A 112,600-nucleotide genomic window follows, 5' to 3' on the forward strand; every position below is an offset into this window, starting at 1 on the left:
TTTTGTGCGGCACCATCCGCACGACCTGGTTGCCCTTCATCTCCGCCTTGAACGAGCAGCCGACGCCGCAATACGCGCAGGTGGTGACGACTGAATGCTCGGCCTGGCCGAGCATGATCACGGTCTTTTCCTGCAAGGTCGCGGTCGGGCACGCGGCGACGCAGGCGCCGCACGACACGCACTCCGATTCCATGAACGGCTGGTTTTCGCTCGCCGCCACGCGCGATTCGAAGCCACGTCCCGCGATGGTCAGCGCGAACGTGCCTTGCGTTTCCTCGCACGCGCGTACGCAGCGATTGCAGACGATGCACTTCGACGGGTCGTACGTGAAGTACGGGTTCGACTCGTCTTTCTTGTCCTTCAGATGATTCGCGCCGTCGAAGCCGTAGCGCACTTCGCGCAAGCCCGTCACGCCCGCCATGTCCTGCAGTTCGCAGTCGCCGTTGGCGGGGCAGGTGAGGCAGTCGAGCGGGTGATCGGAGATGTACAGCTCCATCACGTTGCGGCGCAGCGATTGCAGGCGGTCGGTCTGCGTGCGCACCTTCATGCCGGCTTCGACGGGCGTCGTGCACGACGCTGGATAGCCGCGTTTGCCATCGATCTCGACCAGACACAGGCGGCACGAGCCGAACGGTTCCAGTGAATCGGTGGCGCACAGCTTCGGCACGTTCACGCCGGCTTCGACGGCGGCGCGCATGACCGAGGTGCCGGCCGGCACCGTCACGCTCTGACCGTCGATTTCCAGCGTGATATCGACGTCGGCGTGACGTTCGGGCGTGCCGTAGTCGGTGTCGTCGAAGAACGAACGGGGCGCGCGGGCTTGCGTGTTCTGTTGCAGCGCCTGCGACTTGCACGCGCAGTTGCCTGAGCCGCAGCCGCCGGCAGGGGAGTTGAGCACGTCGGACATGGTGAGCTCCTGGGTCAGGCCGCTTTGGGCGCGTGATGAGGCACGTTCGGGGACGCGTCGGACGACGCGCCGGCGAGACCGAAGTCTTCGGGGAAATGATCGAGCGCGGACAGCACCGGGAACGGCGTCATGCCGCCCATCGCGCACAGCGAACCGGACACCATCGTGTCGCATAGATCGCGCAGCAATTGCACCTGGCGCGTGGACGTATCGCCGTTGCGGATCCGGCCGATCACCTCGACGCCGCGCGTCGAGCCGATCCGGCACGGCGTGCACTTGCCGCACGATTCGAGCGCGCAGAAGTGCATGGCGTATTGCGCGAGTTCGGCGAGATTCGACGTGTCGTCATGCACGACCAGACCGCCGTGACCGACCACTGCGCCAACCGCCGCATAAGCCTCGTAGTCCATCGGAATGTCCCACTGGCTTTCGGGCAGATAGGTGCCGAGCGGGCCGCCCACCTGCACCGCGCGCACCGGCCGGCCGCTGGCCGTGCCGCCGCCGTAGTCGACCAGCAATTCGCGCAGCGTCACGCCGAATGCGAGTTCGACGAGACCGCCTTGCTTCACGTTGCCGGCCAGTTGGAACGGCAACGTGCCGCGCGAACGGCCCATGCCGAAGTCTTTGTAGAACGCCGCGCCGCGCGCGAAGATCAGCGGCACGGTGGCGAGCGTGATGACGTTGTTGATCACGGTCGGCTGCCCGTACAGGCCGACGAGCGCCGGCACCGGCGGCTTCGCGCGGACGATCCCGCGCTTGCCTTCGAGCGATTCGAGCAACGCGGTTTCCTCGCCGCAGACATAGGCGCCGGCGCCCTTCGCGACGAACAGCTCGAAGCGATGCGCTGCCGATCCAAGCACGCTGTCGCCGAGCCAGCCGGCGGCGCGCGCTTTCGCGATGGCGGTTTCGAGCGTCGCGATCGAATGCGGATACTCGCTGCGCACGTAGATATAACCGACGGTCGCGCCCGTCACAACGCCGGCGATGATCATCCCTTCGATCAGCATGTACGGGTCGCTTTCCATCACGAGGCGATCGGAGAACGTGCCGGAGTCGCCTTCATCCGCATTGCAGACGATGTACTTCTGCGCCGCTTTCGCGCCACGCACCGTGCGCCATTTGATCCCGGCCGGAAACGCCGCGCCGCCGCGGCCGCGCAGCCCGGATTCGATCAGCGCTTCGCAGGCGGCATCGCCGTCGGTTTGCAGGGCGGCGCGCAGACCGTCGAGGCCGCCGTGGGCGACGTAGTCGTCGAGGGAAAGCGGATCGGTGATGCCGATCCGCGCAAACGTCAGGCGCTGTTGCTTCTTCAGATACGGAATCTCGTCGACCAGACCAACCCGCCGCGCGTGTTCGCCGCCTTGCAGGAAGCCGGCGTCGAACAAAGCGGCGACGTCGTCGGCTTCGACATTCGCGTAGCCGATGCGGCCTTCGGCCGTCGCGACTTCAATCAGCGGCTCGAGCCACAACAGACCGCGCGAACCGTTGCGAACCAGTTCGATTTCGATGCCACGGCGTGCGGCTTCGGCGACGATCGCCTGAGCCAACGCATCGGCGCCGAGCGCCAGTGCCGACGAATCACAGGGAACGTAAAGTCGTGTCATGTCGTCACCTCCACGCACTTTTCGGCGGCGGCGAGAAGCGCGTCGAATTTATGCGGCGTGACCTTCGCGTGCAAGGTGCCGTTGAGCATCAGCGCCGGCGACAGCGCGCATTGACCGAGGCAATACACCGATTCCAGTTCCACCGTCGCGTGAGGCGCGTGCTCGGCGTCGAAGCGGCAACCGGTGCGCGCTTCGATATGCTGCGCGAGCGCTTCGGTGCCCATGCTGCGGCAGGCTTCCGCGCGGCACAGTTGCACCGTGACCGGCGCGGCCGGTTGCGTGCGGAAGTGGTGGTAGTAGGTGATGACGCCGTGCACCTCGGCGCGCGACAGATTCATCGCCTTGGCGAGCGGCGCGACCGTGGCCGGCGGAACGTAGCCGAGTTCGTCCTGAATCGCGTGCAGCACCGCTAGCAGCGACATGCCCGGACGCGCGTGACGCTGCACGAGCTGATCCGGCGCGACGGCGAGGGAATCGTCCAAGTGGGGGCTCCTCCAGAGTCATATATGCACTTGTAATTCATAAAGCGTGCACTTATGCTTTGTTTATTCGATATGGGATAGCCGAACAATAGGCGGGTGAAACAGCCCGTGCAATAGGAAAGAATTGAGCATATATGATCAGAATCGAGTGCCAGGCGGAGCTGGTGGTGAAGGCTGCGGACGGCCGCGAGGCCAGCCTGTCGGACGTCGTGCCGCTGCTCGCGCTGGTGGACGAATCTGGCAGCATCGCGCAGGCGGCCACGCTTAAGGGTTTGTCCTACCGTCATGCATGGGGTCTGCTGCGCAGCATCGAAGAGCGTTTGGGCGGTGCGCTGATTGCGAAGGAGCGCGGCCGCGGCTCGGTGCTCTCTGAACTCGGCCAGGCCGTGCTGCGTGCGCAGCGTCTGTGCGGCGAACGGCTCGACGGCAACATGCAGGCGCTCGCTAGCGAAGTGGCGAGCGATCTGAACCGCTGGCTCGCGCCACCCGCCGACGACGTGCGCATTTACGCGTCGCATGGTTACGCGGTGGCCGCGCTCGTCACGTCGCTGGTCGCGCACGATCTGCCGGTTGACATCAAATACCGCGACAGCGCCGACGCCGTCAGCGCACTGGCGCGCGGCGAATGCGATCTGGCCGGCTTCCACTTGCCGCGCGGCGAGTTTCGCGCGGCTTGCGCCGACACTTACCGGCGCTGGCTCGATCCGCAGCGCCATGTGCTCGTGCATCTGACGCGGCGCAAGCAGGGGCTGTTTCTCGGCAAGGGCAACCCGCGCGGCATTGGCGGTCTCGGCGACCTCGCGCGCGACGACATTCGCTTCGTCAACCGTCAGCCGGGCTCGGGCACGCGCATGCTGCTCGATCTCGCGTTGCGCAAAGTCGGTGTCGATCCGGATCGGGTGAATGGCTATGCGTCGACCGAACTGACGCATTCGGCGATCGCGGCCTTCGTGGCGAGCGGCATGGCGGACGTGGGCTTCGGCGTGGAGCCGGCGGCGCATCACTTCGGGCTCGACTTCATTCCGATCGTCGACGAAGACTATTACTTCGCCTGCGACCGTAGCCGTCTGGAACGCGCGCCGCTCGCGACGGTGATCGACCTGCTGCGCGGCGCCGCGTTCCGCCATAGCGTCGACCAGCTCGAAGGCTACGATCCGCAGGAATGCGGCACGCTGGTCGACCTCGAAGTAGGGCTCGGCGTGGCGGCGTAAGAGGCCGTAACCATCTACGTGGGTTCGGCGCTGCGCATGGCGCCGGTTTGCGATACGCTCTAAGCTTTCGTTTTCGCCTCAATCGCGCGAGTCGTCGCGCTCAATCGCTATGAAAGCTCTTCTTCACGCATGGGTTGCAGTCGCTGCAACCGGTATGGTTCTCGCCACCGCTCCGGTCGCGTTCGCCCAGAATTCGCCCGGCGTGCCGGGCGGGATCCTGAACGACCAGTTCCGTCTTGCCGAGCATCCGCAAATGCCGTTCGCCGCGTCGGCGCCGACGGACAAGTATCAGTCGAACAAGAAGTCGGCCATGCGCAAGCGCGGTGACAATGGCGACCCGAACGGCTGTAACTTGCAGTGTCCTAAAGACGAATAACGCGGGAGAAGGTCTTCCGTCTGGTTTGTCATGCGACGCCGGCTCGATGCCGGCGTTTTTTTTTCGTTTGAGCGCGCGTTGCACCCGCTCCCGCTGCGCTTATTGCGCGGCGGTCATTCAGGGCTTGGCCGTGTGCCACATGTCCTTGAAGCCATTGCCCTTTTCATCGCCCGCCTGCTTGTCAGCCGCGTAGTGGTACAGCGGGTGGCCTTTGTACGCCCATTGCTGTTTGCCGTCGGCCGCGGGGATCAGCGTCCAGTCGCCCGACGGCTTATCCATCGAACCGGCCACCGCCGCGGGCCAGTAACTCATGCAGCCGCCGGTGCAGGCGCTGACGCCGGGCGTCGTGTCTTTGTCGAAGGTATAGAGCGTCATGCCGTCGGCGGTGACGAAGCGGCCGTCGACCGCTTTGGGCGCCTCGGCGAAAGCGCTGTGTTGCAGGGCAAAAAGGCTGACAAGGGCGACGCCGAAGAGTGTCTTGCGCATGATGTGGACTCCTGGTTTGACAACGTACGGTTTTGAGTTGGTGCAGCGAGGGTCATGCCCGCGCTGCCCGTTTGCGTGCGTGCCAGTCCTAAACGGATCAGGGCGAGGATTTATTCCATGTCATGCGACGTTGCGGGATTGGTGAGTGCCTTGTTTTATTGGGTGGATATTTTAATGTGAAAATTAATGTTCAGAATTTTCTAATAATTTTGCGGAAATTTCGGGGTAAATTTTTGAGCTATTTTTTTGGTTGGATTGTTTCGTCAACGAATGATGGGTGATTGGTTGGGGTTGTCCTGAGTTGGAAAAGATATTGTGCTTTCGAGTGCTCAAGCCTTCATGGCGGCCCATGACTGGCGGATCTGCATGAAATGGCTTGAGAATAAAAATTTCCCGTTTAGTGGGTGGAGCGACATGATGGGTTTATTGGGTTGGGTCGGATTTGTAAAATAAAGCAAAGGCCCTTCTACCAAAAAAATGTGCTGATAAGATTTTATTCGCTTCACGAATTAAGAAATTCTCGTGGGCTCATTTATCGGCTTAGTAAAAAAGGTAACTCAAATGCAAAAAATCAATCGTAACGAACTCGCTAAATCCGCTGTTGCAGGCGGCTGCTGCAAGTGCAACTCGCAGCCGGCTCAGTCGTCGACCTCGTCGAAGAGCACGCCGGTGCCGGCGAACACGCGTTCGTAAGCGTGTATGACGCACTGGGGCGTTTCCTGAAGGGGTGCCCCAGTGCCTCGATATGGCCGTGGAGTTGAAGATGGAATCAAGGCGTGATGCATTAGTCATGCTGACTTTGCTGCACAGAAAAATGGCGTATGCGTGGCGCGGCGCGTGGCGTGCGTTGATGGCTCACCTGCCGCCTTCGGCTATTGAGCCGTGTGCCGCAGTGGTGTGCAAGATCCTGGGTCTCGTCAGCGCGCGTAAGCGTTGGCAAGGCATCGCGCGCCTGGAGATCGGGCGAGATGTGCTGCAACTGGCGCCGCTCGATAAGAGTCGTGTCGCCGCGGGACATTTGCGCGAGAAGCTGATCGATCAACGCATTTACTTCGGCCGCTTATCGCGCGGTAGCGAAGCGTGGCCCGACCTGCAGCGCGTCGCCGCGGCGCTAGCCGGGAAAATTCGCCAGCTTCAGGCCGAGGTGCCAGGGCGTCCAGTCATCGTGTCGCCGTTTCACTATGTGTCGCAATACGCCAACATTTACGTCATCGACGAATTGCGGGCGCTGCTCGGCCTCGAGACGATTGCGGTCGTGTCCGGTGTGCCGCGAGACATGTATGGCAACGACCATGCACTCATCCCCGGCGTCAACGTGCTCTACACCTATGGCGAAGACGACCGCAACGGACTCGGCCTGCGCGTCGCCCGCGCGTTGAAGCGCAGTGGCGTTGTGGTGTTGTTTGCCGATGTACCGCCCTTCGCGTTGCATCGCTATCCGATGGAAACCGTCGGTGTTTCCCTGTTCGGACGCAACGCGCGGATTCACAACGGCGTGTTCCGGCTTGGCGCGCCATTCGGCGCCATGCTTTTGCCATTTTATTTACGTTTCGAACGCGGGCGCTTCAGTGCCGAACTGTTCGATCCGCTATCTCTTGCCGCCCCTGACGCCGTGCCGCAGCTCGCGCGTTGCATTGAAACGGCGGTAACCCGGAACTATTCAGACTGGCTAGTCGCCGGACATCCGTCGATGTACGCGTTCGCGCCAGTTCGCTAGACCCGTCCGCACGGCGTGCAGCCGTGCAGCACCACGCCCGCCGCAGCCAGGCGGATCGACACAGCGCCGGGTGGTATCCGGCAGCAATGAAGCTATGGAACCTATCAATCTCCCGCAGTTCAGGGACGTCTCGTGGCGTTGGATCGCCTATGCGACGTCGTCAGTCGTGGCGATCGCGACCGTATTTGCGTTCTTCCACGACGTCGAACTGAAACAGGACGTGCGCGCGGAAATCGTCTCGCCCGCCGAGGTCAAGATTCAGGGGCTGACCGGACTCGTTTCAGCGATCTACGTCGAGCCGTCCGCCCGCGTCGCTCAGGGGGCCGCGCTGTTCCGGCTCGATCGCGATCTGTCGCTGGCGAGCGACGGTCAACAACGCCCGGCGTTCGACGAACAGATGCGCGACGAACAGATTCGGTCGAGCGAAGCCCAATACGGGCAGCGCAAGGCGGATCTGTCCGCGCAACGGGACGCCGCACGCGTCGCCGTGCAGAGCCGGCGCGCGGAAATCACGGCGTTGGGTGAGCAACTGGCGCAGAACCGCGAATTGTCGGACGAAGCCGGTCGCAAATTGACCCGGCTCGAATCGGTCGCCGACTACATCACCGCGGACCGGGTCGAGCAGGCGAGGGCCGATACCCACCAGGCGAAAGTTGCGCTGGCGCAGGGCGCCGCGCGCGGCCAGCAACTGGGCGCGGAACTCGGCGCGGCGATCGGCACGCAAACAGGCCTCGGCGCCCAGCTCAACGAGCTGGAGGCGCGCCACGCCCGCGATCTGCAGGACATCCGCGTGCGCTTCGAACAAACCCGCCAGGACGCTACGATTTCCGCGCCCAAGGCCGGCGTGGTCACTTTTTCAGGGCTCGTTCCGGGCCGAACGCTCGCACCGGACGACGTCGCACTCGTCATCTCAACCGGCGAAAAGGGCAGTTTGCGCGCGGCGTTGCGCATCCCTTCGCGCCGACGTGGTTTTGTCCGCGAAGGGCAGATCGTGCGGCTGAAGTTCGACGCGTTTCCGTACGCGAAATTCGGCAGCTATGAAGCGCGCATCGATTCGATTTCGCGCACTACCGTGCGTTCGGCGATCTCGCGGGGCGTCCCGTCGAAGTCGCCGGGTCCGGACGGCGACTACATGGCGTGGGCCACGCTGAGCGGCGACCAGTTCCACTTCGAGCGGCAACACTTCGACATCCTGCCCGGCATGGCCGCGACGGCGAGCATCGTGATCGAGCGCCGCACCATCGCCGAATGGGTGCTCGCGCCGCTGTTCCGCGTGCTACGAGGCTGACCATGCGTGCGATCTATCAGAACGAAGTTGCCGAGTGCGGCTATGCGTGTCTCGCCATGGTGCTGTCGCATCTTGGGCGCGCCACGGAGGTGCGCGAATTGCAGGCGTTCAGGTCAGTGTCGGCCAACGGCCTGACGCTCATGGATCTCTACGACGTCGCCGTCGAATTCGGTCTCGCCGTACAGGCTTACCGGTTCGACGCCGGCGATCTGCCGCGCGTGAAACGTGGTTCGATCCTCCATTTCGGCGGCGCGCATTTCGTGGTGTTCGAGAAGTGCGGGCGGGGTTACGTGCAGGTGATCGATCCGGCCAGCGGCCGTCGGCGCATTTCGATGGACACCTTCGTGGCCAACGTGTCCGGCTATCTGCTCGAATGCGCGGCCACGCCGCTCATGCCGCGCATCCGCGACAAGTCTCGTGTGCCCGCCGCGCTTGCCCGTGTGCGAGCGCTGAATCCGCAACTCAAGGCGCAGATCGCCAAGGTAATGTTCGTGGCGCTTGGCAGCCAGTTCGCGATCCTCGCCATGCCGTACCTCGGCAATCTGGTGCTCGACGACGTGGTCGCTGCCGACAACCTCAATCTGCTCAACGTGCTCATGCTGACGTTCTCGGGCATCTTCGTCGCGGGCGCGTTGAGCCATTACGTCGAAACGTATCTCGTCGGACTGCTGCATGGTTTCGTGCAGATGAGCATGACCGAGGGGCTGCTCTTGAAGCTGTTGCGCAATCCGATTCCGTACTTCGAGAAGCGGCACGTCGGCGATCTGTTCGCGCGCGTGAAGGCGCAGGACGAAATCAGCATCTACGCGACGCGTACAACCATCGGGCTGTGTATCGACATGGTGGTCGGTACGTTGGCGCTCGCGCTGATGCTGGTACAGAGCCGGCAACTCACGGTGATTGCGCTGCTGGTTTTCATGGTCTACGTCGCGGTATCGTTCGCGCTGTTTGCGCGAATGCGCGATACCCACGCACTCGTGCTTGAAGAGTCGGCCCGTTGCGACGACACGCTGATCGAGACGATACGCGGCGCGTCGTTGATCAAGCTGTCGCAGGGCGAGACGCGGCGCACCGCGATCTTCATGGCCAGATACCGTGCGTATATCGCGGCGCTGGTGCAAAACAGCCGGCTCGGCAGTGCGCGCGACGCGATCCTGAAGCTCGTCAATTACGCCGACATGATCGCGATCACGTGGTTCGCGGCGCGCCTGATGCTGGGCGGCGTAATCTCGGTGGGCGTGTTCTATTCGTTTCTGATCTACAAGTCGCTGCTGTCGGAGCGCTTTGCGCGTTCGATCAACGCGGCCTTCGAGTATTTCATGCTGAGCGTGCCGGCGGCGCGGGTCGGCGACATCGTCGATTGCGAAGCGGAGCGCTACACGCCGCCTGCCGACACGCATAAAACCGTCGAGGTGCGCAGCTTCGAGCGCATCGACGTGCGCGACGTCACGTTCCGCTATGGCGTGTCGGACCAGCCGGTGCTCAAGCGCGCGAATATCGTCATTCGCCGCGGCGACAAGATCGTGATCACCGGTTCATCGGGCAGTGGTAAGTCCACGCTCTTCAAGCTGCTCGCGGCAGCCGAGCCGCTTCAGGACGGTGAGATCACGCTGAACGGCATCGCGTGGCCGAACCTCACCGTCGACGAGATCCGTCGCCACGCCGTGCATATGCGCCAGGGCGATCTGATCCTGCATGGCTCGATCGCGGAGAACGTGTCGCTGTTCGCCGGCAACGCGGACGAAGCCCGCATTCACGCCTTGCTCGACGACGTCGGCCTGCTGCCCGACGTGATGCGTTTGCCGATGCGAACGCGCACGGTGATCAGCGACACGATCGCGAATATTTCCGCTGGGCAGCGACAGCGTCTGCTGCTTGCGCGCGCGTTGTATCAGCAACGTGAGCTGTTGTTGCTCGACGAGCCGACGTCGAATCTCGACCCGGCGTCGGTGCGGCAGGTCGTGGCCTTGCTGCAGCGCCTCGAACGGACGGTCGTGGTGATTACACATGACATGTCGCTCGCGGCGGCGTTCGACACGCGTTACCGGTTGGTCGAAGGCGAGTTGGTGTGTGAGGCGCGCGCGGGCGTGGTGGCCCATGACTAGGCGCACGGTGCCGGGCTGCCTCTGGCTGATCGCGCTCGCCTGCGTCTCTCTGGCGAGGCCGGCCGCAGCGGTCGATCTGTCGGCGGTTGTTGAGCAGGCCACTGACCACGACGCGAATCTCGCGGCATTCCGCGCGGGCTCCAAAGCGGCCCAGCAGGCGCTGCCCAAGGCGCGCGCCGGGTTCTTGCCGCAAGTCGCGGGCGGCTGGGGACGCGCGTACAACAGTACGGTGATGGAAGGTTTTCCGCGCAACACCTACTGGCAGAACGGCTGGAGCGTTACGCTGACGCAGCCGGTCTTCGACTGGAGCCGCTGGACGGTTTACAAGCAGGCTGACGTGATCGGGGCGCGCGGTGTGCTAGAGGTGGCGAGCGCTCAGCAGTCGGCCATCGTGCAGGCGGTGCGCGCGTATTTCGACGAGCTTGCCGCAGAAGACGAGCTGACGCGCGCCAACGACTACACGGCCGCGCTCGATCTGCATTTCGAGCAGTTGCGGCGCAGGCAGGCGGCGGGCGAGGCGACTGTCATCGACCTGCAGGAAGCCGAAGCGGCGCGCGAACAGGCCCAGTTGCAGCAGCAGGACGCGCGTAGCGAGTTGCAGCTTAAACGGCTTGCTTTGGAGCAACTCACGGGGCAGCCCTTTGCTGCACTGTCGCGGCTGTCCGACAGCGCGGTCATGCCGAGGCTGGACCCAATGGACAGCGAGAATTGGGCCTCGCAGGCCGAAGCCCACGACTACCGGGTGCAGTTGAAGCAGATCGACCGACGCCTCGCGGAACTGGAGGTCGAGAAGGCGCGGGCGAGACATCTGCCGGTCGTGAACCTGTCGGCGAGTCATACGCCGGCGGGCGCGGCATCCGGCTATTCCCGGCCGACAACGACCACGACCGCGATGTTGTCGATCACGATTCCGCTGTTCGAGGGCGGCGAGAGCGCTGCCATCGTCGACGAGAAGCTCGCGCTGGAAGACAAGGCGCAGGACGAACTGCTGGCGGCGCAACGCGTCGCGGGCGCGACGGCGCGCGAGAACTGGTCGCGCTTTCGCACCGGCGTGGCGCGGGTCGATTCGCTGACGCGTTTGATGCGGACCTCGCGCTCGGCGCTCGACGCGACACAGGTGGGTTATAAGGTGGGCAGCCGGACCAGCGCGGATGTCTTGCGCGCGTCGGATGCGTTGTATTCGAATCGGCGGGATTTGATCCGCGCGCGCTATGCGACGATCGTTGCGTTGATGCAGCTTAAGGCTGCGACGGCGGCGCTGGATTTTGACGAGGTGGGGCGGGTGAATGGGTTGCTGGTGGGGGCGCGGGGTGGGGCGGTGAGCGCGGCTGTGAATGGGCCTGCGAATGAGTTCGCGAATGGGCCTGTGGATGGGCTCGCGAATGAGCCTCCTGCAATTGCAATGGCGAACAGGGCTGCAGTTGTCCCGCTCGCGCGGTCGCCCAGCAGCGCTGCGCCAGCAGGTCAGACCATTCCCGAACGTAGCGCTGACGGATGGACCTCGCCTTCGGCCTCAGCCTCAGTAAACGCACTCCAAGCCTGGCGCGCCTCGACGCTAACGGAGCAATAGACACGTAGCGCGTTTGCGTTGACTCGCTCGCCTAACGCCGGCAACAAAAAACCCCGAGAGCTCGACGCTGTCGGGGTTTTTCATAAAGTGCGGCACCGGTACGGTGGGCACGATGTCTGGTGGAGGCGGCGGGAATCGAACCCGCGTCCAGAAGCACTCTACGACTAGTTCTACATGTTTAGTTCTGTCATTTGATTTAACCCGAGCGACGCGGACGAACACGCTGCACTAAGGCGATTCACTAATTTTTCGACCCGGATGTCGTGACACCACCAAGGCTTAACTGACGTATATGACCTCTGTCGGTATTGCTACCGGTCTTGCGACTCTAGCCCGTCAGTGAACTAGGCAGAGGACGGCGGCCCTTAGGCTGCCAGTGCGAACGTTTCGTCGTTTGCAGTTACGTTTTTCCCATTGATTAACGAGGTGACGGGTCCTCGACATGCCCTAGCCGCTTCGCAACCCCTGTCGAAACCAGGTCGCCCCCGCGGTTCGTTGCTCAAGACTTCTGAACCAACGTAGATTTTACAATAGATTGACGGCCGCGTCCTGACTCATTGGCAAAGCGAACGCGGCGGAGCGCTGCTTTCGCTTTGCTGCGGCACGGCGACTCAACCGATGTCGCGCAGCAGCTTTTGCAGTGCCGCCGGCGACTGAACGACGTGTTGCGCGTGCCATTGCGTCGGCGGAATGTCGTTGCCGCAGTAGCCGTAGGCGGCGGCGATCGTTTTCATGCCGGCGGCGAAGCCTGCCTGCACGTCGCGCAGGTCGTCGCCGACGTAGACGACGCGCTCCGGCACCACGTCCAGCTCACGTGCGGCGTGCAGCAACGGTGCGGGGTGGGGCTTCGAGTGCGGTGTCGTGTCGCCGCTCACGACGCAGCCCGCGCGCTCTTCCAAACCGAGCTGGGCGATCAGCGGCTCAGTGAGCCGGGCCACCTTGTTCGTGACGATGCCCCAGCGCACGCCGCGGGCGTCGAGCTCGTCCAGCATCTCGGGAATGCCCGGAAACAGCGTGGTCTCGATGCACAAGTCCGCCTCGTAGTTGGCGAGGAATTCTTCCCGCATCGACGCGAACTCGTGACTGTCGGGGCCGATGCCGAACGCCCCGCCAATCAGCCCGCGCGCGCCGGCGGAGGCGAGCGGTCGCAGGTCTTCGAGCGGCACCATCTCGAGCCCGCGATCGTGGCGCATCTTGTTGACGGCGGCCGCGAGATCGGGCGCTGTGTCGGCTAGCGTGCCGTCCAGATCGAACAGGACGGCATGGCAAAGACCTAAGGCATCGTCGTTGTCTTCGCGTTGGGGCAGGGGCGTGGGATCGCTCATGGATGGGTTCGGGTCCGGAGGGCGTAGCGCGTCAGACGTCGCGGCGGCAGGCGAGCATGTAGTTCACGCTCGTGTCGGCGGACAGCGCGAAATGCTTGCTGAGCGGGTTGTAGACGATACCTTTGATGTCGGCTGTGCGTAGCTCGGCCGCGCGCACGAAGCTCGCCAATTCCGACGGGCGAATGAAGCGCGCGTAGTCGTGCGTGCCCTTGGGCAGCATACGCGCGATGTACTCGGCGCCGATCACGGCAAACAGGTACGACTTCACGTTGCGGTTCAGCGTGGAGAAGAATACCCAGCCGCCGGGTTTCACCAGCGTCTTGCAGGCTTCGACAATGGCGGACGGCTCCGGCACGTGCTCGAGCATTTCCATGCAGGTGACCACGTCGTACGTGCCCGGTTCGCGGGCGGCGAGCGCCTCGGCGGCGATTTCTTCGTAGTCGACGGTGACGCCGCTTTCAAGACTGTGAAGATCGGCCACGCCGAGCGCCTGGTGCGACAGGTCGATGCCTTTGACGTGCGCGCCCAGGCTCGCCATGGACTCCGACAGAATCCCGCCGCCGCAGCCGATATCCAGCACTTTCTTCCCCGCGAGATGCGAATGAGCGTCGATCCAGCTCAGACGAGTGGGATTGAGTTCATGCAGCGGTTTGAATTCCGCATTCGGGTCCCACCAACGATGTGCAAGGTCGCTGAATTTCTGCAGTTCGTGGGGATCGGCGTTGGTCATAGCGGAAGCTGCCTCGATGAGAGCGGTGAGCGGGCGCTCGAGGATAAATCCTGAGTATATAGGTCGAGGGACAGGGCGGCAAAATGCCGCGCCGTTCTGGGGCGCGATCCATGCCGTCGTGCCGTGCGGGGTCGCTCGCGAATCTGCAAAATGCGTCGATCGGCGCCAGGGCGTCTAAATACGCAGGCATAAAAAAAGCCCCGCCGAAGCGGGGCTTTGATACTGCGGTAACTTGTAGCTTATTGCTTCGAAGTACCGACAACTTCGACTTCCACGCGACGATCCGGTGCGAGGCAGGCGATGAGTTGCTTGTGGTTCTTCTGGTTGCAACCGGTCGTGACCGGGTTGCGCTTGCCCTTGCCTTCCGTATAGATACGGTTGGATTCGATGCCCTTGCTGACCAGGTATGCCTTGACAGCTTGAGCGCGACGCAGCGACAGACGATCGTTGTACTTGTCCGAACCGATACGGTCCGTGTAACCCGTTGCAACGACGACTTCCAGGTTCAGCGCGCCGATCTTCGATGCGAGATCGTCCAGCTTTTCCTTACCGCCCGGCTTCAGGATTGCTTTGTCGAAGTCGAACAGCGCGTCAGCTTGATACGTAATCTTTTGGCTGGTGATAGCCGGTGCAGGTGCGACCGGAGCCGGCGGGGTCGGAGCCTGGGCAACCAGGGCGCCATCGCACTTTGCGTTGGCCGTTGCCGGCGTCCAGAATGCATCGCGCCAGCAAAGTTCGTTCGTGCCGTTCATCCACACGTATTCGCCGGTACCATTCACCCAGTTGTCATTCGTAGCTTGTCGCGACGCCGGCACCGATTGCGCCATGGCGGATGCAGCCATAACTGCGGTAGCTGCAATGAACGCGAGCTTTGAAAGTTTATTCATATTTCTCCTCTCGAAATTGAGATTACCGCAGGTTTACTGCGAGCCTGTTGACGAAGACAAGTCATACATTGCTCGAAGTATAACATCGGTGTAGAACAAAAAACGTGCTGTGTAGACTTCGAGCAGTGTCTAACTCTTTGTGCGTTGGCATTTTGCCATATCGTTCCCTTCCCACGATAAAAAAATCTGCCCCCAATCAAATCGCCCTGCAATTGTGGTGCATGCGCAACAGAAGCAATCCGCTGGAGGCTCCGCCAGTCATGGCTGAGCGGCGGATTGCCCCACGCACGAATCGCGCCTGACCGACGTAAAAGTGGGGCATCGGGACGCGCTATCCGATCACCCTCTAATAGGTATACGTGCCTGAGTCGGGAGCGGATTCGCGGCATGTTAGAATCGCGTGATGCGTTGCGCCTGCAATGCTTACGCCAACGCGTCGTTTACCCGTCGCCTTGGCACGTAAAAGATACGGATAATGGATCAATTCGCCAAAGAGACTCTGCCAATCTCCCTAGAGGAGGAAATGCGCCGTTCGTATCTCGATTACGCGATGAGCGTGATCGTGGGGCGTGCGCTTCCCGATGTTCGCGATGGCCTGAAGCCGGTGCACCGGCGCGTGCTGTACGCGATGCACGAACTGAACAACGACTGGAACCGGGCTTACAAGAAGTCGGCGCGTATTGTCGGCGACGTCATCGGTAAGTACCACCCGCACGGCGACACGGCTGTTTACGACACCATCGTCCGGATGGCGCAGCACTTCTCGCTGCGCTACATGCTGGTGGACGGTCAGGGCAACTTCGGTTCCGTGGACGGCGACAACGCCGCCGCGATGCGATACACCGAAATCCGCATGGCGAAGATCGGCCACGAACTGCTGGCCGACATCGACAAGGAAACGGTCGACTTCACGCCGAACTACGACGGCAGTGAAAACGAACCGGCCATCCTGCCCGCGCGCATTCCCAATCTGCTGATCAATGGCTCGTCGGGAATCGCGGTCGGCATGGCGACCAACATTCCGCCGCACAACCTCAACGAGGTCGTCGACGCTTGCCAGCATCTGCTTAAGAATCCGGAAGCCACGATCGACGAACTGATCGAGATCATTCCGGCGCCCGATTTCCCGACCGCCGGCATCATCTACGGCGTGGCCGGCGTACGCGACGGCTATCGCACCGGCCGCGGCCGCGTGTTGATGCGCGCGCTCACGCACTTCGAGGAAATCGACCGCGGTCAGCGCATGTCGATCATCGTCGACGAACTGCCGTACCAGGTGAACAAGCGCTCACTTCTGGAGCGCATTGCCGAGCTGGTCAACGAGAAGAAGCTCGAAGGCATTTCCGATATCCGCGACGAGTCCGACAAGAGCGGCATGCGTGTCGTGATCGAGCTCAAGCGCGGTGAAGTGCCGGAAGTCGTGCTCAACAATCTGTACAAGGCGACCCAGCTTCAGGACACCTTCGGCATGAACATGGTCGCGCTGGTCGACGGCCAGCCGAAGCTGCTGAACCTGAAGGAAATGCTGTCGTGCTTCCTGTCGCATCGCCGGGAAGTGTTGACGCGGCGCACTGTATACGAGCTGCGCAAGGCGCGCGAACGCGGTCACGTGCTCGAAGGTCTGGCGGTTGCGCTCGCCAACATCGACGAGTTCATCGCGCTCATCAAGGGTGCGCCGACTCCGCCGATCGCGAAGCAGGAATTGATGGCGCGTCCGTGGGATTCGTCGCTGGTGCGCGAAATGTTGTCGCGCGCCGAGTCGGAAAACGCGTCGGCCGGTGGTCGCGAAGCCTATCGTCCGGACGGGTTGAACCCGGCGTTCGGTATGCAGTCCGACGGCCTCTACCGTCTGTCCGACACCCAGGCTCAGGAAATTCTGCAGATGCGTCTGCAACGCCTGACGGGTCTCGAGCAGGACAAGATCATCGGCGAGTATCGCGAAGTGATGGCGCAAATCGCCGACCTGCTGGACATTCTGGCTCGCCCGGAACGCATTACGGCGATCATCGTCGACGAACTGACGTCGATAAAAGCCGAATTTGGCGACGCGCGCCGCTCGAAGATCGAGATGAACGCGACCGAGCTGAACACGGAAGACCTGATCACGCCGCAGGAAATGGTCGTGACCATGTCGCATGCCGGCTATGTGAAGTCGCAGCCGCTGTCCGAATACAGTGCGCAGAAGCGTGGTGGCCGCGGCAAGCAGGCCACGGCCATGAAAGAAGACGACTGGATCGACACGCTGTTCATCGCGAACACGCACGACCACATTCTGTGCTTCTCGAACCGCGGTCGCGTGTACAGCGTGAAGGTCTACGAAGTGCCGCAAGGTTCGCGCAACTCGCGCGGCCGTCCGATCGTGAATATCTTCCCGCTGCAGGAAGGCGAAAAGATTACGGTTGTCTTGCCGGTCAAGGAATTCTCGGCCGACAAATTCGTGTTCATGGGCACCGCGTTAGGAACGGTAAAAAAGACGCCGCTGGAAGCCTTTGGCCGCGTGCTGCGCAAAGGTATTATTGCGGTCGGTCTGGATGACGGCGATTACCTGATTGGCGCCGCGATCACAGACGGCCAGCACGACGTGATGCTGTTCTCGGATTCGGGCAAGGCGGTTCGCTTCGACGAGAACGACGTGCGTCCGATGGGCCGTGAGGCGCGCGGCGTGCGCGGCATGCAGCTCGAAGACGGCCAGAACGTGATCGCGTTGCTGGTGGCCGGCGACGAGCAGCAGTCGGTGCTCACCGCTACCGAAAACGGTTTTGGCAAGCGTACGCCGATCATCGAGTACACCCGTCACGGGCGCGGCACGAAGGGCATGATCGCGATTCAGACGTCGGAGCGCAACGGCCGCGTCGTCGCCGCAACGCTGGTCGATCAGGAAGCGCAGATCATGTTGATCACCAATACGGGCGTGCTGATCCGCACGCGCGTGTCGGAAATCCGCGAAATGGGCCGTGCAACCCAAGGTGTTACACTCATCAGCCTTGACGAAGGGACCAAGCTTTCAGGTCTGCAACAGGTTGCTGAAGCGGAAGCTGAGGGCGATGTGGAAGGCGACACCGAAGGTCCGGCCGAAGGTGAAAACGGCGGTGACGAGGGTGGGGCAGCCTGATCCGCGTTGGCGGCTTTCAGTCTCAGTGATTGGTTGAAAGCTGCGCAGGGAATAATGGCGTATCGGGCCGATACGTATCCCGCGCAGCGCGCAGTTCAAATTAATTTCTCTTAGGGAGTAATGATGCAAAAACGATTCAAACAACTGATGTTGCTGGCTGCCCTCGTGCCGACCTTTGCTATGGCTCAAGCGCTTCAGAGCCCGGCTCCGGCGGCTCCGGCTGCTGCCGCAGCACCGGTTGATCCGGCCAAGCAGGCTGCTATCAAAGATCTGCTGGACGCAATCGACGCACAGAAGCTCGTCGGCGCGATCGGCAACAGCGCCCAGATGCAAGCCAAGCAGCTGGTTCCGGCCATCCTGTCGGACGCCCTGAGCGAAAACAAGACGATGACGGACAAGCAGAAGCAGGCTTCCGTCCCGACGCTGCAAAAGAATGCAGTGCCGAAGCTGGTTGACGGCGCAGGTCAAGTGTTCGCAACGGACTCTTTCCGTTCGGACGCAATGCAAGCTCAGTACGACGCTTACGCGAAGTACTACAGCACGTCGGAAATCAAGGATCTGACCGCGTTCTACAAGAGCCCGACCGGCCGCAAGTTCATCCAGGTACAAGACCAGGTTGGCCGCGACGTCGTGAATGGCTTGATGCAAAAGTACATGCCGCAATCGATCAAGGCAACGCGTGACCAGGCAGACAAGGAAGTCGCTTCGGTCAAGCCGGCCAAGTAAATCCCAGGTCGAAAGGCTGCGCTGAAATCGCGCTAGCCGCTTTCTCGGGCGCGTTTCGTAGGCTCTACGGCGCGCCGGGTTTGGCGGCTTGACGGTGACAATGCGATAATGGCCGTTTGCGCACAGGCGCAAACGGCCATTATCTTTTTCAGCGCGAAACGGCGGGCAATTCGCTCGGTCGGTTTGCGTTGTCGAACCGATGCGATCGGCACCGCGCGGCCCGCTTCACAGTGGTTGCCTTCACGGCGGCCAATTTCGCCGAATATGCGCGATCCTTCTTTTTCGCGCCTGCTTCCAGGATTTCACGATGCGCGTCTTTAATTTCTCCGCCGGCCCCGCGGCCATGCCCGAAGAAGTGCTGCGTCAGGCAGCCGACGAGATGCTCGATTGGCAAGGCAGCGGCATGAGCGTGATGGAAATGAGCCATCGCGGCAAAGAATTCATGTCGATCCACGAGCAAGCGCTCGTCGATCTGCGCGACCTGCTTGAAGTGCCGGCAAGCCATCGCATTCTGTTTCTGCAGGGCGGCGGTCTCGGCGAGAACGCGATTGTCCCGATGAACCTGCTTGCCGCGAAACCGCGCGCGGATTTCATCGTGACCGGTTCGTGGTCGCAGAAGTCGTTCAAGGAAGCGCAAAAATACGGCGCCGTGCATCTCGCCGCGAGCGGTCAGACGGCGGACGGTTTCACGCGTTCGCCCGCGCGCTCGGAATGGCAGTTGTCGGACGATCCGGCTTACGTGCATCTGTGCACGAACGAAACGATTCACGGCGTCGAAACGTTCGAGATTCCTGACATCGGCGATATTCCGCTGGTGGCCGACGCGTCGTCGCATATTCTGTCGCGCCCCATGGACATCGCCAAATACGGCGTGCTGTTCGGCGGCGCGCAGAAGAATATCGGCATGGCGGGCGTGACGGTGGTGATCGTGCGTGAAGACATGCTGGATCGCGCGCTGTCGATCTGCCCGTCGGCGTTCGAGTGGAAAACCGTCGCCGAAAACAATTCGATGTACAACACGCCGCCCACCTATGCGATCTATATCGCCGGGCTGGTGTTCAAGTGGTTGAAGAAGCAGGGCGGCCTCGTTGAAATGGAAGCGCGCAACTTCGAAAAGTCGAAGCTGTTATACGACACGGTCGACTCCAGCAGCTTCTATCTGAACAAGGTCGAACGTGGCTCGCGCTCGAGGATGAACGTACCGTTCTTCCTCGCCGACGAGTCGCGCAACGATGATTTCCTGGCCGGTGCGAAAGCCCGGGGAATGGTGCAGCTAAAGGGCCACAAGTCCGTTGGCGGCATGCGGGCGTCGATTTATAACGCCGTCCCGCTCGAAGGCGTCAACGCGCTTGTCGAATACATGAAGGAATTCGAACAGCGCAGCGCCTGAGCGAGCAGTATCGAGCAGCAGGCGCGCGCATCCTTTCCAGCAGTTACCCGGCAGGGCCGTATTCACGCATGGACGACGAACTCAATACCCGACTCAAACCCCTTCGCGAACGCATCGACGCGCTCGACGCGCAGTTGATCGCGCTTCTCAATCAGCGCGCCGCGGTGGCGCTCGAAGTGGGTGAGGTCAAGAAGCATTTCAACGCGCCGGTGTTCCGCCCCGAGCGCGAGCAGCAGGTGATCGCGCGTCTGCAAGACATGAGCGACGGGCCGCTCGCGAGCGAGCACATCAGCGCAATCTGGCGCGAGATCATGGCCGCGAGCCGCGCGCTCGAAAAGACCATCAAGGCCGCGTACCTCGGGCCGGTTGGCACGTACAGCGAACAGGCCATGCACGAGTACTTCGGTCAGTCGATCGAAGGCCTGCCGTGCCCGTCGATCGACGAAGTGTTTCGCTCGGTCGAAGCCGGCGCTGCGGAATTCGGCGTCGTGCCGGTCGAGAATTCGACCGAAGGCGCGGTCTCGCGCACGCTCGATCTGCTGCTGCAAACGCAACTCACGATCGGCGGTGAACTGGCTTTGCCGATTCATCACAATCTGCTGTCGCTGAACGGCGGTTTGACCGGCGTGACACGCGTATGCGCGCATGCGCAGGCGCTCGCACAATGCCAGCGCTGGCTGTCGACGAACGCACCGCATCTGGAGCGCCAGGCGGTGTCGAGCAACGCTGAAGCGGCGCGCATGGCGGCGGCCGATCCGACCATCGCGGCGATCGCCGGCGATCGCGCGGCGACCCACTACGGTCTGCAAGTCGCCTACGCGTTGATCCAGGACGATCCGCACAATCGCACGCGCTTCGTGATGATCGGCAAGCAGCCGGGTGGTCCGAGCGGGTACGACCAGACCTCGCTGATCGTGTCGGTGGCGAACGAGCCCGGCGCCATGGTCAAGCTGCTGGAACCGCTGGCGCGCCATAGCGTGTCCATGACCCGTTTCGAATCGCGTCCGGCGCGCGTCGGTACGTGGGAGTACTACTTCTACATCGACGTCGAAGGTCATCGCGACGATCCGGGCGTGGCCGCCGCGCTCGCCGAACTCGGCGAGAAGGCCGCGTTTCTGAAGATTCTGGGCTCGTATCCGCGCGCCCGTTAATGGCGCACAGACTGACACACAGACACGCAGGCGGCGCCCAACGGCATGCGTGGCGCGCCGGTCGCAGACTCATTTGCTAATAATCGTTCGGAGATTTTCATGACAGCGTCTTTCGGTCCTTCCTATGTGCGCGCGATTGCCCCTTACGTCGCCGGTAAGCCGATTTCGGAAGTGGCCCGCGAGTTTGGTCTGGACGAAGCGAGCATCGTGAAGCTGGCGTCGAATGAAAACCCGCTGGGCATGCCGGAATCGGCGCAACGCGCCATGGCGAAAGCCGCCAGCGAACTGGGCCGCTATCCGGACGCGAATGCGTTCGAACTGAAGAGCGCGCTGAGCGAGCGTTACGGCGTGCCAGCCGAGTGGATCACGCTCGGCAACGGCAGCAACGACATTCTCGAAATCGCCGCGCACGCGTTCGTGGAGAAGGGCCAGTCGATCATCTACGCGCAGTATTCGTTCGCGGTGTACGCCTTGGCCACGCAAGGCCTGGGCGCACGCGCGATCGTTGTGCCGGCCGTCGAATACGGTCATGACCTCGACGCAATGCTCGCCGCGATCACCGACGACACGCGTCTGATCTTCGTCGCCAATCCGAACAACCCGACCGGCACGTTTATCGAAGGTCCGAAGCTCGAGGCGTTCCTCGACAAGGTGCCGCGCAACGTGGCCGTCGTGCTCGACGAGGCGTACACCGAATATCTGCCGCAAGAGAAGCGCTACGACTCGATCGCCTGGGTGCGTCGTTATCCGAATCTGCTGGTGTCGCGCACGTTCTCGAAGGCGTTTGGCCTGGCCGGCCTGCGCGTGGGCTTCGCGATCGCGCAGCCGGAATTGACCGATCTGCTGAACCGTCTGCGTCAGCCGTTCAACGTGAACACGCTCGCGCAAGCGGCGGCAATCGCTGCGCTGAACGACACGGCGTTTCTGGAAAAGAGCGCAGCGCTCAACGCGCAAGGCTATCGCCGTTTGACCGAGGCGTTCGACAAGCTTGGTCTCGAATACGTGCCGTCGGACGGCAACTTCGTGCTGGTGCACGTGGGTAATGACGACTCGGCCGGCAACCGCGTCAACCTGGCGTTGCTGAAGCAGGGCGTGATCGTGCGTCCGGTTGGCAACTACGGTTTGCCGCAATGGCTGCGTATTACGATCGGTCTGCCGGAAGAAAACGAAGCATTCATCGCGGCGCTCGAAAAGACGCTCGCCGCCGCTTGATCGGTACCCGAACGGTAACCTGAGCGGCAATCCTTGATCCGCGCGCCGCATCGCATGAGAGGCGCGCTTTTACTATGACCGACGTGGCTGCGTTTTCTTTTAACAAGTTGGTGATTTTCGGTGTCGGCCTGATCGGCGGATCGCTGGCGCGCGCGTTGCGCGAGCGCGGCGAGACGACGGGCGCGCGCAAGGTGATCGGCGTCGGGCGCTCGTCCGCGTCGAGCGCGCGGGCGCTGGAATTGGGTGTGATCGACAGCGCCGTGGCGTTGAACGACGACAGCGCGCTACGCGAGGCGTTGTCCGGCGCGGACTTCGTGCTGCTGGCGGCGCCCGTCGCGCAAACGCAGCCTTTGCTCGAACGTATTGCGCCGTTTCTCGACGCAGAGACGATCGTCACCGATGCCGGCAGCACCAAGTCCGACGTAGTCGCCGCCGCCCGCGCGGCGCTCGGTGCCCGCATCGGCCAGTTCGTGCCGGGGCATCCGATTGCCGGCCGCGAAGCGAGCGGCCCGGATGCCGCGTTGCCCGACCTGTATGTGAACCGCAATGTCGTGCTGTGCCCGTTGCCCGAGAATGCGGCTGAGGCGGTCGAGCGTGTTGCCGCGATGTGGCGTGCCACCGGCGCCAGCGTGCGCGATATGTCGCCCGAACAGCATGATCGCGTGCTGGCGTCGGTCAGTCATTTGCCGCACGTGTTGTCGTTCGCGCTGGTCGAACAGATTCTCAATTCGCCGGACGCCGCGTTGAAGTTTTCGTTCGCGGCGGGCGGCTTTCGCGACTTCACGCGCATCGCGGCGTCGAGCCCGGAAATGTGGCGCGACGTGTGCGTCGCCAATCGCGCCGCGCTGCTTGAAGAGCTCGACAGCTACACGGCCGTGCTCGCGCGCTTGCGCGCAGCGATCGAGGCCGGCGACGGCGCGACGCTCGAAGCCGTGTTCGCGCGCTCGCGCGTGGCGCGTAGCGAGTGGCAGGAACAGCGCTCGGCCGGCGTCGCGCATAGCGACGCGTCGAAATAACCGGAACTGGACTCAATCATGGAATTCCTCGACCTCGGACCTTTTTCCCGTGCGTCCGGCACGATTCGTCTGCCTGGCTCGAAGAGCATTTCGAATCGGGTGCTGCTGCTGGCGGCGCTTGCCGAAGGCGAAACGACGATCACCAATCTGCTCGACTCCGACGACACCCGCGTGATGCTCGACGCGCTCGAAAAGCTCGGCGTGCGTCTGAAGCGCGACGGCGACACCTGCGTCGTGACCGGCACGCGCGGCGCGTTCACGGCGCGCACGGCGGATCTGTTTCTCGGTAACGCGGGCACGGCGGTGCGTCCGCTGACCGCGGCGCTGGCGGTGAACGGCGGCGACTATCGCATTCACGGCGTGCCGCGTATGCATGAGCGGCCGATCGGCGATCTGGTCGACGGCTTGCGTCAGATCGGCGCGCGCGTCGATTACGAAGAGAACGAAGGCTATCCGCCGCTGCGCATTCGCCCGGCGCAGATTTCCGCCGAGGCGCCGATCCGCGTGCGCGGCGACGTGTCGAGCCAGTTCCTCACGTCACTGCTGATGACGCTGCCGCTGCTGCGCACCGAAAGCGGCGTGAGCACCGTGCAGGTGGACGGCGAACTGATCTCGAAGCCGTACATCGAGATCACGATCAAGCTGATGGAGCGCTTCGGCATCAAGGTCGAGCGTCATGGCTGGCATCAGTTCGTCGTGCCGGCAGGGCAGCGGTATCAGTCGCCGGGCACGATGATGGTGGAAGGCGATGCGTCGTCGGCGTCGTATTTCCTCGCGGCCGGCGCGCTCGGCGGCGGGCCGCTGAAAGTGGAAGGCGTGGGCCGCGCGAGCATTCAGGGCGACGTCGGCTTTGCCGACGCGCTGATCCGCATGGGCGCGAACCTGCAAATGGGCGACGACTGGATCGAAGTGCGCGGCGTTGGTCACGACAGCGGCAAGCTCGAGCCGATCGATATGGACTGCAATCTGATCCCCGACGCGGCCATGACGATCGCCGTCGCCGCGCTGTTCGCGGACGGCGCGACCACACTGCGCAATATCGCCAGCTGGCGCGTGAAGGAAACCGACCGGCTCGCCGCGATGGCGACCGAACTGCGCAAGGTCGGCGCCAAGGTGCAGGAGGGCGAGGACTATCTCGTCATCGAGCCGCCCGAAAAGCTGATTCCGAATGCCGCGATCGACACTTACGACGATCACCGCATGGCCATGTGCTTTTCGCTGGTGAGCCTCGGCGGCGTGCCGATCCGGATCAACGACCCGAAGTGCGTCGGCAAGACATTTCCCGATTATTTCGAGCGCTTTACCGCGCTTGCTCAACCCTGATTCGCCCCCGAATCGCCTGACGTGCGACTTTTTAGATGAAACCGACCCGTCCCTTTCACCAGACGCCCGTCATTACGATCGACGGCCCGAGTGCCTCCGGCAAAGGCACCGTGGCCGCGCTGGTTGCCGCGAGCCTCGGCTTTCACCTGCTGGATAGCGGCGCGCTGTACCGGCTCGCCGCATTGGCGAGCTGCCGCTACAACGTCGCGGCCGATGACGCCGACGCCTTGGTCAAACTGATCGACGAGCTGCACATCACGTTTCGCGAGGGACTGGCGCAACTCGACGGCGTGGATGTGTCCGCCGACATTCGTGCCGAGGAAGTCGGCAGCCGGGCCTCGGCGATCGCCGTGCATGCTCCCGTGCGAGCCGCGCTGGTGGCTCGTCAGCGGGCGTTTCGCAAGGAACCTGGGCTAGTGGCCGACGGCCGGGATATGGGCACGGTGATCTTCCAGGATGCCGTGCTGAAGGTGTTCATGACCGCCAGTGTCGAGGCCCGCGCGGCCCGCCGGCATAAGCAATTGATCCAAAAAGGTTTTTCTGCTAATATAGATGACTTGCTCCGGGATTTGCGTGAGCGCGACGAGCGTGACAGTCAACGCACGGCCGCGCCGCTCAAGCCCGCAGCGGATGCAAAGCTGCTTGATACCTCGGCATTGTCGATCGACCAAGCGGTTGAGCACGTGGTGCAGTGGTATGAAGCTTTAGTCCCGCACGCCTGATAGAACTGCGAGTTGTGTCGGCGTCGGGCGCAGTAGAAAGTCCGTTGTCAGTAGCTGCTTCACGACCGTTGTGAAGCGTTGTATTAACCCCTTAACCCCGCGTGGCATTCGCACTTTTTTACCGATGCTGACCATCCGGCCAGCCGGGCACCGCGAGAACCATGCAAATTTTGATTTTTATGTCCGACCTGCAAACCTCTACCCCGAATACCGAATCTTTTGCGGCTCTGTTCGAAGAGTCGTTGACCAAGCAAGACATGCGCGCCGGCGAAGTGATTTCCGCCGAAGTCGTGCGTGTTGACCACAACTTCGTGGTCGTCAATGCTGGTCTCAAGTCCGAAGCCTACATCCCGCTCGAAGAGTTCCTGAACGACGCGGGCGAGGTAGAAGTGCAGGCGGGCGACTTCGTTTCCGTCGCGATCGACGCGCTGGAAAACGGCTACGGCGACACGATCCTGTCGCGCGACAAGGCGAAGCGTCTGGCTTCGTGGCTGTCGCTGGAAAAGGCTCTCGACAACAACGAACTCGTGACCGGCACGATCACGGGCAAGGTCAAGGGCGGCATGACCGTCATGGTCAACGGCATCCGCGCGTTCCTGCCGGGTTCGCTGGTCGACACGCGTCCGGTCAAGGACACGACCCCGTACGAAGGCAAGACGCTGGAATTCCGCGTCATCAAGCTGGACCGCAAGCGTAACAACGTGGTGCTGTCGCGCCGCGCTGTGATCGAAGCGACCCAAGGCGAAGAGCGCGCAAAGCTGCTCGAAACGCTGAAGGAAGGCGCGATCGTGGAAGGCGTGGTGAAGAACATCACGGACTACGGCGCATTCGTGGACCTCGGCGGTATCGACGGCCTGCTGCACATCACCGACATCGCATGGCGTCGTGTGCGTCACCCGAGCGAAGTGCTGTCGGTTGGCCAGGAAGTCACCGCGAAGATCCTCAAGTTCGACCAAGAGAAGAACCGCGTTTCGCTGGGCATCAAGCAACTGGGCGACGATCCGTGGGAAGGCATCTCGCGCCGTTACCCGTCGGGCACGCGCCTGTTCGGTAAAGTCACCAACATCACCGACTACGGCGCATTCGTCGAAGTCGAATCGGGCATCGAAGGCTTGGTTCACGTGTCGGAAATGGACTGGACGAACAAGAACGTTGCACCGTCGAAGGTTGTGCAGCTGGGCGACGAAGTCGAAGTCATGGTTCTGGAAATCGACGAAGACCGCCGCCGTATCAGCCTCGGCATGAAGCAATGCAAGCCGAACCCGTGGGACGACTTCAGCCGCAACTTCAAGAAGGGCGACAAGCTGCAAGGCGCAATCAAGTCGATCACCGACTTCGGCGTCTTCATCGGTCTGCCGGGCGGCATCGACGGTCTGGTTCACCTGTCGGACCTGTCGTGGAGCGAAACGGGCGAAGAAGCAGTTCGCAAGTACAAGAAGGGCGATGAAGTGGAAGCGATCGTTCTCGGCATCGACGTCGAGAAGGAACGCATTTCGCTGGGCATCAAGCAGCTCGAAGGCGACCCGTTCAGCAACTTCGTTGCAATGAACGACAAGGGTTCGACCGTCGACGGCGTGGTCAAGACGGTAGACGCGAAGGGTGCAGTGGTTCAGCTGTCGATGGAAGTCGAAGGCTACCTGCGTGCTTCGGAAATCGCCCAAGACCGCGTGGAAGATGCTCGCAACGTGCTGAAGGAAGGCGACAAGGTCAACGCGATGATCATCAACATCGATCGCAAGTCGCGTGGTATCAACCTGTCGATCAAGGCCAAGGATTCGGCTGAGCAACAGGAAGCGATCCGCGGCCTGGCTTCGTCGGACTCGAGCACGGCTGCTACCGGCACGACGAACCTCGGCGCGCTGCTGAAGGCCAAGCTCGACGGCCAGAACCAGTAAGCCTGAGAGGTCTGCTGCAGTATGACCAAATCGGAATTGGTCGCCCAGCTGGCTACGCGATTTCCACAGCTTGTTCTTAAAGATGCGGATTTCGCGGTGAAGACGATGCTTGATGCGATGTCGGAGGCACTTGCCAATGGTCATCGCATCGAAATTCGTGGCTTCGGCAGCTTCGGCCTCAACCGTCGTCCCTCCCGCGTCGGGCGTAATCCGAAGTCGGGCGAGAAAGTGTTGGTACCTGAGAAGTACGTACCGCACTTCAAGCCAGGCAAGGAGTTGCGCGAACGGGTAGATCGTCGCGCGGGCGAGCCGCTGAAGGCCGAAGAGCCGGATGACGACCTGTAAATGTTCCGCTGTGTGGTTTGCAGCGTGGCATGGGTAATGTCAGCGGCCAAAGCCAGTCGGCAAAAGACCAGAAAAAGCGCCTTCGGGCGCTTCAGACTGCTGACAAAGTACCCCCAAAGCCTGGCCTTGCGTCGGGCTTTGTCGTTTAATTGGGGCATGCTGAAGACACCGACGCCCATGCAGCACGAACTCGAGATGGTGACGCTCGAGGAACTCGTGCCGAAGGACCACCTGCTGCGCCAGATCGACGCGGCGGTGGATTTCGAATTCATCCGTGAGAAGGTGGCGCACCTGTATTGCGCGGACAACGGGCGCCCAGCGCTCGATCCGGTGGTGATGTTCAAATTGCTGTTCATCGGCTACCTGTTCGGGGTACGCAGTGAGCGCCAGCTCATGCGCGAGGTGCAGGTCAACGTGGCCTACCGGTGGTTTGCACGCTTTCGGCTCACGGACCGGGTGCCTGACGCCTCGACGTTCTCGCAGAACCGGCGACGGCGCTTCACCGACACGACGGTCTACCAGGAGATCTTCGACGCAATCGTGCAGCAGGCGATCGGGCGCGGCATGGTCGAGGGACGGGTGCTCTACACCGACAGCACCCACCTGAAGGCGAACGCCAACAAGCGCAAGTTTGATCTGGTGCAGCTCGAACAGGCGCCTTCGGCTTATCTGGCGGCGCTGGACGCTGCGGTCGATGCGGACCGGGCAGCGCACGATAAGAAGCCGCTGCGGCGCGACGAACGCAAAGGCCCCGACGACGATGAGGGCTCGAGGTCGGCTGCCACACCGGAGCGCAAGGAAACGAAGGTCAGCCGCACCGACCCGGACAGCGGCTACATGGTGCGCGACGACAAGCCCACGGGCTTCTTCTACCTGGATCACCGCACGGTCGATGCGCGCTATTCAATCGTCACCGACACGCATGTGACACCCGCCTCGGTGCACGACAGCCAGCCGTATCTGGCGCGGCTGGACCGGCAGCGCGAACGCTTTGGCTTCCAGGTGCAGGCGGTGGGGCTGGATGCGGGCTACTTCACGCCGGCAATCTGCCAGGGGCTGGAGGATCGCGGCATTGAGGGCGTGATGGGCTACCGCACGCCGAATCACAAGCCCGGGTTCTTCTACAAACGCGAGTTCAGATACAGCCGGTATCGCGAGGAATACACGTGCCCACGCGGGCAGGTACTGCGCTACAGCACGACAAACCGCGCGGGCTATCAGGAGTTCAGGTCCGATCCGTCGCGCTGCGGCACCTGTGAGGCGCGCGGCCAATGCACGACGAGCGCAAACCATGTGAAGGTGGTCATCCGGCACGTATGGGAGCGCGCGAAGGAGCGCGTCGATGCGCGTCGCCTGACCGACTGGGGCAAGGCGATCTACAAACGGCGCAAGGAAACGGTGGAGCGCAGCTTCGCGGATGCCAAGCAGCTGCATGGGCATCGCTACGCGAGGATGCGCGGGCTGCGCAAGGTGGCCGAGCAGTGCCTGCTCGGCGCTGCGGCGCAGAACATCAAGAAGATCGCGCTGCTGGTGGCACGCCTGCGGGCGTGTTTATGCGTGCGCCAGCGGCCCGGCAATCGCCTGCAGTGGCTCATCGCTGCACTTCTGGCCCGTTTCAACCGCCACGTCGTGCTTCACTGCCAGATTTGCTTTGCCTGAAAAACAAAACCCCACGCTCCGAAAAACGTGGGGTTGGTCAGCAGTCTGAAGCGCCTTCGGGCGCTTTTTTTTCGCCTGTACTTTTCGAGTGGATTTATCGAGGTGTGGCTCAGTGTGGTCGCCGTCTCGACTCAACGTGAATCTCTCGCCGCCAGCCCGCTTTCAGCCAGTTCCTGCCCAGCCGCGAGGGCTTCAATTACAATACGGGTCACTTCGGCGCGGGCAACACCGTGGCGCGACGCGTCATCAAGCCGGCGTCACCCCGCAACTGCCGTCAAGAGACCTTATTCATGAAATTTATCGTCTGGCTGATCCGTGTACTGGTGTTCGTGCTGCTGCTGGTGCTGGCGCTCTCCAATACGCAAACTGCTACGCTGAATTTCCTCGCGGGCTACGCATGGTCGGCGCCGTTGATCCTGATCGGCCTCGCGTTCTTCGTGGTGGGGCTGCTGGCCGGGCTGGTGTCGTCAACGCCGGCAATGGTGCGCCTGCGCATGGAAAACGGCCGGCTCAAGCGAGAGTTGCGCGTCGCGCGCGAAACCCCCGTGGTGGTCGAACAGCCGCCCATGCCGCCGCTGATCTGACATTTCCTCAGCCGCGCGTCGTTAGCGCGGCTTTCCGTTTCCGCTTTCCCGCTCATTTGCATCAATCGCATGGATCTAGACTTCTGGTGGCTGCTGGTCATACCCGTCGCATTCGCGTTCGGTTGGATGGCCGCGCGCTACGACCTCAAGACGCTGCTGTCCGAAAGCGCCAACCTGCCGCGTTCGTATTTCCGTGGACTGAATTTCCTGCTCAACGAGCAACCGGACCAGGCGATCGATGCGTTCATCGAAGTGGTCAAGCTCGACCCGGAAACGATCGAGTTGCACTTCGCGCTGGGCAATCTGTTCCGGCGCCGTGGTGAAACGGACCGCGCGATCCGCGTGCATCAGAACCTGTTGAGTCGCGCCGATCTGCCCGTCACTGAACGCGATCACGCGCTTTACGAGCTGGGGCAGGACTTCCTGAAAGCCGGCCTGCTCGACCGCGCGGAGGAAACTTTCCGTTCGCTCGAAACCGGCGACTACGCGCTCGGCGCGCAACGCGCGCTGCTGACCATCTACGAAATCGAGAAGGACTGGGTCAAGTCGATCGACACCGCTCGCCATCTCGAAACGATGGGCGCCGAATCGCTCGACAAGGAAATCGCGCAGTTCCATTGCGAACTCGCGCAGGAAGCGCTGCAACAGAAAAACCCGGACGAAGCACGCCGTCAACTCGGCTACGCGCTGAAGGCGAACCCGACCAACGTGCGCGCCACGATCCTGTTCGGCGACGTCGACGCGGCCGGCGGCGCGCAGGAAGCCGCCATCGCGCAGTGGCGGCGCGTCGAGGAACAGAATGCGGCGTATCTGCCGCTCGTCGCGGAAAAGCTGATGAAATCCTATGAGGCGCTCGGCCGCCCGCAGGACGGCGCGGATCTGCTGACCACCTGGGTCGACCGCTATCCGACCAACGACCTGCTCGACGTCGCCTATCAGCACGTCGCGTCGCTGCGTGGACCCGACGCGGCGCACGCGCTCGCGCGCTCGCAGATGCAGAAGTCGCCGAATCTGGCGGGCATGACGCGCCTGCTCGAAGCGCAGGAAGCCCTCGCGGAAGAGCCACGGCGCAGTGAGCTGGAGCTGATGCGCACGCTGATCCGCCAGCGCACCAAAAATCTGCCACGGTATACGTGCCAGAATTGCGGTTTCAGGGCGCGGCTTTTCTACTGGCAGTGCCCGGGTTGCAGCGGTTGGGAAACCTATGCGCCGCGTCGCGTCGAACCGATCACCGCGTCGAACTGACGCCATGGCGGCCGCGTCGGCCATTAATCGGACCGCCGCGCGCGCGCCGCATCACGCGCCAGGCGACGGCGCCCGCGCAGGCGGATATCGCAGCAACGTGTTCATGACCGGCTTTACCGCCGGGAATCATCACCGGAACCCTCTACCGGAAAGCGTATGAAAATCACCATTATCGGCACGGGCTATGTGGGCCTCGTCACCGGCGCGTGCCTCGCCGAAATCGGCCACGACGTGTTCTGTCTCGACGTCGATCCGCGCAAGATCGAGATCCTCAACAACGGCGGCGTGCCGATTCACGAGCCGGGCCTGCTGGAGATCATCAACCGCACGCGCGCGGCGCGTCGCATCACGTTTTCGACCGATATCGAAGCGAGCGTGGCGCACGGCGAGGTGCAGTTCATCGCCGTCGGCACGCCGCCCGACGAAGACGGCTCGGCTGACCTGCAATACGTTCTCGAAGCAGCCCGCAACATTGGCCGCACAATGACCGGCTTCAAGGTGATCGTCGACAAATCGACGGTGCCCGTCGGCACCGCGCAGCGCGTGCGTGCCGTGGTCGAAGAAGAGCTGGCCAAACGGGGGCTCGCCGGTAGCGAACAGCACTGCTTTTCGGTGGTGTCGAATCCCGAGTTCCTGAAAGAAGGCGCGGCGGTCGACGACTTCATGCGGCCCGATCGCATCGTGCTCGGCCATGACGAAGACGAATCCGGCATGCGCGCCCGCGAACTGATGAAGCGCCTGTACGCCCCGTTCAACCGCAATCACGAACGCACGCTGTACATGGACGTGCGCTCGGCCGAATTCACCAAATACGCGGCCAACGCCATGCTCGCCACGCGCATCTCGTTCATGAACGAGATGTCGAATCTGGCGGACCGTGTCGGCGCCGATATCGAAGCGGTGCGTCGCGGCATCGGTTCGGATCCGCGGATCGGCTATCACTTCCTGTATGCCGGTTGCGGCTACGGCGGCTCGTGCTTCCCGAAGGACGTGCAGGCGCTGATCCGCACGGCGAGCGAAAGCGGCCATCCGCTGCGCATTCTCGAAGCGGTCGAAGACGTGAACAACAACCAGAAAGACGTGCTGGTGAACAAGATCGCCGCGAAGCTCGGTAACGATCTGAGCGGCCGCACGTTCGCCGTCTGGGGCCTCGCGTTCAAGCCGAATACCGACGACATGCGCGAAGCGCCGAGCCGTCGCGTGATCGCCGAACTGCTGGCGCGTGGTGCGCAGGTGCGCGCGTACGATCCGGTTGCGGTGGCCGAAGCGCGCCGCGTTTTCGCGCTCGATCTGCACGACGCGCCGGAGCAGTTCGCGCGTCTGACCTTCACCGGCACGCAGGACGAAACGCTCACCGGCGCGGACGCGCTCGTGATCGTCACCGAATGGAAGGAATTCAAGAGCCCGGATTTCCTGCATCTGAAATCCGTGCTGAAGTTGCCGCTGATTTTCGACGGCCGCAACCTGTACGAACCGGACGCGATGACCGAGATCGGTATCGACTATCACTCGATTGGACGCCCTTATGCCCAACCCTCTGAACTTCCGGCCGATGTCTGAGACCTTGCCTGGTGCCGCGGCGTCCACGCCGGCGCCGGCGCTCATCGTGGTGCCGCGCCAGCAACTCGCCGCCGCGCGCGTACTGGTGGTCGGTGACGTGATGCTCGACCGCTACTGGTTCGGCGACGTGAACCGCATTTCGCCGGAAGCCCCAGTGCCGGTCGTGCACGTGCAACGCCAGGAAGACCGTCTGGGCGGCGCGGCGAACGTCGCGCGCAATGCGGTTGCGCTCGGTGCACAGGCTGGCCTGCTGTGCGTGGTCGGTCATGACGAACCCGGCGAGCGGATCGTGCAATTGCTCGGCGAAAGCGGCGTGACGCCGCATCTCGAACGCGATCCGGCGTTGCTCACCACGATCAAGCTGCGCGTGCTGTCGCGCCAGCAGCAGTTGCTGCGCGTCGACTTCGAGAATTCGCCGGCGCATGAGGTGCTGCTCGCGGGCCTCGCGCGCTTCGACGAGCTGCTGCCGTCGCACGACGTGATCCTGATGTCCGATTACGCGAAGGGCGGCCTGACCCACGTCACGCAGATGATCGCCAAGGCGCACGCGGCAGGCAAGGCGGTGCTGGTCGATCCGAAAGGCGACGACTGGGAACGCTATCGCGGCGCCACGCTGATCACGCCGAATCGCGCCGAGTTGCGTGAAGTGGTTGGCCAGTGGAAATCCGAAGAAGATCTGATCGCGCGCGTTACGAAATTGCGCGCCGATCTGCAGTTCAAGGCGCTGCTGCTGACGCGTTCGGAAGAGGGCATGACGCTCTTCTCCGACGACGGCATCCTGCACGCGTCGGCGGTTGCACGCGAAGTGTATGATGTCTCGGGCGCCGGCGACACCGTGATCGCGACGCTCGCCGCCATGCTGGGCGCGGGTCTCACGCTGGTCGACGCGGTTGGTCTCGCGAATCGCGCGGCCGGCATCGTGGTCGGCAAACTCGGCACGGCCACCGTCAACTACGACGAACTCTTTCATTGACCCAGGCCCGGCGGATCTCTCGTCGCGCGCGCATTGACGGCGCGGCACAGGGACTCGCGGGGCGTCGGCTGAAACTCATTACCGCAGGATCATCATGACCGTCATCGTCACCGGCGCGGCCGGCTTTATCGGCAGCAATCTCGTGAAGGCGCTCAACGAGCGCGGCGAACAACGCATCATCGCCGTGGATAACCTCACGCGCGCCGACAAGTTCAAGAACCTGGTCGACTGCGAAATCGACGACTACCTCGACAAAACCGAATTCGTCGAACGCTTCAGGCGCGGCGACTTCGGCAAGGTACGCGCGATTTTCCACGAAGGCGCCTGCTCGGACACGATGGAAACCGACGGCCGCTACATGATGGACAACAACTTCCGCTACAGCCGCGAGGTGCTCGACGTCTGCCTCGCGCAGAACATCCAGTTCCTGTACGCGTCGTCGGCGGCTACGTACGGCGGCTCGAGCCGTTTCGTCGAAGAGCGCGAAGTCGAGCAGCCGCTGAACGTGTACGGCTATTCGAAGTTCCTGTTCGACCAGGTGATCCGCCGCGTGCTGCCCACCGCGAAGAGCCAGATTGCCGGCTTCCGTTACTTCAACGTCTACGGGCCGCGCGAAACGCATAAGGCGCGCATGGCGTCGGTGGCGTTTCACAACTTCAACCAGTTCCGCGCCGAAAGCAAGGTCAAGCTGTTCGGCGAATACAACGGCTACGCCGCGGGCGAGCAGACGCGCGATTTCGTCTCGATCGAAGACGTGGTGAAGGTCAACCTGTTCTTCTTCGATAATCCGGACAAGTCGGGCATCTTCAATCTGGGTAGCGGTCGCGCGCAACCGTTCAACGACATCGCGAGCACCGTGGTCAACACGCTGCGCGGGCTGAACAATGAACCGGCGTTGTCGCTCGCGGATCAGGTGCAGCGCGGGCTGATCGAATACATTCCGTTCCCCGACGCGCTGCGCGGCAAGTATCAGTGCTTCACGCAGGCCGACCAGACCAGGCTGCGCGCGGCCGGCTACGACGCACCGTTCCTGAGCGTGCAGGAAGGTGTCGATCGCTACGTCCATTGGCTATTCGGCCAGGTTTAATTAGTCCGGACACCTCTGTAAAGTGGAATCTCCCGGTGGGTGACGGTCGCCAACCGGATGTACGAGGGAGATTCCATATGTTTCGAAAAATTCTGGTTACCGCGGCGATGCTCGCCGCTTTCGGCCACGCGTATGCGGCGGTCGACGTCAACACGGCTAACGAAGACGCGCTGCGCGGCATCAAGGGCATCGGTCCTGCCAAAGCGAAAGCCATTCTTGAAGAGCGCACAGCGCATGGTCCGTTCAAGGACCCGGCGGATCTCGGCAAGCGCGTCAAAGGCATGGGCGGGCATACCGTCGAGCGCCTGCAGGCGGAGGGTCTCGCTGTCGGACCGGCTGGCGCGGCTGCTAACGCGCAAGCTGCGGCGTCTGCATCGACCAAGGGCGCGGCCGCTCCGGCCAATGCACCCAAAGCCAACACCACCGTGGCGGTAAAGAAATAGCCCGGCGCGAGCCGCGTCCGTGGCGTGCGTCGTCACGCGCGCGGCTCGCTCGTGTCGTACCCCTTCATGTCCCCGGAGTTGTTCAGCACACTCCTTCAGCTGTCATGCAGATGACTGGCTCCCGCGGTACTCCGCCGCGGGCTTTTTGCGTGGTTTGCTACATGCGCGCTGAATGATGCGCGCGCCTGCATCCATGCGGCTAGAAGGGCCGCACGGCAGCCGCGGGCACGGTGGTTTAGAATCGATAGATTGAAGACTCCCCGCAGCGACGGCACCAGAAACGATATGGCTTACAAAACGATTGAAGACACGATCGGCAACACGCCGCTCGTGCAGCTTGTCCGGCTTCCTGACGACGAGATCCGCAGCCGCAATAACGTGATCCTTGCGAAGCTCGAGGGCAACAATCCCGCGGGGTCGGTGAAGGATCGTCCGGCTTTGTCGATGATCAAGAAGGCGGAAGCGCGCGGTCGCATCAAACCGGGCGACACGCTGATCGAATCGACCAGCGGCAACACTGGCATCGCGCTCGCCATGACGGCCGCGATCCGCGGCTACAAGATGGTGCTGATCATGCCGGAAGATCTGTCGATCGAGCGCCGTCAGAGCATGGCCGCGTACGGTGCGCAGATCATTCTGACGCCGGTCACCGGCGGCATGGAATACGCCCGCGATCTCGCCGAGCAGATGCAGCGCGAAGGCAAGGGCATCATCCTCGACCAGTTCGCGAATCCGGATAATCCGGCGGCGCACGTCGAAGGCACGGGTCCGGAAATCTGGCGCGATACCGAAGGGCGCATTACGCACTTCGTGTCGTCCATGGGCACGACCGGCACGATCATGGGCGTGTCCGCGTATCTGAAGCAACAGAATCAGGCGATCGAGATCGTCGGTGCGCAGCCCGAAGAGGGCTCGCGTATTCCGGGCATCCGCAAGTGGCCGGAAGCGTATCTGCCGAAGATTTTCGATCGCAGCCGCGTGGATCGCGTCGAGAACGTGAGCCAGGCCGCGGCTGAAGCGATGGTGCGTCGTATGGCGGCGGTGGAAGGCATCTTTGCCGGTATCTCGTCGGGCGGCGCGTGCGAAGTGGCGCTGCGCGTGGCGCGTCAGGTCGAGAACGCGACGATCGTGTTCATTGTCTGCGATCGCGGCGACCGGTATCTGTCGACGGGTGTGTTTCCCGCCTGAGTACGCGGCATCGCTTGAACGAATGCAAAAGCGCCGGTTCTTTCAAAAAGGACCGGCGCTTTTTTATGCTCGTGCGATACGTCGTCGCGAACCGCTAGTCGGCTCGCGTGCCGGTAGCGGATTACTGCGAAGCCGCCACGGGCGGCGTTGCGTTCTTGACGGCGCTTGCCGCGTCGCTCGCTTCCATCTGCGCCTTGACGCGCTGGCCCAACTGATAAACCGCGAGCGCATAAAAGAAGCTGCGGTTATAGCGCGTCAGCACGTAGAAGTTCTTCAGGCCGAGCATGTACTCGGTGCCGCGTCCCGGCGACGGCAGGTCCACCACCGTGACCGGCGTACCGGCTTCCGCAGCGACGTCGACGTCCGGTTCGTTGAGCAGCAGGCCGGCGCGCAGCAACTGGTCGAGCGGCCAATGCGGTTCCGGCTTGCCGTCGGCGGCGGCTTGTGCGACGCCCAGGCTGCCGGCGTCCGTGCCGATCTTCCACACCACCGGCCGGCCGTTTTCCCAGCCGTTCTGACGCAGATAGTTCGCCACGCTGCCGATCGCATCCGCCTGGTTGGTGCGCAGGTCGATCTGCTTGTTGCCGTCGTAGCTCACCGCGTACTGAACGATGCTGCTCGGCAGAAACTGCGGAATACCGATCGCGCCGGTGTACGAGCCGAGCACCGTGGTCGGGTCGATCTGCGAATCGCGGGTCCATACCAGGTAGTCTTCGAGATTCTTGCGGAAGGTCGCCTGGCGATCCGCGCGATTGGCAGTGCTCGGGTAGTCGAAGCTGAGCGTGGTCAGCGCGTCGAGCACGCGGAAGTTACCCATGAAGCGACCGTAAATCGTCTCCACGCCGATAATGCCGACGACCACCTCCGGCGGCACGCCGAACTCCTCGTACGCGCGTTGCAGCGTGGCCTGGTTGGCGCGCCAGAAGCGCACGCCGGCGTTGATGCGGATCTGGTCGAGAAAGCGCGACTGATAGACGCGCCAGTTCTTGATGGACGGCGAGGGCGACGGCGTCACCAGCTTGACCGCGGTCGCCGAATAGCTCACGTGCGAAAACAGCGCGTGCAATGCGTCGGGGTCGAAGTCGTAACGCGCGACCATGTCGTTGATGAACGTGTCCACCGCGGCATTGTTGGCGTAGCGCTGCGGGACGATTTCTTCTTCGAAGGTTTGTCCTTGCGGCACGGCGGGCTGCGGTTGGCTTTGCGCGATCTGCACCGGCGCTTTCTTGCCGGCGCTTTGCGCCTGCGCCGGATGAGTTGCCATGAACATGCACGATACGACGGATAGTGCGGCGACTACGGTTTTGGTGCGTAGCCGGTTTCGTGCAGACAGAGCAAGCTTGACGGTCATAGTGAGCTGAAGGCGCGATGCGCAAGAGACAGGGGAAAACGGTTCGGGGCAGTATACCCGACGCCTTCTGCAAAACTGTGGTGGATACGTCGTACCCGCGTCGTGTGGTAACTTGATAAATGTTGGCGCGCCGAGGGCGCGCGCCCTGGATGGAGACACGCCGCGCGCGCATCGAAAAGCTGCCGCGCCGCAGAAGAAAATCATGGCAACAGGTTTTTATTCCCACGCCGACTGTCTGCTGCACGATATGGGGCAATGGCATCCCGAATGCCCCGCGCGTCTGCAGGCGATCGAAGATCAAATGATCGCGAGCCGCATCGACTCGCTGATCGAGCGCGAGTCGCCGCCGCTCGCGGACGAAGCCGCGCTGCTGCGCGTGCATACGCAAGCTCACGTCGACTACATTCGCGATCGTTCGCCCGCCGAAGGTCTCGCCGAGATCGACCCCGATACGTCGATGAACCCGCACACATGGCAGGCCGCGTTGCGCGCGGCGGGCGCGGCGGTGGCCGCGACGGATGCGGTGATCGAAGGCCGTTTCGACAACGCGTTCTGCAGCGTGCGCCCGCCGGGCCACCATGCGGAGCCGGCGCGCGCGATGGGCTTCTGCTTCTTCAACAACGTCGCGATCGCCGCGCGTCATGCGCTCGAGGTGCATGGCCTGGAGCGCGTCGCGATTATCGATTTCGACGTGCATCACGGCAACGGCACCGAAGCGGCTTTTTCGGGCGACTCGCGCGTGTTGATGTGCAGCATCTTCCAGCATCCGTTCTATCCGTTCAGCGGCGCGGACAACCAGGCGTCCAACATGTGCAACGTGCCGATGGCGGCACGCTCGAAAGGCATGGAAGTGCGCGAGGTGGTGGACATGATGTGGCTGCCGCGTCTGCATGAATTCAAGCCGGAGATGATCTTCATCTCCGCGGGTTTCGACGCGCATCGCGAGGACGATCTCGGCAACATGGGGCTCGTCGAGGACGACTACGCGTGGATCACCGAGCAGATGCGCGAGATCGCGAAGCGTTATGCGCGTGGGCGCATCGTCAGTTGTCTTGAGGGCGGTTATAACCTGTCCGCGCTCGGGCGCAGCGTGGTGGCGCATGTGCGTGCGCTGGCTGGGATCTGAGGCGCAAAGCCGCAGAACCGCAGAACCGCCAGGCGGCAGGTTGCCGCCAACGCGCCGTGCGATCAACGCGCGGCTTACGTGAATTCAACCAGGACCAAGCCATGAACGCCGACGTGCGCAACGCCTCACTAGTCGACATCGAACACGGCGCGTATGGCGTGCCGGGCGTCGTGCAGGTGACGATGAACCGGCCCGACGCGTTCAACGCGCTGTCCGAAGCCTTGCTCGACGCGTTGCAGACGGCGCTCGCCGACATCGCGCAGTCGTCGGCGGCACGCGTGGTCGTGATCGCGGGTGCGGGTCGCGCATTCTGCGCGGGCCACGATCTGAAGGAGATGCGCGCGGCGCCGTCGTTGGCGTACTACCAGGCGCTGTTCGCCCGCTGCACGAAACTGATGATGACGATTCAGCGCATGCCGCAACCGGTGATCGCGCGGGTACAGGGCATTGCCACGGCGGCGGGTTGTCAACTGGTCGCGATGTGCGATCTCGCGGTCGCGGCCGAGACGGCGCGCTTCGCGGTGTCGGGCGTGAATCTGGGGCTGTTCTGCGCGACGCCGTCGGTGCCGCTGTCGCGCAACCTGTCGCGCAAGGCCGCGCTGGAGATGCTGCTGACCGGCGATTTCATCGATGCCGCCGAAGCGAAGCAGCAGGGGTTGGTGAACCGCGTAGCGCCGGCAGAGGCGTTAGACGCGGAAATCGCGCGGCTCGCCACGAGCATCTGCGCGAAACCGGTTGAAGCGGTGAGCGCGGGCAAGGGGCTTTTTTATCGTCAGCTTGAGATGGGCATTGAAGCGGCGTATCAGCTCGCCGGCCAGACGATGGCCTGCAACATGATGGATGACTCGGCGCTCGAAGGCGTGCAGGCGTTCATCGAGAAGCGGCCGCCGGACTGGAAGGGCTAGGCGCGTCCAGCCGCTTTCGCTCAACCTCTCACCACCACCCGTTTCTCGATCCACTCGATCAACGCCCCAATCACCCGATCGCGATCCAGGTCGTTCATCGTCTCGTGATAGCTGCCTTCGTGCAGCGTGAGCGTCTTATCCGGCGAACCCGCGAACTGACCGAATGCGCGACTGCCGTCGGGTTCCGTGAGCTTATCGGCGGTGCCGTGATACACCAGCAGCGGTACGCGCAAACCCGCGCGGTCATTTTCGATCCGCGCCATCGCCAGCAACAACTCAGCGCCGGTGCGCGCTGGAATCGCGCCGTGATGCACGAGCGGATCGTTGCGATTGGCCTTCACCACCGGTTCGAGGCGCGACAGCAACGCGGCGTCGATTTTCATTGCGGGAAAGCTCGGCCATAAACGGCTGATCACCTGGCTCAGCTTGAGCATCCAGCGTGGCACGTCACGGCCGGGCGCAAGCGCCGGACTCGACAGAATCAGCCCGTTCAACCGCCGGCCGGTCGCGCCGAGCCGCTCGATCGTGTACAGCGCGGCGACCGCGCCACCCATGCTGTGTCCCATCAGAAAGAGCGGTGCGCAACTTTGCGCCGCCGCGTCGAGTAACGCCTGCGCGTCGAGCAGATAGTCGTCGAAGCGGTTCACGTAAGCGCGCTTGCCCGGCGCTTCGCCGTGACCGCGCAGATCGATCGCGACCAGTTCGATGCCGGCCGCATTCAACCGCGCAGCCAGCGCGGCATAACGCCCGGCGTGCTCAGCGAGACCGTGCAGCAGCGCCACCGTCGCGCGCAATGGCGCGGTCGCCGGCCAGCGGTAGAGCGGCAACGTTAAGCCGTCGGCGGTCGTGACCGACCCGCGTTGAGCCGTGCCATTCGTCCGCGTGCCCTCGATGGGCCGCACCTTGCTGTTTTGGGATGTCTCCATGGCCGCTGTCTTATCCTGATTTTGTTCCGCCCGATCATAGTCGCTGCCACGCGACACACGCGAGCATCCCGTACCGGGCAGGCCTCTAATGCTCTCAGGTTATAAAAAGCGCGTAATTGATTATTAAAGGGAATGACGGCGCTGCGGTAGAATTGCCGCCTCAAATCCCAATAAAAGCAACGGCGGCCGCTTGTCCGGAGCACACAACGCTCGCAGACAACCTCCGCCGTTTCGTTTTTCCATGATCGAAATACGCAATATCTCCCAGCGCTTCGCCGGACCCCGGGGCTGGGTCGAGGCGCTGCACAACGTCAACCTGTCGATTCCGGCGGGTGAAGTGTTCGGCATCATCGGCCGCAGCGGCGCGGGCAAGAGCACGCTCGTGCGCACCCTCAATCTGCTGACGCGCCCGTCCGAGGGCAATATCGTCGTCAACGGTCGCGATCTGACCACGCTGCCCGCGGCGCAACTGCGCGAGGCGCGCCGCGAGATCGGCATGATCTTCCAGCACTTCAACCTGCTGTCGTCGCGCACCGTGTACGAGAACGTCGCGCTGCCGCTCGAACTCGCCGGTATGAAGCGCGCCGAAATCGAAGCGAACGTGCTGCCGCTGCTCGAGCTGGTCGGCCTGTCGGCGCAAAAAGACCGCTATCCGTCGCAAATCAGCGGCGGCCAGAAGCAGCGCGTCGGTATTGCGCGTGCGCTGGCGAGCAAGCCGAAAGTGCTGCTCTCCGACGAAGCGACCTCCGCGCTCGATCCCGAAACCACCCGCGCGATTCTCGACCTGCTCAAACGCATCAATCGCGAACTGAACCTGACGATCGTGCTGATCACCCACCAGATGGACGTGATCAAGCAGGTCTGCGACCGCGTCGCGGTGCTGGACGCGGGCCGTGTGGTCGAAGAGGGCAAGGTGATCGACGTGTTCCTGCAACCGCATCACGAAGTCACGCGCGCGTTGATCGGCGACGTGATCGCGCAGGAATTGCCGCCCGCCATGAAAGCGCGCGTCGCCGAACGCCTGAAAACCGGCAGTGGCCATTTGCTGCGTCTGGCGTTCACCGGCTCGGGCGTCGACCAGCCGATCCTGTCGGAGACGATTCGCCGCTTCGAACTCGACTTCAACATCCTGCACGGCCAGATCGACGAGATCCAGGGGCAGACGTTCGGCTCGCTCGCGGTGCTCGCGGGCGGCGAACCGGTGAAGGTGGCGCAGGCGCTGACGTATCTGCGCGAACAGGGTGTGGTGGTGGAGGAGCTCTCGTATGTTGAGTGAAATGTTCGATATGTTCGTCCAGTCGTTCTGGGAAACGCTCGTGATGGTGGGTATTTCCGGACTGGTCGGCGCAGCGGTGGGCTTGCCGCTCGGCGTGTTGCTGTACCTGACCGATCGTCAGGGCGTGTTGCAGAACATCGCGGTGAATCGCGTGATGGGCGTGATCGTCAATGCGGTGCGTTCGACGCCGTTCATCATCCTGCTGGTCGCGGTGATTCCGTTCACGCGTCTGATCGTCGGGTCGTCGATCGGCACGATGGCCGCCGTGGTGCCGTTGACGATCGCCGCGGCGCCGTTCATCGCGCGTCTGGTGGAAACCGCGCTGCGCGAAGTCGACCGTGGGCTGATCGAAGCCGCGCAGGCCATGGGCGCGACCACGAGCCAGATCGTCTTCAAGGTGCTGTTGCCGGAATCGTTGCCGGGCGTGGTGGCCGGGCTGACGATCACGTTCGTGTCGCTGGTCGGCTATTCGGCGATGGCCGGCGCGATCGGCGGCGGCGGTCTCGGCGATCTGGGCATTCGTTACGGGTATCAGCGGTTTTTGCCGGAAGTGATGTTGACGGTCGTCGTGATCCTGATCGTCTTCGTGCAACTGGTGCAGTCGTTCGGGGATTGGCTCGTGCGTCGTTTGAGCCATAAATAACAACAGCGTCATCAGGTTTGGAAAGGTCCATCATGCAACGTCGTTTGGTTCTCAAGCTCGCCGCCCTGCTCGGCGCCGCGTCGCTGTTCGCCGCTAACGCGGCTCACGCCGAAGACTCGATCAAGGTCGGCGTCACCGGCGGTCCGCACGCGCAGATCATGGAAGTCGTGAAGACGGTCGCGGCAAAGAACGGTCTGAACATCAAGATCATCGAATTCGCCGACTACGTGCAGCCGAACGCCGCGCTCGCCGCCGGCGATCTGGACGCGAACAGCTACCAGCACGACCCGTACTTGCAGGCGCAGGTGAAGGACCGCGGCTACAAGCTGATCCGTATCGCCGATACGGTCACGTACCCGATGGGCATCTATTCGAAGAAAGTGAAGACGCTCGCCGAGTTGCCGCCGGGCGCGAAGATCGCCGTGCCGAACGATCCGACCAACGGCGGCAGGGCGCTGTTGCTGTTGCAGAAGCAAGGTCTGGTGAAGCTGCGCGCCGATGCCGGCCTGAAGGCGACGCCGCTCGACATCGTCGACAATCCGCGCAAGCTGAAGATCGTCGAACTCGACGCCGCGCAGATTCCGCGTTCGCTCAACGACGTGGACGCCGCCGCGATCAACACCAACTTCGCGATGGAAGCCGGCCTGAATCCCAAGAAGGACGCGATCGCCGCCGAAGACCCGAAGGGTCCGTACGTGAACATCATCGCGATCCGTGCGGAAGACAAGGACAAGCCGTGGGTCGCCAAGCTGGTCGCGGCGTACCATTCGCCGGAAGTGAAGCAGTTCGTGGCCACGAAATTCGGTGGGTCGGTGATCACCGCGTGGTGATCCGGCATCCCCCATACGCAGTAAGTCAAACGTAGTAAGACACGACGGCAATGCAAAATTAGAGTCGTAGATTGGGACCCGGGGTTGTCACCCGGGTTTTTTTGAGATTAAAATAGAACGATCGTTCGTTATTGCCGTCACGCCGCTGAGGAGCGATATCCTCCTGCTAGAGCGCCCGCGACAAGGCTGCCGTGAGGGCAGTCGCTATAATGTTGGCTGGGTTGACGTATTCGTAACTTTGGAGCGTGTGCATGAAAATCCTGGTGCCAGTGAAGAGAGTGGTCGATTACAACGTAAAAGTTCGAGTCAAATCGGACGGCACGGGTGTCGACATCGCGAACGTGAAGATGTCGATGAATCCGTTCGACGAAATCGCCGTTGAAGAAGCCGTGCGTCTGCGCGAAGCGGGCGTGGCGACGGAAGTGATCGCCGTGTCGTGCGGCGTGACGCAGTCGCAGGAAACGCTGCGTACGGCGCTGGCGATCGGCGCGGACCGCGCGATCCTGATCGAGTCGAGCGAAGAACTGCAGCCGCTGGCGGTCGCCAAGCTGCTGAAGGCGCTGGTCGACAAGGAACAGCCGCAGCTGGTCATCCTCGGCAAGCAGGCGATCGACGACGACTCGAACCAGACCGGCCAGATGCTGGCTGCGTTGGCTAATCTGCCGCAGGCAACGTTCGCGTCGAAGGTTGTGGTTGCCGACGGTAAGGCAACGGTGTCGCGTGAAGTGGATGGCGGCGCGGAAACGCTGTCGCTGACGCTGCCGGCCGTGATCACCACCGACCTGCGCCTGAATGAGCCGCGCTACGTGACGCTGCCGAACATCATGAAGGCGAAGAAAAAGCCGCTGGAAGTCGTCAAGCCGGAAGACCTCGGCGTCGACGTCACGCCGCGCCTGAAGACGCTGAAAGTCGTCGAGCCGCCCAAGCGTTCCGCTGGTGTGAAGGTGCCGGACGTGAAGACGCTGGTCGAGAAGCTGAAGACTGAAGCCAAGGTGCTGTGAGGAGACTGACGAAATGACGAATCTGGTTATTGCAGAACACGACGGCGCGTCGATCAAGGCGGCGACGCTGAATACGATCGCAGCCGCGCAGAAGATCGGCGGTGATATTCACGTGCTGGTGGCAGGTCACAACGCGCAAGCCGCAGCGGATGCGGCAGCGAAAATCGCTGGCGTGTCGAAAGTGTTGCTGGCCGACGCACCGCAACTTGAAGCCGGCCTTGCGGAAAACGTCGAAGCGACGGTGTTGAACATCGCGAAGAACTACACGCACATCCTGGCGCCCGCCACCGCCTACGGCAAGAACATCGCGCCGCGTATCGCCGCGAAGCTCGACGTCGCGCAGATCAGCGACATCACGGCAGTTGATTCGGCCGACACGTTCGAACGCCCGATCTACGCCGGCAACGCGATCGCCACGGTGCAATCGGCTGACCCGATCAAGGTCGTCACGGTGCGTTCGACCGGTTTCGATCCGGTCGCAGCCGAAGGCGGCAGCGCCGCAGTCGAGAAAATCGACGCAGCGGCAGACAGCGGCCTCTTGCAATTCGTCAGCCGTGAAGTGACGAAGCTGGACCGTCCGGAACTGACGTCGGCGAAGATCATCGTCTCGGGTGGCCGCGGTCTGGGCAACGGCGAGAACTACACGAAGGTACTCGAACCGCTGGCCGACAAGCTGAACGCGGCGCTCGGCGCCTCGCGCGCAGCGGTCGACGCGGGCTTCGTGCCGAACGACTATCAGGTCGGCCAGACCGGCAAGATCGTCGCACCGCAACTGTACGTGGCGGTCGGCATCTCGGGGGCGATCCAGCATCTGGCCGGCATGAAGGACTCGAAGGTCATCGTCGCGATCAACAAGGACCCGGAAGCGCCGATTTTCAGCGTCGCCGATTACGGTCTGGTGGGCGATCTGTTCACGGTCGTGCCGGAGCTCGTGAGCGAACTCGGCTAAACGCCGCAACGCCGTCTACAAGGCGTCTGGCAGCAACAGCGAAGGGCGCGGGACCGATCAAGTCCGGCGCCCTTTTTATATCGAAGACAGGAGGAGAACTGAAATGAGCTATACGGCGCCCATCAAGGACATGCTGTTCGTGATGAAAGAACTGGCCGGTCTCGACGAAATCGCGACGCTGCCGGGCTTCGAAGACGCTAACTTCGACACGGCCCAGGCCGTGCTCGACGAGTCGGCAAAGCTGTGCGGCGAAGTGCTGGCGCCGCTGAACGTCGAAGGCGATCGCAATCCGAGCAGCTGGAAAGACGGCGTGGTCACCGCGACGCCCGGCTTCAAGGAGGCGTTTCGCCAGTTCGGAGAAGGCGGCTGGCAAGGTTTGCAGCATCCGGTTGAATACGAAGGCCAAGGGCTGCCGAAGCTGATCGCCACGCCTTGCATCGAGATGCTCAATGCGTCGAATCTGTCGTTCGCGCTCTGCCCGCTGCTGACCGACGGCGCGATCGAAGCGCTGCTCACCGCCGGCACCGAAGCGCAAAAACAAACCTACGTGCCCAAGCTGATTTCCGGCGAATGGACCGGCACGATGAACCTGACCGAGCCGCAAGCCGGTTCCGACCTGGCGCTCGTGCGCACGCGCGCCGAGCCGCAGGGCGACGGCTCGTTCAAGGTGTTCGGCACGAAGATTTTCATCACGTGGGGCGAGCACGATATGGCGAAGAACATCGCCCATCTCGTGCTGGCGCGCACGCCGAATGCGCCGGAAGGCGTGAAGGGTATCTCGCTCTTTATCGTGCCGAAGTTTCTCGTCAATGAAGACGGTTCGCTCGGCGAGCGCAACGACGTGCATTGTGTGTCGATCGAACACAAGCTCGGCATCAAGGCGAGCCCGACCGCGGTGCTGCAATTCGGCGATCACGGCGGCGCGATCGGTCATCTGATCGGCGAAGAAAATCGCGGCCTCGAGTACATGTTCATCATGATGAACGCGGCGCGTTTCGCGGTCGGCATGCAGGGCGTGGGCGTGTCGGATCGCGCGTATCAGAAGGCGGTCGCGTATGCGAAAGATCGCGTGCAGAGCCGTCCGGTGGATGGCTCCGCGAAGCAGTCGGTCGCGATCATCCAGCATCCGGACGTGCGCCGCATGCTCGCGACGATGCGTGGCCTCACCGAAGCCTCGCGCGCGCTGGCTTATGTGGCGGCGGGGCATTGCGACATCGCGCATCGTCATCCTGACGAAGCGACGCGCGCCGAGCATCAGGCAATCTACGAATTCCTCGTGCCGATCGTGAAGGGCTGGAGCACGGAGCTTTCCATCGACGTGACGAGCCTCGGCGTGCAGGTGCACGGCGGCATGGGCTTCATCGAGGAAACCGGTGCGGCACAGTACTACCGCGACGCGCGCATTCTGCCGATCTACGAAGGTACGACCGCGATTCAGGCGAATGACCTGATTGGCCGCAAGACGCTGCGCGATGGCGGCAAGGTCGCGAAGTCGCTGCTCGCCGACGTGGCGCAGACGCTTGAAGCGCTGGGTGCGCAGCAAGGCCCAGCGTTCGACTCGATGAAGAAATATCTGGCCCAAGGTCATGACGCGTTGAGCTCGGCGGTGGACTATGTGCTGGCGAATACCAAGGCCGATCCGAACGCGGTGTTTGCCGGCAGCGTGCCGTATCTGAAGCTGGCGGGCGTCGTACTCGGCGGCTGGCAGATGGCGCGTGCGTTGCTGGTGGCCACTCAGAAGCGCGACGAAGATCCGGCGTTCTACGGCGCGAAGATCGCGACCGCGCAGTTCTATGCGGAGCATGTGTTGCCGCTGGCGTCGGCGTTCGAGGCGTCGATCGTTAGCGCTAAGGGTGGCGAGAGCGTGCTGGCTTTGTCGGAAGATCAGTTCTGACGTGGCTCGACCGCGTAACGCGTCGGCATGAAAAAAAGCGCCCCGCAGGGCGCTTTTTTTCGCGCTGGCAAATCCGGTGACCCGCCAGCGCAACCGCTCTCGCGAAGCGTGGTTAAACCTTAGGCATAAGCCGGACGATGCGCACCGGCGGTCTCGCCGAGGTAGCGATGCACCGACAGATCGTCCGCCTTGATGACCGGCTGCTTGCCCGACATCACGTCGGCCAGCAACTGGCCCGAGCCGCACGACATGGTCCAGCCCAGCGTGCCGTGACCCGTGTTCAGGAACAGATTCGGCACCGGCGTACGGCCGACAATCGGCGTGCCGTCCGGCGTCATCGGGCGCAGGCCGGTCCAGAAGCTCGCCTTCGACGTGTCGCCGCCGCCCGGGAACAGATCGTTCACGCACAGTTCCAGCGTTTCGCGACGCGCCTGGCGCAGCGATTTGTCGAAGCCGACGATCTCGGCCATGCCGCCGACGCGAATCCGGTCGTCGAAACGTGTGATCGCGATCTTGTAGGTTTCGTCGAGCACGGTGGAAATCGGAGCAGCCGCTTCGTTGACGATCGGCGCGGTGATCGAATAACCCTTGAGCGGGTAGACCGGAATCTTCACGAGGCCGGACAGGAACTTGGTGGAGTACGAACCCAGCGCGACGACGAACGAATCCGCGCGCACCAGTTCACTGCCGCATTGCACGCCGGCGATGCGGTCGCCGGCCATGGCGAGTGCGTCGATCGGCGTGTTGTAGCGGAATTTGACGCCCAGTTGCTCGGCCAGCGCCGCGAGGCGCGTGGTGAACATCTGGCAGTCGCCGGTTTCGTCGCCCGGCAGGCGCAGGCCGCCGGTCAGTTTGTGCGACACGGCGGCGAGCGCCGGTTCGGCTTGCGCGAGTTCGGCCGCCGACAGCAGTTCATACGGCACGTTGGCTTCCTGCAGCACGGCGATGTCTTTCGCGGCGCCGTCGAATTGCTGCTGTGTGCGGAACACCTGCAACGTGCCGCCGGTGCGGCCTTCGTACTGAATGCCCGTTTCGGCGCGCAGCGCCTGCAGGCAGTCGCGGCTGTATTCGGCGAGGCGCACCATGCGGCCCTTGTTCACCGCATAACGCGACGACGTGCAGTTCTGCAGCATTTGCCACATCCACTGCAACTGGAACTGCGTGCCGTCGAGGCGGATCGCCAGCGGCGCGTGCTTCTGGAACATCCACTTGACGGCCTTCAGCGGCACGCCCGGCGCGGCCCACGGCGACGCGTAGCCCGGCGAGATCTGGCCGGCGTTGGCAAAGCTGGTTTCGAGCGCCGGGCCGGCCTCGCGATCGATCACGGTCACTTCGTGACCCGCGCGCGCCAGGTAATACGCGCTCGTCACCCCGACGACGCCACTGCCCAAAACGACGACTCGCATAACTGCTCCGACTGTTCAAAAGAGGTTGGATGGGCGCCGCACTCGTCGATTCGTTGGAGTTCGTTCGATTCAGGAGGTACAACGCGGCTTGCCCAGTGTTAACCGCTATACTATTAACAGTCAGGTAGGTTTTGTTATTGTATTTTCAAGATTTTCAGCAAATACACCATGCGTACTCAGCGCCAACCGGTCCGGTCCCTCGACAAACTCGATCACAAGATCCTGCGCCTGCTGCAACAGGACGGCCGGATGGCCATGAAAGACCTTGCCGAACAGGTCGGGCTGTCGGTTACGCCGTGCATCGAACGGGTCAAGCGGATGGAGCGCGACGGCGTGATCACCGGCTACCACGCGCGCGTGAATCCGGCTGAACTGGGCGCGGCGCTGCTGGTGTTCGTCGAGATCACGCTGGATCACAAAAGCGGCAACATGTTCGACCAGTTCCGCCGCGAGGTGCAGAAGATCCCGGAGGTGCTGGAGTGCCATCTGGTGTCGGGCGATTTCGACTATCTGATCAAGGCGCGTATCGGCGAGATGGCCGATTACCGGAAACTGCTGGGGGACATCTTGTTGCAGTTGCCCGGCGCCGTGCAGTCGAAGAGCTACGTGGTGATGGAAGAGATCAAGGAAACCTTGACGATCGCGGTGGGGGATTAGCGAGCGGTTAAGGCAATTCTTCTACGGTTTGGCGGTACTCGACAAACGGCGTAAACACTGTATATTTGTACAGGTGTTTTGCGCCGTTTCTGTTTTGACCCGCCCTGCGTTCTGCGTGCTCTTCAGCCGTGACCCAATCCGATCCCGACTTCGACTCCGTTCCTGAATTTCCCGTCGCCCCGCCGGCGCCCCGCAAAGGGCGCGGCGCGGTGACGAACCTGCAGGGCCGCTACGAAGTCGACCAGCGCGAAGCGGTCGACGACGGCTGGCTAGCGGTTTCGGTCTCGGAAGACGGTGACGACGACGGCGAGCCCAAGGTGTTGCGCACGCAGGTGTTCGAGGAGCGGGCCAAAACCATCCTCACGCGCAATGCGTCGCCGGATATTCCGTTCAGCGTGTCGTTGAATCCGTATCGCGGTTGCGAGCATGGCTGCATCTACTGTTTCGCGCGGCCCACGCATAGTTATTTGGGCTTGTCGCCGGGGCTCGATTTCGAAAGCCGGATCTACGCGAAGATCAACGCGCCGGAACTGCTCGAGCGCGAATTGTCGAAGAAGTCTTACGTGCCGGAGCCGATCGCGCTTGGCGTGAATACGGACGCGTGGCAGCCCGTTGAGCGTGATTTGCGCATCACGCGGCGGGTTATCGAGGTGCTCAGCGAGCGTAACCATCCGTTCGCGGCGATCACCAAATCGTCGCTGATCGAACGCGATATCGATCTGCTCGCGCCCATGGCGGCGCGCGGTCAATTCATGGCCGCTATCACCATCACCACGCTTGACTCGGAGATCGCGCGCACGCTCGAACCACGCGGGGCCACGCCGTCGCGGCGGCTGCGCGCCATCCGCACGTTGAGCGAGGCGGGGATTCCGGTCGGCGTGAGCATCGCGCCGGTCATTCCGTTCGTCACGGAACCGGACATGGAGCGTGTGCTGGAGGCGTGTGCGGAAGCGGGCGCGAGCAACGCGAGCTATATCGTGTTGCGTCTGCCGTGGGAGGTCGCGCCGCTATTCAAGGACTGGCTCGCGGCGCATTTCCCCGATCGCGCCGACAGGGTCATGAGCCGCGTGCGCGATATGCGCGGCGGCAAGGATTACGACGCGAATTTCGCCACCCGCATGAAGGGCGAAGGTTTGTGGGCGGACCTGCTCAAGCAGCGATTCCACAAGGCGGTGCGTCGCTTGGGACTAAACCGGCGCGATCACGGCATTCTGGATATGTCGCACTTCCGGCAGGTCGCGCCGACGCTTGCTGAACCGTCAGCGCGGGCTAATCCTCAACTGGATCTTTTTTAGCGCCGCGCGCGACCGAAGGGCGATTACTGGGACAGCGCCTTGGCCGCTTGCACCTGACCTTCGAAATAGGTCTGGAATGAGATGGCGAGACCGCTCATCAGCAAAAATGCGCCGATCAGCAGCGAAAAGATCACGATGAAGATCACCGTCCAACCGGAGCGGCTTTGGCGCTGGGTTTGCGCGTTGAATTGCGCGTCCCACTTTTCATCCGGCCGCAGCCCGTAGACGATCGCGGCGAGAAACGCGGAGAGCAGCGAAACGGCGCCGAAAAACGCCAGTACCCAGCCGAGCATCGAGGCGCGCTCGCTTGCCACTAGCAGCATCGCGCCCGGAATGCCGATCAGCATGCCGATCAGATGCGCCCAGCCGTAAATGTCGCGCGTGCCATAAAGATAGAAGCGGTGGGCGCCGAGGCTGCCGAAGAAGAAGGCCAGCGCGGCGGTAATCGTCTTGGATCTGAAGCGCGGGGAAGCCGAAGCAAGGGTGGACATGTAGGCGAGGTCGGAGTGGCGGGCGGTAGCGAGCAGTAGCTGGCGGTCGAACGGTGCGGCGCGCCGAAGGGCGCGAACCGACGCGCATTCTACGCCCGCCCGGTAGCGGCGGTCACGTGATGGCCGGGCGCGGGCGGGATTGCCGCGCGCAGCGGCGGGTGTTGGCGGTGCCCACTTGCGCTGGTTCGGACGGGCTTGTTTAAGGTGAGAGTATTCGTGCGGTGCCTTCGGACGGGGTCATAGTCTGCTTCGTGCGTTCGCCGGCGCCGCATGGTTCAGGACGCCGGCCCTGAATAAGTCACGCGATAGACCGCGCCGGCATAATCGTCGCTGATCAGAAGCGAACCGTCGGGCATCGGCAGCACGTCGGCCGGGCGGCCCCACACCGCTTCTCCGGGCTGAAGCCAGCCTTCGGCAAAGACTTCCTGATGAGCGTTGCGGCCGTCCGGGTCGGTGATGACTCGCACCACGCGGTAACCGACCTTCTTGCTGCGATTCCACGAACCGTGCTCGGCAATGAAAATTGTGTCCCGATACGCGGCGGGAAACATCGAACCGTTATAGAAGCGCATGCCGAGCGAGGCGACGTGAGCGCCCAGCTTGACCACCGGCGGCGTGAACGCGCTGCACGGATGGTCTTTGCCGAATTCGGGATCGGACGTGTCGCCGCCATGGCAATAAGGAAAGCCGAAGTCCATGCCGACTCGCGGCGCGCGGTTCAGCTTGTCGTCCGGTACGTCGTCGCCCATCAGATCGCGGCCGTTGTCGGTGAACCACAGCTCATGCGTCGCCGGATGCCATGCGAAACCAACCGAGTTGCGGATGCCGCGCGCGATGACCTCGTAATGGCTGCCGTCCGGGTTCATGCGGGCAATCAGCCCATACCGGTCGCGATCCTTCAGGCACACGTTGCAGGGCGCGCCCTGCGGCACATACAGCTTGCCGTCCGGCCCGAACGCGATGAATTTCCAGCCGTGATGCGTTTCCGTTGGCAGGGAGTCGGTGATCACAACCGGCTTGGGCGGATCGTTCAGATGACTGTCGATCGCGTCGTAGCGCAAGATTTTCGACACCGCGGACACATACAGCGCACCTTCTCGCCAGGCCACGCCCGCCGGCATTTCCAGGCCCGAAGCGATCACATGCCGGGCCGTCATGTGGCCGTTCTGCAATTCGAGCGCGTAGACGTGGCCGTCGAGGCTGCCTATATAGAGAATGCCTTGCGGCGACAGCGCCATGGCTCGCGCGCTCGGCACCGCGTCCGACAGAACCTCGATATGGAAGCCCGGCGGCAGTTTGATCTGCTCGACCGGTAACGCGGCGAGGGCGGCGAAGGCCTGTCCGGCGAGCAACAAGCCTGCAACGGCACGCACGGTGCTTCGACGACGCAAGGCGCGCGCCAACAAACCGGCAAACCACACGCGAATGGCAAAAAATGCAGGCAAAAGCGCAATCGGCGGCAGGAGTTTCACGGGCGCTCCGTCAGGTAATTCGGGCGTTTCAGCGGAGTCCGAGGGCCATTTCCGGATGGGCGGCGCAACCTCGTTCCTCAGTTTATCCCCGTAAGTGTTTGTTATGGCGTCGGTTTCCCGCTATAATCGCGTGTTTCAGTCGTTCCGAACCCCGGTTTTCAAGGATTCTAGTATGGTCATCATCCGCTTGGCTCGTGGCGGCTCCAAGAAGCGCCCGTTCTACAACATCGTCGCAACCGATTCGCGTAACCGTCGTGACGGCCGCTTTATCGAGCGCGTTGGTTTCTACAACCCGGTCGCTACGAAGGGTGAGTCGCTGCGTATCGCTCAAGATCGCCTGACGTACTGGCAAGGTGTTGGCGCGCAACTGTCGCCGACCGTCGAGCGTCTCGTGAAAGAAGCGCAAAAGGCGCAGCCGGCTGCTTAATGGTAGCTAGCATGTGTGTCGTCGTCGGTTCGGCCGGCGGCTCGCGCAGTCTGTGTGAGCAGTCCGATGCGCAAAGTGTTTTGCTGAAACAGGCGTCGAAGTTAGCAGCGAGGTTCAATCATGTCTGAGCGTGATTCCGGCAGTTCAGGTCGCGCCAAGGCAACTTCGCGCGCCAAGACGTCTGATCAGGCGCCGTTCGGTGCATTCGTCCGCAAGCCGGTCGAAAAATCCGAAGGCAAGGCGAAAGCCGATGTCGTACCCGTTGCTTCTGGTGCTGCAGAAATGCGCCCGGAAACGGCGGAAAGCTGGCCGGCCGATGTGGTCGAGGTCGGCAAAATCGTCGATGCTTACGGCCTCAAAGGCTGGGTCAAGGTAGCCGCTCACGCGGATGCCGGGCATGGCGGCGACGCTTTGCTGAGCGCGAAGCGCTGGTGGCTGATGCAAGGCCATGAGCGCAGGTCGACGCCGTCGTTGCAGGCGAAAACGCATAGCGACAGTGTGGTTGCCCAGTTGGGCGGCGTCGCTGATCGTGACGTGGCGCTGGCAATGCGCGGTACACGCATCTATATCAGCCGCAGCGAATTTCCGGCTCTCGAAGCCGACGAATTCTACTGGGTCGACCTGCTCGGCCTGGATGTGGTGAACGTTGCTGGGGTCCACCTCGGCAAGGTTGCAGACATGATCGACAACGGCGCGCACTCGGTGTTGCGTATCGAATATCCGGCTACCGACAAAAGCGGCAAGCCGGTTACCGGTGAGCGCTTGATCCCGTTCGTCGGCGTCTTTGTCAAAACAGTGGACCAGACGGCCGGGCTGATTACCGTCGACTGGGAAGCTGATTACTAAATCATTCGCTGAACGGAGAGAGCGATGCAGTTCGATGTCGTCACGCTCTTTCCCGACATGTTTCGCGCGCTGACCGACTGGGGTATCACCAGCCGGGCGGCGAAGCAGGAGCGCTACGGGTTGCGTACGTGGAATCCGCGCGATTTCACGACCGACAACTACCGCACGATCGACCATCGCCCATACGGCGGCGGCCCCGGCATGGTTATGCTGGCCAAACCGCTCGAAGACGCGATCGGCGCGGCGAAAGCTGCGCAGGCGGAGCAGGGTATTGGCGCACCGCGTGTCGTGATGATGTCACCGCAAGGCGCTACGCTGAATCACGACCGTGTCATGCAGTTCGCTGCCGAGCCCGGTCTGATTCTCTTGTGCGGGCGTTACGAAGCGATCGATCAGCGTTTGCTCGACCGTGTCGTCGACGAAGAAGTCAGCCTTGGCGACTTCGTGCTGTCGGGCGGTGAATTGCCCGCCATGGCGTTGATGGATGCCGTGGTGCGTCAGTTGCCCGGCGTGCTCAACGACTCGCAGTCGGCGGTGCAGGACAGTTTCGTCGATGTGCTGCTGGATTGTCCGCATTACACGCGTCCCGAAGAATACGACGGCGTGCGTGTACCCGATGTGCTGCTCGGCGGCCATCATGCGGAAATCGAGGCGTGGCGTCGGCGCGAAGCGTTGCGCAATACGCGGAACAAGCGGCCCGATCTGATCGTGAAGGCCAGAAAGAACAAGATGTTGAGCCGTGCCGACGAGGCATGGCTTACGAGTCTCGCGAAGGAAGAGTCGAAGGCGTAAAGCCCGCGGTCTTTCGAGCGGACATTAGGCGGCGCCGCACATGCGTGTACGGCGCCAGATGTGAACCCATCCTCTATCGGGGCCGTAGCGGAGCGTAACAAGGCAACTTGGCGCGAAGCAGGTACGAACGCCGACAAGATGGACCTAGGAGTCAGTGATGAATCTGATTGCAATACTCGAGCAGGAAGAAATTGGCCGCGCCCTCGGCGAGAAGACTATCCCCGCATTCGCCCCCGGCGATACGGTGATCGTCAGCGTGAACGTGGTCGAAGGTACGCGTAAGCGTGTTCAGGCTTACGAAGGCGTCGTGATCGCCAAGCGTAACCGTGGTCTGAATTCGTCGTTCATCGTCCGTAAGATTTCGTCGGGCGAAGGCGTCGAGCGTACGTTCCAGACGTACTCGCCGCTGCTGGCAAGCATCGTCGTGAAGCGTCGTGGCGACGTGCGTCGTGCGAAGCTGTACTACCTGCGCGACCGTTCGGGCAAGTCGGCCCGGATCAAGGAAAAGCTGGTCTCGAAAGACCGCGCTGCTTCCCAAGCGTAAATGCTGTAAGAAAAAGCACCCCTCGCGGGTGCTTTTTTGTTTGCCAGGTCAAAATAGCGGCACGTCCCCTTCCGCCTATTCGAGAGACCCGTTGATCCGCCCCGTCTTTGAGCCCGAAACCTTGCCTGTCGTCGCGACAGGCGCCGATCTGCCGCCGGTGGCCGGCGGGCGTCTCACGCCCGACGGCTTGCGCGCACGGTTCGAGCAGCGTCTTTCGTGGGCGCCCGAGCCGATCATCGAAGCGCCCTGGCGCGATACGCACGTCGATCCCCGCGTTGCCGCGGTGTTGGTGCCGCTGGTGGTTCGCGAGCACGGCCTCACCGTGTTGTTGACCCAGCGTGCCGACCATTTGAACGATCACGCCGGCCAGGTGAGTTTTCCGGGCGGCCGTCACGAACCTTTCGATGCCGACGCCACCGCCACTGCACTGCGCGAAGCGCAGGAAGAGGTGGGTCTTGCGCCGTCGCGTGTTGAAATTCTTGGTGCGTTGCCCGACTATCTGACGGGCACCGGATTTCGCGTGACGCCGGTCATCGGTCTGGTGCATCCGCCGTTCGCGTTGAAAGCGGATGCGCTCGAAGTCGCCGAAGTCTTCGAGGTGCCGCTCGCTTTTCTGATGGACCCCGCGAATCACGAAGAGCGCATCTTTCGCTACGAAGGCGGCGAGCGCCGTTTCTTTGCGATGCCGTATCCGCGTGCTGCGTCGGCGGAGAAGGAGGCGGGTGACGAGAGCGACAATCCGGTCGGAGGCCACCATTTCATCTGGGGCGCGACGGCGGCCATGCTGCGCAATTTTTATCGCTTTCTTGCGGCTTGAATCGCCGCGGGTTGTGCACTTGTTGGGTGTTTGTCAACGTCCGGGCTCAGTGGCATCCGACCCTGTGCTATCGTTATAAAACAATCGTAAAAACTCGAAAAGCACGGCGCATCGCATGACTTTTTTCTCCGTATTGCTGGCTCTGATCATTGAACAGGTGCGCGCGCTGTCGCCGAACAATCCGGTGTCCGCGCTGCTTCAATACCATGCGGAGTCGGCGGCGCACGGATTCGATGCCGGCAAGCCCAAGCATGGCTTGCTTGCCTGGCTCGTGGTGGTGGTGCCGTGGACGCTGGCCGTCGCGCTCGTCTACTACGTGCTCTACCACATTCACTTTGCGCTCGCGTTCCTATGGAACGTCGCGGTGCTGTACTTCACGCTCGGCTTCCGGCAGTTCAGCCATTACTTCACCGACATCCACCTTGCGTTGAATAACGACGACGTGCCGCGCGCACGTGAAATCCTGAATGAATGGACCGGGCTCGATACCGTGGACATGCCCGTCAGCGAGATCGTGCGTCATACGCTGATCCATGCGGTGGTGGCGTCGCATCGTCACGTGTTCGGGGTGTTCTTCTGGTTCCTGATTCCGGTCGGCCCGGCGGGCGCGGTGCTGTATCGCATCGCCGAATATCTGGCGCGCACGTGGGCAAGGCCGGTCGACGATCGGACCGCTGCGTTTTCGAGCTTTGCTCAGCGTGCGTTTTTCGTGATCGACTGGGTGCCGGCGCGGCTGACGTCGCTGGGCTTTGCGATTGTCGGCAATTTCGAAGACGCGATTTATGCATGGCGCAACCATGCGCGTCAGTGGCCGGATGCTAACGACGGCGTGTTGCTCGCGGCCGGCAGCGGTGCATTGGGCGCGCGGTTGAGCGGGCCGTTGGCGGAACCGTCCAGCCTCGACGCGCTGACAACCGGCGACGGCGGTCCGATGCAGGTCGGCGACGACTGCACGCCGCGTACGTTGCAATCGGCGGTGGGATTGGTGTGGCGTGCGGTGGTGCTGTGGATGATTCTGTTGTTGATGCTGACGATCGCGGTGTGGGTAGCTTAGGACCCAACCAAGGCCACGCAAGGCGAGACCAGCGTCACGTAGGGCAAAAAAACCGGGCAATTGCCCGGTTTTTTTATGCCCTCATTCATTCACCCATCCAACGGATCCCGTGCCGTCCCACACTGCCAGCACACCGTAAACTGTGCTTCGAGCATTTCACCGCACGCATGGCACCGCCACGAAGGCGACCCCGCCGCCGGTCCATGCGACGCCGCCTCGATCAACCTCCGCGCCATCGCCTCATCGCGCTCATCCACGAGCCACAGTTCAGGCGCGCACTGATCCGCCGGAATATCCCCGAGCGCGCCGTTCAGATAACGGTTGTGCAATTCGCAACGAATACCCGCGGCGTCGAGCAGATTCACCCAGTGCTGCCCAATGATCAGATTCGGCGCGCGCATCAGCCTCATGTCAGCGCACGATCTGACTGGCTTCGTGCACGAGTTGCGCGTACAGCGCATGCCGTTCACGACGGATGCTGCCGTCGGCGACCGCTTCGAGAATCGCGCAGCCGGGTTCCTGCAAATGATGGCAGTTGTAGAACCGGCAATTCGCCAGCAGCGGCCTGAACTCGGGAAATGCGCGTTCGAGCCGGCCTTCGGTCAGGTGATGCAAACCGAATTCCTGGAAGCCCGGCGAGTCGATCAACACACCGCGCTTGCCGCTGCCATCGAGATCCGGCAGCGGATAAAGTCGCGTGAACGTCGTGGTATGACGGCCGCTGTTCAACGCGGTCGAGATTTCGCGCGTGGCGACTTCGGCATCCGGAATCAGCAGATTCACCAGCGTGGATTTACCCATACCGGACTGGCCGAGCAGCAAGGTGGAATGTCCCTGCAGATGTTCGGTCAATACAGCGAGCGCCGCCTCGGGCTGCGTCCGGATCGACACTTCCACGACCGTATAGTCGAGCGCCCGATACGATTCGAGCCGCTTGCGCGCGCCCTCGAGTTCGGCGGTCACGTCGGTCTTGTTCAGCACGATCAACGGCTTCAACTCGTTCGCTTCCGCCGCGACCAGCGCGCGCCCGAGCAGGTCTTCGCTGAAACGCGGTTCGGTGGCGAGCACGATCAGCAGTTGATCGAGATTCGCCGCAAAGAGCTTCGACTTGTACTGATCCGAGCGATACAGCAGATTGCGCCGTTCGCCGATCTCGACGATCACGCCTTGATCGGCCGACGTCATTTCGTAAATCACACGATCGCCCACCGCCACTTCGCTGCGCTTGCCGCGCGGGAAGCATTGGAGCATCGGGCTGCCGTCTTCCGGCGCAACCAGGTAGTGGCGGCCATGCGCGGCGATCACGAGGCCGCCTACGCGCGCGGCGGACGGGGCTTGCTTCGCCTTCGGGGAGCGGCCGCTCATGCGTGACGCAACAGTCGGTCGATCCGCTGCGACGCCGGCGGATGCGAGTAATAGAACGCGGTGTAGAGCGGATCGGGCGTCAGCGTCGACGCGTTGTCCTCATACAGCTTGACGAGCGCGTTGACGAGATCTTGCGCATCGGTTTGGGTCGCGGCGAACGCGTCCGCTTCGAACTCGTGCTTGCGCGAGCTGAGGCTGCCGAGCGGCGTGACGAAGAACAGGAACACCGGCAGCGCGAGGAAGAACAGCACCAGCGCCAGACCGCTATTGCCGCCGATCAGCGACGGCCGCACGCCCAGGCCTTCGTAGAACCACACGCATTGGGTGAGCCAGCCGAGCAGCGCGAGCATCGCGAGACTGATCGCGAACGTGACGAGCATCCGCTTGATCACATGACGGCGCTTGAAGTGGCCGAGTTCGTGCGCGAGCACGGCTTCGATCTCGTTGCCCGACAGACGCGCGAGCAGCGTGTCGAAGAACACGATGCGCTTGGCCGCGCCGAAGCCGGTGAAGTACGCATTGCCGTGCGCGGAGCGGCGGCTGCCGTCCATCACGAACAGGCCCTTGGCGGCGAAACCGCAGCGCTGCATCAGCGCTTCGATCCGGCTTTTCAGCGCTTCGTCCTTGAGCGGTTCGAACTTGTTGAAGAGCGGCGCGATAAACGACGGATACAGCACCAGCACGAGCATCTGGAACGCCACCCACACGACCCACGTCCAAAACCACCACAGGCTGCCGGCCTGGTTCATCAGCCACAGCACCACGAACAGCAGCGGCAGGCCGAACGCGGCGCCGAGCAGCACGCCCTTCAGACGGTCGACGAAGAAAATGCCCTTGCTCATACGGTTGAAGCCGAAGCGCTGTTCGACCACGAACTGCCGGTAGTAGTCGAACGGCAGATCGATCACGCTGGTGATCGCAATCACCGCCGCGACCAGCGCGATCTGGCCGGCGTAGCCGCGGCCGAGCCAGTCGGAGATCGCCAGATCGAGCGCCTGCACGCCGCCGAGCAGCGTCAGGCCGACCAGCACGGCCGCGCTGACGACGATCTCGATCATGGTGAGGCGAGTGCGTTCGACGGTGTAGTCGGCGGCGCGCTGATGCGCGGTGAGGGCGATGGTGCCGGCAAACTGGCTCGGCACCTGCTCGCGATGGCTGGCGACGAAGCGGATCTGCCGCGACGCGAGCCATAGTTTGGTGCCGACCATCGCCACGACGGCGACGACGAACAGAACGGTGAAGTACAGGGTAGGCATCCGGGGATTCCGTGGTATCTATGCGAGAATTATATGTTTCTTCCCGCCTCGCGGCGGGGCATAAGGCCAAACGCGGGCCGAACGTGAGCCAAACGCGGCTCAAACGCTTCAAACCAATCTCAAACGAACATTCGCCGGGGCAGGCGCGCGTGTTGCACGCCGTCTGCCTGGCCATCAAGGTTGCCCTTCATGACTGACATCCTCGCATCCACCGACCAGCCGCTCGTGCGTAGCGACATGAATCTCGTCTGGCTGGACATGGAAATGACCGGGCTCGAGCCCGATTCCGACCGCATCATCGAAATCGCGGTGGTGGTGACGAATTCGACGCTCGACCGCCTGGTCGAAGGTCCGGTGCTGGCAATTCATCAGAGCGACGAGACGCTCGCCAAGATGGATCAGTGGAATCAGAACACGCATGGCCGCTCGGGCCTGATCGACCGCGTGAAGGCTTCCACGGTCAGCGAAGCCGACGCCACCGAACAGATTCGCGAGTTCCTGGGCGCGTATGTGCCGCCGGGCAAATCGCCGATGTGCGGCAACTCGATCTGCCAGGATCGCCGCTTCATGGCGCGCTGGATGCCGGATCTGGAGCGCTTCTTTCATTACCGCAATCTCGACGTCAGCACGCTGAAGGAACTGTGCCGCCGCTGGCAGCCGGCAATCTACAAGGGTTTCCAGAAGCGCGCGATGCATACGGCGCTGGCCGATATTCACGAGTCGATCGACGAGCTGAAGTACTACCGCGAACACTTCCTGATTCCGGCGTCGCCGGATGCGGCTGGCGCTGCGGAATAACGGGCGGACTTTTCGCTGCGCCCGCTTCCGGAAGGAGGCGGCGCAGTTCGTTGGCTGCGCCTGACCGGCACTGGCTTAGACCTGCGCGATTAAGCGCGAGCTTTGGGTTGAAAGCGCAAAACCGGGCGTCGACCGAAGGCTGAGGCCGAATCCAGGCCCACCTTTACCCTTGCTTCGCCGCCCGCTGCGCGTTCTTCGGCCGGAACGCCTTCACCAGGTCGGCGTTGGTTTCCACATACGGACCGCCGATCAGATCGATGCAATAAGGCACCGCGGCAAAAATACCCGGCACCTTCACTGCACCGCTGGCCCCAGCCCCAGCGCCCGCATCGCGCAAACCTTCCAGCGTTTCCTTGATCGACTTCGGCTGGCCCGGCAGATTGATGATCAGCGCCGCGTGCTCCGCCGTTTCGCGAATCACCGCTACCTGGCGCGACAGAATCGCCGTCGGCACGAAGTTCAGGCTGATCTGCCGCATCTGCTCGCCGAAACCCGGCATTTCCTTCGTGGCGACCGCGAGTGTCGCTTCCGGCGTCACGTCGCGGCGCGATGGGCCGGTGCCGCCGGTGGTCAGCACCAGATCGCAGCCCACGTCGTCGACCAGTTCGGTCAGCGTGGCTGAAATGGTGGCCGCGTCGTCCTGAATCAGGCGCGTGACGACCTGCCACGGCGAACTCAGCGCTGCGCCGAGCCATTCCTGCAGCGCCGGAATACCTTTGTCTTCGTACACGCCGGTGGACGCGCGGTCGCTGATCGACACGAGGCCGATCACGATTTCGTCCGGATGCTGCCGCGCCACCCGCGTCACCCGCTCCACTTTGTCCGAGGGATTACTCGTCGTGGTCGTCATCGTCGTCTTCCAAGGCGTCGTCAGCGTCGGAATCGGTCGCGGCGGACGGGCCGTCGGCGTTCTTGATCCACTGGAACAGCTCGCGGAAGTAGCGCGGCGGCTTGCTCTGCTGCGCTTCCTTGCGAGCATTGCGGATCAGCGTGCGGCCCTGCTGCGGATCCGCGTTCGGATGCTGGCGGATGAACTCGGTCAGCGCGGCGTCGTCGGCGAGCAGTTTTTCGCGGGTGCGTTCGATCCAGTGGAGCTTGGCCGTTTCCGCCTTGTTGACGCCGTTGTAGGTGTCGAGCGCGGTGCGCAGCGCGGCGGTTTCGTCGTCCAGCAGCGAGCGCATTACGCGGCCGACGTACTGCACCTGGCGGCGCTTACCTTCGTGATCGGTGATGCGGCGCGCTTCGCGCACGGCGTCGTCGAGCTTTTCGGGCATCGGCATGCGCTTGAGCGCGTCTTTCGGCAAGGCGATCAGCGCCATGCCCAGTTCCTGCAGCTCATGCATGTCGCGCTTGAGCTGGGACTTGCTGGGACGGTCGTAACCGTTCTCGTCGATTTCCGGCTCGGCGGATTCGATAGGTTGAATGCGGGTTTTGCGTGTCATACCGATATTGTAGCGTGCCGCGCCCCTCGAACCGGCCGTCCCGGCGCGCGCGAGCCTTCGCGCCACGCCTGCCGCGCCGGATTGCGCATGACCTCGACGGTACGCTTTCGCACGATTGCGCGCCCGCCAAAGCACCGTTGAAGTGACGCCCGGCGAATGCCAGGTACGGCGGCGCGGACCTTGCTATGATCGCGGGATGCGTTACGACGCAAATGCAGACACAAATGCAGACGCAGACGCACATGCGTGGCAGGTACGCACACACAGGGCCGCCCGGCCCCGAACAGGACGGCAACGACAATGGCAGCAGACATGGACGTCAAGCAGCGCTTTTTTCCGCATACCCAGGATGAGCTGAAGGAAATCGCCTCGGACATCCTTCGTCACGCGAAGTCGCTCGGCGGTACCGACGCGGCAACCGAGATCTCCGAAGGCGACGGCCTGTCCGTTTCCGTGCGGCGCGGCGAAGTCGAGACGATCGAGCACAACCGCGACAAGATGGTCGGCGTGACGGTGTTTATCGGCAACAAGCGCGGCAACGCAAGCACCTCGGACTTTTCGTCGCAGGCGCTGAAGGACACGGTCGCGGCGGCGTACAACATCGCGCGCTTCACGGCGGAAGACGACTGCGCCGGGCTCGCCGAAGCGGAGCTGCTCGAAACCGCGCCGCGCGATCTCGATCTGTATCACCCGTGGAATCTGAGCGCGGATGAAGCCGTGGAAATCGCCCGTCGCTCGGAAGACGCCGCCTTCGCGACCGACCCGCAGATCAAGAACTCGGAAGGCGCAAGCGTCTCGGCGCAGCACTCGCAATTCGTGCTCGCCACGTCGCGCGGCTTCCTCGCGGGCTATCCGTTCTCGCGCCACTACGTTGCGTGCGCGCCGATCGCCGGCAGCGGCCGCAATATGCAGCGCGACGACTGGTACACCTCGACCCGCAACGCCGGCGATCTGGCCGATCCGGAAGCGGTGGGCCGTTACGCGGCGCAACGCGCGCTGTCGCGCATCGGCGCGCGCAGCCTCGACACCCGCAAGGTGCCGGTGCTGTTCGAAGCGCCGCTCGCCGCCGGTATTCTCGGCGCGTTCGTGCAAGCCACCAGCGGCGGCGCGCTGTATCGCAAGACGTCGTTCCTCGTCGACAGCCTCGGCAAGCCGGTGTTCGCGCCGCACGTGCAGGTGGTCGAAGATCCGCACGTCGCCCGCGCCATGGGCAGCGCGCCGTTCGACGAAGAAGGCGTGCGCACCAAACAGCGGTCAGTCGTGAAAGACGGCGTAGTGGAAGGCTATTTCCTCTCCACGTACTCGGCGCGCAAGCTCGGCATGCAAACCACCGGTAATGCGGGCGGCTCGCACAACCTGTCGCTGAAGAGTTCCAACACGCGTCCGGAAGACGACTTCGAAGCCATGCTGAAGAAGCTCGGCACTGGCTTGCTGCTGACCGAACTGATGGGGCAGGGCGTGAACTACGTGACGGGCGACTATTCGCGCGGCGCGTCGGGCTTCTGGGTCGAGAACGGCAAGATCCAGTATCCGGTCGAGGAAATCACCGTGGCGAGCACGCTGCAGGAGATGTTCCACCATATCGTTGCGATCGGCGCGGATACGATCACACGCGGCACCAAGCAGACCGGCTCGGTGCTGATTGAACGGATGACGATCGCCGGGCAGTAAGCGGGTTGATGCTGTGCGTTGAGACGCGCAGCCGCGGCAACGCACAACCCTCAGGCAGAAACAAAAACGCCACGCAAACTTGCGTGGCGTTTTTTTATGCGAATGCGTTTGAGTCTGGCCTCAGCACCTTCAGCACCCTCAAGCGCCCGTGCGCTTATAAGTCACGAACGCGTAATCGAAGTCATTCGGTGCATCCGCGCGATGCGTTTCATGCGCGACTTCTTCCCACTCGCTGTCGTCGAGTTCGGGGAACGTGGCGTCGCCTTCGAAGTCGGCGGAAATCTCGGTGATGATCAGCTTGTCCGCCTGCCGCAACCCTTCCGCGTACAACTGCGCGCCGCCGATCAGAAACGCTTCCGGCGCCTGATCCTGGGCGGCGAGCTCGAGCGCTTCTTCGAGAGTCGTGGCGGCGTCGCAGCCCTGAAAGCGACGCGTGGCGTCCCGTGTCACGACAATGTTGCGGCGTCCCGGCAGCGGCCGGCCGATCGATTCATGCGTTTTACGGCCCATGATGATGGGCGCGCCCATGGTGGTGCGCTTGAAGAACGCGAGGTCTTCGGGAAGTCGCCAGGGCAACTGGTTGTCGCGGCCGATCACGCCGTTATTGGCGCGAGCGACGATCAGGGTGAGCGTCGTCATCGAATGGAAAGGGGAACGTAACCGGGACGATTCTACCTGACGCGCAGAAGCGGGCCCACGGGTGTGGACCCGTCCCTAGGTCAAGCCGTCACTCCTGCGCGGCGTCCTCTCCCGCGAGCACGGCTTTGTCTTCGACGGCGCTCAATTCGCGCAAGCCATGCAGGCCCATCAGCCGGTACAGCGTGACGCGCGAAATATTCAGATCCACCGCCGCCTCGTTCAACCGATGCCGATGGCGCAGCAACGCCGTTTCGATCGCGCGCTTCTCGGCGGCCTCGCGCGCTTGCGATAGCGTCATGGTCTGCTGTTCGGTGAAGTCGCCGAGATCGAGGTCGTCGGCGGAAATCAGCTTGTTCTCCGCCATCACGATCGCGCGGCGCACCCGGTTGATCAGCTCGCGCACGTTGCCCGGCCAGGTGTAGTTGTACAGCGCTTCGATCGCCGACGGCGTGAAGCCGCGAATCTTGCGCGCGCTGTCGGTCTTGAACTTGTGCAGGATGTGATGCGCGAGAATTTCGATGTCCTTGCCGCGCGCGCGCAACGGCGGTTCGTCCACCCGCAGCACGCACAGCCGATGAAACAGGTCGGCCCGGAAACGCCCTTCGCGCATCGCGTCTTCGAGATCGATGTGAGTCGCGGAAATGATCCGCACGTCGATCGGAATCGATTCGCGGCCGCCGAGGCGTTCGATCTTGCCTTCCTGCAGAAAGCGCAGCAGGCTCGCCTGGCTTTCGAGCGGCAGATCGCCGATTTCGTCGAGCAGCAGGGTGCCGCCGTCGGCGGCTTCGACCCGGCCGATCTTGCGCTGATTCGCGCCGGTAAACGCACCGCGCTCATAGCCGAACAGTTCCGACTGCAACAGATGGTGCGGAATCGCACCGCAATTGATCGCGATGAACGGCGCTTTGCGACGCGGCGAGCGCTCGTGAATCGCCAGCGCGGTGAGCTCCTTGCCGGTGCCCGACTCGCCGGAGATAAACACGCTCGCGCCGGTGTTCGCCACCTTGCGAATGGTGCGAAACAGTTGCTGCATCGCTTCGCAGGTGCCGACCATTTCCTCATCGCCCGATTCGTTGCTGGGCGGCGGGATTTCCGGTTCGCACAGCGTCACCATGCCGAACGCGTGGCTGACCAGATAGTCGACCGAGGCATTCGCCACCGGCATTTTCACGAAGTCGAAACAGTAGTGGCGCACGAGCCGCCGCACGACCGGATCGTTCAAGCGCTCGTGCGTAGCGAGCGCGATCCAGCCGACCTGCTGCTGACGCAGACTGGCTTCGAGACCGGCCAGATCGCGCGGCGGAAAGCTCGCCAGATCGACGATGCCGGCACACGCCACGTCGGGCTTCACGAGCTTGCCGAGCTCATGCGCGGAGCGTGCCGCCGCGACGTTCCAGCCACGGCTTTTCAGATGCGCGATCAAGGTCTCGTCCGGCGTGCGCGCCACGTACAGCAACAGACGTTCGGTCCGTATGTGGGCCACCGCCGCCACGCCGCCATTCGCGGCTACCGCCGGCGGCAGGTGCGGCGGAGTGTCCACGGCGCGGGTCGCCGCGCTCTTCTGCGGCAGCGCGAGCGTCAGATGCGAACCCGCTCCCGCCACCGGAGCAACACTGGTCAGATGAGGTGATTCACGCACGTTCGACCTCGTATTGTTGGCATATCAGAATGTGTAGGGAAAGCGCACGCCGACCACGAAGTTCGGCGCGTCCGGCGTCAGGCCGACCGAGACCGAACCGTTGATGGTCAGGTGCTTGTTCACCACGTGGTTCAGCCCGAAATTCAGCGCGGCCGCGGTGGTCTCGCTGCCCGGCACCTTCGAGTACGAGCCGCCCGGCGCGCGCGTCTTCGACTCCGGTTCGAGTGCCATCGTGTACGAGATGCTGGCCGAGTCCTTGTCGGAGAACGCGAGCGCGACGCCGCCGCCGAACTGCACGACGTCGCCGAGCTTGACCGTCGCCGGTTCGGTTTGTCCCTGCACCGACGAGATATCCGCGAACGAACGGGCGACGTTATACGTGTACGACAGGCTGCCGAACAGCACCACCGGGTCGTAGGTCTTCAACAGCGAGACGCCGGCCGTGACGTTCCACATGCCGGTGCCCGTGGGCAGCTTGTTCGGCGCCACCAGGTTGGTGTTGTTGGCGTCCACCTGCACCAGCTTCTGGCCGAACGGCGAGGTGCCGGTCGGCGCCTTGATGCGCAGACTGCCGACCACGTCGGGCAGGCTGTTGGTCTCTTTCAGGAACTGGTAGTAGATCCCGAAGTTGATGTCGCCGACATTGCTGCCGTTCACCGACGCGTCCGACAGTGTGTTCGCTGCGCCGCCCGCGCCGCCGACAATGAAGTTGCTATGCCGGTAGATGTACGGTACGTCGACGTCGATACTCATGCGGTCGGTCAGACCGTAGCGCGTATCGAGATCGGCCATCACCTGGTGCGACTTGGTCTCACCGAGGTTGATGTTGCCGAGGAAAATCGCGTCGAGCGCGAGGAAGCCCGACAACTGCAACTGGCGGCGATCGTAGTAGGTGTCGCTAATGCCCCAGTCCAGCGTCAGCTTATGGTCGAAGAGCGGCGCGTGTTCGCGTTGCACGACGGCTTCTTCGGCTTGCGTGCGCACCGGTTCGTTGGCTTTCTGGGTCGTGCCGATCGCGCCGCTGCCGTCGGTAGCGGCGGGCAGGCCGCCCGCGCTGTTGCCCTCGGGCGCCGGCGGGTAGACGGGCACGCCGGTGGCGGTGCCCGTGTTCCCGCCTGGCGCCGGGACGCCCGGATTGACCTGGGCGAGCGGCGGCAACGGCACCGGCAGCCCGTCGGCGCCGGGCTGTTCGGCCACCGCTTCGCTGCCGGCCGGCGCGCCGTAGCCCGGCATGCCGCGGCCGCGCTGCGCCATCTCGAGATTGGTGACTTGCGTTTCGAGTGAATGGATCTGTCGCTGCTGCTCGTCGACGACCCGCATCAACGTGTTCAGACGGTCTTCTACCGATTGTCCCGCCAGCGCCTGGGCGCCGGCACTTTGCGAAAGCGCGAATAGCAGGACGGCGGCTGGAATGGCCGCCAGTGCCATGCGCGGCATTCTGGTCGATGAAAAATTGTTCATTTTGTGTTCCCCCGGTGTTCCGGCGGCACGCCGTCCGTTGCCGGCCGGCGCGCTACCGTATCTTTACTGCTGGTCCTACGGTTGACGGGTGGCGGCCCGTCACGTCATCTCCGGTTTTGCAGCGCTTGCAGTACGCCTAACTGACGGATCATCGCGGCTGACATTTGCTGCGTCTGCAAACTCAACTGCAATGCGTTGGCGACTTGCTGGTTATTGCCTGCAATCTGTAGTAACTGGGCGATCTGCCCGTTGCCTGGCGTGATGGTCTGGGTGGCGAGCCCAGCCGGTGTTTGTAATGCGACGCTAATGCCATTGCTGCCGAACGTGATGCCGGCTTTAACCGAGCCGGTCGAATTGCTGGCCGCTGCTGACGGGACATTGGCGGCGCCCCCCAGAATCACGGCGTTATTATTGAAATCGATGATGGCCGAGTTGGAACCCGTGTTCTTATCGCCCGCGACCTGGGTGACTTGCGACACCCCGTTGACCGACATGTTTTGTCCACCGGTGGCTTGAGCGTTCGGGTTGGCGCCCGAGTTGCCGCCGGTGCCCCCCGTGACGCTCGCCATTGAATTGACAGCGGTGGTGACCTGTCCGACGGCGTTCTGCACCGCCGAAAGCGTGCCCTGGGCGAGGGCGGTCACGCCGTTGGGCAACTGCCATTGCGAAATGACGTTCAGCACGAAACCGGAAATCATCGTGCCGCCGGCGTATTTGCCGGTCTGGGTCGCGAGCACATCGTCGCCGACCATCTGCACCTTGAGGGCTGCGACGTCGGTATCGTGAGCGGCGAGAAATTCAGGCACCGGTGGCGAGCCGGTGCCTTGTGCCGCATGGGCGCTGCTGGTCAGGCCGCACATCAAGGTGCAGATTGCGAGCCCGAGCTGAGTGAGGTGTTGCTTCATGGTTGAGTCAGAACAGGTCTGCCTTGATCAAGCCGTACTCGACAAAGGGAGTCGCAGCGGTGCCGTTAGCCAGCGCGTTGGCGCGCAGCTTCAGCGCGAGCGACTCGTTGTCCTGCAAGAGCGGTGAATCCTCCCTGAAGGGTTTGCCGAGGACCGCGAAGACGAGACCGTTCCAGGTCTTCGCGAAGTCCTCCTGCATCACGATGCGATTGCCCAGCGCCGGATCCGCAATGAAGATGCGGCCTTGCTCGGCGTGCTTGACGATCACGAAGTGTTCGTACCCGTCGATGTTCATCAACACCATCACGGGAATCTGTAAATGCTGGAGTGCGTCGACGGTGACCCGGAAGCCGCGGCCGCGCATGCCGATGGTCTCGACGAACTTCTTCATGTCGAGCATCGAGAAGCCATTCTTGACCACCACTTCGGGCGTGGAGAACACCATCATCCGGCGGATCAGTTCGGTCTCCGGAATGTCGATGCCGTAGCCGAATTTGAGGAGGGTCGCAAGCGCCGCCGCACCGCAGCTGTAGTCGAACTGCTGATTGACGATGTGGCTGTAACGGATGTCCTTCATCGAACGAACCGTCTTCGTCAACGGCACGCCCGCGAAGGTGGACGTGTCGATGCTCGCCTGCGCGTAAGTCTGGTCCACGCACAACGTGCAGCTTGCCAACGCTACGGTGAAGCGTAGCGCCGGGAACCCCTTGAACCCGGACATGCTGGTCTCCTGCTTTGTGGTCGCGCCGGCCGCTTCGATGGCGGCCGGCGCTTCCTCCCTGCTGCTTTTCTGGCTTCTTCTACCCGCTGTCGCGGTGCTGTCAGCTTAGTGACCGCTGTTCAGCGCTGCGATCGCGAGGCCGTTGTGTTGCAGGTTGCCCGCGCCACCGGCAATGTTCACGCCGATGTTGCCCGACGCGTTCATCAAAGCGCCTGCGCCCAGCATCGCGGTACCCTGGAATTGACCCTTGACCGACATGCTGGCGGTTTGCGAGTTGTCATCCGTGGCGACCATTGCCGTGGTTTCGGCATTCATCGGCGTGGTCGTCGTCACTGCACCGGCGAGGCTGTTGTTCTGCACGTTGCCGATACCCGACGAGACGTTCACCCCGACATTGCCCGACACGCTTTGCAGCGAGTTGTCGCCGATCGACGCATTCAGATTGAAGTTGTTGATCTTGGCGGTGCCGGCCGAGCTTTGCGTGTTGAAGATCTGCGCATTGCCGAACACGTTGCCGACGTCGACCGAAGCGAGCGACACGTCGTTGCTTTGAGCGTTGTCGATACCTTCCGTGATGTTGATGCCGAGATTGCCCGAGACACCGTTGGCGGCGCCGTTGCCGGTCGTGGCGTTCAGCGTACCGGCGGCTTGCGTGTTGATGTGCTGCGTCACGGAGCCTTTGACCGTCACGTCGGTCGTGGCGAGGCTGGCGTCGATACCCCATGCTGCGCCGTAGGCGTCGGTGGAAGACGAGGAGCTCTTCGAATAGCTGGACGACTGTTCGCCGACCGCGGCGTAGCCGGAGCCCTGGCTAGCCTTGTAGCCCCACACCTTGCCTTGTCCCGAACCTTCGCTGGCTTCGAAGCCGCCCGCTACACCTGCCGAGTTGGCATAGCTCGATTCGTTGTAGCCGGCCGAGAATCCGCCGCTTGCATGAGCCGAGCCTTCGCCGAAGAACGGCGTATTGAAGCCCTGATAGTTGTAGCTGCCGCCGATCGAGCCACCGGCCGCGATATGGCCGCCGGAGTTCTGGCTGGTGTGGCTGAAGCCGCCTTCAATACCGGCTGCCTGCTGGCTGAACGAATAGCCGCCGCCTTGCACCGCGCTGCTCTGGCTGCCGTACACATAACCGGCCGACGCCTGAGCGCCTTGCGAGCTGGACGATTTCGACGAATGGCTTTGCGTCAGCACGGCGTATGCAACGCCGCCGCCGACGACCGACGACGAGTTGTTATTCACCGACGTCGTCACGTGGCCGCTCGTGTAGCTCTGGGCTTGCGGGTCGAGCGACGCGTTGACGTTGACCATCTGGCTGTTGTTGATCACCGCGCCGGCCGTGCTGGACACGTGCACGCAACCGTACAGGCCAACCAGACCTTCGACGCCGACCGCTTCACCGACCAGCGTGGCATTGAACAGGTAGACGTTATGCGGTGCGGCAAAGGCGCTGCCGGATGCGGCAACGAGGACGGCTGCGGCAATAAGAGTGCGCTTCATGATTCGCTCCGATACTTTAAGTGTGGTCAGTTAAAAAAAGTGCCCGCCGGGGGACGGAGCACAAAACTGTTTGCCGTGGCATTACCGGCGCCGGCTGTCTGGTTGATCTGCACGATCCCGCTGACGTTCTTGAAGGCATCGCTGGAGATGTTGGCTTCGCGGACGCTATGAACCCCGATGGATTGACCCAGACTTCCGTTTTTCGGGGCCGTCGCGGATAGCTCCCCATCCGAGACGGTCTCGACTCCGAGCACAGCGGCGGTCCCGATCTGGGTGCTGTTGCGCTGCAGATTCCCTGCTCCGGCGGACTGGTTCACCAGTACCGCGCCGGATGTATTCGAAAAAGCGTTGGCTTCGATCGACGCCCGCGCCGTCGTGACCTTCGCGGCGACGCTCGCGCTTTGTGTGCCGACGTTGGCATTACCGACCGAGCCACCGTTTGTCAGCGTGATCTGATTGGCCTGCGCGTTGTCGAGGCCGGCCGTTTCGTTGACCGCGAACGCGCCGGTGACACCCGCGCCGGCCCCGTTGCCGATGGTCGCGTTGGCGCCGACGGTCGGCACCGCTTGCGCATGCACCTGGCCGGCCAGCAGCGTCACGCCGCCCAAGCACAGGCACAGCGCGGTATGCAGTGAACGCAAGCGCGGTGAACGCGAGTTGAGCGGGTTCATTTCAAACCTCCGAGCGAGCCGCTCAGCGCGTTCGACAGCGGCGCCAGCGCGCCGGTCACCGACGAGGTGATCGTGCCGCCGATCCCGGGCCCGGGCAGGCCGATGCCGCCCGCGTTCAGCGCGACGTTGTTGCCGGTTGACTTGCCGCTCAGGATTTGCGTGACCGCCTGCATGCCGGTGCCGCCGAGCACGCCGCCGTCGGCGACGCCGCTGGACCCGTGCGCATTCGTCAGATCGGTATCGCCCACGAGTTGGGCGATCGCCGGATTGAAGGAATTGGCCGGGAAAGTGGTGGCGCGTACGGCGACCGGATCCTGATCCTTCGGCACCGGGATGAACGCGTCACGCGGCGTGACCGTGCGTTCAACGATGATGTCGCCAGGATTGACGGTCTGTTGCGCGTTGGCGCAGACGCTGAAGCATGCGGCGAGCAGGGCGGCGCTAGCCAGTGCGGCCAGAGCGGCGGGACGGCGGGCCGGGTGCGAGGTCGACAGCGGCGACCTGTGCGCGTACGGCATGCGGGTTGAGATAGTCATTTCGGTCCCTTGCCTTCGTCTCTGTGAGCGGGCGGCGCGCTGTGCGCGTCACCGCCGCCGGTATGCGTCGTTAATCTGTTCGGTTACTTTCTTTGGTAATTGGCCACGTTGCCTTGCGCCGTGCGCGCGGCGTCGACCGGAATCGGCAGCGGCGACGAGGGCGGGGCGATTTCGTCCCACAGCGTCACGCCGTTACCGTTGCCGTTGCCACGCATCAACTGCGGCGTCGCGGCGACCATCAACATGCCGACCGCGCCGCCGCGTTGCCGCGACAACACCTGGTCGTCGAGCGAAAAATCGTTCACGGATGCACCATCGACCGGAAGGCTCAGCACGTTGCCGGCGAGCAGGCGGAATTCGCTGGCCATCGAAGTCGTCCAGTCCGGCGCGGCTTTAACGCGGAGCGTCGCGTTCGTGAACGAGGCGAAGCCGCTGTCGTTCGAGTCGGCGGAATCGGCCAGCGTGGCGCTTTGCGCCTGGTTGGCTTGCTGGGCACGGGCGCCGGCGGGCAGCACGAACAGAGCGGCTGCGGCGCACAGTGCGGCGCAAGATGCGAGGCTGCTCAGTTCGATGCGGAAAGCGAGTCGCATGATGTGTCTCCTTGGTGCACAGCATTTAGCGAAACGTGTGCCATCACTCGCAATCCATTGGTGCATCTGGATGCGACCCGCATACCCCGGAGCCAGCCTCGACAAATCGGACAAAAACGTTTCAGCGCTGAAACGGCAGGCAGAAAATACCTATAATTTGTTAATTGCGGCGGTACGAAGTACCTTCGGGTCTACGCTAGGAAAAGCGCTTCCACTCGTGTTTTATTTGTCGGCTTAATCTCGGTGGATCGCCCGCTAAACCTTACTGGGTATGGGATTTACGATTAAATTCGCATAATTGTTTTCCAAGCGACGCGCGTATAGTAAGCTCTCGAAAAAGAGCTTCAGATTTAAAAAAGCCCGCTAACGGGCCGTCTCAAACACACACGCCGCTTTCTTGGGGATCAGCTGTCCGCACGGAATGGAATGGCCGTTCGGTTTTTGCTATTGCGCGAATCCCGAACGAGTCAGCGTGTCTGAATCTTGGTTCAGGTGCGTGCGTCATCCTTAACGTTCGTTGACGAGAGGATCTGAATAATGGAACCCGCAACGCGGCAACTGATTTATGTTTCACGCGACCCGAGCGCGGAGCTGAACACACGCTTTCATCAGCGTGGCTGGCATGTCGAAGTGGTGGGATCGGCGCGCGACGTGCGCCGGGCGGTTCGCGCCGGAATGGCGGCGGGCGGCCTGCTCGATCTGTGCAGCGACTTCCAGCCGCATGAAATTGCCGCCTTCGAATCCTGCCTGACCATGCCGAACGTCGGCTGGGTCGCGGCCACGTTGCCCGGCCAGTTGCAGGACGCCGCCTTGCGCCGGCTCGTGCGCGACTACTGTTTCGACTATGTGACGGTGCCGTATTCGGGCGACCGCATCGTCGATTCGGTCGGCCACGCGTACGGCATGATCTCGCTGGGCGAACCCGCTTCGAACGATGCATCGCAAGGCGCCGAAGGCGAAATGGTCGGCTCGTGCGACGCCATGCTCGCGCTGTTCCGCTCCATCCGCAAAGTGGCCATGACCGACGCGCCGGTGTTCATCTCCGGCGAATCGGGCACCGGCAAGGAATTGACGGCGGTCGCGATTCACGAGCGCTCGGCACGGCGCAACGCGCCGTTCGTGCCGATCAACTGCGGCGCGATTCCCCCGCATCTGTTGCAATCCGAACTATTTGGCTATGAGCGCGGCGCGTTCACGGGCGCGAATCAGCGCAAGATCGGCCGCGTGGAAGCCGCCAATGGCGGCACCTTGTTTCTCGATGAAATCGGCGATCTGCCGCTCGAAAGCCAGGCAAGCCTGTTGCGCTTCCTGCAGGAACGCAAGGTCGAGCGGCTCGGCGGCCACGGTGCGATCGACGTCGACGTGCGCATCATCTCGGCCACCCATGTGGATATGACCGCCGCGATGATCGAAGGGCGTTTCCGCTCCGACCTGTATCACCGTCTGTGCGTGCTGCAGATCGACGAGCCGCCGCTGCGCGCGCGCGGCAAGGATATCGAACTGCTTGCGCGGCACATGCTGGAACGTTTCAAGAAAGACGCGAGCCGCCGTCTGCGCGGCTTTGCTCCCGATGCGATCGCGGCGCTGCATAACTATGGCTGGCCGGGCAACGTGCGCGAACTGATCAACCGGGTGCGGCGCGCGATCGTGATGTCGGAAGGGCGCGCGATCACGGCGCGCGATCTGGAACTGGCCGAGTATGTCGAGATCGTGCCGGTATCGCTCGCGCAGGCGCGCGAGGCGGCCGAGCGTCAGGCGATCGAGCTGGCGTTGCTGCGCCATCGCGGCCGTCTCGGCGACGCCGCTCAGGAACTCGGCATTTCGCGCGTCACGTTGTACCGGCTGTTGTGCTCGCATGGCATGCGGCATATGGAAGGCGAACCGCTCGCCGCGCCGCACGGCGAATTGCCGGCGTCGGTACCGCATCTCTAGGCTCTGCTTTCGACCGACCTCGCGAGTGTCGCGGGCCGGGCGGAATGCGGGCATCACTATTTTCTCCGCTTCTCGCCGCGCTTCGGCGTCGTTCGGCTGCGCTTGCTAAAATCGGGTTTTCCGCTCAATTTCCGTGGCGCGCCTCGCTGTTGCGCCGCGCGCGTCGTCGAAGGAACCCGCATGAAACAGTATCTGGACCTCGTCCGCTCGATTCTCGACACCGGCACATGGCAGGAGAACCGCACCGGCATCCGCACCATCAGCATGCCGGGCGCGATGTTGCGCTTCGACCTCCAGCAAGGTTTTCCCGCTGTCACCACGAAAAAGCTGGCGTTCAAGTCGGCGGTCGGCGAACTGGTCGGGTTTTTGCGCGCGTCGCGCAGCGCCGCGGATTTTCGCGACCTCGGCTGCAAGGTGTGGGATGCGAACGCGAACCAGAATCCGCAGTGGCTGGCCAATCCGTATCGCGAAGGGCCGGACGATCTCGGCGACGTGTACGGCGTGCAGTGGCGTCAGTGGCCGGCCTACAAGGTGCTCGACGCGGGCGCGAGCGCGCAGTTGGCCGACGCGCAGTCGCGCGGCTTCCAGGTGGTGACCGAATTCGACGAGAACGGCAGCCCCAAAGTGCTGCTCTACAAAGCGATCGATCAGTTGCGTCAATGTCTGGACACGATCATGCAGAACCCCGCCGACCGGCGAATTCTGTTTCATGCGTGGAACCCTGCAGTGCTGGATCAGATCGCGCTGCCGGCTTGCCATCTGCTGTATCAGTTCCTGCCGAACGTCGCGCGGCGCGAGATTTCGCTGTGTCTGTACATTCGCAGCAACGACGTCGGGCTCGGCACGCCGTTCAATCTGACCGAAGGCGCGGCGTTGCTGCATCTGGTGGGTCGCTTGACGGGCTATACGCCGCGCTGGTTCACGTACTTCATCGGCGACGCGCACATCTACGAGAACCAGCTCGATATGTTGCAGCGGCAGTTGACGCGTGAGCCTTATGAAAGCCCGGCGTTCGCGATTTCGGACCGCGTGCCGGACTACGCGAAGACCGGCGTGTATGAACCGGAGTGGCTGGAGAAGATCGAGCCGTCGGACTTTTCGCTGGTGGGTTACCGGCATCACGAGCCGTTGACCGCGCCGATGGCGGTCTGAGCGCGGGCGGCCACCAGAGTGGCGAAGCGAACCAGGAGGTGAATCGGCCCTTTTCCGCCTGGTGGAGAGCTGCCACGGACTTCCCCCAAATCCCCCGAGGACCTTCGGTCTCGGGGGATTTGCTTTTGGCGGACACGGCAGCGAAGACATCGGCGTTCGCGGGGCGAAACGCCCTGTGAGGCTGCGATACAGCAGCATATTATTGCGATCGAATGACGCCAAACTATTGCTTTGGTAGAGCATCAGAATATTGCTATAGTAAGGCATCAAATTATTGCGATGCTAAATCACACGATCCGAAATCATGCCGACCACCAACGAAAAACTCGCAGCCTCGCTATCGGTGTTGAAGCAGATCCAGGACCGCGGCGTGAGCGTTTTTCAGGCCAGCGCACTGCCCGAGCTAACCCGTGTCCATCGGGAAAGGCTGGTGCGGGCCAATTTCCTGAAAGCCGTCATCCCGGGCTGGTATATGGCAAACAATCCCGCCGATGACGCGGGTGACTCGACCCTCTGGTACGCGAGCATGGAGGCGTTCGTGTCAGCCTATGCGAACGCCCGCTTCGGCAGCGAATGGGAGGTCAATCCAGAGTTTTCGTTGCTTCGGCACAGCGGCTATACCAGCATCGGCATGCAGATCGTGATTCATGCGACCAACGCGAACAATCAGCTTTTGCAGCTTCCCCACGGCTGTTCGGTTTTTCTTTATCAGGTGAAGCGTCGAGCGTCGACGGCGCGCCGGGTGCCGAGCGCAAGCGGGCTCCTTCTGATTCCTGTATCAGAGGCACTGGTTCGGGTGGGCGCGTCATTCTTCGAAAAGCAGCCGCTCGCTGCGCAAATTGCAATGCGTCAGGTCGATCTGACGGACCTTATTTCAGCGCTGCTTGCCGGCGGCCACAGTGTGATTGGCGGAAGGATGGCGGGCGCGCTGAGAGCAGTAGGGCGTGACGACGATGCCAGTCAACTCGTCGCCACCTTGAAGGCGGCGGACTACGTCGTCAGCGAGAGCAATCCGTTCGAGCGGCCTTTGGTGGCGATCTCGGGGCGGCGCAACGAGTCGCCGTACGTGCAGCGCATACAGGCAATGTGGGCTGCCATGCGAAGCGCGGTAGTTGACCGCTTTGCCGACATACCCGCGCAAGCTCCTCGCGACGTGGACGCTTTGATCGACGATATTTCCGCGCGCTACGTGGCGGATGCGTATCACTCGCTGTCCATCGAGGGGTATCGGGTGAATGCCTCGCTCATCGAGAAAGTGCGTAACGGCAACTGGAGTCCGCTGACCCATCCGGAGGACAAAGAGACTCAGGAAGCCATGGCAGCCAAAGGCTATGCGGAAACTCACAAACGTATTCGCGACCTGATCCGACAGGTCGTGACCGCTTCCGACAACCCGGCCGAGGCGCTGAGGCGTGATTTCTTCCAATGGTATGTCACGCTGTTTTCGCCCAGTGTTGCTGCCGGCATTCTCAAGCCGGCCGATCTTGCCGGATACCGTAGCAGCCAGGTATTCATTCGGAACGCGTTGCATGTGCCACTCGGACCTGAGGCCGTGAGGGACTGCATGCCTGCGCTATTTGATCTGCTGGTCGCCGAAGAACATCCAGGCGTGCGCGCGGTGCTGGGTCATTTCATTTTTGTTTTTATCCATCCGTACATGGACGGAAACGGCCGGCTTAGCCGATTCCTGATGAACTGCATGCTGACGACCGGCGGGTATCCGTGGACGATCGTGACGGTCCAGTCGCGCAGACTTTATCTGGCCGCGCTTGAGCAGGCGAGCACTTACGGAAATATCGTCCCTTTTGCCGACCTGATTGGCGGACTTGTGGCGTCTCAGGCGGCACAGCCTCTGGAGCGTATTACCCAACGTCCGGAGTCGGGCGAGTGGACTGCACCACCGGTTGCCGCTGGACTGTAACGTCGAGCCGTTCAGTCTGGGAGCGGCAGCGTCTATGTGCCCGACACTGCGCCTGGCGTAAAAAAAATCCCGCCATCGCGAGGATGGCGGGATTCCGTGGATCAAGCCCGCTTCACTGACGCTGCGTAGGAGCGCTTGCAACGTGAGTCATGGGTTGCGTTACGACGAGTCAGATACGTCTGACGGACCCGCGTTCCGCCGCGCTTATCCCTTGTGACGCTCGTCATGGTTGCCACCGGCTGAGTGCTGCTCCTCGTGTTGCTGCGGATGCGGCTCAGGACGTTGCGCCTGCTGCGGATGCGGTTCAGGATGCGGCTGCTGCGCCGGTTGCGGACGCGGTTCCGGACGGGGCTGTTGAACCTGCTGCGGACGGGGTTCCGGACGAGGCTGCTGCACCTGCTGAGGTCGCGGCTCCTGACGCGGTTGCTGCGGCTGTTCCGGACGTGCCTCCTGACGCGGCTGCTGCACTTGCTGTGTCGGCTGCGGATGGGCCTCTTGCGGCCGTTGCGCTTCACGCGGCGCTTCCGGCTGACGCTCGGCCTGCTGCGGCTGCTGCGGACGAGCTTCCGCCTGCCGCGCCGGTTCCTGCGGGCCGCCATGCTGCTGCGCCTGCTGGGCCATCGGCGCATGCGGCTGTGTCCATGCCGGCTCGTGGCGCTCGTTCGCGCCCGGCTGCTGGCCGGCTTGCTGCGGCATGCCGTGCTGCTGCGCGTTGGCCTGCGGGTTGCCGCCGTTCGCTTGCGGCGGACGCGGCACACCATTCACCGGATGCCCCGCCTCGCCGGGTTGCTGGCGTTCGTTGGCCATCGGCTGCGGCGTGCCCGGACGAGCCTGCGCCTGTTCGCCACGTTGCGGCTGACCGGGCGCCGCGCCGGGCATCGCGCCCGGACGCTGTCCTGCCTGCTGCATCCCACCCGGCGCACCAGGCGCACCCGGTGCCGCCCCCGGCGTACGTCCCGGCATATGCGACTGCACGACCCGCACGTTCTGCACCGGCAACGCGCTCGGACCGCCCGCCATATGCGCCGGCACGGAAGTCCGCACGATCGGCTGACCCGCGCCCGGCACCTGGCCACCGCTTTGCGCGAAACGCTGCGCGAGGGTGTCGTGATAGGCCGCCGGCATGGCCGCACTACGTGTGGCGACCACCTGACGGGCCGCGACAGCCGCCGGCGGCCGGTAATTCGCGTTGCGCAGACCCGGCCCGAAGCTTTCCTTGACCGGCGCGATACCCACGCCGCCCGGGTTGATCTGCGCGTTGCGCCATTGCTGCGGATCGACCTTCTGCGCGAAGCGCGCGACCGGCTGACCGTGCACGAAGGCCGTCGCCGGCACTGCGGTGACAGCACCCGGCGCACGATAGTTGATGTACGTGTTGTGAATGTTGGTCACATTCACATTTGTCACGTTGACGTTGTGGTTGTTGATGATCGTCGTCTGGTTGACGCGGTTGTAGTAACCCGGGCTCCAGTGATCGCGACCGCCGCCCCACTGCGGATGCCACGGCTCGCCGGGACCGAGCGGGAACCACGCGACGCCCGCTGCCACCGCGCCGCCGATCGCCAGACTCACCCCCCAGTTGATGCCGCCACCGCCGCCGCCGCCCACGAAGGCGACCAGCGCCGGCGCATAGACCGGCGGCGCGCTGACCACGATCGGACCCGGCACCCATGCCCACGCGTCGTCGACCTGGGCCCAGCGGCCATAGTGGTAGGGCGCGAAACCCCATGCCGCGTCGTCGACCCACGTCCAGCCCCACGGCGCCTGCCAGACCCAATGGCCTTCGTGATACGGCGCCCAGCCGACCGGCGTGGCGCGCGGCACCCACACCTCGCCGTATTGCGGGCTGCTGCGCCATGTGCCGTTGGCGTCGAGGTCTTCGTAACCGGGCACATCGCGCGACACGTAGCGCGCCGACACCGAGCGGTCTTCGGCGGCATCGCGTGCGGCGGCCCATTGGTCGAAGCCGTCGAGGCCCGGTACGCCGTTGTCGGCGACCTGTTGCAGGTTGGTGCCGCCGAAGCGGACCTGCTGGCCCGCCGAGATTTGCACCTGCCCGCTGTCGCCGTACACGGTCGCGCTGCCGCTGCGCACGGTCACGCTGGTGCTGCTGCCGTCCGGCGCGACGTCGACACGATAGTCGCCGGGGCCGTTCAGCCCGAGCGCGAGATTCGGCGTGTCGATCTCATACGATGAACCCGGCGCCAGTTCGCGCACTCGCGTCGACAACGTGCCTTGCGCGACTTTGAGCTGCGCGCTGTTGTCGTCGAGATTCAGGATGTCGAGGCTGGTGGACTGATCGAGGCGCACCGCGGTCGAGCCGATGTGCAGCTCCGAGCGCGCATTCTGATCGTTCCAGAGCTGATCGCCGGTGGTCAGCGGGCGGTTGACCTGCGCGTACGACCAGTCGGTCGCGCCGGCCGGTTCGGTGGTTACCGTGCCGGCCATGTAGTTCAGACGCGCAATGCGCCCCGGCGGATCGGTGTTCTGCGTCGAGGCGACCTGGGGAGCGGGCTGGATTTCCTGCGCGATGCCGGCTTGGGCAGCGAACAGGAACGCAGCGGCCGCGATAAGGGTGTAGCCCGTGATGCGGCGGTTCGAGTGTTGATCTTTGGTGAGTGTTCTCATGATTTATCTCCGGCGGACGCGGCATTTTGCTTCATCCGGATTTCACTTTACCTGCGGCGTATGTTTCAAGACCCCCACTTTTGTAAGGCCACCTCACCCGCGTGTAACAAAAGATCTCATTAATGCATTTTGTAAGCGTATTGGAGATTTTTTGTAATATTTTCAGGGGCTTAGGAGCGACGTGGGTGGCCGGCACCGGCACCACTCAGGTCGCCAGAAACGCATCGAAATGTTGCTGCCCTGGCGGCGTGATGCGCAGAATTCGCGGCCGCTCGGTCCGTTCGACCCACCCGTGCGCGGACCACGAGTCGAGCAACGCCGCGCCGAGCGCGCCGCCCAGATGCGGTCGCCGCTCGCTCCAGTCGGGACAGGTGCAGGCAAAGCGGCGCCGACGGCTTTTCTGCGCCGACAGATCGATGCCCCATTCGGCGAAGCGGCTGGCGCCGTCCTCGGTCGCTTCCAGCGAGGTGCCGTCCAGCGTCAGCAGACCGCGCTGGACCAGCCGTTCCAGCACGCGCACGGAAAGCTCACCCGCCATATGGTCGTAGCAGGTGCGGGCGTAGCGCATGTCGAGCGGCACGGTGCGCACCGGACGCGGCACGGACCGCTGCGGCGCGCTGATTTGTGCGACGTTGGCGAGCGCTTCGATGGACGCCGCGATATCCGGCGACGCGATCCGGAAGTAGCGATGCCGGCCGCGTACTTCGAGCGCGAGCAGGCCGCCGTCGGTCAGGCGAGCGAGATGCGCGCTTGCCGCCGACGGCGACAGCCCGGCGATGATGGTCAGTTCGCCGGCGGGGCGGGCGCTGCCGTCCATCAGCGCCCACAGCATCGCGGCGCGGCCGGGATCGGCGAGCAGCGCGCCGATGCGGCTCAAGCCGGGGAAATGATTCTGTTCGTCGGCGAGCTTGAGGGTCATGAGGTGTCTCCTTCGGGTCCCGGACAACCTGGTTGCAGTTGGCGGCGCCGTCAGGGCGCCCTACGAATCAATGTACCGATCCGCGGCATTCTATGTTTCAGCTTAGCGTGAAACGTGGCGTGCAAGCGCTACGGAATTCCGGCAGGCAGGGCAGAGCGGCCGGCGCTCCTGAGCCGGCGCGATCCGCCAGGCTAGAATCAAAGTCTGTCTTTGCAGGAACACGCAGTCATGAAAACTCTTCTTGCCGTGCTGCTCGCGGCACTGCTGCTCGGGGCGTGCGCGCAGGGCGGTTCGGATTCGTCGGGGGCGGGCACCGGCAGCATCACGATGTACGGCACGATCGACGAAGGCGTCACCGTGCATAAATGAGCGACGGGCGACGGCTCAAAGGTGCGACGCTGTCAATATTGCGCTCGTATAATCGCCTCCTTTCAATGCATCCGATTGACCGGAGTCAACATGAGCACCCCTCCCGCAGCCCCGTTTGACCGTTCCGAAACCACTTTCCGCTTTCTCGCCGAACCCAGTTCGGTCAATTTCGGCGGCAAGGTGCACGGCGGCGCGCTGATGAAGTGGATCGACGAGACCGCGTACGCGTGCTCGGCGGTGTGGTCGGGCCGCTACTGCGTGACGGTCAGCGTGGGCAACATCCGCTTCCGTCGGCCGATTCTGGTCGGCAACCTCGTCGAATTGCGCGCGCGGATCGTGGCGACGGGCCGCACCAGCATGCACATTCACGTGTCCGTGCAGGCCGGCGACCCGAAGGGCGGCGAGCTGATGCAAACCACCGACTGTCTGGTCGTGATGGTCGCCGTCAACGAGAACGGTCACCCGGTGCCGGTGCCGGCCTTCGTGCCGGAGACGGATGAGCAGAAGCGTCTAGCGAAGTACGCGATCGACGTGAAGGAAGCGCTCGACGCGATCGTCGAGCTGAAGCCGGAAGAAGTGGCGCAGGGGAAGGTTTAAGCGGCGCCGGCTGATATTACCGGCGCGCTTATCGGCCGCTCAACCGGCCGAATGCCCCACCATCTCCTTCGGCTTCACCCATTCATCGAACTGCTGCTCGGTCACATAACCGAGCGCGAGCGCCGACGCCTTCAGCGTGGTGCCTTCCTTATGCGCTTGCTTCGCGATCTTGGCCGCCTTGTCGTAGCCGATGTGCGGATTGAGCGCCGTCACCAGCATCAGCGATTCGTTCAGCAGCGTATCGATACGCTCGCGATTCGGCTCGATGCCGACCGCGCAGTTGTCGTTGAAGCTGTGCGCGCCGTCGGCCAGCAGTCGCACCGATTGCAGCACGTTGTGCGCGATCATCGGCCGGAACACGTTCAACTCGAAGTTGCCGCTCGCGCCGCCGATATTCACCGCGACGTCGTTGCCGAACACCTGCGCACACAGCATCGTCAACGCTTCGGACTGGGTCGGATTGACCTTGCCCGGCATGATCGAACTGCCCGGTTCGTTTTCCGGAATCGATAGCTCGCCCAGGCCGCAACGCGGGCCGCTCGCGAGCCAGCGAATGTCGTTGGCAATCTTGTTCAGACTCGCGGCGACGGTTTTCAACGCGCCGTGCGCGAACACCAGCGCGTCGGCTGCGGCCATCACTTCGAACTTGTTCGGCGCCGACACGAACGGCAGGCCGGTCTGCTTGCCGATCGCGGCCGCGACCTTGTCCGCGAACTGCGGATGCGCGTTCAAGCCGGTGCCGACCGCGGTGCCGCCCTGCGCGAGTTCGTACAGATGCGGCAGCGTCGCTTCCACGTGACGAATGCCGTGATCCAGTTGCGCGACGTAACCCGAAAACTCCTGGCCGAGCGTGAGCGGCGTCGCGTCCTGCAAGTGCGTGCGGCCAATCTTCACGATATCGACGAACGCTTTTGCCTTGCGGTCGAGCGTATCGCGCAGCGTCTTCAGCGCCGGCAGCAGATGCTTGACGATCGCGTCGGCGGCGGCCACGTGCATCGCCGTCGGGAACACGTCGTTCGACGACTGGCCACGATTCACGTCGTCGTTCGGATGCACTTTGCGCGCTTCGCCGCGCTCGCCGCCGAGCAGTTCGCTGGCGCGATTCGCGATCACCTCGTTGAGGTTCATATTGGTCTGCGTGCCCGACCCGGTCTGCCAGACAGCGAGCGGAAATTCGTCGGGATGCTGGCCCGCGATGATCTCGTCGGCGGCCGCGATGATCGCTTTGGCCTTGCTTTCGTCGAGCACGCCGAGACCCTGGTTGACCTCGGCGGCGGCGCGCTTGATGACGGCCAACGCATTGATCAGTTCAAGCGACTGTTTCTCGGTCGAAATGCGGAAATTCTGCAGCGAGCGCTGCGTTTGCGCGCCCCACAGACGCGCGTTCGGCACGGCGATTTCACCGAACGTGTCACGCTCCATTCGTACGTCTTCAGTCATGTTCAACTCCGCTTTTCAAAGTTCTGCGTTGACAGGCAATAGGGAGAATAGACCCGTTAGCGCGTTCCGGTACAAACCCGCTTGCGGATCGAAAATGTAGGTGCGGCGCGTGCCGTTTTCGACGTCGGTCCACACCAGCGGCGACAGCGGCGCGCCGATCGAACGCAGGTACGCGAGCTGTGCGCTGTCGGCCAGCGTCACGCGGTAACTGACCTCGGGCGCGATGGCGCGCGCGAAGATTTGCGCGACCTGGTCGGCGAGCGGCGCGCTGTGAATCACCAGCGCCAGTTCGGTGTTCAGATTGGCCGAACGCGGGTCGAGATTCATCGAGCCGATCACCAGAATCTTGTGATCGATCACGTAGGTTTTGGCATGCAGGCTGGCGCGCGAACGCGAACCGGTAATCCCCGCGCGCGGCGTCTTCTGCTGCGGTTTGAATTCGTACAGTTCGACGCCTTGCTGCAGCAGCGGCACGCGAAACGGACTGTAGCCAGCTTGCACGGCGACCGCGTCGGTGGCAGCCAGCGAGTTGGTCAGCACGGCGATCCGCACGCCGCGATGCGTCAGCACGCCCGCCGCCTCGACGCCGGATTCGTGCGGCACGAAGTACGGCGAAATGATCAGGAAGTCTTTCTGCGCGTCGTGCATCAGCTCGGCGAGACGCTGCATCGGCGGACTCACATAGTCCGGCGACGGGTGCACGATTTTTTCCGGCAGATCCGCCTTGAATTCGGCGGGCGCCCACGTCAGACCGAGCTGGGCGTTGGCGATTTGCGTGGCGAGCGGCGTCGCGTTCAGCGGCTTCGCGTTGTACGGATCGGCGTTCTCGCGCCAATGCTGACGCAAGTCGTCGCGCGTCTTGTCGAGCTCTTTCGCGTCGAACTTCTGATGGTTCAGCGCGCGCAGCGGATAGGCAATGCTGCTGTTCCAGTAGTCGTCGAAACTGGCGGAGACGTCGGCGGTGATCGGACCCGCGGCGAGCACGTCGAGATCGCGGAACTGCAGCGTTTCGCTGGCGCTGAAGTATTCGTCGCCGAGATTGCGGCCGCCGACGATCGCCAGCTGGTTGTCCGCGATCATCGCCTTGTTATGCATGCGGCGCGTGAAGTGGCCGATCTGCGTGAACAGGTTCGTCGTACGTTCGAACACGCCTTGCTGCGCGCTGCCGAACGGATTGAAGACGCGAATCTCGATGTTGTCGTGCGAGTTCAAACCCGCCATGACCTGATCGATGTCCTTGAAGTTCAGATCGTCGACCAGCATGCGCACGCGTACACCGTGGTCCGCCGCGTATAGCGCGGCGCCGAGCAACAGCTTGCCGGTGGTGTCTTCGTTGGCGATGTAGTACTGCATGTCGAGCGTTTTCGTCGCCGCGCGCGCGAGCGCGATGCGCATCTGCAATGCGTCGGTGCCGCTCGACAGCACGCGAAAACCGGACTCGTTCGGATGCGCGGCTTCGAGCGGCGCAAGCGCGGTATGCAGCGGTGTGGTTTCGGTAACGGGAAGCGCGTGGGTGACCTGACGGTCGAACGCGGTGGCGGGAGGCTTGGTGGCGCAAGCGGTCAGGAATGCCGTTGCGAAGCACAGCAGGAAGAAATGCCCGCTTGCCGCCCACGCCGATTTTCTGTGCGACGTGCTCGACGCGTACTGGCGTTGCGGTGCGGTCGGGCCTGGGTTTGGATTCTGCTTCTGTTTCTGATGCCACGGCACGCTGGCTTCTCCCTTGAATGCAGGCTTCTCATGGCGACAGCGCAGGTGTTGGCCTGCGCTGTCGAGAAATGCATTCTAAGGGGAATTGCGGGCCTGGGCCTGGTTCGCCCGCATGCCGGCGAGGGGATTAGCCGCGTTCTGCGTTCAGCACGCGTTCGCCATCCGGATGCGTCGAACCTTTCGCCGGACGTCCCGCCCAGTAGCCCGCGAGCAGCGAGCCGGAAAGGTTGTGCCACACCGAAAACAGCGCGCCGGGCAGCGCGGCGATCGGCGTGAAATACAGCTTGCCGAGCGTGGCCGCGAGGCCGGAATTCTGCATGCCGACTTCGATTGCGAGCGTGCGGCAGACGGCTTCGTCGAAGCCGAGCAGGCGCCCGCCCCAATAGCCGCCGAGCAGGCCGATGCCGTTATGCAGCACCACGCCCAGCATCACCACGAGGCCGACCGACGCAATGCTCTTCTGCGTGCCGCCCACCACCGCGCCGATGATCAGGATGATCGCGACCATCGAAATCAGCGGCAATGCCGGTTCGATCTTGCGCACGACCTTGCCGAACAGATGATTGACGACGAGGCCGATCACGATCGGCAGCGCGACGATCTGCAGGATGCTTATCAGCATGCCGTGCACGTCGACGGCGATTGAAGCGTCCACATACAGACGCGTGAGCAGCGGCGTCGCGAACACGCCGACGAGGGTCGACAGCGCGCTGATCGTCACCGACAACGCGACGTCGCCGCGCGCCAGATAAATCATCACGTTCGACGCCGTGCCGCTCGCCACGCTACCCACCAGCACCATGCCGGCGGTCAGATCGGGCGGCATGCGCAAGGCCTTCGCGATGACCCAGGCGGCGAGCGGCATCACGAGGTAGTGCAGCACGATGCCGGCCACCACCGGCGCGGGCCGCGTGAAAACGCGCCGGAAATCGGCGACGGAAAGCGTGACGCCCATGGCCAGCATGATGATGGTGAGCAGCGTGGTGACGTGCGGCGCGATGCCGGCGAACGACGCGGGCGAGCTGTATGCGGCGATCGACACGAGCACGGCCCAGAGCGGAAAGAGACGGGTGACGCGGGCGAGCATGACGGGTGGTCCTTGATTGTGTTTTATGGCGTGCTTTACGGAGCGTTTTATGGCGAAAAGCGAGGTCGGTCGTGCGGCGCGCCGCGACTGCTGCGTGCGTGCTGATGTCGGCCGTGGGCAGTGCGGCGAGCCCTGAAAGCGGGTGAGGCGCTGGCGGGCGGCGCGGGCCTTCGTGAGGCGCGTAGGCGGGTTAGCGGCGCGTAGGCGTGGGTGTGCGCGGACGCGGCTGAGCGCGCATTTTACCTTTTACAGCGGGTTTTTCGCATGGCGATGGTTGTGCGTGCAACCAGCCGCAGGCCGCATCGACTTAGACGGATGGACCCGTCGTCCCCGCCTCAACCGGCACCTGCCGCAAGCTCAGCTTATGAAAGCGCAGCGTCATCAGCAAGGCGACGCTCGCGAGCCCCGCGGCCAGTCCCCACCACAGACCGAGCGCGCCGAGCCCGAAGTGAAACGCCAGCGTGTAGCCGGTCGGAAAGCCGATCACCCAGTAACCGAACGCCGCGGCGATCATCGGCACGCGCGTGTCCTTCAGGCCGCGCAGACAGCCGGAGCCGACCGTCTGCATGCCGTCGACGATCTGGAAGATCGCCGCTACGCCGAGCAGCGAACTCGCCAGCTTGACCGTGGCCGCGTTGGCCGGATCGTCGAGGTGCAGATACAGCCCGACGATCCAATGCGGCGCCGCGATCAGCACGATGCCCGACAGCGTCATGAAGCCCACGCCGAGCGCCAGCGCGACGAACCCGGCATGGCGCGCGGCGAGCGGCTGCCCGGCGCCGGACCAGAAGCCGACCCGCACATTGCCCGCCTGGCCGATCGCGAGCGGCACCATGAACGCCACCGACGCCACGTTCAGCGCGATCTGATGCGCGGCCAGTTGCGATTCGCCCAGCAGGCCGACCATCAGACCCGTGGCGAGAAACAGCGTCGACTCGACGCCGTAGGTGATCGCCACCGGCCAGCCGATGCCGAACAGTTCGCCCATCAGCGGCACGTTCGGCCGTGTGGCGACGACGAAGTGACGGTAGCGCGGCCGCAAATGCAGCAGCGCCATCAGCACCAGCGCGCTCAGCCAGACGGTGATCGAGGTCGCGGCGGCCGAGCCGAGAAAGCCGAGCCGCGGCAACCCGTAGGCGCCGTGAATCAGCCCGTAGTTGAGAAAGCCGTTCACGAAAACACTCACGAGCGACACCCACAGCAGCCGTTTCGCCGCGCCGATCGCCGGCAGGAACGAGCGCATCAGGCCGACGCCGATCAGGCTGCCGAGCGAGCCCCAGCGCAAGACGGACGCATATTCGCCGACGTTGTGCGCGAGCAGCGTGGGTTCGCCGAACGCCAGCAGGATCGGCGTGGCGAACGACAGCAGAAAGAACGCCGGCACCGACAGCAGCACCGACAGCACGAGGCCGGTCCAGTAGATATGCGGCACGCGGCTTTCGTCCTGAGCGCCGCGCGCATGCGACACGCTCACGCTGACGGAGGTCAGCACGCCTTGCAGCAGCGTGACCACGACGAAAAACAGGTTCGCGCCGAGGCCGCCGGCGGCGAGCGCGTCGGGGCCAAGCGAGCCGAGCAGGATCGTGTCGGTGACCGCCATGGCCATTTGCGCGAGCTGGGAGATCGCGAGCGGCGCGGCGAGCCGGGCGGTGTCGGCGGCATGGCGGGAAAGCGTCGGCGGCCGGGAGGCCACCCGGGTGAAGCTGGACTGAGTCATGGAAGCGCCTGGCGGCGAAAGTGGCGACCGGGTCACGGCCGGCGCGCGTTGCAGCGTTCGCGAGCGGGGCGGGCGGTGACCAAACGGCGAGGAGCGGCGGCTCGGCTAGCCAGCCGTTTGTTGTCTGTCGAATCTGACAGCTTATTGCTTAGGCGCGGCGCTGTCGATCAAAGAAGCACGATTTTGGTGCGTACGGCCCTCCGAATTTCCGGACCGCAGACCGTGGACGGCAAGGAGGGCGTTGTCAGGCTTCGTGGACCGCGATGCGCGTGTCGCCGAACAGCACCACCTGGCCCGCGCGGATTTTGCAGGTTTTACGCGTTTCGACCCGTCCGTCGACGGTGACCGCGCCGTCGCCGACCATCATTTTGGCTTGCCCGCCGCTCTCCGCGAGGCCCGTTATCTTCAGGAGATTGTGCAATTCGACGTAGTCGCCGGTGAGCGTGAAATCGAGGTTGGGCATGGCGTTTGCGCCTTCAGGCAAAGGGTTCGCATCATAAGCCACAAACTTGCCCTGGATGAAGCTCGAGCTGTACCGCAGGCGGTGTGTAGGCTTTTGCAAGCAGATGTTATGTAATTGTCGGAAAGTGAAACGTTCCGTAACAGCATTCGCGGATTACGAATTTCACTCGTAAAGTGGCTCTCAGTAGGGAAGCTTGCTGGATTTGTCCCGCAACGAGAAGACCGGCCGAAGCATAGGTTTTTGCGCGAAAGATCCGTCACGACGGATCGGCACGGTGCGAAGCCAGATAAGACGTCCGGTCACAACAACTTTAGAGAGGATTTAGCCATGACCCAGATTCGTACACTTCTGATCGGTACCGCCCTGACCGCTTTCGCCGCGACTGCCGCTGTCGCGCAGACCGCGCAGCCGGCCGCAGGTGCGGACGGCCAGGCTCAGATGCAGATGCAAGCAGCGCCCGCCGCCGCCGGCGTGCAGCCGGTGACGCCGGCGCCGACCCGTCTGACCGCGCCGGGTTCGACCGATCCGCTGGTGCAGAAGCGCGACGCCAATGCCAAGGCGAACGCTGAATACCGTGCGTCGAAGAAGGCTTCGAAGACGGAGTTGAAGGATCAGCAGAAGGCCGCCAAGTCGCAATACAAGGAACAGGTGCGCGACGCCAAGATCAACCAGAAGGCGGATAAGCAAACCGCCAACAACGAAATGAAGATGAACATGCAAGGCCAGACGGGCGATCAGTCCGATGGCAGCGATGTGAAGCACTAAGTCAGCGCTAAATCGCCAGGTCGCTAAGTCAGTCTGGCCCGGTGATGAAGCGGCCGGGGCGGCGGCGTTTTCCGCCGTCGCGCCCGGCCGCTTTGGTTTTGAACCACCGGGCTTCGGCCAGGCAGACTCTGCCGCGGGGCATCGTAGCCAGATTGACGGCCACGATGGCTCGAATCCCGTTGTAAGGAGGTATCGAATGAGCATTGCCCAGTCCACCAGAAAACAGATCTACGCCGCGTTGATCGCGGGGTGCCTTTCGTCGTCCATGGCGTCCGTGGCGTTCGCGCAGGCGAGCGATCCGGCCGCCGCGCCCGTGACGCATGCCGACAAGAAGGCCGCAAAGGAACAATCGAAGGCGGACAAGAAGGCGTCCGTCGCGCAAGCCAAGGCGGACAAGAAGAAAACCGACGCGCAGGCCGACGCCGATAAGGCGAATGCCGACGCTAATGTGAAGGACGCGAAGAAGCAGTAGCAGGCGCGCTTTGGCGTTGAAGGACGGCGACCCGAAATAAGGGTCGCTTGTCTGTGATGGTTGTATGGATATACAGTATGCGTCGCCATCCTTCATTCACTTCAGCGCCCGAATCCACGTGCTCTCCGTCGCCGACTCTCCGCCGCCGTCTGATATGTCCGCTGCGTCCGGTTTATCCGACGCAGCGGATACCGCCGCCTGGCTGGCCAAGCTCAACGACGCGCAGCGCGAAGCCGTCGAATATGGCGCCGACACGCCTGATGCGCCGCCGGGCGCATTACTCGTCATCGCGGGCGCGGGCTCCGGCAAGACCAACACGCTCGCGCATCGGGTTGCCAACCTCGTCGTAAAAGGCGCCGATCCGCGCCGCATTCTGCTGCTGACCTTTTCACGCCGAGCGGCGCTTGAAATGACGCGCCGGGTGACGCGCATTGCCGGCGCGGCGCTTGGCGCGCGCGCCGCGCTCGCGCAAGGGCTGACGTGGTCGGGCACGTTCCATAGCGTCGGCGCGCGGCTGCTGCGCGAATACGCGGATCTGATCGGCCTCGCGCCGGCCTTCACGATCAACGACCGCGAGGATTCCGCCGACCTGATGAACCTGGTGCGTCACGAACTCGGTTTATCCGCGAAAGAGCGGCGTTTCCCGGCCAAAGGCACCTGTTTCGCCATTTATTCGCGCGTGGTGAACACCGGCGCGTCGTTGGCCCATGTGCTCGATAGCGCGTTTCCGTGGTGCGGCGAATGGGAGGACGATCTGCGCCGGCTGTTCGCTGCTTACGTCGACGCGAAACAGAAGCAGAGCGTGCTCGATTACGACGATCTGTTGCTCTACTGGTCGCATATGGCCGCCGAGCCGGCCATCGCGGCGGACCTGTCGGCGCGCTTCGATCACGTGCTGGTCGACGAGTATCAGGACACCAACCGTCTGCAGGCGTCGATCCTGCTCGCCCTGAAGCCGGACGGCCGCGGCCTGACCGTGGTCGGCGACGACGCCCAGTCGATCTATTCGTTTCGCGGCGCGACCGTGCGCAATATTCTCGATTTTCCGGCGCAATTCGATCCGCCGGCGCGCCAGGTCACGCTCGAACGCAATTACCGGTCGACCGCGCCGATTCTCGCGGCGTCGAACGCGGTGATCGAGCTGGCCAGCGAGCGCTACACGAAAAATCTGTGGACCGACAAGGCGTCGGCGCAACGCCCGCGCCTCGTCACGGTCGCCGACGAAGCCGATCAGGCGCGCTACATCGTCGAACAGGTCCTCGAAGCGCGCGAGCAGGGCATGAAGCTCAAGTCGCAGGCGGTGCTGTTTCGCGCGGCTCACCACAGCGCCGCGCTGGAGATCGAACTGACCCGGCGCAAGATTCCGTTCGTGAAGTTCGGCGGGCTGAAATTTCTGGATTCGGTCCACGTCAAGGACGTACTCGCCGTGCTGCGCTGGGCGGAGAATCCGCGCGACCGCGTCGCCGGGTTCCGCGTCGTGCAGTTGCTGCCGGGCGTCGGGCCGGCCACCGCCGCGAAAGTGCTCGATGAGATCGCCGCGCGCGCGGGCGCCGGCAATCTCGCCGACACCGCCGGCGGCGCGCTGGCCGCGTTCACCGCGCCGGCTCGCGCGCAGGAAGACTGGCATCCGTTCGTCAAGCTGATGTCGAGCGCGTACGGCCGCCAGACACCTTGGCCGTCCGAATTCGAAATGGTGCGGCGCTGGTACGAGCCGCATCTGGAGCGCAACCACGAGGACGCGGCGATCCGTCACGCGGATGTATTGCAGATGGAGAGCATCGCGGGCACGTATCCGTCGCGCGAACGCTTTCTGACCGAGCTGACGCTCGACCCGCCCGACGCCACCAGCGGCGAATCCGGCGTCCCGCTGCTCGACGAGGACTATCTGATCCTGTCCACGATTCATTCGGCGAAGGGCCAGGAATGGCGCAACGTGTTCGTGCTGAACGGCGTCGACGGCTGCATTCCGTCTGACCTCGGCACTGGCAGCGAAGAGGAAATCGACGAGGAGCGACGCCTGCTCTACGTGGCGATGACGCGAGCGAAAGAGGACCTGCATATCGTCGTGCCGCAGCGCTTCTACGTGCACAACCAGACGCATATGGGCGACCGCCACGTGTGGGCGTCGCGCACGCGCTTCATTCCCGCGCATCTGATGCCGCTGTTCGACGCCTACGCGTGGCCGCGCGTGGCGATCCCGAGCGCGCCCACGGCGGCGGGGCTTGCCGCCGCGGCGCGGGCGAAGATCGAGATTGGGGCGAAGCTGAGGAAAATGTGGGATTGAGGGCGCTGAGGTGCGCTCTTTGGCTTGGTGGCTTGAGCCGTCAGCTCATCGGCCTTAAACCGCCACCCGCCCTTAGCGCGACTGCCGTTGCTGCTGTTGCGGCGCCGGACGCGGCGGCACGAAGAAATTACGCAACCAGGCCGCCAGCCGCGAAAACACGTCGTACGGCTCTTCGACGAAAATCTCCGGCTTGAGCAGGCGCAAATATTCCATGATCTGCTGCGCTTCCTGCTTCTGGAACGAGCCGTGCGAAATGCCCAGCCGCAGCAGCCCGCGCAGTTCGCCGAGCTTCTCGCGCGCCGTGCTGCCCACGCCGGTTTCGCATCCCACCTTCGCTTCGTACACGCGCTGGCGCAGCGATTCCACCAGTCGCCAGGCCGGCGTCTGCATCACTTCCTCGAGCGCCTGAATGTCCTGCGCGGCGCTCTTGATCTGCGCTGCGAGCGGATCGATCAGCGCGGCGTCGCCTTCGGCTTCCTTGACGATCGCCGCCGCCCAGTCGCGGCACTGCTTGGCGAGCTCTTCCGGCGTCCATTCCGAACGCGCCGCGAAGCCGAAGCCGAATTCGCCCGCCTGCCGCATCAGAATTGCGACGACATCCGGAAACTCCTTGTCCAGCGTGCGTTTGGCCCAGGCGTACTGGCCGCCTTGCAGCATCCGCTGCACCGCGTGTTCGGTCAGCGGCACCATGTTGTCGAGCAACTTGGCGCGCAAGAAATCCTCGAAAGACGGCGTCGCGAACTGCGGATCGAGCTTCAGCGAAACCCGCAGAAAAGCGTCGAAATCCTTGCGCAGCGTCGCAATGGTCTCGTCTTTGAGCGTGAGGGTGATTTGACCCATGTGTTATCCCGTTTGGTCCTGCCGCGCGGCTTCGACGCGTCATCCGGCCGCGTATGGACCTGGTGAGACGCGACCCGTGATGCCGGCGCGATTGCTTCCTGCCTGTTGCCGCGTCACCAGCGGGACGTCATATCCCGATGTGCGGACCTCGACTTCATATCGGCGGATTCAGGGAAAACTTAAGGGCATGCGGCCTTTGGGAGCCGGCATTAGAAGGAAGCATCGCCCACCGGTTCGTGCCTGACGTTTGCCGTGCCTGGTTGCCGCACCTGGTTTGCCGCGCTTCTCCAGCCGCCGCCCCTTCGGGGCCAAAGCCGTCACGGCGGCGGGCAAGGGATCGTCCGGCAGGGGGGGGCGCCGTCGCCGATGCGGGCTCGACGGCGGCTGCCGGCTATTTAAGCACGACCAATTGCCAGACAAAAAAGACCGCTAGCCCGACCGCGATGGTCAGGAGCGGGCGTCGTGTCAGCGCGCTCACCAATACGGCCGCGAGTGCGCCGACCAGTTGCGGATTGCGCCAGCTCAGTTCGGCCTGGGTGCCGTGCGGCGAAACCGCCATCGGCACGATGATCGCGGTCAGCACCGTCACCGGTACGAAGCCGAGGGCGGTCCGCACGAGCGGCGGAAACACCAGCCGGTCGCCGAGCACGAAGACGGCGGCGCGGATCACCCACGTGATGAGCGCCATGCCGAGGATCAGGACGACGTAGTTCATCGCGATGCCTCCGGGGTGCCGCGCGTGCCGCGCAGGTTGGGACGCGCCGTCGACAGCAGCACGCCGACCGCAACGCCCGCGAACACGGCGCCGAGCAGGCCGAGCTTGTACGGCCACGCCTGCCAGAAGAAGGCCAGCGTGCCCGCCGTAACGGCGGCGGCGATGTAGCGCAGCGCGACGAGCTGCGGCACGACGATCGCGATGAAGGTGGCGACCATCGCGAAATCGAGCCCGAGCGATTGCAGGCCGGGGAACGCCGCGCCGAATAGCAGGCCGGCGGCGGTCCAGAGCTGCCAGTTCAGGTACATCGCGAGACCCGCGCCGAAGAAGTAGTGCGGACCGACGGTGCCGGGTTCCTTATGCCGGTAGTGCTCCCACGCGACCGCGAAGACTTCGTCCGTGAGCAGCGCGCCGAGCGCCCAGCGCCAGCGTGTCGACAGATGCGCGACGTGCGGCGCGAGCGTCGCGCTATACAGCACGTGACGCAGATTGACGACCAGCGTGGTCGCCCAGATCACCGCGAAACTCGCGTGACCGGCGATCAGGCCGAGCGCGATGAACTGCGCGGAGCCGGCGAACACGACGAGCGACATCAACTGGCCGTGCCACAGATGCAGCGGGCCGGATGCGACGAGCGTGCCGAAAATGACGCCGAAGGGCGCGGCACCGACCATCATCGGAATGATGTCGCGCGCACCGGCGGTGAATGCTTTGAAGTGGCCTGTGCGGGTGGGCTGGGCCGGGGTGGAATGGGTCAATCTTGCCTCCTTGGTGCGGGAAGCATAGCGGGAGGCGGGTGGGTGGGGCTTGTACGTTCTTGCGGCGGTGGCTGTGGCGGTGAGACGGTTAGCTCGACCGGTGCGCCGCTGCCGTCGCCCTTACGCTCAAACGCCTTGCCAGCGTCCGGGCGGCACGCCGAACATGCGCCGGAAGTGTCGCGTGAAATGGCTCTGATCGGTGAAACCGCTGGCCGCGGCGACATCCGTGACCGACACGCCCGCGCGCAACGGCGCGAGCGCGCGCTGCAAGCGCACCTGATTGCGCCATGCATGTGGCGGCAGGCCGGTGGTCTGCGTAAATAGGCGCGCCGCGTGAAACGGTGAAAGCCCCGCCGCGCGCGCCACGTCGGCGAGCGCGACAGGCTCGACGAGGTCTCCTGTCAGACGCTCTTTCATGAGCGCGACGCGGGTGTCGTCGATAGCGAGGCGTGCGGGGCTCCCTTGCGTTTGCGAGTAGCGGACCAGCAGCATGGACACGGCGTCGAGCATGGCGGCTTCGGCGGCGAGTGGGTCGCCGCCTGCTTCGAGCAAACGATGCGCTCGCGCGAGCCGTCTCGCCAGATCGGGATCGCGGATCACGCCCGGCTCGAACCACGGTAGCGCCTGCAGTTTGCCGGTCACTTCGTTGGCGAGGTCGTGAATGAAATCCACCGGCGCATAGATCACGCGATAGCGCCAGCCGGCCTCGATCGCCTTCGAGCCGGTATGCAGTTCACCGGGATTAATGATCGGCACGGTGCCGGCTTCGGCCACATGGTAGGCGCCGCGATACCGATAGCCCTCTGCGCCCGCGACGATCACCGGGATCGTGTACGCGTCGTGCCAATGCGGCGCGAACTCGTGGTCGTGATATTCGGCGGTGACCAGATCCGCGCCGGGCAAAAGCGGCGTGCGCCAGTAGCGGGCGGAATTCTGGAAGCGATGGGCGGCGGTCATGATGAAGTTTCGGCGGGACCGCTCAGTGTAGCGCGACGTGAACGCTGCCGCTCCATCTGACAGCGCGTTTGCCGTAGGACGTCGGGCTACTTGAGCGGGATCGTGGTGCCGGCCGGCATCGGCACGGCGCTTACGCTGTTTTTCGCGCTGCCGCTGACCACCCGGTCGCTGTACGTGAGATACACCAGTGAATTGCGCTTCGCGTCGACCACCCGCACCACGTGCAGCGCTTTGAAGATCAGCGACATGCTCACCGAGAACACGTCGGCCTGTTGCTTGACCGGTCCGGTGAAATGGATCGCACCGACCTGACGGCAGGCGATGGACGCCTCGGTCGGATCTTCGGCGATACCGAGCGTGCCTTTGACGCCGCCGGTTCGCGCTCGCGATACATAGCAGGTCACGCCCTGGACGATCGGATCGTCGTACGCCTCGACCACGACGCGATCGGAACCGGTGATGCGGAAGTTGGTGTTGACGCTGCCGACTTCTTCGCTGTGCGCCGAAGGCAGCAGCAGGGCGGCGGCAGTTGCAAGTGCGATGCGCAACAAGGTGGGTTTCATGGGTTGCCGGAAGTGAGCACGTGAGTTGAGCGCGACAAAGCGTATGAGTCAGGTGCGCGCGCGAGGAAGTCGCCATCGTATAACGGCGCGCCCGTGAAAGGGCTGGTGCAAATGGGCTGGTATGCGGGAGGTTGGGGCGGTTGGCGTACGAGGATCGATGCGTGGCTCGCTGACCGTGGGCCGCTTGATTCGACCTTGAATGGGGACGTGCGAATCCATCTTTGCAAAGTCACTCGCGCAAAACCCGCGTCGGAAAACAAAAAGGCCCGCACGAATGCGGGCCTTTCAAATTTTTTGGCTCCTCGACCTGGGCTCGAACCAGGGACCTACGGATTAACAGTCCGGCGCTCTACCAACTGAGCTATCGAGGAACAGCAGTACAACTTGATCTACATAAAAAAGCCCGTATTGGTTAACGGGCTTTTGAAATTCTTGGCTCCTCGACCTGGGCTCGAACCAGGGACCTACGGATTAACAGTCCGGCGCTCTACCAACTGAGCTATCGAGGAACAGAACAACAAACAGCAGAGAAGCGAAATTGTAGAAGCAGCTTAAGCGGCTGTCAATACCCTGCGCGGCTCGTTTTCATTTGAATCGACCAATGAGATGCCGAGCCGAGGGCACAGGCCGCCACGCTCAGCGAGCGAGCAACTCGAGCTTTTCCTTGATGTCTTTGAACTCGTCGGCTTCCGGCAGCGGAGCCTTGGTCTTGGTGATGCTCGGCCAGTTTTTCGCCAGGTCGGCGTTCAGTTCGATGAAGTTCTGCTGGTCGCCCGGCACGTCTTCTTCGGCATAAATAGCATTCACCGGGCACTCGGCCACACACACGGCGCAGTCGATGCATTCGTCGGGGTCGATCGCGAGGAAGTTGGGACCTTCGCGAAAGCAGTCCACGGGACACACATCGACGCAGTCGGTATAGCGGCACTTAATGCAGCTTTCGGTCACAACGTGAGTCATTCAGGCAGCTCCTGCATGCAGAATCAGGGAAGGCGAATACGCCAAAAGCGCTATTGTAACGTAACGTCAAGAGGCGGTTGCAGCATCGGGCTACGGCTTTTATACGTTTTCGTGATTAGTTTATGGCGGGTTGAACAGCCGTCCGCCGGCACGCGGAATTCGCGCGCATTCGGGTAACATGCGTCAGGTCGGCGGCCACGGGGCACGCCGTATGCGCATAGGTTGAGTCAGGCCTTCCGTTTTTCCCGCGGTCCAGTTCGCACCATCATGATTATTACTTCGCTGCTCGACACCGATCTGTACAAGTTCACGATGATGCAAGTGGTGTTGCATCACTTTCCCGCGGCGAACGTGGAATATCGCTTCCGCTGCCGTACGCCGAATGTCGATCTCGTGCCGTATATCGCCGAGATTCGCGACGAAGTGCGCAAGCTTTGCGATCTGCGCTTTACCGACGACGAACTCGACTACCTGCGGCGTATGCGCTTCATCAAGGGCGACTTCATCGAGTTTCTAGCGCTGTTTCATCTGAACGAGAAATACATTTCGATCCTGCCGTCGCCGAAGGGCAATGGCGAAATCGACATCGAGATCAAAGGGCCGTGGCTGCATACGATCCTGTTCGAAATTCCGATGCTCGCGATCGTCAACGAAGTCTATTTCCGCAACACGCAGCAGAAGCCCGACTACAGCGAAGGGCGCGGCCGTCTCGTCGAGAAGATCCAGTTGCTGGGCGCGCGCCCGGAATTCGCCGACTGCAAGATCGCCGACTACGGCACCCGCCGCCGCTTCTCGAAGCAATGGCACGAGGAAGTGATCCTCACGCTCAAAGACGGCCTGGGCGAGCAGTTCGCCGGCACCAGCAACGTCTTCTACGCGATGAAGCACAACCTTACGCCGCTCGGCACGATGGCGCACGAATACCTGCAGGCTTGCCAGGCGCTGGGTCCGCGGTTGCGTGACTCGCAGATCTTCGGCTTCGAAATGTGGGCCAAGGAATATCGCGGCGACCTGGGTATCGCGCTCTCCGACGTGTACGGTATGCAGGCTTTCCTGCGCGACTTCGACATGTATTTCTGCAAGCTGTTCGACGGCGCGCGCCACGATTCCGGCGATCCGTTCGACTGGGGCGAGCGCCTGCTCAAGCATTACGAGGAGAATCGCTGCGACCCGCGCACCAAGATCCTCGTGTTCTCCGACGCCCTCGATATTCCCAAGGTGCTGCAGTTGTACGAACGATTCCGCGGCCGCTGCAAACTGGCCTTCGGCGTGGGCACCAACCTGACCAACGACCTCGGCTACAACCCGCTGCAGATCGTCATCAAGATGGTCCGCTGCAACGGTCAGCCGGTGGCCAAGCTGTCGGATTCGCCGGGCAAGAACATGTGCGAAGACAAGGCCTATCTCGCGTATTTGCGTCAGGTGTTCGGCATCGCGCAGCCTGAGGAAGAAGTTTCGAAGTAAGCCGCTTCGTCTTCTGCCGTCCGCTGCCGGTCTTGCGTTGCCGATACTTTGCCCGTGCGTCCGGCGGCCCGCAATAGGCCGTTCGGCCAGGGTGTTCGCGCGCAGGGTGGCCGGTATAATCCTCGTCACATTGCACGGCTGTCGACACGAGGATTTCGCATATGGACACATCGATTGCCCGCCGCAACATCCTGGCGCGCATCCGCGCAGCGCAAGGGCGTGAGCCCGAGCCGTCCGCTGCCGAACGCGAGGCCGCCGCTGATTATGTGGCGCGTCATCCGCCGGGTCCGCGGCCGGAAATGCCGACCGATCTGAGCGCGCGCTTCATCGAAGAAGCCCAGAAAATGGCGACCACGGTGGAGACGGTTCAGGCAATGAGCGAGGTGCCGGCCGCCGCGCATCGCTATCTCACGCAGCATGCTTTGCCGTTGCAGGCCATTGCCTGGCAAACGCTGCAGGACCTGCAGTGGGCCGAAGCCGGTCTCAGCGTCGAATTCCGCAAGCCGCGAGACGGCGACGCGGTGGGTCTCACCGGCTGCTTCTGCGCAACGGCCGAAACCGGCACGCTGGTTTTGCTGTCCGGTCCGCAGACGTATGCGTCGGCCGGTCTGCTGCCGGAAACGCACATCGCGATCGTGCCGGCTTCGCGCATCGTCTCGGGTCATGAAGAGGCTTTCGGCCTGATTCGCAGTGAGCGCGGCGAATTGCCGCGCGCGGTCAATTTCGTCTCCGGACCATCGCGCACCGGCGATATCGAACAGACCATCGTGCTCGGCGCGCATGGGCCTTACCGGGTGCATGTGATCGTCGTGCAAGGCGCCTGAGCGGCGCGCGCATCGGTGTCTTTGGCCATCGCGGCCACCGTAATAACAAGGACTTCAAGAATATGAAAGGGCACGCCGGTTGGGCGAGCATGGCGCTCGCCATTGTTGCATCGACGTTGGCGGGTTGGTCTCAACCGGCCGCTGCCGCGACGCTGGACGGCGCGACCTTGTCCGCGCTGTGGGGCTTGCCGTTCGCCGGCGTACTGCTGTCCATCGCGGTGTTCCCGCTGGTGGCGCCGGCGTTCTGGCATCACCATTTCGGCAAGATCGCGGCAGCGTGGGCACTGCTGTTCCTCGTGCCGTTCGCGCTCACGTTCGGTGCGGGCGTTGCGTTCGGCTCGCTCGTGCATGCGCTGCTCGAGGAATACATTCCCTTCATCGTGCTGCTCACGGCGCTCTATACCGTGGCGGGCGGCATCTGCGTGCGCGGTAATCTGCACGGCACGCCGCGCCTGAATACCGGGATCCTCGCGCTCGGCACCTTGCTGGCGAGCATCATGGGCACGACCGGCGCGGCCATGTTGTTGATCCGTCCGTTGCTGCGCGCCAACGACAACCGCAAGCACGTGGTCCACGTGGTCGTGTTCTTCATTTTTCTGGTGGCGAACGCGGGCGGCTCGCTCTCGCCGTTGGGCGATCCACCGCTGTTCCTCGGTTTCCTGCAAGGCGTCGGTTTCTTCTGGACCACCACGCATCTCGCGCTGCCCATGCTGTTCGTCTGCATGGTGCTGCTCGGTGGGTTCTATGCGCTGGACTCGTATTATTTTCATCGGCGGGAGGAGGAGCGCTCGCGCTTTCTCGATCCGACGCCGGACTCGCCGCCGCTCGGTATGGACGGCAAGATCAATTTTCTGCTGCTCGTCGCGGTGATCGGGTTGGTGTTGATGAGCGGGTTGTGGAAGCCGGGCATCGAGTTCGACGTGTTCGGCACGCATGTGGCGTTGCAGAACGCCGTGCGCGATCTCGCGCTGATCGGCGTGACGTTGCTCTCGCTGGTGTTGACGCCGCGCGCGGCGCGCGCCGGCAACGATTTCAACTGGGCGCCGATTGAAGAGGTGGCCAAGCTGTTCGCCGGCATCTTCGTAACGATCGCGCCGGTCATCACGATCCTGCGCGCGGGCGAGGCGGGTGCGTTCGCGGGCATCGTTCATCTGGTCAACGACTCCGCGGGCCAGCCGCACGACGCGATGTACTTCTGGGCCACCGGCCTGCTGTCGTCGTTTCTCGACAATGCGCCGACCTACCTCGTGTTCTTCAATCTGGCCGGCGGCGACGCGCAGACGCTGATGACCACCGGGGCCACCACGCTCGCCGCCATCTCGGCAGGCGCGGTGTTCATGGGGGCGAACACGTATATCGGCAATGCGCCGAACTTCATGGTGAAAGCGATCGCGGAATCGCGCGGCGTGCGTATGCCGAGTTTCTTTGCGTATCTCGGCTGGTCTTGCACGGTGCTGCTGCCGCTTTTTCTCGTGACCGGCTGGCTGTTCTTTTAACGCACGGTTTCGAACCAACCCGACCCGAATCGACCTTTATCGCCGAGACAAACGAACTCGACGCGCTATACGGAGAATGGCAATGCAAAAGATCCTCGTCGCCCGTCCGATTTTTCCCGATGTGATCGAACGGCTTAAACAGTATTTCGACGTCGACTGGAATCAGGGCGAGGTCATGCCCGCCGACGAACTGACGCGTCGGCTGGCGGACAAAGACGGCGCGCTGACCGCGGGCGATCCGGTCGGCGCGGCCGCTCTCGCAGCGGCGCCGCGTTTGCGCGTGGTCTCGAACATGGCCGTGGGTTACAACAACTTCGACATGGCCGCGTTCAATGCGTCGAACGTGCTCGGCACCAATACGCCCGACGTGCTGAACGAGTCGACCGCGGACTTCGGCTGGGCACTGATGATGGCGGCCGCGCGCCGTCTCGCCGAATCGGAGCATTGGCTGCGCGCGGGTCAATGGCAGAAGTGGGCGTACGACGGTTTTCTCGGCAGCGACCTGTATGGCTCGACGCTCGGCGTGCTCGGCATGGGCCGGATCGGCCAGGCGCTGGCGCGTCGCGCGAAGGGTTTCAACATGCAGGTGATTTATCACAACCGCTCGCGTGTCGCGCCGGAGATCGAAGCCGAACTGAACGCCGAGTACGTGTCGAAGCAGGAACTGTTGCTGCGTGCCGATCATGTCGTGCTGGTCTTGCCGTACACCAAGGAAAACCACCACACAATCGGCGCCGCTGAACTCGCCCAGATGAAACCGAGTGCGACGCTGACCAATATCGCGCGCGGCGGCATTGTCGACGATGCCGCGCTGGTCGAGGCGCTGCGCTCGAAGCAGATTGCCGCCGCCGGTCTGGATGTGTTCGAAGGCGAGCCGAAGCTGAATCCCGATCTGCTCACCGTACCGAATATCGTGCTGACGCCGCACATTGCCAGCGCGACCGAAGCCACGCGCCGTGCCATGGCGAACCTTGCCGCGGATAACCTGATCGCCGCTTTGGGCGAAGGACCGCGCGCCGGCCGTCCGCCGAATCCGATCAACCCCGAGGTTATCGGCAAGGCGCGTTCATGACCCTGATTCTGGTGGCGGCCGTCGCCGTGCTGGCGGTCGCCTTGGTCATCGCGTTGGCCGTGTTGCTGCGCGGCTCCGGCCGTGCGGAGGACAGCGAGCAGTTCGAGCTGCTCAACGAACGCATCGACGCGGCGGCCGACGCGCAAGCGCATGCGTATGAGCGCCTCGAGCGGCAATTGCGCAATGACATCACCGAGACGGCGCGCGTGTCGCGCACTGAACAGAGCAGCGGTTTCGCGCATTTTCAGCAGACGCTCGCGGCGCAGTTCAGCAGCATGACCACGGTGCAGGGCGGCAAGATCGACGGTTTCGCGCAGCAGCTCGACGCCGTGCGTCACAGCTTGCAGCAGCAGGCCCAGCAGGCGCGTGACGAGCAGGGCCGCTCGCTCAAACAGTTCGGCGATACGCTGAGCCTGCAACTGGGCCAACTGACCGAGGCGAACGATCGCCGCTTCGCCGAGGTGCGCGCGACCATCGAACAGCGGCTCAAGGACATCGAGGCGAATAACTCGGCCAGGCTCGAGGAAATGCGCCGCACCGTCGACGAAAAGCTGCACGCCACGCTCGAACAACGCCTCGGCGAATCGTTCAAGCTGGTGTCCGATCGGCTCGAACAGGTGCATCGCGGCTTGGGCGAGATGCAGACGCTGGCGGCCGGTGTCGGCGATTTGAAGAAGGTGCTCACTAACGTCAAGACGCGCGGCACGTGGGGCGAAGTGCAACTGGAAGCGCTGCTCGAACAAGTGCTCACCACCGATCAATACGCGAAGAACGTCGCGACGGTGCCGAAGAGTACCGAGCGCGTCGAATTCGCGATCAAGCTGCCGGGTCGCGCGGAGCAAGGCAGCGCGGCCACGCCCGTGTGGTTGCCGATCGACGCCAAATTCCCGCGCGAAGATTACGAGCGTTTGATCGAAGCGCAGGAGCGCGCCGATCCGGTCGCGGTGGAAGACGCGTCGCGCGCGCTGGAAGCTCGGATTCGCGCCGAGGCTCGCACGATCGCGGAGAAGTACGTGGCGCCGCCGCATACCACCGACTTCGCGCTGCTGTTTCTGCCAACCGAAGGGCTTTACGCGGAAGTTTTGCGTCGGCCGGGTCTGACCGACATGCTGCAACGCGACTATCGCGTGACGATTGCCGGTCCGACTACGCTGACCGCGTTGCTCAATAGTTTGCAGATGGGTTTCCGCACGCTCGCGATCGAGAAGCGCTCGAGCGAGGTGTGGCAGGTGCTGGGCGCGGTGAAAACGGAGTTCGGCAAATTCGGCGACGTGCTGGCCAAGACCAAGGCGCAACTGGAAACCGTCACGCGTTCAATCGAAGCCGCCGAAACGCGCACGCGGGTGATGAACCGCAAGCTGCGCGATGTCGAGGCGTTGCCGGGCGAAACGGCGAGTGGCTTGCTTGGCGATGCGCTATCGGGCGTGGAGCCTGATGAGCAATCGGGCGAATAGGGCAGAAAGCGGGGCGCGCGCCGCTCAGGCGCCCGTGCCAGCAGCCAGCTTTGCTAGCGCGTCGTCCGTCAGACGCACTACGCGCCAATCCGGGAACACGGTTGCGCCCATCTTTTCATAGAAGCTGATGGCCGGCTGATTCCAGTCCAGCACGGTCCACTCGAAGCGTCCGCATTGGCGCTCCACCGCCAATGCCGCGAGGCGCTGCAGTAAGGCACTACCCAGCCCGCTGCCGCGCTGGCTCGGCTGTACGTAAACGTCTTCCAGATACAGCCCGCGCTTGCCGACAAAACTCGAATAATTGTGGAAGAACAGCGCATAGCCGACGATGCGCCCTTCCTGTTCCGCGACCAACGCTTCGATCGACGGCCGCGTGCCGAACAGCGCGTCGCGCAGACCGTCTTCGGTCGCGACGAACACGTGTGTGAGGCTTTCGAACTCCGCCAGTTCGTACGTCAGCGCGAAGATCGCGCTGGTGTCCGCGGGCGTGGCGGTGCGGATCGCTGCCGGCATCAGGCTTCTTCCGGCGCGTCGCTCAACTGGATTTCAATGCCGCCGAAGCGCGACGCCACCCAGTTGTACGCGTGGCATGCGATCCACAGCAGGATGAAACCGAGAATCGCGTTCAGCAGCAGCGCGCTGAATACGGTGCTCAACTCCACCGAGCCGTAACGGAAGAACGCGACCAGCACGCCGAGCAGCACGAGCGGCACCGAGAACGTCAAATACACGAGGATCAGTGCTTTGGCCGTCTGTCCCGGTGCGATGAACGAGATCTGTTTTTTCATGTAAGTCAAACCCGTGAGTCGTAGTGATAATGGGTAAAGCTGCAACTAGCCGCCAGAGAAAGCGCAGGGTGCCGAAGCGTCAGATGAGGCCGTCGAACGGCATGATAGCCACTTGTTGCCCCTCGGCGATCTCGCCTTCTTCGTGGTCGAGCACGATGAAACAATTGGCTTCGCTCATGGAACTCAGCACGCCGGAGCTTTGCGAACCGGTCGGCGTGACGTGCCATTCGCCTTGCTCGCTCTGAACCGCCACGCCGCGCTGGAACTCCGTACGGCCGGCGCGTTTGCGGATGGCCTGGCGGCTCGTGGCGCGAATCACCGGCAGCGGTTGTGGCGTGGCGCCCGACATGAGCAGCAGCGCCTCGCGCACGATCTGATAGAACGTCACCATCACGGCCACCGGGTTGCCCGGCAACCCGAAGAATAGCGCGGGAAGTCCGAGACCCGGGCGCTCGCCCGACCAGACACGGCCAAAAGCGAGCGGCCGACCGGGGCGCATGGCGAGGCTCCAGAACGCGACGTCGCCGAATGTTTGCAGCAATTGCTTGGTGAAATCGGCCTCGCCGACCGACACGCCGCCGGAGGTCAGCACTACGTCGGCACTGGCCGCGGCGCTGCGCAACGCGGCTTCGAGCGCGGCCGGTTCGTCGCGCACTACGCCGAGGTCGAGCGTGTCGACGTTCAGGCGCCGCAGCATGGCAAACAGCGTGTAGCGGTTGCTGTCGTACACCGAGCCCGGGTCGAGCGGCTCGCCGAGCGAACGGAGTTCGTCGCCGGTCGAGAAGAAGGCGACGCGCAAGCGCCGCCGCACATTCACCTCGCCGATACCGAGCGAAGCCAGCAAGCCAAGGTCGGACGCGCGCATGACACGGCCGGCCCGCAAAGCCACGTGGCCGCGAGCGAGGTCTTCGCCGGCGCGACGCCGGTTGGCGCCCGGCGCTACCGCGTGGGCGGCAAAACGGATGGACGTGCATTCGGCATTGCGTTCGACCAGTTCCTGCGGCACCACGGTGTCGCAGTCTGCCGGCATGCAGGCGCCGGTCATCACGCGCACGCATTGCGTCGCCTCGACGCCGCCTTCGTACGGATGCCCGGCCAGCGCCTTGCCGACGATCGTCAACTCGACCGTCGCCGTATCGCCCGCCAACGCCGCGCGCCGGAATGCGTAGCCGTCCATGGCCGAATTGTCGTGCGACGGCACGTTGATCGGCGACACGATGTCGACGGCGAGCACGCGGTCGAGCGCATCGCGCAACGCCACGCGTTCAACTGCCGCCACCGGCGCAGCCCATTGACGAACAATCGCCTGAGCAGCCTTGACGGGCAGCGCGTGAGGATCGTACTGCGCGACGCAGCGGGAAAAGTCGTTAAGCGTGGTCATGAAGGGCTGGGCGTCGCGACCGGCGGCCGGAGTGGAAACGTGCGGCGTGTGCCGTGTGGCCGGAGCGGGATTTCACCGGGGCCTCAAGCGCGCTCGAGGTCGGAGAGTTCTTGTAACGAATTGATATTGTAAAACGCGCGCTCGTCGGTAAAGGTGACTTCCACCGTCTTGTGGCGTGCGTACCACGCGCGGACTTTGCGCTCACCCGCGTCCAGAAAGGCCGCCAGGTCGTCCGCGAGCGTCGTGCGCAGCAGCGCGAAGACCGGGTGCAGCGAGACTTCGCCGTGGGCGTCGGCGGTCGTGGCGGTAGCAACGTCGGCCTGGTTCGCGTCCATTGCGTGCGCGAGGCGGGCGGCGAGATCGGCGGGCAGGCCGGGCGTGTCGCACGGCGCGCTGAGCACGTAGGCGGTGCGCGCCGTGCGCAGACCAGCGAGCAGGCCGGCTAGCGGCCCGGGGAAGCCTGGCAGGGTGTCCGCCACGATCGTGGCGCCGAACGGCGCACCGAGCGCCGCGTAGGTGTCCGGATGACGATTGGCGCTGATCAGTAGGGCGCCGCATTGCGGTGCGAGGCGTTTCAATACGTGCGCGGCGAGCGGTTCGCCGTGCAGTGTTTGCAGGCCTTTGTCGACGCCGCCCATGCGCATGCCGCGGCCGCCCGCGAGCACCAGCCCGGTGAGGTGTTCGCGTGTGGGTTTCATGCTGTCATGCGCCGGCCGTTCAGCCGCCGATGTACGACATTTCGACGCGTCGGCTGTCCAGCACGCGCGTCTCGGCGGCGCTGCTGCCCCGCAGTTGCGAATAGCGGTCGCCGCGGCCCTGCCAGATTTCGGCGACGGCGGTGGCGATGCCCGCGTCGCTCGCGCCGCTGCGCAACAACGCCCGCAAGTCGTGACCGGCCGACGCGAAAAGGCACAGGTACAGCTTGCCTTCAGTCGACAGACGGGCCCGCGTGCAACTGCCGCAAAACGCGCGCGTCACGCTCGAAATCACGCCGATCTCGCCGCTGCCGTCCACATAGCCCCAGCGCTGTGCGGTCTCGGCGGCGCTGTGCGCCTCGAGCGGGGCCAGCGGGAAATGTTCGGCGATGCGGGTGACCACGTCGGCGGACGGCAGCACTTCGGTCATGTTCCAGCCGTTCGAGGTGCCGACATCCATATATTCGATGAAGCGCAGCACGGCGCCCGAGCCTTTGAAATGGCGCGCCATCGGCACGATTTCGGAGTCGTTCGTGCCGCGCTTGACGACCATGTTGACCTTGACCGGTGCCAGCCCCACCGCGTGCGCCGCGGCAATGCCGTCCAGCACGTCGGCGACCGCGAAGTCGGCGTCGTTCATGCGGCGGAACAGGGCGTCGTCGAGCGCGTCGAGACTGACGGTGACGCGCGTCAGGCCGGCGTCTTTCAGGCTGCGCGCCTTGCGCGCCAGCAGGGAACCGTTGGTGGTCAGAGTCAGGTCGAGCGGCCGGCCGGCCGGCGTGGTGAGCTGCGCGAGCCGTTCGATCAGGAATTCCAGATTTTTACGCAGCAGCGGCTCGCCGCCCGTCAGGCGAATTTTCTCCACGCCATGTGCGACGAACAGTCGCGCCAGCCGTTCGATTTCTTCGAAGCTGAGCAAGGCGCTATGCGGCAAGAACGTGTAGTCCTTGTCGAACACCGCGCGGGGCATGCAGTAGACGCAGCGGAAATTGCAACGATCCGTCACCGAGATGCGCAAATCGCGCAGCGGGCGCGCCAGCGTGTCGTGCAGCACGCCGATGGGCGTCTGCACGGGGCCGGCAATGACCGGCGCCGCGCTGAAATCGGCAACAGGGATGATGCGTCGGGACATGAAATGCTTCGGTTAGTGCTTGAAAATAAAGCCAGATATTCATTCTAGCGGAAATGCCCATGTCGGCAGGCGGGGCTGGGGGCCAGTCGGGGTATACGGGGAGCGGCATAACGCTGAACACGCGGCTCGCGGTTTCGTTTTCGTCCCTGAACCGCATCGTCTCTGAGCCGCAAAAAAAAGCCCGCCGGTGAAGGCGGGCTTTTCGAGGAGGAGGCGAGGCAGTTTACTGCGTGTGCTTGCCCGTTTCCACCTGTTGCATCGGCGCGCTGTCGACCGGCGTCAACTGCTTGCGCTCACGCACCACGCGAGCCGGCTTGACGGACTGCGCAGCGGCTTCCTGCGCGGCACGCAGCTTGTCGGCGTCGGTGTTCACCCAGACGAGACCGGCTTGTTCCAGCACCGGCTTCAGGGCTTCGGCCGAGACGCCGCTGTTACGCGGCGCTTGTACGGCCTGAGGCGCTTGAGCGTGCACTTGCGGTGCAGCGGCAACAGGTGCCGGCTCCGTCGGCTCCGACTGCTCGATAACCGCCGGTTCCGCTGCCGGCGCGGCTGCTGCCACGACGGGTTGCGGTTCGACGATTTCGACTTGCGGTGCGGGTTGAACGACGGGTGTTTCGGCCACAACTGCCGGAGCCGCGGGTTCCACCGGAGCCGGAGCGGCTTGTGCCGTTTCGACCGCAGCAGCAACTGCCGGGGCTTCGACATGCGTGTAAACCGGCGCTTCGACCTGCGCGACCGGTTCCACCAGCGAAACCGTCTCGCTGGCAGCCGGAGCGGCTTGCGCTGCTTCGACCGGCACGGCTGCTGCTTGCGCAACCGGCGCTTCCACCATCGGCTCGACCGCAGCCGGTGCTTCCGCAGCCGGCACGACGGCTTCAGTCGTCACCGCTTTCTCGACGGCCAGAGCCGGCGTTTCGGTTGCGGCATGCAGTTCGGTGACCACGGCGGTTTCGGTCGCGACAGCTGCGACGACCACTTCCACCGGCTTCACTTCGTTCGCCTCGTTGACCTCAGCCTTGTGTTCGACCGGCTGATGCGCAGTGCGCACCGGAGCTTCGTCGTTCACATTGGTGCTGTCGCCTTCGGCTTCCGCGACGTCCGCAGCCAAGTTGCCGTTCACGTCTTCTTCACGCTCACGACGTCCACCACGACGGCCACGACGGCGACGACGACGCTCTTCACCTTCACGCGCCACGGCTTCCTGATCGATCGGCATGCCGTTTTCGCCCAAAGCGGCCTGGTTTTGCGCCAGTTCCTCCGCCGTCTGCGTTTCGCTTTGCGTCAGCGCGTCCGCGGTTTCAGCTTGCGGCTTGCGACGTTCGCCGCGCTCCGCACGCTCGCCACGTTCACGGCGCTCGCCGCGCGGTGCGGCTTCGGCGGTTTCAGCGCGCTCGCCACGGTTGTCGCGATCGCGGTTCTCACGCGGTTCGCGACCTTCACGCGGCTCGCGAGCCTCGCGCGGTTCACGGCCTTCGCGGCCTTCACGCGGCTCACGCGATTCACGGGCGCCACGCGGTTCACGGCCTTCACGTGCCTCGCGCGGTTCGCGGCCTTCGCGGGCTTCACGCACCTCGCGGCCTTCACGCGGTTCGCGTTCCTCGCGACGTTGCGACGACGGCTGCTGGCCTTGACCCTGGCCTTGGCCCTGACGTGCGCCATTCGTACCTTCGGCACGGCCCGCTGCATCGCGGCCGCCTGCGCCGCCACGGCGATTGCGGTTGCGATCGCCGCCGCGTTCGCCGGTGCGCTCACCGCGCTCCGTACGTTCGCCGCGTTGCGGACGGGCCTGCTTTTCCGTCGTAGCCGGTGCGACCGGCGCCGGAGCAGCCGACTGCACGCCGAACAGATTCTTCAGCCAGCCGATGAAACCACCGCTCGCCGGCGTAACCGCGACCGGAGCCGGGGTCGCCGTTGCGCGAACCGGTGCGCTCGGCGCCGGCTTTTCAGGCGTGATGCCCTTAACCGCCGCTTCCTGCTTCGGCTTAACTTCTTCGGCGCGCTTGCTGTAGCCGGTTTCCGACTCCATTTCGCGGGCCGCTTCTTCGGCCATCTTCCACGAAGCGCGCGGCTCGTCCAGGCGTGCATCGTCGTGACGCAGACGCTCCAGCTTGTAGTGCGGCGTATCGAGATGCTTGTTCGGGATCAGAACGACATTGACCTTGAAACGCGATTCGATCTTGTTGATTTCGGCGCGCTTCTCGTTCAACAGGAAGGCGGTCACTTCGACCGGCACCTGGCAATGGATCGCCGCGGTGTTTTCCTTCATCGCTTCTTCCTGAATGATCCGCAGCACTTGCAGCGCGGACGATTCGGTATCGCGGATGTGGCCCGTGCCGTTACAGCGCGGGCATGTCACGTGGCTGCCTTCCGACAGCGCCGGACGCAGACGTTGACGCGACAGTTCCATCAGGCCGAAGCGCGAGATCTTGCCCATCTGGACGCGCGCACGGTCGTGCTTGAGCGCGTCTTTCAGGCGTTGCTCGACTTCGCGCTGACTCTTGGCCGATTCCATGTCGATGAAGTCGATCACGATCAGGCCGCCCAGGTCGCGCAGACGCAACTGGCGGGCCACTTCGTCGGCGGCTTCAAGGTTGGTGCGCGCAGCGGTTTCCTCGATGTCGGCGCCCTTGGTGGCGCGTGCCGAGTTGACGTCGATCGCGACCAGTGCTTCGGTGTGATCGATCACGATCGCGCCGCCCGAGGGCAGCGGCACCGTGCGCGAGTACGCCGTTTCGATCTGGTGTTCGATCTGGAAGCGCGAGAAGAGCGGTACGTCGTCGTGATACCGCTTCACCTTGCTGACATTGTCCGGCATCACGATGTCCATGAAGGCGCGGGCCTGGTCATGGATTTCAGTGGTGTCGATCAGAATTTCGCCGATATCTGGCTGGAAATAGTCGCGAATCGCGCGGATCACCAGGCTCGATTCGAGATAAATCAGCATCGGCTGACCGTTCGAACCGCTTTGCGACGCGGCTTCGATCGCGCGCCACAGTTGCATCAGGTAGTTCAGGTCCCATTGCAGCTCTTCGGCGCTGCGGCCAATGCCGGCCGTGCGCGCGATGATGCTCATGCCTTCCGGCAATTGCAGTTGCGCCATGGTTTCGCGCAGTTCCTGACGGTCGTCGCCTTCGATCCGGCGCGATACGCCGCCGCCGCGCGGGTTGTTCGGCATCAGGACCAGATAACGGCCGGCGAGCGAGATGAACGTGGTGAGGGCTGCGCCCTTGTTGCCGCGCTCTTCTTTTTCGACCTGAACGATCAGTTCCTGGCCTTCGCGCAGCGCGTCCTGGATGCGCGCGGAGCGCATGTCGACGCCGTCACGGAAATACTGGCGGGCGACTTCCTTGAACGGCAGAAAACCGTGACGGTCTTCGCCGTAGTTGACGAAGCAGGCTTCGAGCGACGGCTCGATGCGGGTAATGATGCCTTTGTAAATATTGCCTTTGCGCTGTTCGCGCCCGGCGGTTTCGATGTCGATATCGATGAGTTTCTGCCCATCGACGATGGCGACGCGCAGTTCTTCCTGCTGCGTCGCGTTGAACAACATTCGTTTCATTGAACGGCTCCAGAGCGGCTTAGCCACCCCTCCACTGCGCGGTTGTCAGTCGCGAAAGCGAAGCGGGCAAAGGCATGCCGCGCCTTATTGTGTTTTCACAAGCACGCTGGAGCGGGAAAAATGGCGGGAGAATTGCCTGGGAGGGCCCGGCCCCATCAAAAAGGGGCACGGTGCCGCAGGGCACATGCGAACACGGCTTCAAATAACGACCCGACACGCCGCCGGTTCTGCCAGCAGACCTTCATAAGTCTTCGTCCACTCGCGCCGGTGCGCCGGGTGGGCGCGTGACCGGAGGGTCGAAGGCTGCGGTCATGCCGCAGCGGGAAGTTCGCGCAGTCGGCGCGTCTTTTCCTGCTGGGGGTGTCTCGCCTCATTTTGACGTCGCCATGTCTTGTACTTTCTACAAGACGCCTCGGGCGCACGCCGTATTTTCGCAACCTGCAGCTTCGTACAGCAGGGCGTCTACCGCCCGATACCGAAGCTGAAAGTTAAATTCTTTTTTACCAAAATTCCGTTACCGTCGAAGCCGACCTTGACCGAACGCGCCTGTGGGCGCCGTCCCTGCCGGGCACTGACTTCGTGCGTGCAACTTGTTGCATCTCATTTTCAGGGTGAGCAACCAGACCCCGGCGCAAGTAAAATAACGGTTTCAAGCTTGCACCTGCGCAATCCGCCCGAACTCGGACACTGCGCCGGCCGCCGCAGACTGCTGGGCAAATTATATTCAGAATGAAAGAGTTAGGCAAAATATCCCAGAAATCGGTCACAAGCGACCAGGTCTCCATGATCGAGATCGACGACAGCGCGGCCGGACAGCGCATCGACAACTTCCTGTTGCGCGTCTGTAAAGGCGTGCCAAAAAGCCATATATATCGCATCCTGCGCAGCGGGGAAGTGCGTGTGAATAAGGGCCGGATAGACGCGCAGTACCGTCTCGAGCTCGGCGATCTGGTGCGCGTGCCGCCCATTCGCGTCGCTCAACCGAACGAGGCGGCGGCTCACGCGCCGGTGCCGAGCGCCGACTTCAAGATCATTTTCGAAGACGAGCACATGCTCGTGATCGACAAACCGGCCGGCGTGGCGGTCCACGGCGGCAGCGGCGTCGCCTTCGGCGTGATCGAGCAGATGCGTTCGGCGCGGCCGCAGGCGAAATTCCTCGAACTGGTGCATCGGCTGGATCGCGAAACGTCCGGCATTTTGATGCTTGCCAAGAAGCGCACCGCGCTCGTCAACCTGCACGAGCAGATTCGCGAGAACAAGATGGATAAGCGCTACTATGCTTGCGTTCACGGCGAGTGGGCGAGCGATTGGGGCCGTCGCCGCGCGGTCAAGGAGCCGCTGCACAAGTATCTGACCGCGGACGGCGAGCGTCGCGTGCGTGTGCAGGCGGACGGCCTGGCGTCGCATACGGTGTTTAATCTGATCGACCGCTGGCCGGAATACGCGCTGCTCGAGGCGGAACTCAAGACTGGCCGTACGCATCAGATCCGCGTCCACTTGCAGCATCTGGAACTGCCGATCGTCGGCGATGCCAAATACGGCGACTTCGCGCTGAACAAGGCGCTGGCGCGTGCCAACGCGAAGCCGGGCCTCAAGCGCATGTTCCTGCACGCCTACCGGCTGAAGCTCACGCACCCGGCAACCGGCGCGTCGATTCAGTTCGAAGCGCCGTTGCCGGCCGAGTGCCGCAGCTTCGTCGCGCAGCTCAACGAATTACGAAATGGGTCACACCCGGAGACGACACCGCATGGCTAGAGAGCAATTTGATCTGATCGTCTTCGACTGGGACGGCACGCTGATGGATTCGACCGCGCACATCACGCGCAGCATCCAGTCCGCCTGCCGGGATCTCGGCCTACCGGTTCCCGCCGATGAAGCCGCCAGCTACGTGATCGGTCTCGGCCTGCGCGACGCGCTGCAGATCGCCGCGCCCACGCTCGATCCGGCGGATTACCCGCGGCTCGCCGAGCGCTATCGCTTCCACTATCTGGTGAAGGATCAGACCACCGAGTTGTTCGTCGGCGTGCGTGAAATGCTGCAGGAGTTGCGCGATCAGGGTTATCTGCTGGCCGTGGCGACGGGTAAAAGCCGCGTCGGACTGAACCGCGCGCTCGACCAGTCGCGCCTGATCAGCCTGTTCGACGGCACCCGCTGCGCCGACGAGACGTTCTCTAAGCCGCATCCGGCCATGCTGCATGAATTGACGCGCGAACTGGGTCAGGATCCGGCACGCACGGTGATGGTCGGCGATACGACGCACGATCTGCAGATGGC

General features: G+C 63.4%; 103 protein-coding genes, 2 tRNA genes and 1 other RNA gene (2 of these 106 only partly in view). 58 read left to right on the forward strand and 48 right to left on the reverse strand.

Annotated features, from left to right (window positions below; genetic code table 11):
- The 3 genes in view from fdhF to GGD40_RS17545 are tightly spaced (at most 14 nt apart) and all read right to left on the reverse strand, a layout consistent with a single transcriptional unit that may run on beyond the window.
- On the reverse strand, nucleotides 1–907 hold the start of the coding sequence (gene fdhF / locus GGD40_RS17535) for a formate dehydrogenase subunit alpha (RefSeq protein WP_179744384.1). It extends 2,054 nt beyond the left edge of the window; the window shows 907 of its 2,961 coding nt (coding positions 1–907); its start codon is at nucleotides 905–907; the stop codon falls past the left edge of the window.
- 14 nt (nucleotides 908–921) lie between these two features.
- Complete coding sequence (locus GGD40_RS17540) at nucleotides 922–2,511, reverse strand: formate dehydrogenase beta subunit (protein ID WP_179744385.1); 1,590 nt, start codon at nucleotides 2,509–2,511, stop codon at nucleotides 922–924.
- Nucleotides 2,508–2,993, reverse strand: a complete 486-nt coding sequence (locus GGD40_RS17545) for an NAD(P)H-dependent oxidoreductase subunit E (protein ID WP_179744386.1) — start codon at nucleotides 2,991–2,993, stop codon at nucleotides 2,508–2,510. Before GGD40_RS17545 ends, GGD40_RS17540 begins: the two co-directional genes overlap by 4 nt.
- Nucleotides 2,994–3,127: 134 nt before the next feature.
- Between GGD40_RS17545 and GGD40_RS17550 the strand changes: the two genes are divergently transcribed.
- Nucleotides 3,128–4,204 (forward strand): substrate-binding domain-containing protein, encoded by a 1,077-nt coding sequence (locus GGD40_RS17550; RefSeq protein WP_179703397.1) that lies wholly within the window; start codon nucleotides 3,128–3,130, stop codon nucleotides 4,202–4,204.
- Nucleotides 4,205–4,313: 109 nt separating this feature from the next.
- On the forward strand, nucleotides 4,314–4,580 hold the full coding sequence (locus tag GGD40_RS17555; protein WP_179703398.1) for a hypothetical protein: 267 nt from the start codon (nucleotides 4,314–4,316) through the stop codon (nucleotides 4,578–4,580).
- Nucleotides 4,581–4,697: 117 nt separating this feature from the next.
- Here GGD40_RS17555 and GGD40_RS17560 read toward each other — a convergent pair whose 3' ends face one another.
- Complete coding sequence (locus tag GGD40_RS17560) at nucleotides 4,698–5,066, reverse strand: COG4315 family predicted lipoprotein (RefSeq protein WP_179744387.1); 369 nt, start codon at nucleotides 5,064–5,066, stop codon at nucleotides 4,698–4,700.
- Between the two features lie 561 nt (nucleotides 5,067–5,627).
- Between GGD40_RS17560 and GGD40_RS36955 the strand changes: the two genes are divergently transcribed.
- The 5 genes from GGD40_RS36955 to GGD40_RS17580 all read left to right on the forward strand — a co-directional run bounded on the left by GGD40_RS36955 (nucleotide 5,628) and on the right by GGD40_RS17580 (nucleotide 11,746).
- Nucleotides 5,628–5,759, forward strand: a complete 132-nt coding sequence (locus GGD40_RS36955; RefSeq protein WP_257030421.1) for a hypothetical protein — start codon at nucleotides 5,628–5,630, stop codon at nucleotides 5,757–5,759.
- A 121-nt stretch (nucleotides 5,760–5,880) separates the two neighbouring features.
- Nucleotides 5,881–6,783 (forward strand): hypothetical protein, encoded by a 903-nt coding sequence (locus GGD40_RS17565; RefSeq protein ID WP_373565338.1) that lies wholly within the window; start codon nucleotides 5,881–5,883, stop codon nucleotides 6,781–6,783.
- Nucleotides 6,784–6,877: 94 nt separating this feature from the next.
- Nucleotides 6,878–8,071 carry an HlyD family secretion protein gene (locus GGD40_RS17570; RefSeq protein WP_179744388.1) on the forward strand — a complete coding sequence of 398 codons (1,194 nt, stop codon included), beginning with the start codon at nucleotides 6,878–6,880 and terminating at the stop codon, nucleotides 8,069–8,071.
- Between the two features lie 2 nt (nucleotides 8,072–8,073).
- Nucleotides 8,074–10,176, forward strand: a complete 2,103-nt coding sequence (locus tag GGD40_RS17575; protein ID WP_179744389.1) for a peptidase domain-containing ABC transporter — start codon at nucleotides 8,074–8,076, stop codon at nucleotides 10,174–10,176.
- On the forward strand, nucleotides 10,169–11,746 hold the full coding sequence (locus GGD40_RS17580; RefSeq protein WP_179744390.1) for a TolC family protein: 1,578 nt from the start codon (nucleotides 10,169–10,171) through the stop codon (nucleotides 11,744–11,746). Before GGD40_RS17575 ends, GGD40_RS17580 begins: the two co-directional genes overlap by 8 nt.
- 117 nt (nucleotides 11,747–11,863) lie before the next feature.
- Here GGD40_RS17580 and ssrA read toward each other — a convergent pair.
- The 4 genes from ssrA to ompA all read right to left on the reverse strand — a co-directional run bounded on the left by ssrA (nucleotide 11,864) and on the right by ompA (nucleotide 14,688).
- Nucleotides 11,864–12,233: a transfer-messenger RNA gene (gene ssrA / locus GGD40_RS17585) on the reverse strand.
- A gap of 124 nt (nucleotides 12,234–12,357) precedes the next feature.
- Complete coding sequence (gene gph, locus GGD40_RS17590) at nucleotides 12,358–13,071, reverse strand: phosphoglycolate phosphatase (protein WP_179744391.1); 714 nt, start codon at nucleotides 13,069–13,071, stop codon at nucleotides 12,358–12,360.
- Nucleotides 13,072–13,102: 31 nt separating this feature from the next.
- Nucleotides 13,103–13,801, reverse strand: coding sequence for a bifunctional 2-polyprenyl-6-hydroxyphenol methylase/3-demethylubiquinol 3-O-methyltransferase UbiG (ubiG, locus tag GGD40_RS17595; RefSeq protein ID WP_179703444.1), 699 nt, complete (start codon nucleotides 13,799–13,801; stop codon nucleotides 13,103–13,105).
- Between the two features lie 239 nt (nucleotides 13,802–14,040).
- A complete protein-coding gene (ompA, locus tag GGD40_RS17600; RefSeq protein ID WP_179703445.1) occupies nucleotides 14,041–14,688 on the reverse strand; it encodes an outer membrane protein OmpA in 648 nt (215 codons plus the stop codon).
- A 475-nt stretch (nucleotides 14,689–15,163) separates the two neighbouring features.
- Between ompA and gyrA the strand changes: the two genes are divergently transcribed.
- The 18 genes from gyrA (at nucleotide 15,164) to cysM (ending at nucleotide 36,319) form a co-directional block, all read left to right on the forward strand.
- Entirely contained in the window at nucleotides 15,164–17,800 is a 2,637-nt protein-coding gene (gene gyrA, locus GGD40_RS17605) for a DNA gyrase subunit A (RefSeq protein ID WP_179703446.1), read from the forward strand.
- 123 nt (nucleotides 17,801–17,923) lie between these two features.
- Nucleotides 17,924–18,526: a DUF2059 domain-containing protein gene (locus GGD40_RS17610; RefSeq protein ID WP_035547578.1), complete on the forward strand. Its 603-nt coding sequence runs from the start codon at nucleotides 17,924–17,926 to the stop codon at nucleotides 18,524–18,526.
- Between the two features lie 307 nt (nucleotides 18,527–18,833).
- Nucleotides 18,834–19,916, forward strand: coding sequence for a 3-phosphoserine/phosphohydroxythreonine transaminase (serC, locus tag GGD40_RS17615; RefSeq protein ID WP_179744392.1), 1,083 nt, complete (start codon nucleotides 18,834–18,836; stop codon nucleotides 19,914–19,916).
- Nucleotides 19,917–19,984: 68 nt separating this feature from the next.
- Complete coding sequence (pheA, locus tag GGD40_RS17620; protein ID WP_179703448.1) at nucleotides 19,985–21,067, forward strand: prephenate dehydratase; 1,083 nt, start codon at nucleotides 19,985–19,987, stop codon at nucleotides 21,065–21,067.
- Nucleotides 21,068–21,166: 99 nt separating this feature from the next.
- The gene (gene hisC, locus GGD40_RS17625) at nucleotides 21,167–22,279 is read left to right on the forward strand and encodes a histidinol-phosphate transaminase (protein ID WP_179703449.1); all 1,113 of its coding nucleotides are present in this window, start codon (nucleotides 21,167–21,169) and stop codon (nucleotides 22,277–22,279) included.
- 74 nt (nucleotides 22,280–22,353) lie between these two features.
- Nucleotides 22,354–23,295, forward strand: a complete 942-nt coding sequence (locus GGD40_RS17630) for a prephenate dehydrogenase (RefSeq protein WP_179744393.1) — start codon at nucleotides 22,354–22,356, stop codon at nucleotides 23,293–23,295.
- Between the two features lie 18 nt (nucleotides 23,296–23,313).
- Entirely contained in the window at nucleotides 23,314–24,618 is a 1,305-nt protein-coding gene (aroA, locus tag GGD40_RS17635) for a 3-phosphoshikimate 1-carboxyvinyltransferase (protein WP_179744394.1), read from the forward strand.
- Nucleotides 24,619–24,653: 35 nt separating this feature from the next.
- Entirely contained in the window at nucleotides 24,654–25,340 is a 687-nt protein-coding gene (gene cmk / locus GGD40_RS17640) for a (d)CMP kinase (protein WP_179744395.1), read from the forward strand.
- A 161-nt stretch (nucleotides 25,341–25,501) separates the two neighbouring features.
- Nucleotides 25,502–27,235: a 30S ribosomal protein S1 gene (gene rpsA / locus GGD40_RS17645; RefSeq protein ID WP_035547560.1), complete on the forward strand. Its 1,734-nt coding sequence runs from the start codon at nucleotides 25,502–25,504 to the stop codon at nucleotides 27,233–27,235.
- Nucleotides 27,236–27,256: 21 nt separating this feature from the next.
- Complete coding sequence (locus GGD40_RS17650; protein ID WP_007180889.1) at nucleotides 27,257–27,580, forward strand: integration host factor subunit beta; 324 nt, start codon at nucleotides 27,257–27,259, stop codon at nucleotides 27,578–27,580.
- A gap of 156 nt (nucleotides 27,581–27,736) precedes the next feature.
- Complete coding sequence (locus tag GGD40_RS17655) at nucleotides 27,737–29,239, forward strand: IS1182 family transposase (RefSeq protein ID WP_179707906.1); 1,503 nt, start codon at nucleotides 27,737–27,739, stop codon at nucleotides 29,237–29,239.
- Nucleotides 29,240–29,529: 290 nt separating this feature from the next.
- Complete coding sequence (locus tag GGD40_RS17660) at nucleotides 29,530–29,823, forward strand: LapA family protein (protein WP_179744396.1); 294 nt, start codon at nucleotides 29,530–29,532, stop codon at nucleotides 29,821–29,823.
- Between the two features lie 69 nt (nucleotides 29,824–29,892).
- Nucleotides 29,893–31,068 carry a lipopolysaccharide assembly protein LapB gene (gene lapB / locus GGD40_RS17665; RefSeq protein WP_179703453.1) on the forward strand — a complete coding sequence of 392 codons (1,176 nt, stop codon included), beginning with the start codon at nucleotides 29,893–29,895 and terminating at the stop codon, nucleotides 31,066–31,068.
- A gap of 156 nt (nucleotides 31,069–31,224) precedes the next feature.
- Nucleotides 31,225–32,628, forward strand: coding sequence for a UDP-glucose dehydrogenase family protein (locus GGD40_RS17670; RefSeq protein WP_179744397.1), 1,404 nt, complete (start codon nucleotides 31,225–31,227; stop codon nucleotides 32,626–32,628).
- A complete protein-coding gene (rfaE1, locus tag GGD40_RS17675) occupies nucleotides 32,594–33,601 on the forward strand; it encodes a D-glycero-beta-D-manno-heptose-7-phosphate kinase (protein WP_257030423.1) in 1,008 nt (335 codons plus the stop codon). Before GGD40_RS17670 ends, rfaE1 begins: the two co-directional genes overlap by 35 nt.
- A 94-nt stretch (nucleotides 33,602–33,695) precedes the next feature.
- On the forward strand, nucleotides 33,696–34,688 hold the full coding sequence (gene rfaD, locus GGD40_RS17680; protein ID WP_179744398.1) for an ADP-glyceromanno-heptose 6-epimerase: 993 nt from the start codon (nucleotides 33,696–33,698) through the stop codon (nucleotides 34,686–34,688).
- 77 nt (nucleotides 34,689–34,765) lie between these two features.
- Nucleotides 34,766–35,131: a ComEA family DNA-binding protein gene (locus GGD40_RS17685; RefSeq protein WP_111929718.1), complete on the forward strand. Its 366-nt coding sequence runs from the start codon at nucleotides 34,766–34,768 to the stop codon at nucleotides 35,129–35,131.
- Nucleotides 35,132–35,416: 285 nt separating this feature from the next.
- Complete coding sequence (gene cysM / locus GGD40_RS17690; protein ID WP_179744399.1) at nucleotides 35,417–36,319, forward strand: cysteine synthase CysM; 903 nt, start codon at nucleotides 35,417–35,419, stop codon at nucleotides 36,317–36,319.
- Nucleotides 36,320–36,440: 121 nt separating this feature from the next.
- Here cysM and mltB read toward each other — a convergent pair whose 3' ends face one another.
- Nucleotides 36,441–37,589 (reverse strand): lytic murein transglycosylase B, encoded by a 1,149-nt coding sequence (gene mltB, locus GGD40_RS17695; protein WP_179703456.1) that lies wholly within the window; start codon nucleotides 37,587–37,589, stop codon nucleotides 36,441–36,443.
- Between the two features lie 283 nt (nucleotides 37,590–37,872).
- Between mltB and GGD40_RS17700 the strand changes: the two genes are divergently transcribed.
- Together GGD40_RS17700 and GGD40_RS17705 are read left to right on the forward strand one after the other, a co-directional pair.
- Nucleotides 37,873–38,796: a histone deacetylase family protein gene (locus GGD40_RS17700; protein ID WP_179744400.1), complete on the forward strand. Its 924-nt coding sequence runs from the start codon at nucleotides 37,873–37,875 to the stop codon at nucleotides 38,794–38,796.
- Between the two features lie 101 nt (nucleotides 38,797–38,897).
- The gene (locus tag GGD40_RS17705) at nucleotides 38,898–39,701 is read left to right on the forward strand and encodes an enoyl-CoA hydratase (RefSeq protein ID WP_179744401.1); all 804 of its coding nucleotides are present in this window, start codon (nucleotides 38,898–38,900) and stop codon (nucleotides 39,699–39,701) included.
- A gap of 20 nt (nucleotides 39,702–39,721) precedes the next feature.
- Here the strand turns inward: GGD40_RS17705 and GGD40_RS17710 are convergent, their stop codons facing one another.
- Nucleotides 39,722–40,627, reverse strand: coding sequence for an alpha/beta hydrolase (locus GGD40_RS17710; RefSeq protein ID WP_179744402.1), 906 nt, complete (start codon nucleotides 40,625–40,627; stop codon nucleotides 39,722–39,724).
- Between the two features lie 241 nt (nucleotides 40,628–40,868).
- Here GGD40_RS17710 and GGD40_RS17715 point away from each other — a divergent pair, with 241 nt between their 5' ends.
- From GGD40_RS17715 to GGD40_RS17740, 6 genes are all read left to right on the forward strand, one after another.
- Nucleotides 40,869–41,903, forward strand: a complete 1,035-nt coding sequence (locus GGD40_RS17715) for a methionine ABC transporter ATP-binding protein (protein WP_179744403.1) — start codon at nucleotides 40,869–40,871, stop codon at nucleotides 41,901–41,903.
- The gene (locus GGD40_RS17720; RefSeq protein ID WP_035547534.1) at nucleotides 41,893–42,546 is read left to right on the forward strand and encodes a methionine ABC transporter permease; all 654 of its coding nucleotides are present in this window, start codon (nucleotides 41,893–41,895) and stop codon (nucleotides 42,544–42,546) included. The genes GGD40_RS17715 and GGD40_RS17720 overlap by 11 nt, the downstream gene beginning before the upstream one ends.
- Before the next feature lie 32 nt (nucleotides 42,547–42,578).
- Entirely contained in the window at nucleotides 42,579–43,376 is a 798-nt protein-coding gene (locus GGD40_RS17725; RefSeq protein WP_179744404.1) for a MetQ/NlpA family ABC transporter substrate-binding protein, read from the forward strand.
- A gap of 251 nt (nucleotides 43,377–43,627) precedes the next feature.
- Nucleotides 43,628–44,377 (forward strand): electron transfer flavoprotein subunit beta/FixA family protein, encoded by a 750-nt coding sequence (locus GGD40_RS17730; protein ID WP_179744405.1) that lies wholly within the window; start codon nucleotides 43,628–43,630, stop codon nucleotides 44,375–44,377.
- A 13-nt stretch (nucleotides 44,378–44,390) separates the two neighbouring features.
- Nucleotides 44,391–45,326: an electron transfer flavoprotein subunit alpha/FixB family protein gene (locus GGD40_RS17735; protein WP_179744406.1), complete on the forward strand. Its 936-nt coding sequence runs from the start codon at nucleotides 44,391–44,393 to the stop codon at nucleotides 45,324–45,326.
- 103 nt (nucleotides 45,327–45,429) lie between these two features.
- Nucleotides 45,430–47,220 (forward strand): acyl-CoA dehydrogenase, encoded by a 1,791-nt coding sequence (locus GGD40_RS17740; protein ID WP_179744407.1) that lies wholly within the window; start codon nucleotides 45,430–45,432, stop codon nucleotides 47,218–47,220.
- A 119-nt stretch (nucleotides 47,221–47,339) separates the two neighbouring features.
- On the opposite strand, the gene GGD40_RS17745 is transcribed toward GGD40_RS17740, so the two are convergent.
- Nucleotides 47,340–48,626 (reverse strand): D-amino acid dehydrogenase, encoded by a 1,287-nt coding sequence (locus GGD40_RS17745; RefSeq protein WP_179744408.1) that lies wholly within the window; start codon nucleotides 48,624–48,626, stop codon nucleotides 47,340–47,342.
- Nucleotides 48,627–48,794: 168 nt separating this feature from the next.
- On the opposite strand from GGD40_RS17745, the gene GGD40_RS17750 reads away from it, so the two are divergent.
- Nucleotides 48,795–49,283: an Lrp/AsnC ligand binding domain-containing protein gene (locus GGD40_RS17750; protein WP_035547518.1), complete on the forward strand. Its 489-nt coding sequence runs from the start codon at nucleotides 48,795–48,797 to the stop codon at nucleotides 49,281–49,283.
- 128 nt (nucleotides 49,284–49,411) lie between these two features.
- The gene (locus GGD40_RS17755; protein ID WP_179744409.1) at nucleotides 49,412–50,578 is read left to right on the forward strand and encodes a PA0069 family radical SAM protein; all 1,167 of its coding nucleotides are present in this window, start codon (nucleotides 49,412–49,414) and stop codon (nucleotides 50,576–50,578) included.
- Between the two features lie 23 nt (nucleotides 50,579–50,601).
- Here the strand turns inward: GGD40_RS17755 and GGD40_RS17760 are convergent, their stop codons facing one another.
- Nucleotides 50,602–51,069 carry a TM2 domain-containing protein gene (locus tag GGD40_RS17760; RefSeq protein ID WP_179744410.1) on the reverse strand — a complete coding sequence of 156 codons (468 nt, stop codon included), beginning with the start codon at nucleotides 51,067–51,069 and terminating at the stop codon, nucleotides 50,602–50,604.
- Between the two features lie 275 nt (nucleotides 51,070–51,344).
- Nucleotides 51,345–52,460: a PQQ-dependent sugar dehydrogenase gene (locus tag GGD40_RS17765; protein ID WP_445013581.1), complete on the reverse strand. Its 1,116-nt coding sequence runs from the start codon at nucleotides 52,458–52,460 to the stop codon at nucleotides 51,345–51,347.
- A 253-nt stretch (nucleotides 52,461–52,713) separates the two neighbouring features.
- On the opposite strand from GGD40_RS17765, the gene rpsP reads away from it, so the two are divergent.
- From rpsP to GGD40_RS17795, 6 genes are all read left to right on the forward strand, one after another.
- A complete protein-coding gene (rpsP, locus tag GGD40_RS17770) occupies nucleotides 52,714–52,968 on the forward strand; it encodes a 30S ribosomal protein S16 (protein WP_006050280.1) in 255 nt (84 codons plus the stop codon).
- A gap of 120 nt (nucleotides 52,969–53,088) precedes the next feature.
- Nucleotides 53,089–53,814, forward strand: a complete 726-nt coding sequence (gene rimM, locus GGD40_RS17775) for a ribosome maturation factor RimM (RefSeq protein WP_179703468.1) — start codon at nucleotides 53,089–53,091, stop codon at nucleotides 53,812–53,814.
- A 24-nt stretch (nucleotides 53,815–53,838) separates the two neighbouring features.
- Nucleotides 53,839–54,606, forward strand: coding sequence for a tRNA (guanosine(37)-N1)-methyltransferase TrmD (gene trmD, locus GGD40_RS17780; RefSeq protein WP_035547506.1), 768 nt, complete (start codon nucleotides 53,839–53,841; stop codon nucleotides 54,604–54,606).
- Nucleotides 54,607–54,763: 157 nt separating this feature from the next.
- Entirely contained in the window at nucleotides 54,764–55,150 is a 387-nt protein-coding gene (rplS, locus tag GGD40_RS17785) for a 50S ribosomal protein L19 (RefSeq protein ID WP_035547504.1), read from the forward strand.
- Between the two features lie 91 nt (nucleotides 55,151–55,241).
- The gene (locus GGD40_RS17790; protein WP_179744412.1) at nucleotides 55,242–55,967 is read left to right on the forward strand and encodes a CoA pyrophosphatase; all 726 of its coding nucleotides are present in this window, start codon (nucleotides 55,242–55,244) and stop codon (nucleotides 55,965–55,967) included.
- Between the two features lie 115 nt (nucleotides 55,968–56,082).
- Nucleotides 56,083–57,021, forward strand: a complete 939-nt coding sequence (locus tag GGD40_RS17795; RefSeq protein ID WP_179744413.1) for a CobD/CbiB family protein — start codon at nucleotides 56,083–56,085, stop codon at nucleotides 57,019–57,021.
- A gap of 89 nt (nucleotides 57,022–57,110) precedes the next feature.
- On the opposite strand, the gene GGD40_RS17800 is transcribed toward GGD40_RS17795, so the two are convergent.
- The 3 genes from GGD40_RS17800 to GGD40_RS17810 are packed head-to-tail and all read right to left on the reverse strand — an operon-like array spanning nucleotide 57,111 to nucleotide 59,642.
- Nucleotides 57,111–57,431: a putative signal transducing protein gene (locus GGD40_RS17800; protein WP_179744414.1), complete on the reverse strand. Its 321-nt coding sequence runs from the start codon at nucleotides 57,429–57,431 to the stop codon at nucleotides 57,111–57,113.
- 1 nt (nucleotide 57,432) lies between these two features.
- Nucleotides 57,433–58,386, reverse strand: coding sequence for a ribosome small subunit-dependent GTPase A (gene rsgA / locus GGD40_RS17805; RefSeq protein WP_179703473.1), 954 nt, complete (start codon nucleotides 58,384–58,386; stop codon nucleotides 57,433–57,435).
- Nucleotides 58,383–59,642 (reverse strand): M48 family metallopeptidase, encoded by a 1,260-nt coding sequence (locus GGD40_RS17810; RefSeq protein ID WP_179703474.1) that lies wholly within the window; start codon nucleotides 59,640–59,642, stop codon nucleotides 58,383–58,385. The genes rsgA and GGD40_RS17810 overlap by 4 nt, the downstream gene beginning before the upstream one ends.
- A 189-nt stretch (nucleotides 59,643–59,831) precedes the next feature.
- On the opposite strand from GGD40_RS17810, the gene orn reads away from it, so the two are divergent.
- Nucleotides 59,832–60,440, forward strand: coding sequence for an oligoribonuclease (gene orn, locus GGD40_RS17815; RefSeq protein ID WP_179744415.1), 609 nt, complete (start codon nucleotides 59,832–59,834; stop codon nucleotides 60,438–60,440).
- A 163-nt stretch (nucleotides 60,441–60,603) separates the two neighbouring features.
- On the opposite strand, the gene mog is transcribed toward orn, so the two are convergent.
- Nucleotides 60,604–61,290 (reverse strand): molybdopterin adenylyltransferase, encoded by a 687-nt coding sequence (mog, locus tag GGD40_RS17820; protein ID WP_218900923.1) that lies wholly within the window; start codon nucleotides 61,288–61,290, stop codon nucleotides 60,604–60,606.
- Nucleotides 61,271–61,882 (reverse strand): ribosome biogenesis factor YjgA, encoded by a 612-nt coding sequence (yjgA, locus tag GGD40_RS17825; RefSeq protein ID WP_179703476.1) that lies wholly within the window; start codon nucleotides 61,880–61,882, stop codon nucleotides 61,271–61,273. The genes mog and yjgA overlap by 20 nt, the downstream gene beginning before the upstream one ends.
- 300 nt (nucleotides 61,883–62,182) lie before the next feature.
- Between yjgA and pmbA the strand changes: the two genes are divergently transcribed.
- The gene (gene pmbA, locus GGD40_RS17830; RefSeq protein WP_035547483.1) at nucleotides 62,183–63,553 is read left to right on the forward strand and encodes a metalloprotease PmbA; all 1,371 of its coding nucleotides are present in this window, start codon (nucleotides 62,183–62,185) and stop codon (nucleotides 63,551–63,553) included.
- A gap of 138 nt (nucleotides 63,554–63,691) precedes the next feature.
- On the opposite strand, the gene GGD40_RS17835 is transcribed toward pmbA, so the two are convergent.
- From GGD40_RS17835 to GGD40_RS17875, 9 genes are all read right to left on the reverse strand, one after another.
- Nucleotides 63,692–64,192, reverse strand: coding sequence for a dihydrofolate reductase (locus GGD40_RS17835; protein WP_035547481.1), 501 nt, complete (start codon nucleotides 64,190–64,192; stop codon nucleotides 63,692–63,694).
- Nucleotides 64,193–64,280: 88 nt separating this feature from the next.
- Nucleotides 64,281–65,831 (reverse strand): sigma-54 dependent transcriptional regulator, encoded by a 1,551-nt coding sequence (locus GGD40_RS17840; protein ID WP_179703477.1) that lies wholly within the window; start codon nucleotides 65,829–65,831, stop codon nucleotides 64,281–64,283.
- A gap of 24 nt (nucleotides 65,832–65,855) precedes the next feature.
- Entirely contained in the window at nucleotides 65,856–67,292 is a 1,437-nt protein-coding gene (locus GGD40_RS17845; protein WP_179703478.1) for a hypothetical protein, read from the reverse strand.
- Between the two features lie 104 nt (nucleotides 67,293–67,396).
- Nucleotides 67,397–68,197: a peptidase C39 gene (locus tag GGD40_RS17850; RefSeq protein WP_179744416.1), complete on the reverse strand. Its 801-nt coding sequence runs from the start codon at nucleotides 68,195–68,197 to the stop codon at nucleotides 67,397–67,399.
- Nucleotides 68,198–68,204: 7 nt separating this feature from the next.
- Entirely contained in the window at nucleotides 68,205–68,918 is a 714-nt protein-coding gene (locus GGD40_RS17855; protein ID WP_179703480.1) for a C39 family peptidase, read from the reverse strand.
- Nucleotides 68,919–69,023: 105 nt separating this feature from the next.
- On the reverse strand, nucleotides 69,024–70,415 hold the full coding sequence (locus tag GGD40_RS17860) for a hypothetical protein (RefSeq protein ID WP_179703481.1): 1,392 nt from the start codon (nucleotides 70,413–70,415) through the stop codon (nucleotides 69,024–69,026).
- A gap of 26 nt (nucleotides 70,416–70,441) precedes the next feature.
- Nucleotides 70,442–71,086: a hypothetical protein gene (locus GGD40_RS17865; protein WP_257030424.1), complete on the reverse strand. Its 645-nt coding sequence runs from the start codon at nucleotides 71,084–71,086 to the stop codon at nucleotides 70,442–70,444.
- Nucleotides 71,083–71,622: a hypothetical protein gene (locus GGD40_RS17870; RefSeq protein WP_179703483.1), complete on the reverse strand. Its 540-nt coding sequence runs from the start codon at nucleotides 71,620–71,622 to the stop codon at nucleotides 71,083–71,085. The genes GGD40_RS17865 and GGD40_RS17870 overlap by 4 nt, the downstream gene beginning before the upstream one ends.
- An 83-nt stretch (nucleotides 71,623–71,705) precedes the next feature.
- A complete protein-coding gene (locus GGD40_RS17875) occupies nucleotides 71,706–72,212 on the reverse strand; it encodes a hypothetical protein (protein ID WP_179744417.1) in 507 nt (168 codons plus the stop codon).
- Nucleotides 72,213–72,749: 537 nt separating this feature from the next.
- Here GGD40_RS17875 and GGD40_RS17880 point away from each other — a divergent pair.
- The 3 genes from GGD40_RS17880 to GGD40_RS17890 all read left to right on the forward strand — a co-directional run bounded on the left by GGD40_RS17880 (nucleotide 72,750) and on the right by GGD40_RS17890 (nucleotide 77,217).
- Entirely contained in the window at nucleotides 72,750–74,144 is a 1,395-nt protein-coding gene (locus tag GGD40_RS17880; RefSeq protein WP_176058604.1) for a sigma-54 dependent transcriptional regulator, read from the forward strand.
- A gap of 180 nt (nucleotides 74,145–74,324) precedes the next feature.
- Nucleotides 74,325–75,296, forward strand: a complete 972-nt coding sequence (locus GGD40_RS17885; protein ID WP_179744418.1) for a thymidylate synthase — start codon at nucleotides 74,325–74,327, stop codon at nucleotides 75,294–75,296.
- Nucleotides 75,297–75,600: 304 nt separating this feature from the next.
- A complete protein-coding gene (locus tag GGD40_RS17890; protein ID WP_179744419.1) occupies nucleotides 75,601–77,217 on the forward strand; it encodes a Fic family protein in 1,617 nt (538 codons plus the stop codon).
- Nucleotides 77,218–77,421: 204 nt separating this feature from the next.
- Here GGD40_RS17890 and GGD40_RS17895 read toward each other — a convergent pair whose 3' ends face one another.
- Together GGD40_RS17895 and GGD40_RS17900 are read right to left on the reverse strand one after the other, a co-directional pair.
- Nucleotides 77,422–79,845 (reverse strand): DUF6600 domain-containing protein, encoded by a 2,424-nt coding sequence (locus tag GGD40_RS17895; RefSeq protein WP_179744420.1) that lies wholly within the window; start codon nucleotides 79,843–79,845, stop codon nucleotides 77,422–77,424.
- Nucleotides 79,846–80,050: 205 nt separating this feature from the next.
- Nucleotides 80,051–80,764 carry an ArsR/SmtB family transcription factor gene (locus GGD40_RS17900; protein ID WP_179744421.1) on the reverse strand — a complete coding sequence of 238 codons (714 nt, stop codon included), beginning with the start codon at nucleotides 80,762–80,764 and terminating at the stop codon, nucleotides 80,051–80,053.
- Between the two features lie 228 nt (nucleotides 80,765–80,992).
- Here GGD40_RS17900 and GGD40_RS17905 point away from each other — a divergent pair, with 228 nt between their 5' ends.
- The gene (locus GGD40_RS17905) at nucleotides 80,993–81,133 is read left to right on the forward strand and encodes a hypothetical protein (protein WP_179703489.1); all 141 of its coding nucleotides are present in this window, start codon (nucleotides 80,993–80,995) and stop codon (nucleotides 81,131–81,133) included.
- A 90-nt stretch (nucleotides 81,134–81,223) separates the two neighbouring features.
- Nucleotides 81,224–81,730, forward strand: coding sequence for an acyl-CoA thioesterase (locus GGD40_RS17910; RefSeq protein ID WP_179703490.1), 507 nt, complete (start codon nucleotides 81,224–81,226; stop codon nucleotides 81,728–81,730).
- Nucleotides 81,731–81,769: 39 nt separating this feature from the next.
- On the opposite strand, the gene fumC is transcribed toward GGD40_RS17910, so the two are convergent.
- The 5 genes from fumC to GGD40_RS17935 form a co-directional block, all read right to left on the reverse strand.
- Nucleotides 81,770–83,170, reverse strand: coding sequence for a class II fumarate hydratase (fumC, locus tag GGD40_RS17915; RefSeq protein ID WP_179744422.1), 1,401 nt, complete (start codon nucleotides 83,168–83,170; stop codon nucleotides 81,770–81,772).
- Nucleotides 83,171–83,185: 15 nt separating this feature from the next.
- Nucleotides 83,186–84,760 carry a phospholipase D family protein gene (locus GGD40_RS17920; RefSeq protein WP_179708539.1) on the reverse strand — a complete coding sequence of 525 codons (1,575 nt, stop codon included), beginning with the start codon at nucleotides 84,758–84,760 and terminating at the stop codon, nucleotides 83,186–83,188.
- Nucleotides 84,761–85,007: 247 nt separating this feature from the next.
- Nucleotides 85,008–85,967, reverse strand: a complete 960-nt coding sequence (gene panS, locus GGD40_RS17925) for a ketopantoate/pantoate/pantothenate transporter PanS (protein WP_179744423.1) — start codon at nucleotides 85,965–85,967, stop codon at nucleotides 85,008–85,010.
- A gap of 307 nt (nucleotides 85,968–86,274) precedes the next feature.
- Entirely contained in the window at nucleotides 86,275–87,684 is a 1,410-nt protein-coding gene (locus GGD40_RS17930) for an MATE family efflux transporter (protein WP_179744424.1), read from the reverse strand.
- 244 nt (nucleotides 87,685–87,928) lie between these two features.
- Nucleotides 87,929–88,147 (reverse strand): RNA-binding S4 domain-containing protein, encoded by a 219-nt coding sequence (locus GGD40_RS17935; RefSeq protein ID WP_035547440.1) that lies wholly within the window; start codon nucleotides 88,145–88,147, stop codon nucleotides 87,929–87,931.
- A gap of 327 nt (nucleotides 88,148–88,474) precedes the next feature.
- Between GGD40_RS17935 and GGD40_RS17940 the strand changes: the two genes are divergently transcribed.
- The 3 genes from GGD40_RS17940 (at nucleotide 88,475) to GGD40_RS17950 (ending at nucleotide 91,668) form a co-directional block, all read left to right on the forward strand.
- Nucleotides 88,475–88,912 carry a hypothetical protein gene (locus tag GGD40_RS17940; protein ID WP_179744425.1) on the forward strand — a complete coding sequence of 146 codons (438 nt, stop codon included), beginning with the start codon at nucleotides 88,475–88,477 and terminating at the stop codon, nucleotides 88,910–88,912.
- 196 nt (nucleotides 88,913–89,108) lie between these two features.
- Nucleotides 89,109–89,384, forward strand: coding sequence for a hypothetical protein (locus GGD40_RS17945; RefSeq protein WP_179703495.1), 276 nt, complete (start codon nucleotides 89,109–89,111; stop codon nucleotides 89,382–89,384).
- A 64-nt stretch (nucleotides 89,385–89,448) separates the two neighbouring features.
- The gene (locus GGD40_RS17950; RefSeq protein ID WP_373565294.1) at nucleotides 89,449–91,668 is read left to right on the forward strand and encodes an ATP-dependent helicase; all 2,220 of its coding nucleotides are present in this window, start codon (nucleotides 89,449–89,451) and stop codon (nucleotides 91,666–91,668) included.
- 72 nt (nucleotides 91,669–91,740) lie between these two features.
- Here the strand turns inward: GGD40_RS17950 and GGD40_RS17955 are convergent, their stop codons facing one another.
- The 8 genes from GGD40_RS17955 to fdxA form a co-directional block, all read right to left on the reverse strand.
- Nucleotides 91,741–92,508: a DUF4088 family protein gene (locus GGD40_RS17955; RefSeq protein WP_105507890.1), complete on the reverse strand. Its 768-nt coding sequence runs from the start codon at nucleotides 92,506–92,508 to the stop codon at nucleotides 91,741–91,743.
- Between the two features lie 391 nt (nucleotides 92,509–92,899).
- The gene (locus GGD40_RS17960) at nucleotides 92,900–93,223 is read right to left on the reverse strand and encodes an AzlD domain-containing protein (protein ID WP_179703497.1); all 324 of its coding nucleotides are present in this window, start codon (nucleotides 93,221–93,223) and stop codon (nucleotides 92,900–92,902) included.
- Nucleotides 93,220–93,981: an AzlC family ABC transporter permease gene (locus tag GGD40_RS17965; RefSeq protein WP_179703498.1), complete on the reverse strand. Its 762-nt coding sequence runs from the start codon at nucleotides 93,979–93,981 to the stop codon at nucleotides 93,220–93,222. The genes GGD40_RS17960 and GGD40_RS17965 overlap by 4 nt, the downstream gene beginning before the upstream one ends.
- 126 nt (nucleotides 93,982–94,107) lie before the next feature.
- Nucleotides 94,108–94,938 (reverse strand): helix-turn-helix transcriptional regulator, encoded by an 831-nt coding sequence (locus tag GGD40_RS17970; protein WP_179703499.1) that lies wholly within the window; start codon nucleotides 94,936–94,938, stop codon nucleotides 94,108–94,110.
- A gap of 86 nt (nucleotides 94,939–95,024) precedes the next feature.
- Nucleotides 95,025–95,501 carry a CreA family protein gene (locus GGD40_RS17975; protein WP_179703500.1) on the reverse strand — a complete coding sequence of 159 codons (477 nt, stop codon included), beginning with the start codon at nucleotides 95,499–95,501 and terminating at the stop codon, nucleotides 95,025–95,027.
- Between the two features lie 295 nt (nucleotides 95,502–95,796).
- Nucleotides 95,797–95,872: transfer RNA gene (locus GGD40_RS17980), tRNA-Asn, on the reverse strand.
- Between the two features lie 62 nt (nucleotides 95,873–95,934).
- Nucleotides 95,935–96,010: transfer RNA gene (locus GGD40_RS17985), tRNA-Asn, on the reverse strand.
- 127 nt (nucleotides 96,011–96,137) lie between these two features.
- Nucleotides 96,138–96,461, reverse strand: a complete 324-nt coding sequence (fdxA, locus tag GGD40_RS17990; protein WP_035547417.1) for a ferredoxin FdxA — start codon at nucleotides 96,459–96,461, stop codon at nucleotides 96,138–96,140.
- A 267-nt stretch (nucleotides 96,462–96,728) separates the two neighbouring features.
- Here fdxA and pncB point away from each other — a divergent pair, with 267 nt between their 5' ends.
- From pncB to GGD40_RS18015, 5 genes are all read left to right on the forward strand, one after another.
- Nucleotides 96,729–97,925 (forward strand): nicotinate phosphoribosyltransferase, encoded by a 1,197-nt coding sequence (pncB, locus tag GGD40_RS17995; protein WP_179744427.1) that lies wholly within the window; start codon nucleotides 96,729–96,731, stop codon nucleotides 97,923–97,925.
- Nucleotides 97,926–98,086: 161 nt separating this feature from the next.
- The gene (locus tag GGD40_RS18000; RefSeq protein WP_179744428.1) at nucleotides 98,087–98,749 is read left to right on the forward strand and encodes a LutC/YkgG family protein; all 663 of its coding nucleotides are present in this window, start codon (nucleotides 98,087–98,089) and stop codon (nucleotides 98,747–98,749) included.
- Between the two features lie 62 nt (nucleotides 98,750–98,811).
- Nucleotides 98,812–100,245 carry a sodium:proton antiporter gene (locus GGD40_RS18005; protein ID WP_179703503.1) on the forward strand — a complete coding sequence of 478 codons (1,434 nt, stop codon included), beginning with the start codon at nucleotides 98,812–98,814 and terminating at the stop codon, nucleotides 100,243–100,245.
- A gap of 82 nt (nucleotides 100,246–100,327) precedes the next feature.
- The gene (locus GGD40_RS18010; protein ID WP_179703504.1) at nucleotides 100,328–101,317 is read left to right on the forward strand and encodes a 2-hydroxyacid dehydrogenase; all 990 of its coding nucleotides are present in this window, start codon (nucleotides 100,328–100,330) and stop codon (nucleotides 101,315–101,317) included.
- Nucleotides 101,314–102,771: a DNA recombination protein RmuC gene (locus GGD40_RS18015; RefSeq protein WP_179744429.1), complete on the forward strand. Its 1,458-nt coding sequence runs from the start codon at nucleotides 101,314–101,316 to the stop codon at nucleotides 102,769–102,771. Before GGD40_RS18010 ends, GGD40_RS18015 begins: the two co-directional genes overlap by 4 nt.
- Before the next feature lie 24 nt (nucleotides 102,772–102,795).
- Here GGD40_RS18015 and GGD40_RS18020 read toward each other — a convergent pair whose 3' ends face one another.
- The 6 genes from GGD40_RS18020 to GGD40_RS18045 form a co-directional block, all read right to left on the reverse strand.
- Nucleotides 102,796–103,284 carry a GNAT family N-acetyltransferase gene (locus GGD40_RS18020; RefSeq protein ID WP_179744430.1) on the reverse strand — a complete coding sequence of 163 codons (489 nt, stop codon included), beginning with the start codon at nucleotides 103,282–103,284 and terminating at the stop codon, nucleotides 102,796–102,798.
- The gene (locus GGD40_RS18025; protein WP_035547397.1) at nucleotides 103,284–103,559 is read right to left on the reverse strand and encodes a hypothetical protein; all 276 of its coding nucleotides are present in this window, start codon (nucleotides 103,557–103,559) and stop codon (nucleotides 103,284–103,286) included. Before GGD40_RS18025 ends, GGD40_RS18020 begins: the two co-directional genes overlap by 1 nt.
- Nucleotides 103,560–103,638: 79 nt before the next feature.
- On the reverse strand, nucleotides 103,639–104,940 hold the full coding sequence (gene moeA, locus GGD40_RS18030; RefSeq protein WP_179703507.1) for a molybdopterin molybdotransferase MoeA: 1,302 nt from the start codon (nucleotides 104,938–104,940) through the stop codon (nucleotides 103,639–103,641).
- Between the two features lie 83 nt (nucleotides 104,941–105,023).
- Entirely contained in the window at nucleotides 105,024–105,638 is a 615-nt protein-coding gene (gene mobA / locus GGD40_RS18035) for a molybdenum cofactor guanylyltransferase MobA (RefSeq protein WP_179744431.1), read from the reverse strand.
- A gap of 19 nt (nucleotides 105,639–105,657) precedes the next feature.
- Nucleotides 105,658–106,767, reverse strand: a complete 1,110-nt coding sequence (moaA, locus tag GGD40_RS18040) for a GTP 3',8-cyclase MoaA (protein WP_179744432.1) — start codon at nucleotides 106,765–106,767, stop codon at nucleotides 105,658–105,660.
- A gap of 223 nt (nucleotides 106,768–106,990) precedes the next feature.
- Complete coding sequence (locus tag GGD40_RS18045) at nucleotides 106,991–110,326, reverse strand: Rne/Rng family ribonuclease (protein WP_179744433.1); 3,336 nt, start codon at nucleotides 110,324–110,326, stop codon at nucleotides 106,991–106,993.
- A gap of 729 nt (nucleotides 110,327–111,055) precedes the next feature.
- Between GGD40_RS18045 and GGD40_RS18050 the strand changes: the two genes are divergently transcribed.
- Both GGD40_RS18050 and GGD40_RS18055 read left to right on the forward strand, forming a co-directional pair.
- Nucleotides 111,056–112,081 carry an RluA family pseudouridine synthase gene (locus tag GGD40_RS18050; protein ID WP_179744434.1) on the forward strand — a complete coding sequence of 342 codons (1,026 nt, stop codon included), beginning with the start codon at nucleotides 111,056–111,058 and terminating at the stop codon, nucleotides 112,079–112,081.
- Nucleotides 112,074–112,600 carry the 5' portion of an HAD-IIIA family hydrolase gene (locus GGD40_RS18055; protein ID WP_179744435.1) on the forward strand. It continues 133 nt past the right edge of the window, so only the first 527 of its 660 coding nucleotides appear in the window; it begins with the start codon at nucleotides 112,074–112,076; its stop codon lies beyond the right edge, outside the window. Before GGD40_RS18050 ends, GGD40_RS18055 begins: the two co-directional genes overlap by 8 nt.

It is taken from the genome of Paraburkholderia bryophila, from assembly GCF_013409255.1.
Lineage (GTDB): Bacteria > Pseudomonadota > Gammaproteobacteria > Burkholderiales > Burkholderiaceae > Paraburkholderia.

What these genes read in the sequence shown, in the direction of transcription:
- GGD40_RS17540 (WP_179744385.1), bottom strand. Translation starts at nt 2,511, where the DNA reads ATGACACGACTTTACGTTCCCTGTGATTCGTCGGCACTGGCGCTCGGC.
- GGD40_RS17550 (WP_179703397.1), top strand. Translation starts at nt 3,128, where the DNA reads ATGATCAGAATCGAGTGCCAGGCGGAGCTGGTGGTGAAGGCTGCGGAC.
- GGD40_RS17555 (WP_179703398.1), top strand. Translation starts at nt 4,314, where the DNA reads ATGAAAGCTCTTCTTCACGCATGGGTTGCAGTCGCTGCAACCGGTATG.
- GGD40_RS17560 (WP_179744387.1), bottom strand. Translation starts at nt 5,066, where the DNA reads ATGCGCAAGACACTCTTCGGCGTCGCCCTTGTCAGCCTTTTTGCCCTG.
- GGD40_RS36955 (WP_257030421.1), top strand. Translation starts at nt 5,628, where the DNA reads ATGCAAAAAATCAATCGTAACGAACTCGCTAAATCCGCTGTTGCAGGC.
- GGD40_RS17565 (WP_373565338.1), top strand. Translation starts at nt 5,881, where the DNA reads ATGGCGTATGCGTGGCGCGGCGCGTGGCGTGCGTTGATGGCTCACCTG.
- GGD40_RS17570 (WP_179744388.1), top strand. Translation starts at nt 6,878, where the DNA reads ATGGAACCTATCAATCTCCCGCAGTTCAGGGACGTCTCGTGGCGTTGG.
- GGD40_RS17575 (WP_179744389.1), top strand. Translation starts at nt 8,074, where the DNA reads ATGCGTGCGATCTATCAGAACGAAGTTGCCGAGTGCGGCTATGCGTGT.
- GGD40_RS17580 (WP_179744390.1), top strand. Translation starts at nt 10,169, where the DNA reads ATGACTAGGCGCACGGTGCCGGGCTGCCTCTGGCTGATCGCGCTCGCC.
- gph (WP_179744391.1), bottom strand. Translation starts at nt 13,071, where the DNA reads ATGAGCGATCCCACGCCCCTGCCCCAACGCGAAGACAACGACGATGCC.
- ubiG (WP_179703444.1), bottom strand. Translation starts at nt 13,801, where the DNA reads ATGACCAACGCCGATCCCCACGAACTGCAGAAATTCAGCGACCTTGCA.
- ompA (WP_179703445.1), bottom strand. Translation starts at nt 14,688, where the DNA reads ATGAATAAACTTTCAAAGCTCGCGTTCATTGCAGCTACCGCAGTTATG.
- gyrA (WP_179703446.1), top strand. Translation starts at nt 15,164, where the DNA reads ATGGATCAATTCGCCAAAGAGACTCTGCCAATCTCCCTAGAGGAGGAA.
- GGD40_RS17610 (WP_035547578.1), top strand. Translation starts at nt 17,924, where the DNA reads ATGCAAAAACGATTCAAACAACTGATGTTGCTGGCTGCCCTCGTGCCG.
- serC (WP_179744392.1), top strand. Translation starts at nt 18,834, where the DNA reads ATGCGCGTCTTTAATTTCTCCGCCGGCCCCGCGGCCATGCCCGAAGAA.
- pheA (WP_179703448.1), top strand. Translation starts at nt 19,985, where the DNA reads ATGGACGACGAACTCAATACCCGACTCAAACCCCTTCGCGAACGCATC.
- hisC (WP_179703449.1), top strand. Translation starts at nt 21,167, where the DNA reads ATGACAGCGTCTTTCGGTCCTTCCTATGTGCGCGCGATTGCCCCTTAC.
- GGD40_RS17630 (WP_179744393.1), top strand. Translation starts at nt 22,354, where the DNA reads ATGACCGACGTGGCTGCGTTTTCTTTTAACAAGTTGGTGATTTTCGGT.
- aroA (WP_179744394.1), top strand. Translation starts at nt 23,314, where the DNA reads ATGGAATTCCTCGACCTCGGACCTTTTTCCCGTGCGTCCGGCACGATT.
- cmk (WP_179744395.1), top strand. Translation starts at nt 24,654, where the DNA reads ATGAAACCGACCCGTCCCTTTCACCAGACGCCCGTCATTACGATCGAC.
- rpsA (WP_035547560.1), top strand. Translation starts at nt 25,502, where the DNA reads ATGCAAATTTTGATTTTTATGTCCGACCTGCAAACCTCTACCCCGAAT.
- GGD40_RS17650 (WP_007180889.1), top strand. Translation starts at nt 27,257, where the DNA reads ATGACCAAATCGGAATTGGTCGCCCAGCTGGCTACGCGATTTCCACAG.
- GGD40_RS17655 (WP_179707906.1), top strand. Translation starts at nt 27,737, where the DNA reads ATGCTGAAGACACCGACGCCCATGCAGCACGAACTCGAGATGGTGACG.
- GGD40_RS17660 (WP_179744396.1), top strand. Translation starts at nt 29,530, where the DNA reads ATGAAATTTATCGTCTGGCTGATCCGTGTACTGGTGTTCGTGCTGCTG.
- lapB (WP_179703453.1), top strand. Translation starts at nt 29,893, where the DNA reads ATGGATCTAGACTTCTGGTGGCTGCTGGTCATACCCGTCGCATTCGCG.
- GGD40_RS17670 (WP_179744397.1), top strand. Translation starts at nt 31,225, where the DNA reads ATGAAAATCACCATTATCGGCACGGGCTATGTGGGCCTCGTCACCGGC.
- rfaE1 (WP_257030423.1), top strand. Translation starts at nt 32,594, where the DNA reads ATGCCCAACCCTCTGAACTTCCGGCCGATGTCTGAGACCTTGCCTGGT.
- rfaD (WP_179744398.1), top strand. Translation starts at nt 33,696, where the DNA reads ATGACCGTCATCGTCACCGGCGCGGCCGGCTTTATCGGCAGCAATCTC.
- GGD40_RS17685 (WP_111929718.1), top strand. Translation starts at nt 34,766, where the DNA reads ATGTTTCGAAAAATTCTGGTTACCGCGGCGATGCTCGCCGCTTTCGGC.
- cysM (WP_179744399.1), top strand. Translation starts at nt 35,417, where the DNA reads ATGGCTTACAAAACGATTGAAGACACGATCGGCAACACGCCGCTCGTG.
- mltB (WP_179703456.1), bottom strand. Translation starts at nt 37,589, where the DNA reads ATGTTCATGGCAACTCATCCGGCGCAGGCGCAAAGCGCCGGCAAGAAA.
- GGD40_RS17700 (WP_179744400.1), top strand. Translation starts at nt 37,873, where the DNA reads ATGGCAACAGGTTTTTATTCCCACGCCGACTGTCTGCTGCACGATATG.
- GGD40_RS17705 (WP_179744401.1), top strand. Translation starts at nt 38,898, where the DNA reads ATGAACGCCGACGTGCGCAACGCCTCACTAGTCGACATCGAACACGGC.
- GGD40_RS17710 (WP_179744402.1), bottom strand. Translation starts at nt 40,627, where the DNA reads ATGGAGACATCCCAAAACAGCAAGGTGCGGCCCATCGAGGGCACGCGG.
- GGD40_RS17715 (WP_179744403.1), top strand. Translation starts at nt 40,869, where the DNA reads ATGATCGAAATACGCAATATCTCCCAGCGCTTCGCCGGACCCCGGGGC.
- GGD40_RS17720 (WP_035547534.1), top strand. Translation starts at nt 41,893, where the DNA reads ATGTTGAGTGAAATGTTCGATATGTTCGTCCAGTCGTTCTGGGAAACG.
- GGD40_RS17725 (WP_179744404.1), top strand. Translation starts at nt 42,579, where the DNA reads ATGCAACGTCGTTTGGTTCTCAAGCTCGCCGCCCTGCTCGGCGCCGCG.
- GGD40_RS17730 (WP_179744405.1), top strand. Translation starts at nt 43,628, where the DNA reads ATGAAAATCCTGGTGCCAGTGAAGAGAGTGGTCGATTACAACGTAAAA.
- GGD40_RS17735 (WP_179744406.1), top strand. Translation starts at nt 44,391, where the DNA reads ATGACGAATCTGGTTATTGCAGAACACGACGGCGCGTCGATCAAGGCG.
- GGD40_RS17740 (WP_179744407.1), top strand. Translation starts at nt 45,430, where the DNA reads ATGAGCTATACGGCGCCCATCAAGGACATGCTGTTCGTGATGAAAGAA.
- GGD40_RS17745 (WP_179744408.1), bottom strand. Translation starts at nt 48,626, where the DNA reads ATGCGAGTCGTCGTTTTGGGCAGTGGCGTCGTCGGGGTGACGAGCGCG.
- GGD40_RS17750 (WP_035547518.1), top strand. Translation starts at nt 48,795, where the DNA reads ATGCGTACTCAGCGCCAACCGGTCCGGTCCCTCGACAAACTCGATCAC.
- GGD40_RS17760 (WP_179744410.1), bottom strand. Translation starts at nt 51,069, where the DNA reads ATGTCCACCCTTGCTTCGGCTTCCCCGCGCTTCAGATCCAAGACGATT.
- rpsP (WP_006050280.1), top strand. Translation starts at nt 52,714, where the DNA reads ATGGTCATCATCCGCTTGGCTCGTGGCGGCTCCAAGAAGCGCCCGTTC.
- rimM (WP_179703468.1), top strand. Translation starts at nt 53,089, where the DNA reads ATGTCTGAGCGTGATTCCGGCAGTTCAGGTCGCGCCAAGGCAACTTCG.
- trmD (WP_035547506.1), top strand. Translation starts at nt 53,839, where the DNA reads ATGCAGTTCGATGTCGTCACGCTCTTTCCCGACATGTTTCGCGCGCTG.
- rplS (WP_035547504.1), top strand. Translation starts at nt 54,764, where the DNA reads ATGAATCTGATTGCAATACTCGAGCAGGAAGAAATTGGCCGCGCCCTC.
- GGD40_RS17795 (WP_179744413.1), top strand. Translation starts at nt 56,083, where the DNA reads ATGACTTTTTTCTCCGTATTGCTGGCTCTGATCATTGAACAGGTGCGC.
- GGD40_RS17800 (WP_179744414.1), bottom strand. Translation starts at nt 57,431, where the DNA reads ATGAGGCTGATGCGCGCGCCGAATCTGATCATTGGGCAGCACTGGGTG.
- rsgA (WP_179703473.1), bottom strand. Translation starts at nt 58,386, where the DNA reads ATGAGCGGCCGCTCCCCGAAGGCGAAGCAAGCCCCGTCCGCCGCGCGC.
- GGD40_RS17810 (WP_179703474.1), bottom strand. Translation starts at nt 59,642, where the DNA reads ATGCCTACCCTGTACTTCACCGTTCTGTTCGTCGTCGCCGTCGTGGCG.
- orn (WP_179744415.1), top strand. Translation starts at nt 59,832, where the DNA reads ATGACTGACATCCTCGCATCCACCGACCAGCCGCTCGTGCGTAGCGAC.
- mog (WP_218900923.1), bottom strand. Translation starts at nt 61,290, where the DNA reads ATGACGACCACGACGAGTAATCCCTCGGACAAAGTGGAGCGGGTGACG.
- yjgA (WP_179703476.1), bottom strand. Translation starts at nt 61,882, where the DNA reads ATGACACGCAAAACCCGCATTCAACCTATCGAATCCGCCGAGCCGGAA.
- pmbA (WP_035547483.1), top strand. Translation starts at nt 62,183, where the DNA reads ATGGCAGCAGACATGGACGTCAAGCAGCGCTTTTTTCCGCATACCCAG.
- GGD40_RS17835 (WP_035547481.1), bottom strand. Translation starts at nt 64,192, where the DNA reads ATGACGACGCTCACCCTGATCGTCGCTCGCGCCAATAACGGCGTGATC.
- GGD40_RS17845 (WP_179703478.1), bottom strand. Translation starts at nt 67,292, where the DNA reads ATGAACAATTTTTCATCGACCAGAATGCCGCGCATGGCACTGGCGGCC.
- GGD40_RS17850 (WP_179744416.1), bottom strand. Translation starts at nt 68,197, where the DNA reads ATGAAGCAACACCTCACTCAGCTCGGGCTCGCAATCTGCACCTTGATG.
- GGD40_RS17855 (WP_179703480.1), bottom strand. Translation starts at nt 68,918, where the DNA reads ATGTCCGGGTTCAAGGGGTTCCCGGCGCTACGCTTCACCGTAGCGTTG.
- GGD40_RS17860 (WP_179703481.1), bottom strand. Translation starts at nt 70,415, where the DNA reads ATGAAGCGCACTCTTATTGCCGCAGCCGTCCTCGTTGCCGCATCCGGC.
- GGD40_RS17865 (WP_257030424.1), bottom strand. Translation starts at nt 71,086, where the DNA reads ATGAACCCGCTCAACTCGCGTTCACCGCGCTTGCGTTCACTGCATACC.
- GGD40_RS17870 (WP_179703483.1), bottom strand. Translation starts at nt 71,622, where the DNA reads ATGACTATCTCAACCCGCATGCCGTACGCGCACAGGTCGCCGCTGTCG.
- GGD40_RS17875 (WP_179744417.1), bottom strand. Translation starts at nt 72,212, where the DNA reads ATGCGACTCGCTTTCCGCATCGAACTGAGCAGCCTCGCATCTTGCGCC.
- GGD40_RS17880 (WP_176058604.1), top strand. Translation starts at nt 72,750, where the DNA reads ATGGAACCCGCAACGCGGCAACTGATTTATGTTTCACGCGACCCGAGC.
- GGD40_RS17885 (WP_179744418.1), top strand. Translation starts at nt 74,325, where the DNA reads ATGAAACAGTATCTGGACCTCGTCCGCTCGATTCTCGACACCGGCACA.
- GGD40_RS17890 (WP_179744419.1), top strand. Translation starts at nt 75,601, where the DNA reads ATGCCGACCACCAACGAAAAACTCGCAGCCTCGCTATCGGTGTTGAAG.
- GGD40_RS17895 (WP_179744420.1), bottom strand. Translation starts at nt 79,845, where the DNA reads ATGAGAACACTCACCAAAGATCAACACTCGAACCGCCGCATCACGGGC.
- GGD40_RS17900 (WP_179744421.1), bottom strand. Translation starts at nt 80,764, where the DNA reads ATGACCCTCAAGCTCGCCGACGAACAGAATCATTTCCCCGGCTTGAGC.
- GGD40_RS17905 (WP_179703489.1), top strand. Translation starts at nt 80,993, where the DNA reads ATGAAAACTCTTCTTGCCGTGCTGCTCGCGGCACTGCTGCTCGGGGCG.
- GGD40_RS17910 (WP_179703490.1), top strand. Translation starts at nt 81,224, where the DNA reads ATGAGCACCCCTCCCGCAGCCCCGTTTGACCGTTCCGAAACCACTTTC.
- fumC (WP_179744422.1), bottom strand. Translation starts at nt 83,170, where the DNA reads ATGACTGAAGACGTACGAATGGAGCGTGACACGTTCGGTGAAATCGCC.
- panS (WP_179744423.1), bottom strand. Translation starts at nt 85,967, where the DNA reads ATGCTCGCCCGCGTCACCCGTCTCTTTCCGCTCTGGGCCGTGCTCGTG.
- GGD40_RS17930 (WP_179744424.1), bottom strand. Translation starts at nt 87,684, where the DNA reads ATGACTCAGTCCAGCTTCACCCGGGTGGCCTCCCGGCCGCCGACGCTT.
- GGD40_RS17935 (WP_035547440.1), bottom strand. Translation starts at nt 88,147, where the DNA reads ATGCCCAACCTCGATTTCACGCTCACCGGCGACTACGTCGAATTGCAC.
- GGD40_RS17940 (WP_179744425.1), top strand. Translation starts at nt 88,475, where the DNA reads ATGACCCAGATTCGTACACTTCTGATCGGTACCGCCCTGACCGCTTTC.
- GGD40_RS17945 (WP_179703495.1), top strand. Translation starts at nt 89,109, where the DNA reads ATGAGCATTGCCCAGTCCACCAGAAAACAGATCTACGCCGCGTTGATC.
- GGD40_RS17950 (WP_373565294.1), top strand. Translation starts at nt 89,449, where the DNA reads ATGGATATACAGTATGCGTCGCCATCCTTCATTCACTTCAGCGCCCGA.
- GGD40_RS17955 (WP_105507890.1), bottom strand. Translation starts at nt 92,508, where the DNA reads ATGGGTCAAATCACCCTCACGCTCAAAGACGAGACCATTGCGACGCTG.
- GGD40_RS17960 (WP_179703497.1), bottom strand. Translation starts at nt 93,223, where the DNA reads ATGAACTACGTCGTCCTGATCCTCGGCATGGCGCTCATCACGTGGGTG.
- GGD40_RS17970 (WP_179703499.1), bottom strand. Translation starts at nt 94,938, where the DNA reads ATGACCGCCGCCCATCGCTTCCAGAATTCCGCCCGCTACTGGCGCACG.
- GGD40_RS17975 (WP_179703500.1), bottom strand. Translation starts at nt 95,501, where the DNA reads ATGAAACCCACCTTGTTGCGCATCGCACTTGCAACTGCCGCCGCCCTG.
- fdxA (WP_035547417.1), bottom strand. Translation starts at nt 96,461, where the DNA reads ATGACTCACGTTGTGACCGAAAGCTGCATTAAGTGCCGCTATACCGAC.
- pncB (WP_179744427.1), top strand. Translation starts at nt 96,729, where the DNA reads ATGATTATTACTTCGCTGCTCGACACCGATCTGTACAAGTTCACGATG.
- GGD40_RS18000 (WP_179744428.1), top strand. Translation starts at nt 98,087, where the DNA reads ATGGACACATCGATTGCCCGCCGCAACATCCTGGCGCGCATCCGCGCA.
- GGD40_RS18005 (WP_179703503.1), top strand. Translation starts at nt 98,812, where the DNA reads ATGAAAGGGCACGCCGGTTGGGCGAGCATGGCGCTCGCCATTGTTGCA.
- GGD40_RS18010 (WP_179703504.1), top strand. Translation starts at nt 100,328, where the DNA reads ATGCAAAAGATCCTCGTCGCCCGTCCGATTTTTCCCGATGTGATCGAA.
- GGD40_RS18015 (WP_179744429.1), top strand. Translation starts at nt 101,314, where the DNA reads ATGACCCTGATTCTGGTGGCGGCCGTCGCCGTGCTGGCGGTCGCCTTG.
- GGD40_RS18020 (WP_179744430.1), bottom strand. Translation starts at nt 103,284, where the DNA reads ATGCCGGCAGCGATCCGCACCGCCACGCCCGCGGACACCAGCGCGATC.
- GGD40_RS18025 (WP_035547397.1), bottom strand. Translation starts at nt 103,559, where the DNA reads ATGAAAAAACAGATCTCGTTCATCGCACCGGGACAGACGGCCAAAGCA.
- moeA (WP_179703507.1), bottom strand. Translation starts at nt 104,940, where the DNA reads ATGACCACGCTTAACGACTTTTCCCGCTGCGTCGCGCAGTACGATCCT.
- mobA (WP_179744431.1), bottom strand. Translation starts at nt 105,638, where the DNA reads ATGAAACCCACACGCGAACACCTCACCGGGCTGGTGCTCGCGGGCGGC.
- moaA (WP_179744432.1), bottom strand. Translation starts at nt 106,767, where the DNA reads ATGTCCCGACGCATCATCCCTGTTGCCGATTTCAGCGCGGCGCCGGTC.
- GGD40_RS18045 (WP_179744433.1), bottom strand. Translation starts at nt 110,326, where the DNA reads ATGAAACGAATGTTGTTCAACGCGACGCAGCAGGAAGAACTGCGCGTC.
- GGD40_RS18050 (WP_179744434.1), top strand. Translation starts at nt 111,056, where the DNA reads ATGAAAGAGTTAGGCAAAATATCCCAGAAATCGGTCACAAGCGACCAG.